We start from the raw sequence: 91,263 nt of genomic DNA, 5'->3' as shown, positions 1-91,263 counted from the left end.
CACATATTTCGCTATCCTGACGCAAGTGGGCGAGGCCAAGCTGGCCAACGCCATCGCCCTGGGGCAAACCCTGAAACTGAAAAAAATGGCCGTGGGCGACGGCAACGGCACCCTGCCGACTCCAGACCGAGGACAAAAGGCGCTGGTGCGCGAGGTGCACCGCGCCGACCTGAACAAGTTGGACAAAGACCCGGACAACGCCAGCCAGATCATTGCCGAACAAGTATTGCCCGAGAACGTGGGCGGATGGTGGATGCGAGAACTTGGCATCTACGACGAAGCCGGCGACCTGTGCGCGGTGGCCAACTGCCCGCCCAGCTACAAGCCGCTGATGGCCGAGGGCAGCGGCCGCACGCAAGTGGTGCGCATTGTGCTGATCGTCGCCAGCACGGCCGCCATCGAACTGAAAATCGACCCGTCCATCATCCTGGCCACGCGCCAGTATGTCGATGAACAGATCATTACCGTGCGGGCCTACAGCGATGCGCAACTGGCCAAGCACCTGGCCGCCGCTGACCCGCACCCGCTGCTGGCCAAGGTCGCCTATGTCGATCAGCAGGACACCAGCGCACGCGCCTATGGCGATCAGCAACTGACCAAGCACCAGGCTGCCGCCGATCCGCATCCGCTGCTGGCGAAGGTCGCCTATGTCGATCAGCAAGACACCAGTGCACGCGCCTATGGCGATCAGCAACTGGCCAAGCACCAGGGCGCCGCCGACCCGCACCCGCTCCTGGCCAAGGTCGCCTATGTCGATCAACAGGACACCAGCGCACGCGCCTATGGCGATCAGCAACTGGCCAAACACGCAGCGGTGGCCGATCCGCATCCGCAATACAGCATGAAGGAAGTGGCGACACTGCCGAAGTTTGACGCGTCTAAAAAACTGGCCAATGCCGAGTTTGTGCAGCAATCGCAAGGCAATATTATTGGACATGATGCTGTGGGAATGGACCGCAGCCTGACCCCTGATGATATCGGCAAAGCGCTGTACTTTTCGGCGCCAAACGTGATTTTCACATTGCCTAAGCCTCGCGATCTTGGTTTATCAACAAATTCAGGCAAGTGCATTCACTTCTTTGGCTTTGGTGGCAATACGGCAAAAATCGTCCCAGGAGCGGGTGCCAATATCAGCTTCATTGTAGGAGGCGTCCCTTTCATCGAATTGAAAACGGGGCAATACCTCACGCTCACTGCAGCGTCCGATGTTGTATGGCAAGTCATCGACTCGACCGCCGAGCTGTGGCGCAATGCCGACTTTGCGGCAATGGTGTCTTCGAGCGGCTACCAGAGATTACCCAGCGGCATGATTCAGCAGGTCGGCGGCGGCGCGCAGACACCGGAATCTGGCTATGTCGACGTGATCTTCCCGATTCCGTTTCCGAACGAGTGTTTTCACGTCTTCACTGGATATGAAGGGCAAGGTGGAAGCGGATCCGTCGCGCCCAGCAACGTCAACGCCGGTATGAAGACAAAAACAGGCTGCCGCCTGTACACCTACAACGGGAATGCGCTTTCGGGCGGCATCACCCCATCCTATTTTGCGATTGGAAAATAATCATGGCCGTCCGATATTCACCGAGCACCGGATTCTTTTACCCTACCTGCATCGAGTACCAGGACATCCCATCCGATGTGTTTGAGGTATCCGAGGCTGACCACCTGGCCGCCCACACCGTCCGCGCATCCGGCGGATCGTTCAAGTTTGTCAAAGGGACGCTGCGCATCACGCCGCCGGCACCCACTCCCTATGGCCAAGTATGCGCCGTCTACCTCAACACCGTTCGCGCGCGCCGTGACGGCATCCTCAACCGCCTGGCCGGCATCGGCTTTGCCGCCATGGCCAGCGGCGACGTGGCAACCGCGCAAGCCATCGCCACGGCGCGCACCTGCCTGCTCGACATCACCACCTGCCCGACGGTCGCCGCCGCGCAGGATATGGACGCCCTGCAGGCGGCCGTCAGCGCCGAATTCCAGCGCATCGCCGACGCCTTGCCGCAAGAGGCCCGGCGCGCCTTCGATGATGCAGGCAGCCCCCAGTAACACCCCCGACATTTACCACCTACCAGGAGAGCAACATGGCCACCGACTACCACCATGGCGTGCGCGTCATCGAAATCAACGAGGGTTCGCGCCCCATCCGCACCGTGTCCACGGCCGTGCTGGGCCTGATCGCCACGGCCGACGATGCAGATCCCGTAGCCTTCCCGCTCGACACGCCCGTGCTCGTTACCAACGTGCTGGCCGCCATGGGCAAGGCCGGCAAGACGGGCACCTTGTACCGCAGCCTGCAGGCCATCGCCGCGCAGACCAAACCCCTGACTATCGTTGTACGCGTGGCCGAAGGCGAAACGGAAGCGGAAACCACCAGCAACGCCGTGGGCGGCGTGTCGCCGGACGGTAAATACCTGGGCGCCCAAGCGCTGCTGGCCGCGCAAAGCAGGCTCGGCGTGAAACCGCGCATCCTGGGCGCGCCGGGGCTGGACACCCAGGCCGTGACGAATGCCCTGGCCAGCGTGGCACAGCGCCTGCGCGGCTTCGTGTATGCCTCGGCCTACGGCTGCGCCACCGTCACCGCGGCCACCAGCTATCGCGGCCAGTTCGGCCAGCGTGAAATCATGATGATCTGGCCGGATTTTGTGAACTGGGATACCGCCACCAACGAGGAGGCCAGCATTTCCGCCGTCGCCTACGCCATGGGCCTGCGCGCCAAGATCGACGAGGAAACGGGCTGGCACAAGACGCTGTCGAATGTGGTCGTCAATGGCCCGACCGGCATCAGCAAGGACGTGTTTTTCGACCTGCAAGACCCGGCCACGGATGCCGGCGTGCTCAACGCCAAGGAAGTGACCACCCTGATTAACATGGGCGGTTACCGCTTCTGGGGTTCGCGCACCTGCGAAGAGCCGGGCGGCTTCTTCTACTTCGAGAGCTACACGCGCACGGCCCAGGTGCTGGCCGACACCATCGCCGAAGCGCATTTCGCCTTTGTCGACCTGCCCCTGCATCCGTCCCTGGTGCGCGACCTGCTGGAAAGCATCAACGCCAAGTTCCGCGACTTGAAATTGCAGGGCTACATCATCGACGGCCATGCCTGGTATGACGAGCAGTACAACGACAAGGCGGCGCTGAAAGACGGCAAGCTGGCCATCGATTACGACTACACGCCCGTGCCGCCGCTGGAAAACCTGAAATTCCAGCAGCGCATTACCGACCGCTACCTGGCCGACTTCGCCTCGCGCATCGCAGCGTAACCGTCCAATCACCACCCTGCCCGCGCCCGCGCGGATGCAACTGAACAACGGAGAACCTTATGGGCTTGCCCCGCAAACTGAAAAACTTCAACCTGTTCCAGAACGGCGTGTCCTTCATGGGCATGGTGCCGGAAGTCACCTTGCCGAAACTGAGCCGCAAAATGGAAGAGTACCGCGCCGGCGGCATGAGCGGCCCCGTGTCCGTCGACTTCGGCAATGAGGCGCTGTCGCTGGAATGGAGCGCCGGCGGCCTGATCGCTGAAGCCCTGAAACAGTACGGCGCGCACACGCACGGCGCCGTGCAACTGCGCTTTGCCGGCGCTTACCAGGAAGACGATGACGGCACCGTCGCCGCCGTGGAGGTCGTCGTGCGCGGCCGTTACAAGGAAATCGACATGGGCGGCGCCAAGATGGGCGACGACACCACGCACAAATACACGATGGCTTGCAGCTATTACAAGCTGATGATCGACGGGGCCATCGTCATCGAACTGGACTTCATGAGCGGCACCGAGAACTTCGGCGGCGGCGACACCAACGCGGCCATCCGCAAGGCCATCGGCCTGTAATCCCCCTTTTATTCACCACCACACCACAAGGAACACAGCATGAACAACGACACCCAAAACCAGGCCGTCATCGAACTGGACGAGCCGATCAAGCGCGGCGATACCTTCATCACCTCGCTGACCGTGCGCAAGCCCAAGGCGGGCGCCCTGCGCGGCATTTCCCTGATCGAACTGGCCAACCTGAACGTATCAGCCCTGCAGATCGTGCTGCCGCGCATCACCGAGCCGACCTTGACCGCGCACGACATCGCCAACATGGACCCGGCCGACTTGCTGGCCGTGGGCGCCGAGGTTGCCGGTTTTTTGGCGAGCAAAGCAGATCGCCTTTCGGTATCCCCGGCGAAGTAGAAGACGCCATGGCCGACATTGCCGGCGTCTTCCACTGGACGCCGGCAGCGATGGACGGTTTTACGATTGATGAACTGATGGCCTGGCGCGAACGCGCCAGGCAGCGAAGCGGAGCGGAATAGATGGCTGGTCGGGATTTGAAGTTACAGGTGGTATTTGCAGCGCTGGACAAGATCACCGGCCCGCTGAAAAAAATCATGGGCGGCTCCAGCGATACGGCCAAGGCCTTGAAGGCCACCAGCGACCGCCTGCGCGACTTGAACGCCCAGCAAAAGAACATCGGCAAATTCCGCGAACTGCATGGCGGCCTGGACGCCACCCGCACCAAGCTGGAAGCGGCACAGCAGAAGGTGGCCAGCCTAGCCACCAAGATGAAACAGGCGGAGGTGCCCACGCGGGCCATGACGCGCGAGTTTAACGCCGCCACCAAAGCGGCCGGCGCCTTGAAGACGGCAGGCCAGCAGCAGGCCCAGCAACTGCAAGTCATGCGCGAGCGCCTGGCGGGCGCCGGCATCGGCACCAAAGACCTGGCCAACCACGAGCGCACCTTGCGCCGCGAGATCGAGGCCACCAACAAAACCATGACGCTGCAGCAGCAGAAGCTGGCCAACTCGGCCACCAAGCAGCAGCGCGTCACCAATGCCACCCAACACGCCGACAAACTGCGCAGCAAAGCGGGCAGCATTGCCATGGCGGGCGCTGGCGCGACAGCAGCCGGCGCGGTCATGGCCATGCCCATAGCCAAGGGGCTGCACGAGGCGAAGCATTACCAGCTGGAAAAGGCCCGCGTCAATGCGCTGGGCTTGGGACCTAAAACCAGCCAGCAGGCAATCGCCTTTGCCAAGAACATGAAGACCTACGGCACCAGCCAGAACGAAAACCTGGAACTGGTGCGCGACGCGATGTCGATCTTTGGCGATCTGCACCACGCGGAAATGGTCGCGCCCACCCTGGCCAAGATGAAGTTTGCCAACAAGGCATTCTTCGGCGCCGAGTCGGGCGAAGAGAACGAACGCATCTTCATGGACTTGCTGAAAGTCATCGAACAGCGCGGCGGCACGGCCAGTTCGGAGAAATTCCACACGCAGGCCAACATGATGCAAAAGGTCATCACCGCCACGGGCGGGCGCGTGGGACCGACCGAATGGCTGAACTTCATCAAGACGGGCGGTATCGCCGCCAAGATCATGGACGACAAGCAGTTTTATTACCAGATGGAACCGCTGGTGCAGGAGGTCGGAGGCCATCGTGCTGGCACTGCCTTAATGTCAGGGTACTCAAATCTTTATCAAGGACGCACCACCAAGCGGGCCGTGCACAATATGGAAAAGCTGGGATTGATCGGCGATCACAGCAAGGTTACGCATGATAAGGTTGGGCAAACTTCAACCATCGGCCCTGGTGCGCTGCTTGGAAGTGACATTTTTCGCCGTAGCCAATTCGAATGGCTGGAAAAGGTATTGCTTCCACAATTGGCAAAAAAGGGAATCACTGATCCGAAAAAAATCGAAGATATCATTGGTGGTCTCTTCTCAACCCGTACGGCCGGTAATCAGTTCTTGGATATGTTCAAGCAGCGTATTCAAATGCACAAAAATGCCAAGCTGAACGAGGGCGCGTATGACATCGAGCAGATTTATGACTTGGGCAAGCAGCAAGCCGGCGGCGCCGAATTGGAAGCGACGGCCAGGCTGGCCAACCTGAAACTGACCATGGGCGAAAAAATCCTGCCGCTGTATGCGCAGGGACTGGAAATGGCCATCAGTGCCATTACGCGCCTGAATGGTTTCATGGAGCGTAATCCGACCGTGGCCAAGGTCATGATCGCCGGCTTTGCCGTGCTGGCCGGCCTGCTGCTGGTACTTGGCCCGCTGATGCTGGGCATTGCCGCCCTGATCGGCCCGTATGCCATGCTGCACGTCATGTTCGCCAAGATGGGCGTGACGGGCGGCGTGCTCACGCCCATCATGCGCGGCCTGGGCGGGGCCTTCATGTGGGCCGGCCGCGCCGTGCTGTGGCTGGGCCGTGCCTTCATGCTCAATCCGATTGGCCTGGCCGTGACGGCTATTGCCGGTGCCGCCTACCTGATCTATAAATATTGGGAGCCGATCAAGGGTTTCTTTGCTGGCCTGTGGTCTAGTGTCAAGGCGGCGTTTGCCGGCGGCTTCGTCGGCGTCAACAGCCTGATCGCCAACTGGTCGCCGCTGGGCCTCTTCTATCGCGCCTTCGCGGGCGTGCTGGGCTGGTTCGGCATCGCGCTGCCGGCCCAGTTCACCGACTTCGGCGCCAGCATCCTGCAGCGCATCACCGCGTCCTGGCAACCTATCGCCGCCTTCTTTGCCGATATCTGGTCGCGCCTGCGCACCGTTTGTGCCGGCGGCATGGGCAGCGTTACCGCCCTGATTATTAACTGGTCGCCGGTCGGCGTGTTTTATCAGGCGTTCGCGGGCGTCTTGAGCTGGTTCGGCATCAAGCTGCCGGCCCAGTTCACCGAGTTCGGCGCCAATATCCTGCGTGGCCTGGTCAACGGCATCACCGGCTCCATGGGCGCCGTCAAGGATGCCATCAGCAATGCCGGTTCCAGCACCATTGCCTGGTTCAAGGAAAAGCTGGGCATCCACAGCCCGAGCCGCGTGTTTGCCCAGCTCGGCGACTACACCATGCAGGGCCTGGCCGTGGGCCTGGACCGTAGCGAGGGCGCGCCGATTGCCAAGGTTTCCGGCCTGGCGCAGCGCCTGACGCAACTGGGCGCCGGCATCGCCATCGGCACGGCCACCGCCCTGCCGGCCAGCGCCTTCGATACACGCGCCCCGCTGTCACAAGGCGGATTCGGCGCCGGCATGACAATTCAGGGCGACAAGATCGAAATCACCTTCCATGTGCAGGCCGGTACCGATCCGCAGGCCGTCGCGCGTGCCGTGAGCGTGGCGCTCGATCAACGTGACCGCGAAAAAGCGGCACGCATCCGCTCGTCCCTGCGCGACCACGATTAAGAAAGAAGCACACCATGATGATGATTTTAGGAATGTTCGTCTTCAGCCTGCCGACCCTGGCCTATCACGAGCTGCAGCGGCAAACGGAGTGGAAACACGCCAGCACGGCGCGCGTGGGTCTGCGCGACGCGCACCAGTATGTAGGACCAGGTGACGACACGATTACCCTGTCGGGCTGGGTGGCGCCGGAACTGACCGGCTCCCTGTACTCGCTCGATGCGCTGCGCATGATGGCCGACACGGGCAAGTCGTGGATTCTGATCCAGGGCACCGGCCGCATTCTCGGCTCGTACCGCATCACGAGCATGACAGAAGGCCGCAGCATCCTCGACGGCAGCGGCGGGGCGCGGCGCGTCGAGTTCTCAATTGCGCTCAAGCGCGACGACGACGGCGTGCTGGCCATGGTCGGCCTGGGCGACATCGGCGACCTGAAAAACATGCTCAGCATCGACGGCATGACCAGCAGCATTGCCGGCGCAGCCAGAAATGCCGTGGGTAGCGTGGTGGGCAATGTGGTCGGCGGCATCACGTCGAAATACGGTGGCGTGGTCAGCGAAATGAAAGACAAGATCGGCAGCAGCATCAGCGGCGCCATCGGCAGCGCGGCGGACAAGTTCAAATGAGCGAGCATATCCCCGCCTTCAAGGTCAGTATCGAGGACAAGGATTTGACGGCCGTCGTTTCACCGCGGCTAATCAATCTGACGTTGACCCTGTGCCGTGGCGACGAGAGCGACCAGCTCGACATTTCCCTGGACGACAGCGACGGCAAACTGGCCCTGCCGCCGCGCGGCGCGCAGATCGTCCTGGCGCTGGGCTGGCAAGCGTCCGGTCTGGTGGACATGGGCAAGTTCACCGTCGACGAGGTGGAGCACAGCGGCGCGCCCGACACCATCACCTTGCGCGCCAGGTCGGCCAACCTGATCGACACCTTCAAACAGCAGCAGGAACACAGCTTTCACAAGACCACCCTGGGCGCCATCATCGAGGCGATCGCCTTCCGCAACGAGCTGGCGTCGGGCGTGTCGGCGCGCCTGCGCGATACGGTCGTCGAGCACATCGACCAGACCCACGAAAGCGATGCGGCCTTCCTGCGCCGGCTGGGCCGGAAGTACGACGCGGTGGCCACCGTCAAGAATGACACCCTGCTATTCATCCCCATCAACCAGAGCCGCACCGCCAACGGCAAGGCGCTGCCGGTGATTCCCATCACGCGTGCCCTGGGCGACGGCCACCGCTACCACAGCGCCGAAAGCGACGCCTACACAGGCGTGCGCGCCTTCTGGCACGACGAGCGCTACGCGCGCCGCCGCAGCGTCGTGGCCGGCGTGCCCGGCAACAGCAAGCGCCTGCGCACTACCTATGCCAACGAAACGGACGCGCGCGCGGCGGCCGTGGCCGAATGGCAGCGCATCCTGCGCGGCCTGGCCACCTTTGAAATGAGCCTGGCCCTGGGCAACCCAACCGTGTTCCCGCAATCGCCCGTCACCGTGAGGGGCTTCAAACCCGAGATCGACGCCACCGAATGGCTATCGGTCAAGGTCACGCACAGCCTGGGCGGCAATGGATTTACCACGCGGGTGGAATTTGAGACGAAGACGGAAGCGGTCGAGGCAGAGCGCGAGGACGAGAAAGACCCGGACGAAGGAATTACAGGCGTAGTGGCCAGATGGAAGGACGTGGCGGCAAAGAAGAAAAAGTCGGGCCAGGAGCAAGCTGGTGCCGCTGGCACGCTCAAGACGCTGGAGCATCTTTACCATAGCAAGCACTCCGCCAAGCGGGCGGCCCTGAATGCGTGGAAGCATATTGAAGAGGTGCGGGACATCATCAGGGAGAACAGCGAAAAGCCTTGGAACCCTGGGTAAAGCAAGGCCAATTTCAGCGAAAAAACAGCACAACCCTATTCACAAGGACAGCAGTATGAGCGACAACACACAAGGCAAAATTGAGGAAGCAGCAGAGCAGGAAGAAAGCCAAATCCGTAACCACATTCATGACCAGATTCGGGGCGTTAGTGATCGCCGACGGTCAAAGGAAATTTGGTTACGAATTCTAAGCCGGGCCAGTGAAGACAGCATCGCCAATGCATTAAGCGAACAACTGAGCCACTTCAACTATCATGAGATTCCTAGGAATAGAGGTACGGGCAATGGTCGCTGAAATGCTGGATGCGATGTTATTAAGTCCAATTCCCGCTCACCCAGGTCGGCAAAGCGTCACTCGCGGTAGGGGCACACTCACATTTGATGCCTTGGGCCGTCTCAATGACAATACCGACCGTGTACGCCTTCCCTTCGTAATAGCATGAATTTCTGATGAACCTGTTGGCTAACGTAGCCATTATTTCGCATTTATAAAGAGGCCAGCAGAAGGCACAAAGCAACGAAGCAAGTGCGACAGCTTTCCATTTTCCCGCACAGTTTAGAAACGAAAACTGTCCCTTCCGCCACGAGTTACGTCGGTGATTTTTTTTTGCGACCCATGTTGATCGTTTGGGGAGCCGTAATATCTCCGTGAATTTGCTGGCCTACTTTTCCATGAAAAACCATTTGCGTGTTGCGTTCGATTCCTCTTGGTGACGGGGGAGCAGCCGGCTCCGTAATTCCCTCAACAACACCAAGTACGCGTGCTTTTCCTCGCAGGTCCAGCTTACGATACCCGACTAACAGCTCATTCTCGTCGTCGGTCAACGTGGCGCTCGCGGCCGTGCCATGCAACACATATTGCGTATCGACGCCCACTGATGCGATGGCAATTAGATAATCCGCACTAGGAAATCTCTTGTCTTGTTCGTAATTAATTTGTGTGCCCTTCTCGACCTTCCCAACCAGTGCGAATTCCGGTTGAGTCATGCCTAATCGCTTCCGTTCGCTTTTTAAGCGCTGCCCTAATGTATCCATATGTCTATCTTTTAGTTGCAAAGTACAATTTTTTGTACTAAAGTGACGTCATTACCATGTGACGTATACAAATCATATCCTATGACATCTACCGCTCCAGTCACGCGCCAGCCGAAGAACCCACTTTCGCAGCCAATCCCAATTCGCTTGCTCCCTCCTGAGATCGAGCGCGTGGAAAAATTCGCACAGCAAGACTCCCGTTCGCGGGCATCGTTTATGCGCCTAATGCTGCTACGTGGCCTGCAATCTTACGAGGCCGAACTCGAACAATTCTCCCTTGTCCATCACGCTTAACAGCACAGGAGCAGGCCCATGTATCCCGATCCAAAACGCGTCCGCAACAACCGTGTCATGGTGCGCCTTGACGAATATGAGTATGACGTCCTGGCCGCCATCGCCAATTATCAGGGCGAGGAACTGGCGCCGTTTCTGCGGCAGCTCGCGCTTCGCCAGGCGGCAATAGTGCTTGGCGACGACAACAGTGTCACCTTACCCAGCATTGCTGCCTAAATGAAGTCACCAATCAGCAACTTTTGAGCAGCCGAAAATATGCCCGACCGTTCCGTACCTGTAGAAACATGCGATGAAGACCAAGACACGTTTGAACGTGTCCGAATACAGCAGGGCTTGGACACCATCGACCAGGCTATCGAGTGGTTGATTAAGGATAACGTACGAATCGGGATTCGCAAGATGAGCGGCCGAGGCCGTGCCCTGTATCAAGTGAAAAGAAAGAACAAATGAGAGTCATCGGCCTGCCCTGCCCGCATTGCGAATACACCGTCCGCGCCGTTAAAAGCCGCATGATGTCCGCCATGTTCAAGGAAATCACCTACATGTGCCAGAACCCCGAATGCGGGCACTCCTTCGTGGCAGGCCTGGAAGTACTGCGCACTCTCTCGCTGTCCGCCATGCCCAAGCCGGATATTCGCATCCCGATGTCCCAGCATGCGCGCACAGCGGCCACCAGCCAACTGGCCCTGGACCTGACTGCGGGGTGCTGATGAACGCCTTACCTATCCTCGCGCCGCCGTAACCCGGCCACTGTAACTCCCCTCTTTTGCTGTGCCCTGCAGCGCTCCCTTTTGAGCGTGCGGGATTCGTTCAACCTGAAATAAGGAAAACCGATGGAAAACACGCTGCGCGCCACCACTCATGCCGATAAATCCATGGCATCAAACACGATCTGCCCGACCTTGCAAAATTGCATTGTCCCCGTGGCACCAACGTGTTTTCTGCTGCAAGCCAGCGCGGTCATCGGCATCGCGGCGCTCACCGCCCGCATCCATGAGATTGCCAAGACCTATCACGCCTACGGCGCCGCCAATCTAACCTTCATCGTCAGCGATGCGCAGGCACTGGAGCGTGACGGCTTTTTCGCGCCAGCTAAGCAACGCGCCCTGGTCGGCAAGCTGCCCATCGAGGTGAACTACATTTTCGCTACTGAAGCGGGTTCCCGGCACTGCTGCGGCACATCGCACACGCTCCCGTATTGGGCAGAACATTTTCTCAAGCCAGGGGCGCGCTGATGCTGCGCCTGGCCAAAACCTGCGGCATCTGGCTGCTGTCGCTCCTGATCGTCATCACCCCTGCCGTGCTGCAGGCCATCGGCGCCATCAAGGACTGACCCATGCCGGCGTCCCTTATCGACAATCACCTGTCCTTCCAGCCTGCCGCCGAGATTCTGGCCGCGCGCGACAAGGACATGCCGACGCCACCAGGCGCCGGGCATGCGCTGGCCGCCATCGCCGAAGCCAAGGCCCAGCTACGCAGCATCAAGCCGCGCAACCTGGCGCCCTTCATGGCCCAGGCCTGGGGATTGTCGCCGCGCGGCGCACGCCGCTCCGTGCTGATCGCCGCCGGCATGGACGCCGACCGCTGGGAATCGCCCATCCACTCATTTACCGAGGAAGAGCGCATCGAGCTGCGCGCCGCCACCTCTGCCGCTATCCGTGTGTACGAAAGACTGTTGAATGCAATCTAAACAAATCCTGCTGCCTGCCCCGCAACGCCACGAAGCCTTTTTGCGCTCCGCGCACTTCGCGCCCGAGCTGGCCCGCATCCCGTTCAAGTGGCGCAACCGCGTCATCAATGCCGCGCTGGCAAAGATGGCCTGGTCGTCCTGGTACAAAATCTATGAATCCGTCGCCACAAGCTTTGTGCGCGAGTTCGCCGAGCAGTACGTGCCGGCCGGCGTCGATCTGTCGCAAAGCGACGCCGACATCGTGGCCACCGCCGAACGCGCGGCGGCCGGCGTCGTGAAAATGCTGTGGACCGCCATTTCCGACACGCACGCCCTGCAGATCATGGAAGACGAATGCGCCTCGTATGGCATCGAGCTGCCCGAGTTCGACGCGCTGACCGACACCATCGCCCGCCTGGTGGACGCCCGCTGGTGGCGCCGCCAACTGCGCAAGCGCGTCAAGCGCGCCTTTGAAGCCGGCAATATCCGCCTGGGGTACGTGAACTATCGCGGCGAACCCTACGCCAGCAACGACGCCGTGCTGTCGCGCCTGGCGCAGAACCGCCGCAACGCGGCAGCACTGGCCGCCACCCTGGTGCAAAACGAAAACGGCCAGCAATTCAGCATTGCCGAGCTGGCCGAGAAAACGACAGCGAATAAGGCCATCCGGCGCGGCGAACTGATGTTGCGCATCAACGGCTTTGAGCAGATCGCCCGCGAGTGCGGCGACCAGGGCATTTTCATCACCTGGACGTGCCCATCGCGCTTTCACGCCATGCAGCACAGCGGCAAGGCAAACGACAAGTTTGACGGCTCCACGCCGCGCGAGGCCAACGCCTACTTGGGCAAGATGACATCGCTGTGCCGCTCCGCGCTGGCGCGCCGGGGCATCGGCCTGTACGGCTTTCGCATCGCCGAACCCCATCACGATGGCTGCCCGCATTGGCATCTGCTGCTGTTCGTGCGCCCAACCGCGAAATACAAGACGGTCCACCTGCAGGACGTGGCCGGCCGCGCCATCCGCATCATGAAGCGCTACGCCTGGCGCGTGGACCGTGGCGAACCGGGCGCCTTCGCGCGCCGCCTGGACGTGAAACGCATCGACTGGGCCAAGGGCAGCGCCGCCGGCTACATCGCCAAGTACGTGGCCAAGAACATCGACGGCGTGGCCGACCACAAGACGAAAGAAGGCTATGTCGTCACGGCCGACACCGAAGGCGATGTCGAGCTGACGCCATCGGCGCGCGTCGAGTCCTGGGCCGCGTGCTGGGGCATCCGTCAATTCCAGCAATGGGGCGGTGCCCCCGTCACCGTGTGGCGCGAACTGCGCCGCATCGAAGAAAGCATGCTCAACGAGGCGCCGGCAGCCATGCGCCGCGCCTGGGACGCCGTGCAAAAGATCGACGGCGAAAAGCGCGCCTGCTGGGCCGAATACCTGCGCGCCCAGGGCGGCGCCCTGGTGCCGCGCAAGGAACTGGTCGTCACGCTGGCCAAGGACGAAAAGACCGTCATCGGCCGCTACGGCGAAACGCTGCGCACCACGCCCTACGGCGTGCGCTGCAGCGACCTGATTGGCGTGGTCTTCAAGTCCGTGCGTCACACATGGACGCCCGTACAGGCCACAGGCGGGCGCGGGGTGGCTGTTGGGGTTGCCGTTCCTCGGACTCGTGTAAATAACTGTACGCACCCCGACCGCCCTGCCCCGGCCACGCCGCCGGCGGCGCCCGTGCCCAATCTCTCCGACGAGGCAAAAACAGCGGTCATTGCCGCTTGGGCGGCCGTCAACGCCTGCCCGTGGCCCCGGCTGATCCTCCCCGACACCCCACCCCAAGAAGGAAATGGCACATGAGCACATTTGCCGTGATCGTTCGCACGCAAACCGAACGCTTTGAATATGCCGCGATTGCCGCTTCCAGCGGCGACGTGATCCAGGCCGCCATCGACCGCTTCGGCGTGTGCGGCGTTACCGCCAAACTGAAAGGAGCACCGCAATGCTGACCACCCCGACCAATTCGCCGCGGCAAATCGCCCTGGGCGACCGCGTGACGTTCGATACCGATGAAGGCTACCAGGCCGGCACCGTCAACGACCTGCGCCGCGACGTGGGCAATGGAGAGCTGCATGCGTGGGTCGAGCTGGACCACCAGTGGCCGGGTATGTTCCGTGCGGTGCCGCTGGGCGCCATCGAGGCGGTCAAGAAGGCAACCGCGACTATCGGGTGCCCAGCATGACAGCGGAACGCTCAGTACCGGCCGTGGCGGCCTTGTTCGTGCGCGCCAATTCGATCTACAAGACCATGCCAGCGGTTGACGCCTGGGACGCGGAGCGCGATGCCCGCGCCTGGCCGGGTGGCGTGCCGGTGGTGGCCCATCCGCCGTGCCGCTCCTGGGGTACGCTGCGCCACCTGGCCAAGCCGCGCCCGGACGAAAAGGAACTGGCGGTGTGGGCCGTCGCCCAGGTGCGCAAGTTCGGCGGCGTGCTGGAGCATCCAAAGCGCTCTACCCTCTGGCCACACTGCGGCCTGCCAGCGATCGGCGAGCGGGACAAATTTGGTGGCTGGACGCTCCCGATTTTCCAAAGCTCGTTTGGCCACCGCGCCGAAAAGGCCACCTTGCTGTACATCGTCGGCTGTGCGCCGGCTCAAATACCGGCCATGCCCATCGTCCTGGGCGAAGCCTCGCATGTGATCGCCCCGTCCGGCCGCAACCGCGCCGGTGAGCGGCGCCGCAAAGGTGATCCGGGCTGGCGGCCGGAATGCGGCAAGGCAGAACGCGAGCACACGCCGGCCGAACTGGCGCATTGGCTCGTCACCCTGGCTCAACGCTGTGCGGTGCAAGCATGAGGATATCCATATGAGCACGTTCCTTTCCATGGACGAAATCTGCGCCCTGACCGGCCGGAAGATGAAAACGAAGCAAATTGAGGCACTGCGGAAGATGGGCCTCCCCTTCTGGGTCAATGCCATCGGGCGTCCGGTTGTCGCGGTCGCTGCAGTTGAGGGGCGCAAGGAAGCGCCACGGGAAAAAACATGGGTAATGCCGAGGATCAATAAAAATGGGCCGACGAAACACACGTAATTTGAACATGCCGCCGTGCATGCACCCGCGTACGCAGCGCAGCGGCAAGGTGTACTACTACATGTACACGAAGGACAAGCCGCGCAAGGAAATTCCACTGGGGCCCGACTTCATCCTGGCGCTGAAAAAATATGCTGAACTGAACATTGTGGTGGAGGTCACCGCCAACGCGACGTTCTCCGATGTCGAAAGGCGCTATCTGGTCGAGGCGGTGCCCAAGCTTGCCGCCAGCTCGGCCCGCATGTACCGTTCCGACATCAAGCACTTGCTGGCGGCATTTTCCGAGGCGCCGCTTGCGCAGATCAAGCCGATGCACATACGCCAGTTCCTGGACGATCGTGCGGACAAGCCCACCACGGCGAATCGCTGCAAACGCGTATTCTCGACCATGTGGAACCACGCGCGCGGCTGGGGCTATACCGACTTGCCAAACCCATGCGAAGGGATACAGGGCCATTCCTTGCCCAAGCGCACCGTCTACATCACGGATGCAGTATTCAACGCCGTATGGGAGCATGCTGGCGCCCCCTTGCGCGACGCCATGGATCTTGCCTACCTGACTGGCCAGCGGCCCGCCGACGCGTTGAAGATGACCGAAAACGACATCATCGGTGGCTACCTGGTCGTAACACAGGAAAAAACCAAACAGCCCTTGCGCATCAAGGTTGTCGGCGAACTGGGAGCGTTGATCGAGCGCATCAAGGCACGCAAAGCGACGCGCAGCATCGTCACTGCAGCATTGCTGGTGAATGCCCACGGCAAACGCCTGACGGGCCCGGCGCTGCGGTCGCAATTCGATGCAGCGAAAAAGCTCGCCGCCGAAAAAAATCCGGACCTGCTACCGGAGATCAAGAAATTCTGGTTCTATGATCTGCGCGCGAAAGCCGCCGACGACACCTCGGATCAGCACGGAGACCAGGCGGCCAGCGATCTTTTGGGACACGACAGCGTGAGAACCACGCAACGGCATTACCTGCGACGCGGGAAGATCGTCGAGCCGACGCGGTAAGCCGCGTTGCATGCCTGCTTAGGCAGGGCCAAGCAAGGACGCGGAAATGAAGCCCTCGTTCGACAGCGCGTTGATGGCCCCGCGAAGCAGGTAGTTATTCGTAAAGCACATCGTGTACTGGCGTGCGCCAGGCTTGATAGGCTGCAGCATCTTTCCTTCCACCAAGCGCTTGATCTGGTAAGTGCGCTGAGCTGGATTTAACCCCGGCATGACCTTGGCCAGATCGCCAGATTTTGCGGTACCCAGCTTTACCACCTCAAGCAAAATTGCCTGTTCCTCATGCGTGATCAATTGCCGCTGGACCGAGTAGGCAAGCGCGGGGATCAGGATCTTTTCCTTCAAGAAAGTGTAATCCGTCAGCCGGTCCACTTTTTGCAGTTCATCCAGGATGCCTTGCAAAACGTAGGTGCACCAGCGGTCCAGGCTCTCATCCGTGCCCTTGTCGGCGCAGGAAAGCATCGCATAGTAGCGCTCGCGGTCATTGCAAAAAACAGCGGTCGGATTCAATACCCGCCCGCCTGTCTTGACATTGAAGCCATACTTGATCAGGAGGGCATAGGTCATCAAACGCACGACGCGCCCGTTACCGTTGCTAAAAGGGTGGACCCAGCCAAAGCGATGATGTGCCAAGGCAACCTTAATCAAGGCATACTTGGGCGCATCATCCCGGTTGATGAACCCCATCAGCTCTTCCATGTAACCAGGTACAAGGACAGGATCTGGCGGAAGGTGGTCTGACTTCGCAATGCGGACCGCTCCCGTTCGATATGCGCCCGGCGTGCGGTCGCCCTCTCTCTCCAGGTCATGCACTGCCAGCGCGTGCAGCTCCCGGATGAAGTGTTCCGAGACCGCAGAATTCGGCGTCACCACATCCTCGATATATTGCATCGCCTTTTCGATGTTGGAGATCTCGCGCACCTGGTCGCTATCGTTCGTGCCCCCCTCCACCGAAGTCTCAACGTAGTCTGCAAGAGTCGTATGGTTGCCCTCGATTCGCGCAGACCCGAGGCTTTCCAGCATGTGGAAAATATGCTTGAGCTGGAAGAAGGTTGACGCGGGCGTTGTGCCCCCAAGTTGCAATCGCCGCAAGTGTTCCAGTTCCGTTAGAACATCGACAAGCGGCGAGTCGAACGAGGGATTTAAAAGCTTCAGGTCAAAGTGGTGGAAGTCTGGCATAGCGATCCTGCTTTTCTTAAATAGCGACAAGGATTAAGTTGAATTTTCAAGATAATACACCTAAAAATCATATACTTACGCCACCTCTAAGATTATTACATGTGTAATAATCCAAAATCACAAGTCAACACATCTAAACTTTTAGGAGAGGATTGTAGCTTTTCGTGCAAGTTTTTCATGAGCGGACATACAAAAGCGGGGTGCTTTTTCCGGAAAAATTTGCTGATACAACAATTGAAATGACTAGAATTTGCTGCTCAAACGACAACCTAATCATAGCCATGAAAAGCTCGCCTGAGCGTCTTTTGTGGAGCAATTTTTGCTTTGTGGAGCGGCGAAAACAGTTTTACGCCGTTTCTCATTGGAGCGGGTGAAGGGAATCGAACCCTCGTCGTAAGCTTGGGAAGCTTCTGCTCTACCATTGAGCTACACCCGCGAAGCCTGCATTTTACGCGGGATGACGAGGACTTGGCAAACTTGTGGATCGCTTTCGAATGCATCAGCAATTCCCGCGATATTTGACAAAAACATGAACCGCAGCCTCGGCAAGGTGCCATTTTTGTTGATAGAGAACAACATCTTCAGGCCGCCAGACACGCAGAATGGTCAGGTATGTAGCTAAAATAGAATAAATTATCGTTGCCACGGACTGTACGGCGCAGACTAGCAAGAGAAATGTTGCTACAATCATGTGACAGTTTAGCATTTCCGCTGTTCAACCTAAAAGGATATCCCATGAAGAAAATTCTGATCGCTTCGGCAATCCTGTGCTTCGCTTCCGCACAAGCCATGGCTCAAACGACGGCACCAGTTGGCGGAGCGCCGGTTCCACCAGCAGCGGCACCAGCAGCTGGCGCTACCGGCGCTGCCGCTGGCGGCACTGTTGCCGGCCTGAGCACGAGCGCCCTGATCGCCATCGGCGCAGCAGTTGCCGTTGTGGCCGGTGCAGCTAGCTCGGACTCGACCACCGCGCACACGACCCCAAGCCACGCCAAATAATCTGTCGACGCCTTTGGCTGAAACAGACAAGACCAAGCCCGCGGACTGACGTCAAACCGCGAAACGCTGGCTTGGTCTCACGAGAAGCCGGCCTTGTCATACGCAGCGCCACTTCCTCGATAAAAGCCCTTTTTCATTTCTTGAAAACGGGCTTTTTATTTTTCTTCAATAATGCGCGCGCCAAGAGCAGCAGCCGTCAGGAACATGAAATGCCCTGACCAATCATGCATAGTTAATGAAAAACCAGCCACTCTACAAACGCATGGGATTTGCCCTGCAAGGCTTGGGTGCCGCCTTCCGCATGGAATCAAGCTTCCGGCTGCAATGCCTTGCCGCCCTCCTGGTATTGCTTGTACTTGCCTGGCGCCAGCCAGCGATGATCTGGTGGGCTTTGTTATTGCTCAACTGTGGCATGGTCCTCGCGGCGGAGCTCTTCAACACCGCTCTCGAAAATCTGATTGATCACCTCCACCCGGCCCTCCATCCCAGCATCAAGATCGTCAAGGATTGCGCCGCAGGAGCCGTGCTCATTCTCAGTATCAGCGCCCTATGCGTGTTTGTTGCTTTTTTGCTTGAAAACGTTGCGTGCTAAGCAGGAATACTGGGGGAGCAAACTACAATACAGGACGAGCCAAAGTGCGTGCCTCTCAGGCTCCATGGAGCCGGGAAAAATACAAAAATCCTGTAATTTATTAAAATATTGCCTTGTTAGCAACTATTACATTTACATTGAAGCATAAATGACTATTCCCCTCCTACCGGTAATTCTTTGTGGTGGTTCCGGCACACGTTTATGGCCGCTGTCGCGCGAGGCGTTCCCAAAGCAGTTTCTGCGCCTGTCCGCTCAGGGCAGCATGCTGCAGCAAACGCTACAGCGCCTGGCAGGCATCGACGCCGTGTCGCCAGCACTGCTGGTATGCAACGAATCCTCGCGTTTCATTGTCGCAGAACAAGTGCGTGAGATCGGTCTGGAAAATAGTCGCATGCTGCTTGAACCCATGCGCCGCAATACAGCGCCGGCGATCGCCTCAGCCGCCTTGCATACAATGGAGAATGGCGAGGATCCGCTCCTGCTGGTGCTGCCCTCGGACCACGTCATTCTGGATACCCCGGCTTTTCATCGCGCAATCGCGCTGGCGCGTACTGCCGCAGAAGCGGGTCATTTGCTGACGTTCGGCATCACGCCGACGGGACCAGAAACAGGGTACGGCTATATTCGCGCCGAAGGTGCCGCAAGCGGGCAAGTCCAGCGCGTACTTGAATTCGTGGAAAAGCCGGCCCTGGAGCTTGCAGAGCAGTATATCGCCAGCGGCGATTACTTCTGGAACAGCGGCATGTTTTTGTTCCGCGCCAGCCGCTACCTGGAAGAGCTGGAACAGTTCCAACCTGCCGTCCTGGCCGCGTGCCGCGCGGCCATCAGCGCCGCGAAAAGCGACTTCGACTTCATTCGCCTGGACAAGAATGCCTACGCAGCCAGTCCCGATATCGCCGTCGACTACGCCGTCTTGGAGCGCACCAGCCATGCCTCGACCATCGCCCTCGATGCGGGCTGGAATGATATCGGCTCCTGGAAAGCCGTACTCGACGTGGCGGAAAAGGATGCCGATAACAATAGCGCCAACGGCGATGTTCTGATCCAGGATTGCAACGATTGCCTGGTGCATAGCACCAGCCGCCTGATCACCGCCATCGGCATGCGCAATACGGTGATTGTGGAAACCGCCGATGCCGTGCTGGTCATGGATGCGGATCAGGCACAACAGACGAAAACCATGGTCGCGCAGTTGGTCGCCAGGGAGCGTTCCGAGGCCACAATGCACCGTGAAGTCTTCCGTCCGTGGGGTTCCTATGATTCCATCGGCAATGGTGACCGTTTCCAGGTCAAGCGGATCACCGTCAAGCCTGGCGCCAAGCTGTCATTACAAATGCATCATCACCGCGCCGAGCACTGGATCGTGGTATCCGGCACGGCGCAGATCACGAATGGCGACAAGGAATATTTTCTGACCGAAAACCAGTCCACCTATATCCCCCTCGGCGTCGTCCACTCCCTGGCCAACCCGGGCAAGCTACCGCTGGAATTGATTGAAATTCAATCGGGCAGCTACCTTGGGGAAGACGATATCGTGCGTTTTGAAGATCGCTACGGCCGCGTTTGACCGATCAGATAAATAAGCACCACGCATGCAGCACCGCAAGAATTTACACTGAAGTTTATAAGGTTTAGCAAGTCATCATGAAACCAATCGAAGGCATCTTTGTACAAGAAGTGAAATGGTATTGCAGCAGCAGGGTAGAAAAATATTTCCTCACCTTTGCCGATGCGTTAGCCATGTTCACCGCATTCTGGCTCGCCGGCACATGGACCCTCGATGCCACCGACTTGAACAGCTTCGGGGTGGATAGCTCGCGTTTGCTCAGTTACGGCCTGCTATCCATGGTCACTGTCGCGATTTTCAAGCTGAAGGGCCATCATGCCAAACGCCGCCCGTACTCGAATGAAATTAAGGAGCTCCTGAAGATCGCGATGGTCATGGGCCTGATCGACGCGGCCCTGCTCTTCCTGGGCAAGCGCGATTCCTCGCGCGAGGCACTGTTGGCCACCTGGCTGCTGGTGCCATGCTGTGTCTTGCTGCTGCGCGGCCTGGTCAAGTACCTGCTGATGAAAGCAGGCGGCTGGATACGTCCGATGGTCATCATCGGATGGGGTGACAATGCCCTGCAGACAGCGCGCGCCTTCGATGAAGAAGCCTTGATGGGCTATCGCCTGATTGCTTTCCTCATTCCCGAAGGCCAAGAACGCCTGGAGCAGCACTACGTAAACCGCAGCAAGCAAGCGGTGCCCTGCATTCCGCTCGGTGAGAACCCGGAACAAACGCTCAAACTGCTGGGCGATCCGCATGCGGTTGTCGCATTGGAGCAAGGTGGCATCGATGCTTATCAGGGCATGATCCAGCAAGTCAGCCGTTGCGTTGCCAATATGCAAGTTGTGCCAGCCGTACGCGGCCTGCCCCTGTACGGCATGGAGGTCAACCATTTCTTTACGCATGAAGTGCTGCTGCTAACCATGCGCAACAACCTGGCGCGGCCAGGCTTGCAACTGATTAAACGCTGCTTTGATCTGATGGCTTCAATCTGCGTGCTGATCGTCGGTGCCCCCATCCTGCTGTGGATCGCGGCCAAGGTCATGGCATCGGGCCGTCCCATCTTCTACGGCCACAAACGCGTGGGCCAGAATGGCAAGCATTTTCTCTGCTACAAATTCCGCACCATGGCTGTGAACGCCGACGTCTTGCTCAAGGAGCTACTGGAGCGCGATCCTGAAGCCCGTGCCGAATGGGACCGTGATTTCAAACTGAAGAACGACCCTCGCATCACCTCGATCGGCCACTTCCTGCGCCGGACCAGTCTGGATGAATTGCCGCAGCTATGGAACGTACTGAAAGGCGAAATGAGCCTGGTTGGGCCGCGCCCGGTTGTCGATGCGGAACTGGAACGTTATGGCCTCCAAGTAGACTATTACCTGGAAGCGAAACCCGGTGTCACGGGCCTATGGCAAGTCAGCGGCAGGAACGACGTCAGCTATGATACGCGCGTTTATCTGGATGCATGGTATGTCAAGAACTGGTCTTTATTCAATGACATTGTTATTCTACTGAAAACGGTTAAAGTCATTTTCAAGAAAGATGGCGCGTATTAGTAACGTTATTAAGTTAATAGTTGCATTTAGGAATATTTAATTGCCCTCGCGCTCAAGGCAATCGAACGAGGGGGCATTGTGACAATGCTCCAGTAAAAAAGGATAGCAGCATGATATTAGTGACTGGCGGCGCCGGCTTCATCGGCTCCAACTTTGTACGCGACTGGCTGGCGCTCAACGATGAGCCCGTGATCAATTTTGACAAGCTGACCTATGCTGGTAATCTCAGCAATCTGGCCAGCCTGGAGCAAGACCCGCGACATATCTTTGTGCGTGGCGACATTTGCGATACCGCTCACGTCTCGCGCCTGCTGGCAGAACACCAGCCACGCGCCATCGTGCATTTTGCCGCAGAGAGCCATGTCGACCGCTCGATCCATAGCCCCGGCGAATTCATTTCGACCAACGTCAACGGCACCTTCAGCCTGCTCGAAGCGGCGCGCGCCTATTGGATCGGCTTGACGGGCGAGGCCAAGGACGGCTTCCGCTTCCTGCACGTCTCGACCGACGAGGTGTATGGCACCTTGGGACCGAATGACCCGCCATTCACGGAAACGACGCCGTATGCGCCAAACAGCCCGTATTCGGCATCGAAAGCGGCGTCCGATCATCTGGTACGCGCCTATTTCCATACGTATGGCATGCCGGTGCTGACGACCAACTGCTCGAACAACTATGGCTCTTTCCATTTCCCGGAAAAACTGATTCCGCTCATCATCAGCAACGCCCGCGCCGGCAAGGCCTTGCCTATCTATGGCGATGGCATGCAAGTGCGCGACTGGCTGTACGTGGGCGACCACTGCTCGGCGATTCGCCGCGTCCTGGAAGCAGGTCGTCTGGGCGAGGTCTACAACGTGGGCGGCTGGAATGAAATGGCCAATCTGGAAGTCGTGCATACCTTGTGCGACATCCTCGATACGCTCGATCCCAAGGCGTCCGGCAGCTATCGCGAACAAATCACCTATGTACAGGATCGCCCTGGCCACGACCGCCGCTATGCCATCGACGCACGTAAGATCGAGCGCGAACTGGGCTGGAAGCCGGCCGAAACCTTCGCCACCGGCATCCGCAAGACCGTTCAATGGTACCTGGACAACCAGGCCTGGGTACGCGATGTCCAGTCGGGCGACTACCTCAAGTGGGTAGAGAAAAACTACGCGGCACGCGACATGGCCAAGGAGCAACAATAATGGCAACACCCATCGAACGCAAGGGCATCATCCTGGCTGGCGGTTCCGGCACGCGCCTGTACCCTGTCACCATGGCCGTATCGAAGCAACTGCTGCCCGTATATGACAAGCCGATGATCTACTATCCGCTGACCACCCTGATGCTGGCCGGCATACGCGACATCCTGATCATTTCAACGCCACAAGATACACCGCGCTTCCAGGAATTACTGGGCGATGGCAGCCAGTGGGGTATCAGCCTGACCTATGCAGTGCAGCCCAGCCCGGATGGCCTGGCACAGGCGTTCATCATCGGCAAAGAGTTTGTCGGCGATGCACCATCGGCGCTGATTCTGGGTGACAACATCTATTACGGTCACGACTTTGAATCGCAGTTGCGCGAGGCCTCGGCACGCACCAGCGGCTCGACCGTGTTTGCCTATCATGTCACCGATCCGGAACGCTATGGCGTCGTCGATTTCGATGCACAACGCCGGGCCATCAGCATTGAAGAAAAGCCGCTCAAGCCAAAATCGAACTACGCCGTCACCGGCCTGTATTTCTACGACAGCCAGGTGTGCGATATCGCCGCCGGCATCGCCCCGTCACCACGTGGCGAGTTGGAAATCACGGATGTCAACCGTACTTATCTGGAGCGCGGGCAGTTGAACGTAGAACTGATGGGCCGCGGCATGGCCTGGCTCGACACCGGCACGCATGAATCCCTGCTCGAAGCGGGCCAATTCATCGCCACCATCGAGAACCGCCAGGGCTTGAAAGTTGCCTGCCCTGAAGAAATCGCCTACCGCCGTGGCTACATCGACGCCGCCAAGCTCGAAGCATTGGCGCAACCCTTGAAAAAGAACGCTTACGGTCAATACCTGCTGCGCCTGCTCGAAGAAAAAATATACTAAAGCCTGAACGGCTCATTTCACACCATGCAAATTCAAACCACCGCCATACCGGACGTCCTGATCCTTGAACCCACCGTGTTCGGCGATGACCGGGGCTTTTTCTACGAAAGCTTCAACCAGAAGCGCTTTGCCGAACTGACCGGCGTCACGCGCGATTTCGTGCAGGACAATCATTCCAAGTCGGCAAAGGGCGTGTTGCGCGGCCTGCACTACCAAATCCAGCAACCGCAAGGCAAGCTGGTGCGTGTGACCGCTGGCGAAGTCTTCGACGTCGCCGTCGACCTGCGCAAAAGCTCGCCGACGTTTGGCCACTGGGTAGGCGTGACCTTATCAGCGGCCAATAAACGCCAGTTGTGGATACCGGAAGGCTTTGCCCACGGTTTCGTGGTCACCAGCAGCAGCGCCGAGTTCCTGTACAAGACGACCGACTACTGGGCACCGAAGTTCGAACGCAGCCTCCTGTGGAACGATCCAGCCATCGGTATCGACTGGCCGCTCGATGGCGAACCACTGCTGTCTGGCAAAGATAAAGTCGGTACCTTGCTGGCCAACGCCGACGTTTTTTCCTGACCGTTACCGACCAATCTGACACACTGGAACAAAACTATTTCATGAGCCGTATTTTAATCACAGGAAAAACCGGCCAGGTCGGTTACGAACTAGAACGCAGCCTGCAGGGCCTGGGCGAGATCATTGCGGTGGACCGCAGCCAGATGGACCTGGCCGACCTGGACCAGGTGCGCGACGTCATCCGCCGCATCAAGCCGACGCTGATCGTCAACCCGGCCGCGTACACCGCTGTCGACAAGGCCGAGAGCGAACCTGAACTGGCGCTGCGCATCAATGGCGAAGCACCGGGCGTGATGGCGGAAGAGGCGAAAAAGCTGGGGGCTGCGATGATCCATTACAGCACTGACTACGTGTTTGATGGCTCGAAAGATGGTCCCTACACCGAAACCGATTCCACTTGCCCGATCAATGTCTACGGCAGCAGCAAGCTGGCCGGCGAACAGGCGATCGAGGCCGCCGGCATCCCTTACCTGATCTTGCGCACCAGTTGGGTCTATAGCACACATGGCAAAAACTTTCTGTTGACCATGCTGCGCCTGGCAAAGGAGCGCGAAGAACTAAGTATCGTATCCGATCAGTTCGGCGCACCGACATGGAGCCGTACCATCGCAGATACCACGGCGCATATCGTGGCGCAAAGCCTGACGGTAAGCGACCAGCAAGCATGGTGGCAAGCACGCTCCGGTCTGTATCATTTGACGGCGCAGGGAAAGACCAGCTGGTTCGGTTTTACCGAAGCGATCATGGCCCATCCCTCAGTTTCCAAAAAACCAATATTAAAACCGATATTAGCTAAAGACTATCCTGTACCAGCGAAGCGTCCGACCAATTCAGTACTGTCATCACAGCGCCTGATGGATACTTTTTGTCGCATTCCGGATTGGCAGGATACATTAAGGCTGTGTCAAAATTAAATATTACCCTGTCAACAGAAATGAAAATGGGAATTGTTCAGCCTGAGTAAATACCGGAAATAGCAGTTGTAAACGAAACTTTTTTACCGTATTACTCCTGCATGCCACCGCCCCCCCCTATCTCTCGAGACTATCCGAAACGGACAAGGACAACTTTAAATAATGATAACAAATCCGGCCTTCGCGTGGCCAGCCGGTTGCACCAGCGCCACATCGCGGACATCGAGCCCCGACATGTATAACGATATGGCTTAAACTGCTGTCTCAAATCATGGATCCGCTATATTATTGCAGTGTGATAGATGGTATATATTTGACGCCCTGCGATTTCAAACTCCAAGTTCCACACAGGATTAATGAACAGTGCTCGTTAGGTATTGCAGAAATGCTATGTGTTGAGTATAAGTGAGCTGCGTCTATTCAAATTCAAGCTTGGTCCGGGAACGCGAATTGAGCGACAGCAAAATGGCATTCGACTCGTCAGGGAAGCAAATCGATAAGTCGATGCTTTTGGGAGGTGTACTAGTGCAACAGCCCCTTGGCGTTCTCGTTGCCCCCTGTTCCCAAGGGGCGTGCGGATCGGCGAAGTCAGTCCACACGCCGGTGCGCTCAGTGAGCATCTCGCAGCCTTGGTAGCACGTCATCGTTTTGCACATCACCACCGGCTCGCTGTTGAGGGCGCATTGGCGATGCTGGCGACGATACTCTTGACGGGTTGCGTTAACCATTTTGGCCAATGCCACGAAACCGGTCGCGCATTCGACCAGCGTGTCCACCGACGCGATAGACACTTGCTGGCGCCGTTATCACCTCGCTCTTCCATTGGCCGGGGACAAGGCTGCCCTCGATCGCCAGAGGGCAGATATGATGATCTGGCGTCCAGAATCTACCCTCGGCGATCGGTGCAGCGGCTGCGCGGTTCGCGCACCTGATTGTGGTGGCTCAGGCAGGCAATAAGTTCGCGCTTGGCCTCGCCGCACGTATGCATGTAGATGGCGTCGTAGATAGTCTCGTGGCGCACGGTTACATCAGGGTTGTCGCGCCATGGAAGCTCCGGTTCTTACGTTCTTTCTGTGGCAACCAGAGAAGTTTGAGCTGATGTCGAACGACTTCGGGCAGGACACTGTCGGCCCGGAGTTTGGCCAACCGCCGCGATTCAATCCGGCGGGCCTGGCACTGCAAATGCGCCCGGTTGACATCGTAGATGCCACCATCACGGGTGCGTCCGATTTTACGGCCAATCGTACTGCCCAAACGGCAAATACGCTTAGCAATAGCTCGAATAGAGTACAGGTCATCGCGCATGGCCGTGACGACCTGTACTACTAGTTGGCGAGAAGTTTTGTAGATTTTCGCCGTGACGGCACTTTACAGCAGAAGGTGTTGCACTTGTTTTTGAGAACGCCACCAATGGTAGCCGTCCTGATAAATATATTGAAAAAGGTACAGAAGTAATGAAATTTATTTACATCGAATTAAGGATCGTCTTGCGTGCAGTACTGCTCTGTATAGCTTTTTCTTCCCCGGCTTATGCCTATGTTGATCCAGGCTCAGCCCTCCTGCTTCTACAGAGTATTTTTGCCATCATTGGTGCAGCATTAACATTTATCAAAAAACCTCGGCAAATGATCGCCAAGCTGTTTAGTCGAAAGAAAAATAACGATGCGTGATCCTGAAGGCACAATTGAATTTCAGGGACAAACAGTCATTCGACGCATCCGCCCCGCCGCCACTGCCAAGCAATTTCTTCTATCGAAAGCTGCTGCGACGCTCGTCGAAGCCGGCAGGCTGATTCCGTTCGAGTTCACGGCACCCGAAACAGTCGAGTCACCTAGATTGCCTTTCGTCAGTTATCCCTTTGAATGGTGTGACGCACAACTTTATTTGGCGGCTCAACTCACGTTAGATATCTCGCGTGAAATTCTCGGTGCTGGGCATGAACTGAAAGACGCTTCCGCATGGAACGTAATTTTCCAGGGCAACCAGCCCATGTTCTGTGATCACCTTTCGTTCCAGCCGATTGTTACGCCGCAATGGTGGGCGTTTGGCCAGTTCACTCGTCATTTTCTGCTGCCGCTTGCAGTGTCGCAGCAGCGCGGCCTGAAGCCACACCAAAGTTACAGCACCTATCGCGATGGTATTCCAGCAGATGTTGCTCGTACTTTGCTTGGTTTCAAACGATACATGACGCGATACTGGCCACTCATGGTGGCAAGCAACAACAAATCCCAACCTCGCGCTCAAGTACCGACAAAAGATGGCAAACATCTACATGGCAATCTCTACGGTTTCTGCCAATCCATGCTCAATGGTGGGAAACCCAACCAGGCGCGTAGCCATTGGGCTGGCTATACCGATACGCGCCATCACTATACCGACGAAGCTTCCACTGCAAAATTTCAAAAGGTAGGTGAATGGCTGGAAAACACTGCGCCTGCTTGGGTGGTGGACCTCGGCTGCAACACCGGAGAATTTACGGTTCTGTCGGCCGGAACCGGTGCCGACGTGATCGCCGTCGATCTGGACCATGACGCCATTCAAAAGCTTGTGCTTTCGCAAAGCAACGCCACCAATATCCACCCTCTCGTCACCAATTTGGGGGATATGGTTGGCGGGCGTGGTTGGGGTGGTGATGAGTTTCCCTCGCTCATAACTCGTCTGCACCAGCGCGCCGACATGCTGTTGATGCTGGCGCTTATTCATCACCTGGCGATATCTGAAGGTATTCATATGGGGAAAATTGCGCAGATGGCGGCACATATTACGCGCGAGTTCCTGATCGTTGAACTACTCGATGAAACTGATCCGATGGTCTTGCACCTATGCAGCCAGCGCAAGCGCGAGCCCAAAGAGTTTTCCGTGGCTGTACAAATGGCGGCCTTTAGCCAATATTTCAGTACGGTTGCGAGCTATTCCGTACCCAATACACTGCGCACGCTATGTCTACTCAAGAAACTGTAACCGAAATGCAGGCAGGGCAGCCGCTTTATGCAGCGACCCTGGCGTTGCTCACGCTACTGTTGCTTGGGCAGACTAACTGGATCTGGAGTAGTCTGTACTTTCAGTATCACACAGCGAGCGAAATCACCCTCGCTTTTGGGCTGCTAGCTACCTTTGTTATCGTTTGCATCGCACTGCTGCGTGGTGGGTTGGGGCAAGCCACAACAATAAAAATGATAAACGTCGGCATAGCCCTGTTGTTAACCTTGGTCGGGTTCGCTTACCTTAAGCAGTTGGAATTGATTCCGATGCAAAGCAATGCCTTGCACAAAACGCTCGCAGTGGCATCGGCTATCACTGCAAGTCTGTTAACTCTCAAAATCACTATTGACACTTGGAAACGTCTTTACTTGGCCGGAATCGTCGGAGGGATGATTTTCATCTTTTTCCCAGTGGTGCTTGCGAACACGAATGCCTCCACGGTCTACTGGCCAAGCCCAAGTTATCAACCCCCGACAATAGCCGCTCCAAATATGCCATCGCAAAACACGATTGTTTTGCTACTAGATGAACTCAGTGCCAGCTCAGCCGGACCTGTTGTCAAGCAACTACAGGCAACCGGATTACATGTCACAGCAACCAATATAGATCCGGCAGGCAAGAACACGATCAATGTCATTCCTGCCATTTGGATGAGGACAAATTTTGACCAATCAGTGGCGTGTGGGCCCACGCAACTCTGTAGTACAAGCAAAGTATTGGACTTTTCCAAAGTAAAAGCTAGTTCGGAAAATATTGACATCGTGGGTTTCTATCACCGCTATTGTTCCATTCAAGGCCTGCGTTCCTGCTCTTTTTCTCCCTTTCCAACAAAGTCAGCTGCCACAGAATTGGCCTGCAGCTATCCAGGGGGCCAAGGACTGAAATTTTTGGGCTGCGAAGCATCCGAGTCAGACAGAAAATCATTCCTGGCCTTACGTGACAACATGAAAAAAATGCTGATGGAAGCGCCCTTCTGGAAAAAAGGAGGCATTCTATTTGCACATCTTCTGGTGCCACACCCGCTAATGGGGATTCCTTTGAAGACATTGAATGAAGAATATTCTGACAACATTACATACGGTGCTTCGGTAGTTGGACTGGTGGCACACAGAGCCAAATTGGTGTTTGGAGACAATTTCAGAATCGTTGTATTTTCCGATCACCCCTTACGGCCAGAAATCTGGTGTGCCGACAAGACCTACATGGCAATCAAGTGCAAGCCTGACTCGTCACAGATATCAAATCAAGTGCCGCTTATCATTGCTACTTTCAATCTGAAAAACAAGGCACCACTAAAGATCGAAAATAACAAAGATGTATTCGATCTGTTGTACCAGTTTGAATCTAAGTAGTCAGACGAAATCTATTGTGAATGCGGTGGCGAAACCTTTCATCAAGGATTCCACTTCGTTCACCAAATCGTTTCCTTTCAGCCCGGCGAAGCGGTGCCAGCAGTACTTGGCCTGCTTCCACAAGATCTTGATACGCTTCAGTTCCGGGCTATAAGGCACCTCGTTATACACAACTCTAGCGTTGCCCTAGGCTACGCAGAGCGCGCATCATCTTGACGGCTACCTGTAGATCCTTCAAGCCGAGCCAGATGGTTTTTACGTCACGCTCACCGTCGCCCTTGCGCGCTAGAAAACCTCCTAGACACGCGATTTGGCGCAATAGCGGATTAACCGTTGCCTTTGGCGGCGGGGATTTTCCACGCAACAGATAGACTGCCTCAGTTTCATCCGGATCGAAGAATAACGCCGCAGAATAACGTCGCATCCAAATCGGGACTGGTCCGATTCCTGGGCATCAGAAAGGCGATGCGCCACGCCACCAGCATGAACAGCGTCAAGGCGCGTTCGATATGCATGATCGAGCCAAGTTGAAGCGCCTCGCCCCTCTAGGTATTTTTCAGGACATTGAAGAAGAGCCCGATCTCCTAACGGTTCCGATACCGTTGGATCAGTTCCACCGCTTGCGCCAACGTGTCCACGGCGCAATTACTCTGCAAGCGCCATTCAACTGGCTTGACGTCGGTCAGCGCGTCGATTTCCCGGGTAATGAGGCAGGTGGCGCCGACGCGCTTGCCTTGCGCCGCCGGCAGTTCGGCCTGACACGCCCACAATTACTGATGTACGGTGCGCGCCTTGACGCCGCGCCGTGCCCATTTCAAAGACGATCTCATCGAGCGGCAACCCCGGCGCTGGTATGCTGTCACAGCCTCTCGGCGTGCGGAAGGCAGCGGTTGTACTGCGCCCGCACCAGCAAGTCGCCCAGGGTGCCCAGTTCTTGTGCTCTGAGCATCCCCCATGCCTGCTCCAGTTCAAATTGAAACGGCAGGCATGCGAAAATCGGAATCAAGCCACAAGGCTGTGGTTTATGGACCGCTTACGAATGAAACACAGCTCATCGCGCATACCCATCACGATGGCGCGCTCCAAGATGGTCAAATTTTTGCAGATTTTCTGCCATAGTGGCACCTTACAGAAAAGGTGTTGCACTTGGTGCTTGAGAAACTCCATTCATGATATTCAACTATTCGAATGACGATTACTCAATAACAATAGTGAAACCAAAAACCAATAAATTGCCATTACAGGAATATATAAAAAGGCACCGTCAGAAATTGCCAATATAAGATATATGATCAATCCAGACATAATAGATTTTTTATATAATGAGCCGCCAAATGGCACTCGCCTTAAAAGACCATAAATAACAGGAGACAGCATAGCCAATAAAAATGATAAGAACCCCAATATACCAAAGCCATTCAATATTGACATATATACAATTTCTGAAACTTGGGAAAATTTCTTTTCAGGGAAAAAAGTCAATTCATCTATGATATTTAACTGGTCAATTCTGCCACCAAGATTTTTATCAAATAAAAATGAGGCATTTTGTCCTATCATAAAAACCATATAAAAAATGGCTCCACCAAATAAAATTATTCCAATAAATGATAATAAAATAGCAGTAAAATCTGACTTCTTTATCTTCAATTCCAAAAACAATCTCGGAATGAATAAAAAATGCCTATTTATAGAATTTCTTGAAAGGTAAAACAATTTAAAAAATTCATATATAATCATTCCTAACCAAACGGTCCTAGACAAAGTCAACACCAAAGATGTTTTAACAATAATTCTTTTAATTTTTGAATTTTCAAGAAATTCATACAAAGGAAGAAGCATCAATATGCAAATACCATATATATTTCCATTATTGTAAGTTGATATTAGTTTAAATATACCACCTCTATCGATATGTTTTCCCTCAAGCTCACCAAGGTCATCATAATTTACAGTTAAAAATGGAATTTCAAGAAAGGAACCTGTGTACAATTTATAAAAAAATAAAAATATACCAAACATCGATACAAATATTACACCTTTTCTCACCATATCAAAAAGATATGACAAGTTCATTTCCTCCATATATTGATGAAATAATATAATGAATGTAAATGGAAGAAATATCACAGAAACGATAAGTGAAATACCAAAACCGAAATTTTCAACTCCATTAAATATGAAGCTAATAATCACAATACTCTGAAATGGCAACAACGAAAAAATTACATTCAAACGGCAGGTAGAAAAAGAAATATTCCCAATATTCAAAAGGAAGCGAGGAATAGCAATAATTGAAAAAATGAAAATTGCCACATATCCCCACGTTAAAGGTACGCCTCCAATTTTCACCCCCCCTTTCGGAAAATAAATAATAAAAACTGTCATCATAAAGACTGCGAATTTATATTTAGGAGATGAATTATTAAATTTTTCTATGGAATCCATTTTTTAAATTCACTATTCTATCTAAATTAATTTACTTCTTGCTTGAAAAATCGAACCATTTCGAATTTACATAGTTCGAAAACTCAAGATTAAATCTTTCAATCGAAAAACGTTCAGAATTTTTCCTACAGTTAATGGGAAGGAAAAGATGGCGTCGTTTCTCGAAGTCATGAACGGCCATACAAACCGCAGAAACCGTTTGCTCCATAAAAAATAAACCTGTCGGTTCAGGTCCTCCGTCAATTACAGTTTCCAAACTCCCCCCCTTTCCAAAAGCGATAACTGGTGTACCGCACGCCTGAGCTTCAACCGGAATAATCCCGAAGTCCTCCTCAGCAGCAAACACAAATGCCTTCGCCCGTTGCATCATGTCTTTTAGCACCGAAAACGACTGATAGCCCAACATTTCAACATTTTTTCCTGCTTTTGCCTTGATCTTCTGCATATCAGGCCCATCACCAATGACAATCAAACGTTTTTCAGGCATTTTTGAAAATGCCTCGACGATCAAGTCCATTTTTTTGTAAGGAACGAGACGTGAAGCAGTAAGATAAAAGTCTTCTTTTTCTTCAACTAGAGAAAAAGCAGATACATTAACTGGCGGATAAATCACATCAGCATCTCGACCATAAACTTTCTTAATACGACGTGCAATAAACTTGGAATTAGCAACAAAATGATCGACACCATTTGCCGTTCTAACGTCCCACATACGAATTTTATGTAGCATCCATTTCGCTACCCAACCCTTCAGACCAGTGTCAAGTCCAGACTCGCGTAGATACTGATGTTGCAAGTCCCAGGCATATCGAATTGGGGAATGGACATAACTGATGTGCAACTGATCTGGTCCAGTAATAATCCCTTTCGCAACAGCATGACTACTTGATATCACCAGTTCATATGATGACAAATCTAGTTGCTCCACGGCAAGTGGCATCAAAGGCAGATATGAACGAAACGATTTCAATGCCCTAGGTAAATCTTGAATAAATGTTGTTGTCAGTTTACGATTGCGCAAAAAATCAGTAGCTTGCACAAAGTCAGTATCTGCATATACAGCGAACATATCGGCTTCGGAATACAGCCCGGATAACTGTTCCATTACCTTTTCTGAGCCTGCCAGAGTCGTGTACCATTCATGCATTAATGCAATTTTTTTCATTATGTGAAATATGCTCTCTAGTACTATTACAGAAACGGTAATTCAATATCATTTTCAAATCGAACTGCGCAAGGCCATCCAGTCATCGTTTAGGCATTGCTCAGAACATTATCTACTTTACGGACGACCTCGTCCCATGAAAATTTACTAGCCTGAGCCAGGCCGTCTCCAATCATTTTGGAACGCAAAACAGCATCGGTAAAAATCAAGGTGATACCATCGGCAATACTCTGAATAGATGTTGGATCGACCAACAATGCTGCGTCGCCTGCAACCTCGGGTAAGGAGGTCGTGTTCGACGTCAGTACCGGACAACCACAAGCCATCGCCTCGATCACGGGCAAACCAAATCCTTCGTATAAGGAAGGAAACACAAGCATTACAGCACCACGATACAGACCAGGAAGATCAACTTCAGCAACACGCCCGATAAATACAACCCGATCTTGAACATTAAATTTTTGCGCTATATCCAGGAGAGCCTGATTTCCATCGCCCGTAAATAATAATCGAACGTTAGATTCGATATTTGCTCGCGCAAAAGACTCAATTATTCTTGCTTCATTTTTGTGTGCCTTTCTATTGCTGACACTTAATACATACTTGTAACCTGGTTTGTATGCCAAAGCATTTAAAGAGTACTCTTCCCCGACGCCATTTCCAACATTAACAACATGTGCAGGATCAACCCCAGCCCACTCGATAATACGTTGCTTGGAAAATTCAGACACCGTCAATACCACCTTAGCATTACGACATGCACGACGCATGATCCATTTGTAATAAATTCGCTTCAATACGCTACTATTTTCGGTACGATCGATATGATTCAAATCATGAATAGTAAATACAAATGGAGTCCAAATAAAAATCGGCGCATTATAGCCGGGACTAAATATTAAGTTATTTCGTGCATAGCGCAATGTATGTAAAAAAAAGCGCACTGCATCAAGAGGAGAAGATGGTGAGCCTGTCATATTCATAGGAATCAAAGAAATTTTGCTTGCAATAACTTGTGCAAATCTTCCTATTCCATGCTCACCTATCCAGCGTTCATCGATGTATACCTTCTTCACCAAGGGAAACCTATCATGGAAAAATAATTATTTAAAAATATCTCTTTGATTACGAATAGAAGCAATATAAATCATATATTTCAACAGTAACTGATATTTTTCCACACCAAGAAACCGAAACGCGATCTTCATACCACAACGAATTATTTTAAGACGAATATCATTGTGATTTGTATTGTAGCTATTATATGATTTAACCCCACTAGGAGTCGCAAACAAATTATTTCTCTTGCAAAATTTATAAAATTTACTGTCGACTAAAAATGGATTGTCGCTGGTAACTGGAAATTCTGACATTCTATATAAGCGACGTGAAACGGAAGAAATATATTTATTATCATTAAACGTCGAAAAACCATATTTTATTTTTTGAAATTTCAAATGCCCATTGTCCCGCAACTCCTGACGGTATGCAGCGAATATTTCTTTTAGATCTGGCCGTTGTACCAAATCAAATCTATTCTGATATTTCGAAATAGCATTTTCCTCATTCAGCAGCAATCCGCTAAAATGGAAAAAGTACAATGGTTCTGTAGCGTTCACTACCCATTCATTGTCCTTTTGTCCAAGCAAGCGCTCGTGCAAATTCCAGTAGGCCATATTGCAGCCAAGTGATTTCTCAATATAAACACCAGAAAATATGCAAGGAACCAGGTTGATCCATTTTTGATCGACAAAAAGCCCATGAGCCGGTTCATTATATCCCTGCTCAAGGCAACGAGCCTGCCACCAGCGAAGCATTTCTATGGCCTGCTCGGAATCATTAACGCCAATAAATCCAAGATTAAATTGACCATTAATTAGAAAATCAACTTCTCCAGGCTTCATACTATCAATAATAGGACTGACAATATGAGGAGTCAACACGATTGAATGATCATTTAATCTGTCGAATATGATATCAAGATGCCGGAAAATTTTTATATCAGGATCTATATAGGTAACTTTTTTGTATTTTCCCAACAGCATCAATAAAAATGTCGGTTTAACATTTGTATTTAATTCTAAAATATCATAGCGAATGGCATATGATGTGAAGTTTGGAATATTAAGATCTTCGACCCAAGTAATGGCAACACCATCATCTACTTTAAAAGTCTCATCTTTTGTATCGACGATAAGTATATGAAAAGCACCATCAGGATGTTTTTTTAAAAAACTATTTCTCAGCGTTAAGGCGTAAGCAAAATAGTTTTTCGATACAATCGTGCATCCAGAATAATTTCCATCACCACAATTTTTACTACGATCTAAATCCATAACTTTACTTTCCATATTCTAACAACATTGCTTTAAGTTCACTTATAATCAATAAATTTCTTTAGGATAAATAGATTCAGACGGACTAAATTTCTACACCTATCCATTTTTTCTGGGCATCACAATACTTCTTCACTATTCGAGCAGGAATACCTACGGCGATCGTCTTAGGGGGAATATCCGAAGTCACAACTGAATTAGCACCTATAACAGCACCAAAACCAATCCGTGCTCCGGGTAAAATGCAAACATTGTCGCCAATTAGAACATTATCTTCAATGATGACTAGGCGTTCCGTCGACAGTTTTCTATCATGGGGAGACTCATCGGGTGATGATGGAAAGTCACTTCGATAATCGCCATGTAAATGGTCTGTGATCAAAACCTTACTACCCACCAATACATTATTTCCAATATCAACTAAATTTGTTGCCGCTATATGAAGAAAATCACTGGCGCCAAAATTATTCCCAATAATTATTCTCGGATTGAATTTTTGATCACCAAACTCAGTAACAGCTTCGATCCATAGGTGACTTCTACAATTAAAATTATCACCTATGGTTATATGGCGTTTCCCACGAATATAAGCAGGCCCTAAAATTGCATTGACATTCCAGCCAAACAGTTTTTTATAATATATACGTCGAAGTTTTAATTTTACCGCCAAAAAAATCAAAGAAAGGAAATTGAAATTTTCTCTTTTTAGAACTTTTATAAATTTTTTCATGAATAAACGTATGGAAAATTTTGCGTTCAATTACATCATTTAAATACAATATGTATTGAAAATACCAAATCCAAGCGTAAATACACATACTTTTCTTAGGCACAAAGAAAAATCGACATCAAAGAAGCGCATAATGCAAATTTTTATTTATTTTATTCAATACTCGAACGCCAAAAAATGAAATTTCTCTTCTTAATTTTGAATTTGACAGTATACCTTTTAAGAAAACATTGGCATATTTATTATTTCCAAAACAAGAAGCTATCATTAAATTGATATCTTCATGTTCAAAATTACTTTTACTAGCGGCACTTCCAAATTGATGCATTAACTCACCTGGAAGAAGTCTTGTCACAACAGCATTCGACATGATATTGGCATTGTTGAAAGAGTCTTCAGAGAAATATTTTTTCGTTATATTTATAAGATTTGCGCCAAAGACCTGAATCAATTTATAGCCCCCCGTATTTCCGGTCATCGCACCGAACATAGGTGTATATATATAAATATGAGAATCTATTATTTTTAGTGCACTATACATCCAAGCCATCTGAGGTAAAAACGTACCAGTATCAGATCTAAAATCAAAATCTGGGATTTTTCTTAGAATTTCTTCCCTATTAATTATATTGGCAGAAATAAATGTAAGGAAAACATTAACTTCACGAAATATTTTTTCAGAATTCAATGTTTTTATTTTAATATTCTCTGGAATCGAGCGTAGCGCAATCGCTCCCTCTTGGCCATCTTTAAACCCACCATTCTCCATATATAAAATACCGAATTCCCTATTTCGGCATAAATTCAATACGTAATTTAAAGTACCTTGATACAATATTTCATCATCGCCAAGCACCCATAGATACCTCCCAGATGCTACATTGAAACATGCTGCGATATTACCATCCATACCTATATTTTCATCATGACGAAAATATTTAATCGGAAAGGTATTTGCAAATTCTGAAACAATATTCTCCGTATTATCTGGCGATGCGTTATCTAAAACAATTATCTCAAGGTCCGTCGGGAAATATGATAAATGCGATGTTATCGATGATAGCAAAATCTCTAAGCACGCAGCTCGCCTGAAAGTCGGAATGACGATAGACAAAATAAAAGGCTGGATCATTTTTCACCTTTTAATACTTTGATAAAGATTTTTTTTATAATATAAAATGCTACATTTTTAAAAAATATGATTTTTGAAAAAATAGAAGCTCCAAAAATAGTATTTGTTTTTCTAACAAATGAGATGGCGTAAGTAATTCCATAATTCAGAATTTCTCCATTTTTAACAGTCCTGGACGGCATACCATAATGCTCACAAAGATTGGCATTTTTTAGAATGGCACGATATCCGACGGTCGCACCAAGCAATCCTCTTATAAATACACCAATAATCAAATGATTCTTTTCTTTTTTCGATAGATTCAATGTATATATATGCTGGCTGAAGTTAACTGCCATACGTAGTCTGGAATCAGGGGAAAAAAATGCATCTTTCTTATTGCCATCGGTACCAAATGATTTAATTTTTGCGGCCGCAGCACCATCCTCAGTAGTGATCAAGTCTGGATTGTAAATATATCCGTCACCGAGCAAACATAATTCAGCAAAGACAAAATCAAAAGGAAAAGTATCAACTACATTATAGTCTGAAAATCTTTTAACTAAATTAATTGATTTAAGAAGATGGTTATTAAAAAAATATCCCGTCGGGTGTCTAGCCATATAAGCTATAGCCTTGACGGCCAATATACCTTTTGGAAAACGATCATACTCATTTAATACAGTTGAATTATATTCGCAATATCCAGCAGCCAACTCCGGCTGTGCCATCAAAAAAGACCTGAAACTGGAGATTGCATCCGAATGAAAACTGTCCTTGTCTGTAGAAAAAACCAGGTATTTCCCACATCCTTTATCAACGGCATGCAATATGTTGAAGAGCACCCCCTTGTTCTCTCCATTTTCATATACTGAAAGTCTTGTGTCCTTAATTTTTTTTAATAACTCTATTGTCGAGTCAGTTGATCCATTGTCCAGGACCACAACCTCGATATCTATATCGGGACATTCCAAAATACTCAAGACATTCTGGTAAACAATTTCTGCACGATTGTAAGTTGGGATGCAGAAACTTACTGAAATATCACTCATGAAAAGTCACCAATTACTTCGTTAAAGTTCATATCTTTAATAAAAATACCTTCTTTTCTAACTTCAACAATTTTATGACAATTCTTTAATGTATTTAATCTGTGAGCAATGATTAAAATAGTAATGTCCTTACTAAGAGACTCTATCGCAAGCATTACCGCCATTTCAGTTTCCGTATCTAAAGCACTAGTGGCTTCATCAAAGACGATCACATCGGCACGCTTGTACAACGCACGTGCGATGCCAATTCGTTGCCTCTGTCCACCAGAAAGTTGAATCCCTCGTTCACCGACTACTGTGCGATATCCTTCGGGCCACTGCTCAATGGTTTCGGCAAGCTGCGCTTGTTCTGCGGCTAGTTTTACACGTTCGTATGAAATTTTTTCCCTCGGAATACCAAATGCAATATTTTCTTCGATACTATTATCCGTTAGAAAAACGGTCTGTGGGACGTGGGCTATACGAGATTGCCATGCACGGCGATTTTCGGACGATATCTTCTTGCCATCAATTTCAAGAGCGCCGCGAGCCGGATCCAGTAATCCCATGATAATATCTATCATCGTACTTTTTCCACTACCGGTTCCGCCGATAAACCCAACCCTGCTGCCTTTCTTAACTTCAAGATCGACATCCTCGAATATCCAGGGCGATTCGCTGTTATAACGGAAAGAAACTTTCTTTAAGCTGATATCATTTTCGAACGATATCGGTGCAATTTTTTCCTCTCCCGTATTTTGCAACATGGGCTGATCTAACAGATCCAATGCATCTTGAAGGGACGCGTGTGCTCCTTGCATCAAAGACCAAGAATTATAGGCTTGCTGCAAAGCAGGCAATAATCGTTGCAGTCCCAAAGCAAGTGCGGCCAAGATAGGAATTGCGTTCGTTATTCCATCCGGCCGCTGTGATAGTACATAGGCTAAACCAGCAATTAATACCGTCCCCATGCTTTCCATTGCAAATCTTGGGCTTTGACTAATAAACTGATTACTCCCTTGAGCCGTACGTAAAATGCGGTCAGTTTCCCTATAAATTGCGCAAAAACTCTCCTGACTCCCGTCAATTAGAATATCGCGTATTCCACCCAATCCCTCTTGCAAGGATTTAATAACATTATTAGATTCTGTAGCAATACGGCGACTACTTTCCTTCAAATGCCTACGACTAATTTTAATAATAAATGCATAAATCAATCCGAAGCAAGCAATGATACCTAGCGCAACACCTGGAATGACATAGCATAAGACAAATAGTATGGCGATTATCATCGCTATACTACTGATCAATGTCAAACCTGGCATTAGAATATAAAATATAACTTCGCTAATTTTTACCCATATTACGTTCACCACTTCACTACTATTTCTCGCAATATGAGTTGCATAAGGCTGATATAGTGTTTTGCGATATACGTTATTGCTCAGTTCAGATCCCACTTCAAACGATACTTTTACTGAAAATTTCAATGAGAATATACGTAATAGCCCAGACAGCAATGCAGCCACGCTAAAAATTATGGTAAGTGGGAGCAATAGCTGATCTGCATTTTCCAAGCCCATAAACTGTATCATCGGCGCGGCAGCACTACTATCGAAGATTTTCTCTGGATTTGTCAGAGCACCAATAAAGGGAAGCACCGATCCAATGCTTACGATCTCCGCAAATGACGCCAGTATTGTCAATCCAAGTAGCAGCCAGAATTGACGGCGGCGACTGCGACCAATGTGCTGCCAGAGGCGGCCGATCAAATTGGAAAAAGTTTTCTCAAATCGCATTTTTTTTTCTTGTTTTTAGACTATATTCTTGTAATATTTTTTCAATTCCGCTTCTCAACGAGGTAGTTGGCATCCAACTTAATTCGCTCAACTGGCTGATATCTGCCTTGGAATCCATAATTTCGTCGCTACGGTATTCAATATCACCAAAGCATAATTCGGTCTGACTACCGGAAATATTCTTGACAATTTCCACAAACTCACGAATTTGAAAGCTTTTCCCTGTTCCAACTTCAAAAGTTTTAAATGAAAAATCATGACTATTCGCATAGTCCACCAATTTCAAATATGCCTTGACCACATCGTCGACATAAATAAAATCGCGCTTCTGATGGCCATGTGTAAGCGAAATTTTCCCCACTTTCTCAATGGCTATTTTTTGAACTACACTTTCAACAAATTTCAGGTTATCATCACCCGGACCATAAATATGCTCGAGTACAACATTGATTATTTTTAATTTTTTTGATAATTGGTTTAACCAGACAAGCAAGCTTTTCTTGGATAGTGAATAATTCAACAAATTTGAATAAGAGCTATTCCCTTTATTGAAAAATGAATCGGTATTAATAAAACATTTTACACCGTAGTCAATCCCTAACTCAGCAAGACGTATCGGCAAAATTAAATTGGCCTCCAGAATCTTAAATACCGGCGTCGTTCCACGACCATACTCTGTTGCCGCATGAATAATTGTCTTGATCTTATACGTCTCGAATATTTTCCGGGGGTCGTCACGGTCGATATCGAAAATATGAAGCCTGTCGTTCTCTAAGTTTTCTGCAATTTTGGCAGTATTCGAAAAAGATCGTTTGACAATAACGACTTCATATCCGGTCTTCAGCAGTGCCGCCAATAAGCGGCTTCCCAAAAATCCTGTTGCGCCTGTCAATAAAATCATTTTTCTTCCAGAATACAATATATTCGTTTAGCACCGAAAAGATCACGTTGCACCATAATAATTTCCACTATTTAACTCCCTACTGAATTTTTATCCTAGTAATAAATTCGTGAATTTTATAAGATATTGATGTCACATCTAATTTGTGCTCTTTCAATAAATAATCCCAAGTTCCACAAGCGCTCGAAAAACGATCCTCAATTCCGATACGGCAGATCGGCAAGGTGCTGCTCGTAGAAATCTCCTCGGCAATGCATGCCCCCAAGCCACCGATGACAGAGTGCTCTTCAATTGTCACAATGCAATCAACATTTTGTGCTATGTCGTTCAACTGCTTGCGGTTAAATGGTTTGATCGAAGGCACACTCCAGACTTCCGCATCCAGGCCTTGCTCAACCAAATCAAGCGCTGTACGCACCATCGATCCAGTCGCGAGAATGGCTGTCTTTGCCGATCCTTTTCTTACCTTGAGCATCTGTCCTGCTGACAGTATCAGCTCCGCGCTATGAATGTCACCGCGGTCGCTCTTGCCCATGCGTATGTAAACGGGCGAATGGAGGCTAAAGGCCAGCCTCATGGTCGCTGCCATTTCAAAGCGGTCGCCTGGCGACAGGATTGTCAAAGCTGGAATGGCTCTCGTGCAGGCGATATCTTCGGTCGACTGGTGACTAGTGCCCAGGTGGCTATAAACCAGACCAGCGCCGTCTCCAATCAAGATCACTGGAAGATTTTCATAGCAGATATCAATTTTTATCTGCTCAAGTACTCGAACCGGAACAAATGCAGCCAGACCGTACACGATAGGCTTGAAACCCGCCTTGGCAAGGCCAGCCGCGACGCCCACCATGTTTTGTTCTGCGATGCCGGCATTGATGAATTGATCGGGCAATGCTTTGCGAAAATCGTCGAACAAGGCGTATCCATGGTCGCCGGTCAGCAACAGGATTTTCGGATCGGCCTTTGCCGCATCCACGATCGCCTTCGAAAATGCTGCTCTCATTATGTGCGCTCCAACTCTGCCATCGCCGCATTGAAGGAATCTTCCGTCAGACGCGTGTAGTGCCAGATATTTTGATGTTCCATGAACGACACACCCTTGCCTTTGACCGTGCGCGCCACGATCGCTTTGGGTTTGCCATTTTTATTTGCTTTTAATTGTGTCAATGCGCTTTCAATCGCCATCTCATCATGGCCGTCGATGCTCACAGCATCGAAACCGAACGCGCTGAATTTGTCTTGCAGGCTTCCAAGCTTCATTACATCGATGGTCTTGCCCATAGCCTGGAAACCGTTTTCATCCACGATGACTACCAAATTATCCAACGACCAATGGGTCGCGAACAACATCGCTTCCCACATCGTGCCTTCATTCATTTCTCCATCGCCGACGATTGCGTAGCAAAGCTGGTCAGTTTTGACCAGCTTTGCGGCCAGAGCCATGCCGACACCTACCGACAAGCCGTGTCCAAGCGAACCCGAGGTAACTTCGCAACCGACCACATGTCCGTCAGACAAGCCCTTGAGGCGCGAGCCATCGCTGAAATAATTATCAAGTTCGCTTTTCGGCAACCAGCCCTTTTCATGCAGGCAGGCATATTGGCCCATGACACCATGGCCTTTGCTCAACACCAGGTAATCGCGCTCCAAGGCGCGCGGATCATCGCCCGGATAACGCAAGTGATTGCGGTACAGCACAGCCAGAATTTCAATGAGCGAAAATGCACAAGCAATATGCACAGTCGAGCCGGCATACGCCATTTCGAGGACGGTGCGGCGCAACTGGCGAGGATTAAATTCAGACATTATGAATTCCCGGATTGTTCGCGACCGGCAGCTTGTAATAAATGGAGCCGCCAATCGATGGTTTTACGTATGGCCGACCGCAGGTCGGTGTATTCAAGTAAATTCAATTGCACACGCGCCTTGTCTACATTGGGGACGTAACGCAATACAGGCGCATTTGGCACAGGCTCGGCTCCCATTACGATACGTTCACAGCCATACATGATGTCCGAAATGGTTTCCGCTAGTTCACGAATACTCAATGCCTGGGCAGAACCAAGGTTGTAGGCTTGGCCAGGCGCCCCGTCGATTAATATTCTCAACAGCCATATCACCATGTCCGCTGCATATAAATAGGATCGCTGCGCAGTACCGTCGCCGCCTACCTTGATATCTCGTTGATTGAGTCCGTCGAGAATGAAGTTACCAGCGGCAAATTGTGCGTCGAGTGGTAGATACGGACCCAACAGCGCAAAAACACGTGCGATGCCGGTTTGCAAACCTTGCTGACTGGCGTGCACCTGCACCAGCCATTCCGACACCCGTTTCCCTTGCCCATAAGCAGTATTGGCTTGCAAGGTATCGGGTGCCCCCTGATAGTGCTCGCGGATATGCGTCATGTCTGCTGGCTGACGTCCGTACACAGCACCCGAACTGGTCAACAAATAACGTTGCGCACCGCAACGCGTCGCGAGGGCCAGCGTTTCGCGCGTCCCATTGACGATGTCGTCAAATACCGTGCGTTGGTCGGCAACGGCAGTGGCGACATCAGTCGCCGCATGCAACACGATGTCAACGGCATCACTAAAGAAGCGCAGATCATTGACATCACCTTCGAGCAATTGAACAATCGCATCGTTTGCCAAATGCGGCGCCTTCTTGCGAAAGGCTTCGGGGCGCCGGGTCAGCACCGCCACGCTGATGCCTAGGTCAAGCTGGCGGTCGGCCCAGATCAGCGCCTCCAACAACCAGCAGCCTATGAAGCCGGTACCGCCGGTGATAAAGATGCGCTGTCCGCGCAACGCATGCCATACGCTGGCAGGAGTGCGCTCCAGTATCAGCCGCAGATCCTCAACGGCCACTCCAGGCTGGTAGGTCTGTTTCATTTGCGGCTCTTGATGCGTATTGATCATTACACTTAGAAGTTCACACCGAAGAATTCTTCGATCTTGCTGATCGAGAAATCCATCATTTCGCGGGTCAAGCCAGGGAACACGCCGATCCACAGGGTGTCGTGCATGATGCGGTCCGTATTCGTCAGCTCACCCGAGACGCGGTAGTTACGCCCGATCATGTACGGCTGACGCGTCAGGTTGCCGGCGAACAGCAGACGCGTGCCGATCTTGTGTTGATCCAGGAAGGTCAGCAGGCTGACACGGTCCACATTCGCTTCCGGACGGATGGTGATCGGGAAACCGAACCACGATGGATCGGAATTGGGCGTCGCTTCCGGCAGGATCAGGAACTCCGCACAGCTCTGCAGGCCATTTTTCATGTAGTTGAAATTGTCCTTGCGCGCCTGCACGAAACCGGCCGCGCGGTCCATCTGCGCCAGGCCGCAAGCGGCCTGCATGTCCGTGATTTTCAGGTTGTAGCCCAGGTGGCTGTAGGTGTACTTGTGGTCATAGCCTTCCGGCAGCGTGCCCAGCTTGCAGCAGAAACGCTGGCCGCAGGTGTTGTCCTTGCCTGGCGCGCAATAGCAGTCGCGGCCCCAGTCGCGGAACGATTCGGCAATCGCTTTCAGTTCCGGATTGTTGGTAAACACCGCGCCGCCTTCGCCCATGGTGATATGGTGCGCAGGGTAAAAACTCATGGTGCCGATATCGCCGAAGGTGCCGCACATCTGGCCGTTATACGTGGCGCCCAGGGCGTCGCAGCAATCTTCCACCAGCCACAGATTGTATTTCTTGCACAGCGCAACGATGACTTCCAGGTTGAACGGATTGCCCAGGGTATGGGCCAGCATGATGGCCTTGGTCTTGTCCGTGATGGCCGCTTCGATTTTCGTGGCATCGATGTTATAGGTGCCCAGTTCCACGTCGACGAAGACGGGTACCGCACCATATTGCAAAATCGGATTGACGGTGGTCGGGAAACCGGCCGCCACGCCGATGACTTCGTCACCAGGCTGGATGGCGCGCGCGCCGAGTTTGGGCGACGTCAGCGCCGAGAAGGCCACCAGGTTGGCGGACGAACCCGAGTTCACCGTGATCAGGAATTCGACGCCGATGAACTTGGCCAGGCGCTGTTCGAATTCGTCATTGAAACGACCCGTGGTCAGCCAGGCGTCGAGCGAGGCTTCGACCATCAGGCCCATCTCGGGTGCGCCGACGACTTTACCGGCCGGTGGAATCACCGTCACGCCCGGCTCGAATGGTTTCGGCACGCTGGCCAGTGCGCCGTATTGCGCCACCAGGGCAGCGATCTGCTCGCGGATTTGTTGTTGGGTCAGTTGTTCGCTCATGATACAGCCTTCAATTTATTAGGTAATTAATCAGGTATTTTGATAGGTGGCGATTTGCGCCAGCGTCATTGCCCGCATGTCCGCGCCCTGGTCGCACGCCTTATGCCACTCGACAATTCTGGCGATGGTCTGGCCGATGTCCCAGCGCGGATGCCAGCCCAGCTGGCCACGCGCCTTGGAACAATCGAGTTTCAGATAGGTTGCCTCATGCGGATGGTCCTGGCCGTCGAGCGACCAGGAGGCGCCCGCGCCCCATTCTTGCGTCATGCGCTCGATGATCCATTCGACGGGCTTGGCGTCGGTATCGTGCGGGCCGAAGTTCCAGCCTTCGGCATGCACGGGGCCTGCCGTGTACAGCTTTTCCGCCAGGGTCAGATAACCGCTCAATGGCTCGAGCACGTGCTGCCACGGGCGGATCGCATGGGGATTGCGGATCATCACCGGCTCGCCGGCGCCGATGGCGCGCAACATGTCGGGAATCAGGCGATCCAGCGCCCAGTCGCCGCCGCCGATGACGTTGCCGGCGCGGCCGCTGCCCAGAGCCACGCCGTGTTCGGCGTATTTGTCGGCATGGAAGAAGGAACTGCGGTAGCCGGCTGTCACCAGTTCGGCGCAGCCCTTGCTGTTGCTGTAGGGATCGTAGCCGCCCATGGCCTCGTTTTCGCGGTAGCCCCACGGCCATTCGCGGTTTTCATAGCACTTGTCGCTGGTGACATTCACCACCGCACGCACGCCAGGCGTGGCGCGCACGGCTTCGAGCACATGCACCACGCCCATGACGTTGGTGGAATACGTTTCCACCGGATTGGCGTATGAGTAGCGCACCAGCGGCTGGGCGGCCATGTGAATGACGATGTCCGGACGTGCGGCGGCCATGGCGCGCTTGACTGCGTCGCCATCGCGCACGTCGCCGATGATCGACTGCATGCCACTGGCCACGTCGGCGACCTCAAACAGGCTGGGGGTGGTCGGTGCCGCCAGCGCATAGCCGGTCACGTCGGCGCCAAGCTGCTGCAGCCACAGGCTCAGCCAGCCACCCTTGAAGCCGGTATGGCCGGTGAGAAAAACACGTTTTCCTTGCCAGAATGCGGGATTCATCAAGCCGCCTTCCAGGGGGCCTTGCCCGATTGCCACAGTTCTTCCAGATGCACCTTGTCGCGCAGGGTATCCATCGGTTGCCAGAAGCCATGATGGAAAAAGGCGTCCAGTTGACCTTCAGCGGCAAGGCGTTCCAGCGGCTGCTTTTCCCAGGTGGTGCTGTCGTTCGCGATGTAATCGATGACTTTCGGCGACAGCACAAAATAGCCGCCGTTGATCCACGCACCATCGCCTTGCGGCTTTTCCTGGAAACTATTGATTTTCTGGCCATCCAAGATCAGCGCGCCGAAGCGGCCAGGAGGCTGAGTCGCTGTCAACGTTGCCATTTTGCCGTGTGTCTTATGGAAGGCGATCGATTCAGTGATATTGACGTCGCTGACGCCATCGCCATACGTGAAACAGAACGCCTCTTCCCCTTCCAGGTAGCGCTCGACGCGTTTCAGGCGACCACCTGTCATGGTCTCATCGCCGGTATCGACCAACGTCACCTTCCAGGGTTCAGCGTTGCGCACATGCACTTCCATCTGGTTATTCTGCATATCGAAAGTCACGTCCGAGGTATGCAGGAAATAGTTCGCGAAATACTCCTTGATCACATAACCCTTGTAGCCGCAGCAAATGATGAAATCATTCACTCCATGGGCCGAATACGACTTCATGATGTGCCATAAGATGGGCTTACCACCAATTTCCACCATCGGCTTCGGTTTCGTAGAAGTTTCTTCGCTAATTCGGGTTCCTAATCCACCCGCCAAAATAACAGCTTTCATATTTCTTTCCCTACTTGTCAAAGTAAAATGAGAAGCCAATCATGGCTTCTTCATCCAGCAAAACAAAATCAGCCCTCTTTCCAAGTCTTTTTCAAGACTTGCCAACGATATCTTCCTGTGCTGTCTTTAGATGATTGCTGAAAAGCATCACGCATCAATGCAAGGAATAGTGCAAGCAATCCACCGCCAACAAATCCAAAAATGACAATAATTAATTTTCTTGGTTTTGATTTTTTCTCTGCCGGTATTGCGCTATCAAGAATTTGTATCGCCGAAGACTCTTTTGCTTCATCAATCTTGGCCACCTCGTATTGCTTTGAAAGAAACTCAAAAATAGTTTCTTGATATTTTACGTTACGTAGACTACGCACATAATCGACGCCTATTTGAGGAATCTTTCCACTTGGGACAGTAATATCACCATCGTTGGATAATTTTCCATTTTTAAGTTTTCCAAGTTGTGCTTGATAGCCCTGAATTTCACCTTGCAAACGCATTAATTCTGGATTGCTATTTGTTGCAAAACTACGCATTGCATTAAGTTGTACCTCTTTTGCTGCAATTGTTCCTTCTAATTGCGCAATATTACTGATAATGCTTCTTACTTGTCCATCAAGTTGCAGCAGACCAGTTTTTTCTTGCATTTTTTGCAGATCCACTTCTGCATTCCCTAGGGCATCTTTCGCTGTAAGCAACTGTTTTTCGAAAAATAGCCGGCGACGTGCGGCATCAGTAATTGCCAAATTACTAGTCAAATTCGATAACTCAGCAACAAATGCATTCGCCAATTCAGCCGCAAATTTTGAATCATAATCTTCAACAATTATAGAAATAGATCCAGCTTTATCACTGGCAACAACAACCATTCCACTCAATATTTTTCTTGCCTCATCAAACGTCTCCACACCAAAACGTTTTTTCAGATCAAATTTAGATATCAATTTATCCGCCACAGTTCTACTTTGCAACATGGCCACATATAAATCATTAGGATTTTTTAATCCTGCAATACTGCCTGCAGCCCCTGCCAACCCGCCAAGTTGCCCCAACATGGCAGCTGCGCCGGAATTCTGCTGCTGAGGTGGAAGAATAACTGCACTAGACGAAAATATAGGCTGAATGAGGAACGCTGCAGCTATTGCCAACACTCCGGTAATCAAAGGCACTGTAAATAATATTTTCTTCTGCCGGGCAAGCGCCGTTAATATATCCAATAAATGGATCTCATCAATATTTTCGGTTACCGGAGAACGCTGCCCCATATTTTCATTTTCCTCAGACATCTTTTTCTTTCGAGTTATAACCCATCATATTTAAAACGTCACCGTGATTGGTTGTACTTTAGAATAATGCATAACAGCTGATCTGCATCAGCCAAGTCATTAATCTTTCAACACCTTCAAACCTGCTGCACCAAGACCAAATTGATAGAAAATTGCAGTCCAATCCTTCAAGCTCTGCATGAACGTGCTGCGCTCGATCTTCTCTGGTACCACAACGGTATCACCGGGGTTCAACGCCGCGCCACCAATGCCGCTGAACCAGCCCGTACCTCGGCCGCTTTGCGCCGTGCCATCGGCACGAATCACGTACATTTCGGATTTATCCGCATTCGCGGTGATGCCGCCAGCTTGCTGCACATAGTCGTTGACCGTGCGCTGCGAACGGTAGACGAAAGCGTTTTGCTGGAAGACGGAGCCCAGCACATCCACGGTACCAGGGCGGCGCGGAATCAAGATGGAATCGCCGTCCTGCAAAGGCAAATCGGGTAAGTTTTTCACTTGTGTATCGACGCCCGGCAAATCAAGCACAATGCGGCCTTCCGCCTTGACGGTGCGCAGCTTTTGCACAATGCGGCGCTGCTGCTCCACTTCGGCCGCGGTCTTCGCTGCATTTTCCTTGTCACCCGAGGCAGACATGCGCTGGGTCGCATTCGATTCCAGGTCGCGCTCGAAGCGGTCGGCCACTTGGTTCAGTTTGATTTGCTGGGCGCGGCGCACGGATTCGCGGTTCAACTGCATGGCGTACAGGTAGCCGTTTTCATTGGCGCCACCGACGCGGGCGATCAGCTCGCGCAAGGTTTCACCTTTTTTCAGCAAGAAAATACCGCTTTGCTTTGTTTCGCCAGCCACGCGCACGTATTCATTCTGGATTTGCGCCTGGACCGGTACGGCGCCTGGTGCGAACACCCGCAGGATATCGGTAGGCTTGACGGCAATGCCGGCCAATTGGCTGCTGGAGACACCTTTATCGGCCACCAATTCCAGCACGGTCTTGTATTGGTTATCGACGTTTTTCTCGACGATCACTTGCTTGGTTTCCGCAGCCGAATCAAAGCCGCCGGCCCAGCTCAGTACATCGGCCAGTGTCGCGTTGCCTTTCAGCTCGAAAATGGCCGGCTGCTTCACGCTACCCGTCAAAGCCACCAGCGGACCCACTTCAGGGATATAGATCACGTCACCGTCGCGCAAGGTGACGTCACGGCTCTTGTCACCCTTGACCAGCATGTCATACAGGTCGAAGGTGCTGACGGTATCCTTGCCGCGCTTGAGCTGGATATTACGCATGCTGCCGGTGGCGTCCGGACCGCCCGAGGTAAACAGGGCGTTGAGCAGGGTGCTCATGGAATTGAGGGTATACGTACCAGGACGAACAGCATGGCCAACCACGTATACCTGCACGGCACGCGTTTGCGCGATGCTCGCTGTCAGGTCGAAGTTGGTGTAGATCTTGCCGATGGCCTTTTTCAAATAGCCCTGCAAATCCTTGTACTGCACGCCGCTGACCTTGATGGAGCCGACGCGCGGAATGAAAATCGCACCGCTGCGGTCGACCGTGGCGCTGACGTCGATGTCAACCATGCCCCAGCCGCGCACCTGCAACTCGTCACCCGTGCCAATCACGTATTCCTGGTTCACCTGGACACCATCGAGCGGCGCGAAGGTGGACGGCACGTCGCTGAACAGATCCTTGCCGAAGATGCTCAGTTTCTTTCCCGTCACGCCATCGACATAATCTTCGAAAGCGCCGGCCTTGGTACCTGCCGCAGCCTGTTTGCTAAGATTATTGGCAGCCAGCGTTTTCTCCTGGCGCGGATCACTGCGGCCGCTACGAATACTGGGCAAGGTACCTGCGCCCGACTCACTTGCCTGTGCTCGAGACAGGTTCGAGCGCGACATGTCAGCCATGTCCAGGTCCTGCCCTGCGGCATAGGTAGAGGTTGCCCCCAACAGGAAAGCCGAGAAAATCATGTGTTTCACGAAAGGCGGGGGAGTACGAAATTGCTTTTTCATGCTGGTCTTTGTCTGGATGAATGATGTATGAGTAAAGGGAGCGCCATGCGCGCTTAATACTTGCCCTGCCAGGTCACGCTGATTTCCTTCGGGCCGGGATTGATCGACAGGCCCGATTTGCTCTGGTCGCGCTGCGCGTGCCACAGCCAGCTGCCCATGGCGTAGCCGACGATGCCGCCGGCGACCGTGTCGGACACCCAGTGCTTGCGGCCGAACACGCGGCCAGCGGAACCCACGGCAGCCACGCTATACAGCCATGGCGCATCGTATTCCTTGGCAAACGGCGTCACGGCGGCAAAGCCGATGGCGGCATGCGCAGAAGGGAACGACGAGTTTGAACGGGAACTGCCGCTACCGACGCGGCTCCACGTTCCGAGGTCTTCCTCTGGACGGGCGCGGCCAAACGCATATTTCCCGGCCACTGCCACGCCCGTTGCCGCGGCAACCGATTGCAGGGAAATGAGTCCCGTATTTTGCATGCGCTCATCGCCAAGGGCGAAGGCGGCGGCAGCGGCGCCCACTGCCGCGTACGGCATGGCCTTGCCCAGCTTGTCCCAGTTGCGGTAGACCTTGGAATCCTCGTGCTTCTTGACGAAACGGTCGACGGGCTTGTCGCTGAGGGCTGATGCCAGCACCACGCCCCCGACCACTGCCGTCGCCTTGAGCCACTCAGGGGCGCTGGGCGTTGCAGATGCGGATTGCTCCAGGCGTGCGCGCATGGCGGGCCATGGGCTGACAAACGGCCGGTCTGGCGGATTGACGGCAGGCAGGTGCTGTTCGTCCGGACGCTCGGCAAAGTTGCCCAGACCATCGTAACTGTGCATATCGGCGCGCGGACGCTCGAACATGTCGTACAGATCGCCCGGCGAAGCCACCATTTGCCCCACGTCGCGCGTCCATGGCGCAAGGGCGAAGCCGGCTGTCGATTGCGTGTCCATCGGCAACATGCTGTTCAACGGCACGGACAGGAAGATGCCACGGTCCTGGTACGGCTTCGACGGCGTACCAGGGCTGGTGATGTCGTTGCCGTTCGTATGCGTGTACCAGGCGCCGACTTCGATACCGGACTGGAAGCGGCGCTTGAATTCCACGCGCACGCCCGTGTCCTTGGCCAGGAAGCGGCCGGCGCGCGCCGTCACGGTAATATCGTGCGGCAAGCGGTAATGCAGGGAGCCGATCGCCGTCACCGTCTTGTAGTCGCGCGAATCGAGCAAGCCCTTGTAGCCACGCTGCTGCAAGGCATCGACAGCCACGTCGGCCGCCCAGCGGCTATCCTTCGGCAGGTACAGCACCTGGCCGCCCACGCCGCGGAACATGTCTTCATACAGGCCGGCCGACACGCGGGTATACACGCGCTCGGCGGGATTGTCGTATTTGTTCAGCAAGACACGGCTCAGCGAAAAACGCCCGCCGCGCAAATATTCCGCGATATCGGTACGTACGTGCGGCAAATTGCTGTTCGATGGCTGCTTGACGCCCGATACCGTTTCCAGCAACTGCAGGCTGGCGGCGCTATTCAGGTACAGACCGTCGCCTAGGCGGCGGTCGTAGTTGGCTACCGCCGAGATCGAATAACGGAAGGCGCCGCTCGGGTCATTGAAGAAGAAGCCCACCTTGGGAGCGACCTTGAAGCGGTTCGCCTCCCGGTCCAGCGATTTGATTTGCACCACGTCGCCATCGACGCCAACGCCGACGGCCAGTTTGCCGTCGTCCTGGAGGACATTGGCGGCCTTGGCGGGAGCAGGTGCGGAAACGGCGGGAGCAGGCGCCGCTGGCGCCATGGCAGTCGCGGAAACGGCAGCAAGTACCGGCGCGGGCGCAGGTACTGGTGCTGCGGCAACGACGGGTGCCGGCTTGTCGAGGAATTCCTGCAGCCAGCCTTGCTGATCGTCCCGGATCACATCGCTTTTTTCAGGATAGCGCAGCAGCACGACGTCGAGGAAGGCCTTGCGGTCGATCTTGCCTGCCAAATAGTCATTCAGTTTTGGCAAATCAAAGAATTCGTAGGTGGCGATTGGCTGGTCCAGCTTGGTATACGTGATGCGCAGGGTCGTCACGCCCTTTGGCGCGAAGGCGACAGCCGTGCGCGCGGCGCGGCCAACGGCGCGGCCCATGTTCGAAATCCGGCTGTTGGTCAGGCTCAGGCTAAGGACATTGCCTTCCTGTTCGACCCGGATATTCTTATAGTCCTGTTTTACCAAGGCATTGACCAGGTCGGCGCCATACACGGCATCGCGGTGCCATTCTTCCTTGCTCGGCAGCGGTGGCGGATTCTTGTCGTCCACGAAATACGGCGGCTCATACACCTTGGGGACAAACTCACGTTCGCCAAACGGAATGCTGATAAAGGCGTTCACGCTGAACTGGTCGCGGTTGCGTGCCGCCTGCAAGGCAAGCCAGCCCCAGCGGTACTCCAGGCCCACGGACGCGCCTTTGCGGCGCTTGCCGGCGTCCGTTTCGCTGGCGCGGAAGTCGCGCAAGTAATTCGTTGTATCGTATTCGGCCACCACCGACCAGCGCGGCAGCGCGGCCGGTGTCCAGCGCGCGCCGGCGAACACCCCGTCCGGGCGTTTATGGGCATAGCCGAGGCTCGCTTCGATATTCTTGCTGGCGCCAAAAGTCTTGGTGGCAACAACATATTGCCCCTTGAACAACTCGGTACCGAACAGATCCGTCATGCCGACGGCAACGGACGGCATCCACTCCGTTTCCGTCCACAGGCGCAATTTGCCGTCAACGACTTTATCCTTGTAGCGGCCATAGCCACTGCCATATTCACCAGGCACATTGGTAAAACCCGGTATGCCCGTTATCGACACATAACGTCCCGTCATTTGCAGGAAAGGCAAGATATTCGCCGTCGCCCATAACTGGCCATACGGGCTGTCGTAGCTGTAGCCGACGCTAAAGGTGCCATCCGTTTCCACCACGGCGCTGGGCATATTGATATACCCGGACTGGCCACCATGATTCGGGGTCGCGGCCATCACCGAAGGCGCGCCAAGCACCAGACAGCCACACCAGGTATATTTGATTGATTTTCTGAGTACGCTTAACAAATCCGGCTACCTAAAAGATCCTGCACCTGGAATTCCTGACAATGTATTCAGAAAATCAATGAGCTTGGGGAAACGTGAATGAAACGAAAAAAGGCCAACCGACGGGCATCTTGCAATGCCACGCATCAGTTCGCCACTAAAACTCGGTACTTCCGGGCAATTGATCGTTGCTTAATCATGCCTCAGGAATATATGTCGCAGAATTTTAACATTGTTTTCTTGTAGCAAATGCTTAACTTGTTTCCCTAGCGCCACACCTGTCCCTGCACCGCAAACGCCGCCTGCGGCGCTGCGGCAGGCGGGAAAGGTCACTTCAAACTGCCAAATACTTTGCCGATAATCTTGCTGCCATATGCGAGCGGATTGCTGCGGATGGCTTTTTCTTCCTCGCCGATCATCAGGTACAGGCCGTCAAGCGCACGGTCCGTGACATAGCCTTCCACCGTCGATTGCTGCTGCGGCACCAGTCCCGTCTTGCCGATCTGGCTCATGGTGCTGTTGTACTTGCTGGCCAGGCCGGAACGGTCGGTAACGGATTTCACGATGGGCAGGAATTTGACGGCCAGGGGTGCCGATGTCTTCTGGCGGAAGAAATCCGTGACAGAGGTATCGCCACCGGACAGGATATTTTTTGCATCGCTCACGCTCATCGATTTGACGGCGTCGAGCAGCAAGGGCTTGGCCATGGGCACGGCCGACTCGGCGGCACGGTTCATCGACACCACCAGGTCGTCCAGTTGCTGGCCGCGCCCCGTCATTTTCAGCAAGGGCTTGGCTTGTTCCAGGATGCCGGGCAGCTTAATCTTCACCTTGTCGTTATTGAGAAAACCATTTTCGATGCCCAACTTGGCAACGGCGGCGGCCGATCCGGCTTCCAGCGCCGCCTTCAAGCCATTGCTCGCATCCTGGTTACTGAGAGCATCCAGGGGACCGGCGCCTGCGCCGGACGACAGCAACACCAACGCGCACAGGAGGGCGGCCGAACGGCCAGGGAAAGGGTTCAGGCGCATAGTTTTCCTTTTCTAGAGAATAGACAGACTACCTTCTGCTGGAACCTTAGCACATCAAAACTGCAAATACTGCAGCAATTTTTTGCGTCTTGGGGAAAACAAGGGGTGCCACAGATGGCGGAGGGAAAGGACTATACAACACCGGCTGTTGTATCCGCGCACGCTAACGCCGGCGGCATAGTTTAGGCTGCTATCGCCGCCAGCTGTTCTCGCACCCGCGCCAGATCCGTCTCGCGCATGCGCGCCGCCGTCTGGCGCAGGGATTTTTCCGCGCCCGCCACGCCGGCCGCCGCCGCCATCGACAGCCAGATATACGCCTGCTGCAAATCGAGCGGGCCCCCCTGGCCGCTGGCCGCCATCAAGCCCAGATTCATTTGCGCCCGCGCATGGCCCTGGCGCGCGGCCAGCGCATACCAGTCCCAGGCGGCGGCATAATCTTGCGGCACATCCTGTCCATTGTCATGCCGCAGGCCCAGTGCGAACTGGGCCAGGCTGTGGCCTTGTGCTGCGGCACGGCAGTAACAGGCGCAGGCCTGCTGGCTATCCGGCGCCGGACCATCGTCGCGGTCGTGCAGCACGCCCTGCATGTATTGCGCCGGCGCGTAATCCTGCTCGGCGGCACGGCGGTACCACTCCAGCGCCAGCGACAGATCCTGCGGCACGCCCTGGCCATGTTCATAGCGCAGGCCCAGGTCGAACTGGGCCCGCACATGCCCCTGGTCGGCCGCCTTGTGGTACCAGAAGATGGCTTCCTGCGCATCGGCAGGCATGCCCTGCCCATGCTCATGCAGGAGTCCCAGCTGATACTGGGCCGCGGGAAAACCCTGCCCGGCCGCCTGGCGATAGAACACTTGCGCCCGGGTATAGTCCTGCGCGCCATGTTCATGGTGCAGGCCCAGGTTGTGCTGGGCCGCCGCGTGCCCCTGGCCGGCCGCCTTCACATACCACTCGAGCGCCGCCTGCTTATCGCAGGGCACGCCCTGGCCATTGTCGTAGATCAGGCCCAGGTTGAATTGCGAACTGGCGTGGCCCTGCTCGGCGGCGCGCCGGTACCAGGTGACCGCCTGCCCGCTATCCTGCGGCAGCACGTCGCCATTTTCATAGCGCAGCGCCAGGTTGAACTGGGCCGGCGCATAGCCTTGCTCGGCCGCCTTGCGCATCCAGGCCGTCGCCTGCTGGCGGTCCTGGCGCACGCCCTGGCCATTATCGTAGCGCAGGCCCAGGTTGAACTGCGCCCGTGCATAGCCCTGTTCGGCCGCCTTGCGGTACCAGGCGATGGCTTGCACGAAGTCCTGCGGCACGCCCTTGCCATTGTCATACATCATGCCCAGATTATTCTGTGCGCCCGCGTCGCCCTGCTCTGCCGCGCGGCTGAACCACAGCATGGCTTGCCCGCTGTCCTGCGCGATACCCTGGCCCTTGGCATACAGCCAGCCCAGGTTGTACTGCGCCGCCGCGTAGCCCTGCTCGGCCGCCTGCTGGTACCAGTGCGCGGCCTGCACGAAATCCTGCGGCACGCCCTGCCCCTTCTGGCACATCACACCCAGGTTGTATTGCGCATGTTCCAGGCCCTGCGCAGCGGCCAGGCCGTACCAGTGCAGCGCCAGCGCATAGCTTTGCTCGATGCCCTGGCCATTGAAATGCATGAAGCCCAGGCTGTGCTGAGCGTTCGCATTGCCCTTCTCGGCCAGCCCTTTCAGGCGCAGGTAATCAGCCGTGTAATGAGCGGCCGTGTAACGGGGATCGGCAAGCGGCATGGTCAAGCTTCGATAGCCAGCGTCTGCGACAGCGCGGGGGCGGCATCGGCGATCAGGCGGTTCTGCTCCTGCAGCACGCCGATGAAGCTACCCAGCGAGATGGGCCGGTGGTACAGATAGCCCTGCATCGTGGTGCAGCCCTTGTCCTGCAGATAGCGCGCCTGGCCTTCCGTTTCCACGCCCTCGGCGATCAGGTGCAGGCCCAGTCCGCGCGCAATCGAAATGATGGCCAGGATGACGGGATAGTGTCCGTGCTCGTCGTGGATTTCCTTCACAAACGACTGGTCGATCTTGATCGTGTGGATGGGGAAGCGGTGCAGGTACGACAGCGAGGAATAGCCGGTGCCGAAATCATCGATGGCCACCGACACGCCCAGTTGGCACAGCTTGTTCAACTGCTCGATCGCATACTGCGGGTTGCGGATGCAGATGTTTTCCGTGATCTCCACTTCGATCTTTTCCGGCGCGATGCCATAGCGCGTCAGCGCGCCGCGCATCTTCTCGAAAAAGTCGCCCCGGTCCAGGTACTGCGGCGACAGATTGAGCGACAGGCGTACGGCTTCGCCGCCGGCCGCGTTCCACTGCACCAGGTCGCGGCACAGGGCACCCAGCATCCAGTCCGAGATCGGCAGCATCAAGCCGTTTTCCTCGGCGAACGGCAGGAATTCGCCGGCCGTCAACAAGCCCCGCTGCGGGTGGTTCCAGCGCATCAGGCCTTCGGCGCCGACGATGCGGCCCGTCATCACGTCCACCTGCGGCTGGTAATACATCTCCAGCTGGTTCAGCTCCAGCGCCTTACGCAGGCTTTGTTCGAGCGCGATCTTCTGGTGCGACACGTCGAGCATGGACTCGTGATAAAAACTGTGGCCATTCTTGCCCAGCGCCTTGACCTGGTACATGGCGATGTCGGCATGGCGCAGCAGTTCGTCGATGGTCTCGCCGTCGCCCGGATAGATGGCGATGCCGATGGAAGCCGAAATATGCACCTGGTTGCCATCGAGGTCGAACGGCTGGTGCAGGCATTCGAGGAATTTGTCGGCGATCAGGCGCGCATCCTGGCGGTCGCGCAGCTCCGGCAGCACGATGGTGAATTCATCGCCGCCCTGGCGCGCCAGGGTATCGCCGCGGCGCAGGCAATCCTTCAGGCGCAGCGCCACCTGCTGCAGCAGCTCGTCGCCCTTCACGTGGCCGAGGGTGTCGTTGACCAATTTGAAGCGATCGAGGTCGATGAACATCACGGCCAGTTCCGTCAGCTTGCGCCGCGCCTGGATCACGGCCAGTCCAAGACGGTCCTTGAACAGCATGCGGTTCGGCAGGTCCGTCAGGATGTCGTGGTAGGCCTGGTAGGAAATGACTTCCTCGGCGCGCTTGCGGTCAGTGATGTCGCGCGCCACGCCGTAGGTGCCGAAGTATTCCTGCTTCCGGGCTTCGTGATCGTGGCTGTGCATGCCGATCGAGTTGAGCGGAATCGTCATCAGGGTGTTGTTGAAGGTGCGGTCGCTGCCGCTGCCGCTATGGCACTTCAGGCGCAGTTCCACATTGCGTGACGCGCGTTCGTCGATGCGGCGCTCATTGAAGGCATAGCGCGCCCGCTCCTGGTCTTCATCGTGCACGAGGATCGAATAATGGCTGCCGATCAGCTCTTCGCGGCTAAAGCCCAGCAACTGGTGTACCCGGTCGTTGATGAAGGTGATGCGGCCCTCGTGGTTCAGGGTGTAGATGATGTCGGGCGAGCTGTCGACCAGGTAGCGGTACATCTTTTCCGAGTTTTCCAGCTGCAGCGCGATGCGCTCGTTTTCCAGCGCCAGCTTGCGCTTCTGCAGCGCGTTCTCCACCGTCTTGAGCAGCTCCTCGCGGCTGTACGGCTTGCGCAGGTAATCGTAGGCGCCACGCTTCAAGGCGCCGATGGCCGCCTCGATGCCGACGTCGCCGCTCATGACGATCACGTCGCCCTCGATGCCGCGCCGGTTGATGTGGTCCATGATTTCATGGCCGCTCATGTCGGGCAGGCGCAAGTCGAGCAGGATCAGGTCGAAGCGCAGTTTCGACAACTGCGCCAGCGCCTCGCTGCCGCAGGTGGCCGTGTACAGCTGGTAGCCGCGGTCCTTCAGCAATTCGTGGAGGGAGGCGAGCAAACGGGGCTCGTCATCGACCAGCAGGATGCGCGGGCTGTTTTCCAGGTCAAACGGAATGGCGGAGGAGTTCATGGACGTTACGAAGACAAGGCGGTATTGCCGGGCGCGGGCAGCGCGGCCGCAGCACTCGCCGGCAAGGGAATGGGCAGCAGAATTTCAAACGAGGTGCCGGACTTGCTGCTGCGGCAGCCGATCACGCCATGCAGGCGGGTGACCAGGTCATGCACGATGGACAAGCCCAGGCCGTGATGCGCCCCTTCCTTGCTGCTGCGCACAGGGGAAAACAGATTGGCCAGCACTTCCGGCGCCAGGCCGGCACCATTGTCGCTGACGCACAGTTCCAGGTACAGGCGACGGTCGCGGTTGACGTGGCCACGGTTCGCCACTTCGATGCGCCCGCCATCGGGCAAGGCTTCGACGGCGTTTTTCAGCAGGTTGAGCAGGATTTGCTTGAGCATGTCGGCATCGGCCTCCACTTCGCATGGCGCATCCTGCATGCGCGTGACCACCTCGATCTTCGGCGGCAGGAAGTCGGTGGCGCGGAACAGGCGCAGCACATCGTCGACCACGCGCGCACAATCGGTCACGCCACTGGCCGCCACCGGCTGCAGATCGGCCAGGCCGCCGATCAACTGGCCGACCCTGTCGATTTCCTCGTTCAGGATCGACATCTCGCCCGTGACCGGCTCCTGCTTCTCCAGCTTGTGATCGAGCACGCTCAGGTAGTTCTTGATGATGGACAGCGGGTTATTCACTTCATGCACGACGCGACGCGATGCGGCACGGTATTCCTCGGCCACGTGATCGAGTTGGCGCCGTGCCAGGCCGCGCGCGCTGATGGCCGTTTCCAGCGCCGTGGCGGCCTGGTTGGCATAGGCGCGCAGGAAACCCTCGCGCTTCTGGCACGCGGGAATCTGCCACGCCGCCACGCCGCCAATCAACACGCCCAGGCTGCGCTGGCCCGCCACCAGCGGCACGCAAACCAGGCTGTCGGTACCAAGAATTCGAAACAGCTGCTCCTCGACGATGCCCAGCGCCGGCATGTCGCGCTTCAGCAACGCCAGTTGGCACTCCAGCGCCGAAGCGGCCAGGAGCCCGCCCTTGGCCAGCGGGATCGAGAAGCCGGCCAGACGCTGCTGATGTTCGCCCGTCGCCACGCCGACGAGCGCATGGCCGGTGGGGTTTTGCAGCAGGATGACGGCGGTGTCGAAATCGAACAGGATGCGCGCCGAGCGCGTGATGGCTTCCAGCAGGCTGCTTTCTCCCTGCTGGCGGGAGAAGGTCTGACCCACTTCGGACACCAGCACCATATTGCGCACTTCATCGGACAGACGCTGTTGCACCGGATCGACGGATGGCGGCGCATACGCGGGCGGCGTGGCGATATCGTCCGCACCGGCCAGGTCGATGCCCAGATGCTGCGCCGCCTGCGCCACCTGGCGCGCGACGCTGCCGGCCAGGTCTTGCAGTACCTCGACGTCCAGCGCGCACAGGCTTGCCGCCTGCGTGATCGATTCCGCATCGTCGGCATGGCAGCACAGCAGGTGCGCCAGGCGCACGATGCGGATCAGGGGATGGCTCGCTTCCAGGCGCGCCAGCGGTTCGTGGTGATACAGCACGCTGTCGGCCAGGAAGGAATCGAGATGCCAGCGTTCGATCAGCCAGGCGCCCGCTTCGGCATGCGTGATCTGCAAGGTGCGCTGCTCCACCGCGCACAGGGCGGCATCGTCGCGCGCCGTGAAATTGAACGCGTATTCCTTTGGCGCCGTGGCCAGCAAGGCCAGGCGGCCCACGTTGTGCAGCAAGCCGGCCAGATACGCTTCCTCGGCGTGCGGATAGCCCATGGCCTTGGCCAGCGCGCGCGCCATGACGGCGGCCGACAGCGAGCTTTTCCAGAAGGCGCGCAGATCCGTGCTGCCGGAATGGGGGAAGCTGTTGAAGGTCTGGAAGACGGATTCGCTGATGACCAGGGTCTTGATCATGTCCGTGCCCAACGACACGAGCGATTGCTCCAGGCTGACGACCTTGCCCTGGCGATGGTAGGCCGAGCTGTTGGCCACGCCGAGGATCTTGCTGGTCATGCCAGCATCCTTGGCGATCAGGGCGGCCAGCTCCGGCATGCCGGCATCGTCGGCCTGCAGGTGGGCGATCAGCTTGATGAGGATCTGCGGCATGGCCGGCAGGCGGGCAATCAGCAGGCGATTGCGAATATCTTGATCAGATTGATGCATCGTATCAGGCATTGCCGGTTCGAAAAGGATGAGCGCTTAGCAGCGAAGCGCGGCCACGTCAGAGGAATCCTCTACTCCTGTAACCCAAAAAATGTCGCCTGAGAGGATGCCGGGAAAAGAAGTCATCTTATCATAAGCGCCGAATATTACTTGCAATATAGAAAATTAAGTTGAAATAAATCTAGCGTTCTGCAGTGGAAACTCATGCCTTGAAGGAACCCAGCAAACGGTGACGGAAGCGCCGCGATATCAACCACAGCGCCAGCGCCAGGCCCGTAAACGCCAACTGGCCCGAGGCCAGCCACAGCACGGAACCGGACAACAGCGGCGAGATCACGCCGGCCACCACGGCGCCCAGCAAGGTGCTGGCAAACGACTGGCACGAAGCCACCGTGCCGCGGATATGCGGGAACAGATCGAGCGCCAGCAGGGTCGCGCCCGGCCCCACCAGCGACATGCCGAAGGTGTAGAAGAACAGGGGCAGCACCGACCAGGGCAAGGAGGGCGGCAGGAACAGGTGATACACGACATTGACGCTGGCGGCGCACAGCAGGAAGGCAAAGCCGATGCCGATCTGGCGCGCGAACGTGACCTTGCCGGCGATGCGATTGGCCGCCGCGGCGCCCATGAAGATGCCACTCACGCAGGGAATGAACAGCCAGCCGAATTGCGATGGCCCCAGGCCCAGCTGCTTGGGCAGCATTTCCGGCGCGGCCGTAATGAACAGGAACAGGCCCGCGAAATTGAGGGCGACGATGCCAGCCTTGATGTGGAACAGGGGCGAGCGCAGGATCTGGCCATAGCTCGACGCCAGGAAGCGGGGATTGAACGGCTGGCGCTTTTCCATCGGCAGGGTTTCGGGCAGGCGCCAATAGCAGAACGCCAGCAACACCAGCGTGTAGAAGGCGAGGAACAGGAAGATCGAGCGCCAGTCGAACCAGATGACGATCCAGCCACCGAGAATCGGCGCCACCGCCGGGGCGATGGAAAAGATCATCGTCACCAGCGACAGCAGCCGCGCCGCTGCCGCATCGGCGTACAGGTCGCGGATGATGGCGCGGCTGATCACCACGCCGGCGCCGGCCGAGACGCCCTGCATGATGCGGAAGAACCACAGGTAGTGCACCGTGTGCGCCGAAGCGCAGCCGAGCGAACCGATGGCAAACATCAGCAGCGATACGAGAATGACGTTGCGCCGGCCGAAGGTATCCGAGATCGCGCCATGCCACAGCACCATGCCGGCAAAGGCCAACATGTAGAACGTCAGCGACTGCTGCACTTCCAGCGGCGACGCTTGCAGCGAACCCTGGATCGCCCCAAACGCGGGCAGATACGTGTCGATCGACAGGGGCCCCAGCATCGACAGCCCGGCCAGCATCATGGCCAGCGCACCGCGGCTCAACGGCGCCATGTGGCTCGGCGTGGGAGGAGGAACGGGGGTAACCGGGTCGGGCGGCACATCGGCCGGAGGGGTGGGAAACATGGCGGATCCAAAGTGGCGCGCGGACCGGTTACGGTCCGCGCGCGTGATACTGCATTTTTTAGCGCGTAAAACACCTGAGAAAACCGTAGCGAGCGGCCGCCAATTGTGGCCGAGAAGCGCAACCGTACAAAAGTACGGTGAGCATCGCAAGCCGCAAGTGGCAACGCGCAGTAGGTTTAATCAGATGTTTTTCGGTTTGGCTTCTTCTCTACGGTTGTACCCGGCGACCATATCAAAGCGGAACAGACGGCATTCCAGCGCGCCGTTGAAGAATGGCGTCTTGCGTGCTTCCTTCAAACGCAGCAGCTTGGGCAGGCCCAGGTCGGCCGTGAACAGGAACACGGTCCAGCCGGCAAAGCGCTGCTTCAGGGTCGTGCCCATGGCCGAATAGAAGGACGTCGACAGTTCGTCTTCCGGGATGGTGCTGTCGCCGCGCACACCGATACGCTCGCCGTACGGCGGGTTGGTCAGCATGATGCCCGGCACGTCGCTTGGCGGTTTGACTTCCTGCGCCTCGATCTGTTTCAAGGGCACGTCGAAGCGCACACCGGCGCAACGCAGGTTATGGCGTGTCATGGCGACCATGTCGCCCGAGATGTCACTGCCGAAGATGGTCGGTTCTGCCGGCAGCGGATTGACCTTGATGGCGTTTTTCATGGCATTCCACGGCGCCGGGTCGAAGTCGTGGAAGTTTTCAAATGCGAACTGGCGCGAGGCGCCCGGCGGAATCCCCTGCAGCATCTGCGCCGCTTCGGCCAGGATGGTGCCGGAACCGCACATCGGGTCGAACAGCACCATGCCAGGCTTCCAGCCCGACACGCGCAGCAGGCCAGCGGCCAGGTTTTCGCGCAGCGGCGCGTCGCCCGTCTCTTCGCGCCAGCCGCGCTTGAACAGGGCTTCGCCCGAGGTGTCGAGGTACACGGTAAACGTATGCGCATCGAGGAAGCCGACGATGCGCATGTCCGGCGTCTTGGTGTTGACCGATGGACGCTCGTTGAACTGGTCGCGGAAGCGGTCGCAGATCGCATCCTTGATTTTCAGGGTCGTGAACTCCAGGCTGCGCAGCGGCGATTTGACGGCCGTGACGTCGACTCGGATCGTGTGATGCACGCCGAACCAGTCTTCCCAGGATTGCGCCAGGGTCAGGTCATAGATATCGTTTTCCGTCTTGTAGCCGGAATGGGCCATGCGCATCAGCACGCGCGAAGCGATGCGCGAATGCAGGTTGATGCGGTAGGAGTCCAGCAGGTCGCCCGAGCAGTGTACGCCGCCCGGCACCTGGTTATGGACCTTCATGGTCGAACTATCCTGGGCGATCTCGCCCAGTTCCTCGGCCAGCGCCGCTTCCATGCCGCGCGGGCATGGGCAAAAATATGAAGCCATGGTTGGTGTACCCTTATTCCATTGTGTTGAACGCCCGCTAAATTACAGGCGCTGCTTACTACGTTAAAAAATACGACGTTTAAAAAACTGCTTTTTCTTGACTACCCTGCCAGCGCCCGTTCGACAAAATCGAGGCGGTCCTGGCCCCAGTACCCTTCACCATCGACGATGTACCACGGCGAGCCGAACACGGAAGCGGCGGTCGCTGCCTCCGTGTTGGCGTCGTATTCGGCCTGCACGCTGGCCGTTTCCGACGTTTTCAGCAACTGGCGGCCATCAAAACCGGCATCGAGTGCGATCTGCACCAGGGTTTCCTCGTCGCCGATGTTGCGCTCTTCGGCCCACAGTCCGCGCATGATGGCGTGCGCCAGGTTCAGCGATGCCTCCACGCCGTGCGCCAGGCGCGTGGCGATGATCAGCTTGGCCGACGCTTCCGGCGACACGGGAAAAAACTTGGGCTGCAAGGTCAGGGGAACTTGCAAAAAGGCCGACCAGCGCGCCAGTTCGGCCAGGCGATACGCCTGGCGCTGCGGTGCGCGCTTGGCCAGCGGCAGGCCGCCCGAGACGCTAAAAACCTTGCCCAAGTCGAAGGGCCGCACGTCGATCTGTGCGCCCGTCCTCGCGGCGATGGCCATCAGGCGTGCGTGCCCCAGGTAAGTCCATGGCGAGTGGGGCGCGAAGAAATACTGCACGACTTTGTTCTGACTTGCACTCATCTCGATTCCCTTAGAAAGGCTTGACCACGACCAGCACGACGACGGCCAGCAGCATCACCACCGGCACTTCATTAAACCAGCGGAACCAGGTGTGACTGCGCTTGTTGAGACCTTTTTCAAACTTGCGCAGGATGGAGCCGCAGGCGTGGTGATAGCCGAGCAGCAGCACCACGAACGTCAGCTTGGCGTGCATCCAGCCCGGCATCTTCATGCGGCCTTCGCCCCCGCCGTACAGCATCCACATCAACGCCAGCCCCAGCACCATGGCCGGCAGCGCCAGCAGGGACATGAAGCGGTACAGCTTGCGCGCCATCAGCAGCAGGCGCTCGGTGGCCACCGTTTCCGTCTCCATCGCCAAATTCACGAAGATGCGCGGCAAATAAAACAGGCCGGCAAACCAGGACATGACGAAGATGATGTGGAAGGCTTTGGTCCAGAGAAAGAGCATGGGGTTCCCAGTGTCAGAAGTGGAGAGAAACGAGAGCACGGGCCGCCTTGTGGGCAGCCCGCGAAAGAGACTATTTGCGTACTTCGCCGTGGCCAAAGACCACGTACTTGAGCGAGGTCAGGCCTTCCAGTCCCACCGGGCCGCGCGCATGCAGCTTGTCGTTCGAGATGCCGATCTCGGCGCCCAGGCCATATTCAAAACCGTCGGCAAAACGCGTCGACGCGTTCACCATCACCGAGGCGGAATCGACTTCGCGCAGGAAGCGCAGCGCATCGCTGTAGTCTTCCGTGATGATCGATTCCGTATGCTTCGATGAATACTGGTTGATGTGGTCCATCGCTTCGTCGATGCCGTCGACGACCTTCACCGACAGGATCGCCGCCAGGTATTCGGTGCGCCAGTCTTCCTCGGTGGCGGGCACCAGGTGCGGATAGGCAGCGGCGGCCAGAATCGCATGGCTTTCTGGATCTGCGCGCAGTTCCACCTGCTTGGTCAGGTACAGTTCGGCCAGCTGCGGCAGCACGGTCGCGGCGACGGCGCGCGACACCAGCAGCGTTTCCATGGTGTTGCAGGTGCCGTAGCGGTGGCACTTCGCGTTGAAGCCGATATCGATCGCCTTCCTGATATCGGCCTTGGCGTCGATATAGACGTGGCAAATGCCATCGAGGTGCTTGATCATCGGCACGGTGGCCTCGTCCATCAGGCGCGCGATCAGGCCCTTGCCGCCGCGCGGCACGATGACGTCCACGTACTGCGGCATGGTGATCAGGGCGCCGACGGCAGCGCGGTCGGTGGTGTCGATGACTTGCACGGCATCGGCCGGCAAGCCGGCTCCCTGCAAGCCCTCGGCCACCAGCTTGGCCAGCGCGCGGTTGCAGTGAATCGCCTCCGATCCGCCGCGCAAGATCGTCGCGTTGCCGCTCTTGATGCACAGGCCGGCCGCGTCCACCGTCACGTTCGGACGCGCTTCATAGATGATGCCGATGACGCCCAGCGGCACGCGCATCTGGCCCACCTGGATACCCGTCGGGCGGAACTTCATGTTCGAGATCTCGCCGATCGGATCGGCCAGCGACACGATCTGCGTCAAGCCTTCGACCATGGTGGCAATGGCAGCGTCGGACAGGGTCAGGCGGTCGAGCATGGCCGGCGCCAGGCCGGCGGCAGCAGCCGCATCGAGGTCGCGCTGGTTGGCCGCGCGCAGCAGGTCGGCATCGCGCACGATGGCGGCGGCGATCAGGCTCAAGGCGCGGTTGCGCGTGGCGCTGTCGGCACGCGCCATGGCGCGCGAGGCGGCGCGCGCGCGCGTGCCCACGTCCTGCATATATTCTGTGATGTCCATGCTCGTATCCATATAGTAAAAAACTAGCCTCGGGCGATCTTCAGACCCAGCTGCAGCATGGCATCCCAGGCATCGCCCGCGTAGCCCTTGGCGCGCAAGCCCTTGATCATCTTGTCCACCTGCGCCGCCTGCTGCAGCGCCGCTTCCAGCACTGGTAGCGAAATGCGCCGCAGGGCCGGTTCCATCATCCGCTCGCGCGGGCCCCAGATGCGGTATTCCTTCAGCAGCGCACCCAATGGACGCCCTTGCGCCATGCCGGCCTTCAATTTTAACAGCGTGCGGATTTCTTCGGAGACGGCCCACAAGACCAGCGGCAGCGCCTCGCCCTCGCCTTTCAAGCCCTCGAGCATGCGCACCAGGCGCGCCGGGTCGCCGGCCAGCATGGCTTCGGACAGCTTGAAGACATCATAGCGGGCCACGTTCAACACCGCGTCCTGCACTTGTTCGTATGTCAGCTTGCCCGCGGCATGCAGCAAGCCCAGTTTCTGGATTTCCTGGTGCGCCGCCAGCAAGTTGCCTTCCACCCGTTCAGCGATGAAGTCGATGCTGGCCCGTTCGGCGCTTTGTCCCTGCGCGGCCAGGCGCTGGGATATCCAGGCCGGCAACTGCGCCCGTTCCACATTCGGAATGTCGATATACACGGCCGCCTGCTGCAGGCTGGCGACCCAGGCCGCCTTCTGCGTGGCCCAATCCAGCTTGGGCAAGGTGATCAGGGTCAGGTTGTCTGGACTGAGGTTTTTCGCGTAGCTTTGCAGCGCCGCGCCGCCATCCTTGCCCGGCTTGCCGGTGGGGATGCGCAACTCGATCATTTTCTTGTCACCGAACAGCGACAGCTCCTGGTTCGCCGCCAGCAGTTCGCCCCACTTGAAGCTGCGCTCCACCGTCAGCACGTCGCGTTCAGAATATCCCTGTGCGCGCGCCGCGCGGCGGATCTTGTCGGCCGCTTCCAGCGCCAGCAGGTGTTCGTCGCTGGTGATCACATACAGCTGCGCCAGCGGCTTGGCCACATGCCCATCGAGCGCGTCTATCCGCAATTGCATGGCGTCCCCGTTACTGCTGCGGGGCTGCCGGCGCGACCGGCGTCACGGGCGCCACTGGCGCCACCGACATGGCCGGCAGCACCGGCTTGATGGCGGCCAGGCGGCGCATGATCTGCTGCACCAGGTCGTTGCGCATGTCGCGGTACAGCGCCGCTTCTTCCGTTTCCTTGGCCAGTACCTGCGATTCATCGAAGGTAATCGGACGCACCAGGCTGATGGTCGTCGGCGCCAGTAACTGGTTGCCGGCCTTGTCCACCACGCGGAAATTGATCGAATAGCCGAGTTGATACTCTTGTACCCGGCCATTTTTGTTCAGCGACAAAATGGTCTTGGTCTGATTCCTCTCCGGATCGCTGAGCACTTCAAGGACGGCGTCGGCGCCATCCCTGGTGTTCACCACTTCCGTGCTGCCGATGGCGCGGATATAGCGCTTCAGGCCGATCGCCAGCGGCGACGTGTCGGGCAAGCCGATGTACATCGTCGCGAACGGCAGCATGAAACTGCCGTTCGAACCGCGCAAATGAAAGCCGCAGGCCGACAGCAAAACAGTCAGGCCCAAGGCCAGCACGGCGCGGCGGCCCAACAGCGATACGGAAGAGGAAGTCGTCATGATTACACCACGATGCTGATTAACTTGCCTGGCACGACGATGATCTTCTTCGGCGTGGTCTCGACGTACTTCTGCACACTTTCGCACGCCAGCGCAGCCGCTTCGATGCTGGCCTTGTCCGCATCCTTGGACACGGTGATCGAGCCGCGCAGCTTGCCGTTCACCTGGATCATCATCTCGATCTCGGACTGCTCCAATGCAGCCGGGTCGACTTGCGGCCAGGCGACGTTCAACAGGTCGCCGTGCACGCCCGCGTAGCCCAGTTCTTGCCACAGCACGTGGGTGATGTGCGGCGCGACGGGGTTGAGCAGGCGCAGGAAGATGGAGAAGCCTTCAGCGATCAGCGCCTTCGACTGCGCGCTATCGTCCAGCTTGGCCGATTCCAGCGTGTTGAGCATCTTCATGCAGGCCGATACCACGGTGTTGTACTGGATGCGCTTCAAGTCGTAATCGGCTTGCTGCAGCAGCTTGTGCAATTCGCGGCGCAGGTTTTTCTGCGCGTCGCCCGTGGCCGGTGCGGCGCCGCCAGCCAGCGCGGCTTGAATCGTCGCTGACTGCGCATAGCCGAAGTTCCACACGCGGCGCAGGAAGCGGTTCGCGCCTTCGACACCGCTGCCCGACCATTCCAGCGTCTGTTCCGGCGGCGAAGCGAACATGGTAAACAAACGGGCCGTGTCGGCGCCGTACTGCTCGATCTGCGCTTGCGGGTCGATGCCGTTGTTCTTCGACTTCGACATCTTTTCCGTGCCGCCGATTTCCACCGGCTGGCCGTCGGCCACCAGGATGGCGGATTGCGGACGGCCCTTGTCATCGAGCGATAGGCGCACGTCGTCCGGGTTGAACCAGGTGGTCTTGCCCGCGGCATCCTTGCGGAAGTAGGTTTCGTTGAGCACCATGCCCTGCGTCAGCAGGTTGACGAATGGCTCGTCGAACTTGACCAGGCCGAAATCGCGCATGATCTTGGTCCAGAAGCGCGCGTACAGCAAATGCATGACGGCGTGTTCGATGCCGCCGATGTACTGGTCCATCGGCATCCAGTAATCGTTGCGCGCGTCGACCATCGCGTCGTTCGAGCCTGGCGAGGTATAGCGCATGTAATACCACGACGAATCGACGAAGGTATCCATGGTGTCCGTCTCGCGGCGCGCCGGCTTGCCGCACTGCGGGCAGTCGCACTGCAGGAAGGCTTCGTATTTGTTCAGCGGATTGCCCGTGCCGTCCGGCACGCAGTCTTCCGGCAGCACCACCGGCAAGTCTTTTTCCGGCACCGGCACCACGCCGCAGTCGGCGCAATGGATCATCGGGATCGGCGTGCCCCAGTAGCGCTGACGCGAAATGCCCCAGTCGCGCAGGCGGAACGTGGTTTTCTTTTCGCCCAGGCCCAGTTCTGCCAGGTCGGCGGCCACCGCATCGACGGCGGAGGCGAAATGCAGGCCGTCGTATTTGCCGGAAGCGACGCAGACGCCATCCTTGCTGCCATACGATTCCTGCCAGGCGTCCGTCGAGAATTCCTGGCCCTTAACTTCGATGACTTGCTTGATCGGCAGGTCGTATTTCTTGGCAAAGCCGAAATCGCGTTCATCGTGCGCCGGCACGCCCATCACGGCGCCATCGCCGTAGGTGATCAGCACGTAGTTGCCGACCCAGACTTCCACCTGCGCGCCCGTCAGCGGATGGGTGACGAACAGGCCGGTCGGCATGCCCTTCTTCTCCATCGTTGCCATATCCGCTTCAATCACGGAACCGAGCTTGCATTCGGCGTTGAAGGCGGCCAGCGCAGGATTGCTTTGCGCGGCGTGGATGGCCAGCGGATGCTCGGCGGCCACGGCGCAGAAGGTCACGCCCATGACGGTGTCCGGACGGGTAGTAAACACATACAGCTTGCCGTCGCCGATCAGGGCGCCATTCGCGTCCTTGATGTCATGCGGGAAGGCGAAGCGCACGCCTGTCGACTTGCCGATCCAGTTGGTCTGCATGGTGCGCACGCGCTCGGGCCAGCCCGGCAGCTTATCATCCACATACGCCAGCAATTCTTCCGCATAATCGGTGATGCGCGCGTAGTACATGGGAATTTCGCGCTTTTCGATCAGCGCGCCCGAACGCCAACCGCGGCCGTCGACCACTTGTTCATTGGCCAGCACGGTCTGGTCGATCGGATCCCAGTTCACGGTACCGGTCTTTTTGTAGATGATGCCTTTTTCCAGCATCTTGAGGAACATCCACTGGTTCCATTTGTAGTATTCGGGCTTGCAGGCGGTCATTTCGCGCGACCAGTCGATGGCCAGGCCCATCGATTCCATCTGCTGCTTCATGTGGGCGATGTTCGAATACGTCCATTGCGCGGGCGGCACGTTGTTGGCCATGGCCGCGTTTTCCGCTGGCATGCCGAACGCATCCCAGCCCATCGGCATGAGCACGTTGTAGCCATTCATGCGCAGGTAGCGGTACATCACGTCATTGATCGTATAGTTGCGCACGTGACCCATGTGCAGCTTGCCCGAAGGGTAAGGCAGCATCGAGCAGGCAAAATACTTGCCTTTTGGGAAACGCGGGTCGTGTTCGACGGCTTTATAGGCGTCGATCGCCTTCCAGTGCGATTGGGCGGCTTGTTCGACGTCGGCGGGACTATATTTATCTTGCATGATGTGCGGCCAATAGTGGATATGAACCGAGCATTATACTGGTTGTCGCCGCCCGATAGCGCGGCGCGCCGGAGGCCCGGTCTCGCATATTTCGGCCGGCGCACAATTATGCTATGTCGTATGCAACAATACATATGCCACAATCTTGTTCTTTGCATCAACGCCGGCCATGATCGTCTACCAGGAATATCCGCCCATCCCCGCCCTTCGGCCGTGGCTGGACTGCGTCTGGACGTGCCGCGTGCAGACGGGCGCCACGCCCCTCACGCACCAGGTCTTGCCGGACAATTGCATCGACATCCTGTGCCAGGACCAGCAGGACGCCAGCTTTGCCGTCGGCATGATGACGGCGCCGATTGCCGTCGTCAGCCAGGGTCTCGTGCAGACGGTGGCGGCCCGCTTCAAGCCGGGCGCGGCGGCACGCTTTTTCCAGCTGCCCTTGTGCGAACTCAACGATGGCCGCACGGGCTTGCAGCAACTGTGGGGCCGCGAGCTGGCGGCGCGCCTCGGTGACGCGCTGTGGAGCGAGCCCTTGTCCAATACGCAAAGAATTTCCATTTTGCAAGATTATCTGCTGCTGCGCCTGCGTGCCGCGCCGCCACGGCGCCAGGCTGGCGCGGCCGAACATGCCATCGCGGCCATCGAGCGCGCATCCGGCCAGGTGCGCGTGGAGGGCCTGGCGCAGCAACTGGGCGTGTCGCGCCAGCACCTGGCGCTGCAATTTCGCCAGCAAGTCGGCATCAGCCCGAAGCTGTTTGCCCGCATCTGCCGTTTTCGCGCCGCCAGCCGGGGCCTGACAAGCCTGGCGGGACAGCCGGACTGGGCGCAAGTGGCCTTGCAATATGGTTATTTCGACCAGTCGCACCTGATCCACGACTTCCAGGATTTCGCTCGCAGCTCGCCCGAGGCGTGGCTGTCGGGCCGGCGTGCATGACCACCTTCCATTTTTCCAATCGCGCGGCGCGCGCCGGTGGCATCATGGCGCCAGGTATTTCGCCGACTATTTCAACCAACAGGAGCAGAACATGATCAAGGGCTTGCGCACCGTCACCTACCCCGTCCCCGACCTGGACAAGGCCAAGGCCTGGTACAGCCAGGTTTTCAACACGGCGCCGTATTTCGATCAGCCGTTCTATGTCGGCTTTGCCATCGGCGGCTTCGAGCTGGGCCTGCTGCCGGGTGGCGAAGCGGGCACGCAGGGCAGCGTGACATACTGGGGCGTGGACGGCATCGAACAGGAAGTCGAGCGCATCGTTGCGCTGGGCGGCACCCTGCACCACCCGATCACGGACGTGGGCGACGGCATCCGCACGGTGGAATTGCTCGACCCATTCGGCAACCAGATCGGCCTGATCGACAATCCCCATTTCGACACGGCCAAGGTGGTTTGAATTGCCTCAGGCGGCTTCGCCCTGCAGCCATAGCCGGAACTGCTGCAAGGCCGTCTTTTCATGTGCCGTTTCGGGCGTGATCAGGTAATACGCGCGCTGGCCGCGCAGTGGGCGCTCGCATGCGATCTGCAATTCGCCGCGCGCCAGTTCCGCTTCGACCAGCATGCGTGGCAGCAAGACCACGCCCTGCCCTTGCACGGCTGCCATGGCCAGCATGGAAAACAGTTCGTAGCGGGCGCCATAGTGCGCCCCGTCGCGCCCCTCGCCCTCGCCCTGCATGGCGTCAAACCACTGGCGCCAGGCGCCCGGGCGTGTACTTTGTTGCAACAAAGTTAATTCCAATAAATCCTGCGGCTGCCAGTCGCTGCGCGCCGCCAGCAGGCGGGGGCTGGCGACGGGCACGATTTCTTCGTGCATGAGCAAGGTGGCGCGCGTACCGGGCCAGCGCGCCAGCTGCTCGGGCGTGCCCGCGTACAGGGCGCCATCGTATTCCGTATCGGCAAACATGAACGGTTTTGTATACGCGTCGATATGCACGACGATGTCCGGATGCAAGTCCGCCAGCGAAGACAGCCGCGGCATCAGCCAGCGCGTGGCAAACGTGGGCACGGAAGCGAGCTGCAAGGCGCCGCCGCCGCCCTGGCGCGCCATGGTGTCGAGCGTGTCGCGCTCCAGGCCATCGAGGCGGGCGGCGATCTGCCGCGCATACGCGGCGCCGGCGCTGGTCAGCAGCACGCCGTGGCGCGTGCGCTGGAACAGTTGCACGCCAAGAAAAGTTTCCAAGGATGAAATCTGGCGCGACACGGCGCTTTGCGTCAGCGACAGTTCGCGCGCCGCATGCGTGTAGCTCTGGTGCCGCGCGGCCGCCTCGAAACAATTCAACGCTTGCAGCATGGGGATTTTGCGTGACATGGGAATATCCGGCCGGTAAAAGAACACCAGTATGCCGCAAGATATGCGCAACGCGCATGTCTGGGTGCGAAAAAATCGTTTGCGCAAGGCTAGGCAAAAATCTACCATGAGTCATATTCAATCTTGCGCCGATCACCGGCGCTCACCTGCGAGGCCTGTGATGAGCAAAACCGTATTCGACTGGAATTCCCCCCTGCTGCTGGAAGAACAACTGACAGGCGACGAACGCGCCGTGCTGGAAGCGGCCCGCGACTATTGCCAGGGCAGCCTGGTGCCGCGCGTGCTCGAATCGTTCCGCCATGGCCGCACGGACGCCGCCATCTTCCGCGAAATGGGCGAACTGGGCTTGCTGGGCACGACCATTCCCGAGGAATACGGCGGCGCCGGACTGAACTATGTCTGCTACGGCCTGGCCGCGCGCGAAGTCGAACGCGTCGATTCGGGCTACCGCTCGATGATGAGCGTGCAATCGTCGCTGGTGATGGTGCCGATCAACGCTTTCGGCAACGAAGAAACCAAGCAGAAATACCTGCCGAAACTGGCGACGGGCGAATTCATCGGCTGCTTCGGCTTGACGGAACCGAACCACGGCTCCGACCCTGGCAGCATGGTCACGCGCGCGCGCAAGGTACCGGGCGGCTATAGCTTGTCGGGCGCCAAGATGTGGATCACCAACAGCCCGATTGCCGACGTGTTCGTCGTCTGGGCCAAGGACGATGAAGGCGCGATCCGCGGCTTCGTGCTGGAAAAAGGCTGGAAAGGCCTGTCGGCGCCGGAAATCCACGGCAAGGTCGGCTTGCGCACCAGCATCACCGGCGAAATCGTCATGGATGAAGTATTTTGCCCGGAAGAAAACGCCTTCCCGGACGTGCGCGGCTTGAAAGGCCCGTTCACTTGCTTGAACAGCGCCCGCTACGGCATCGCCTGGGGCGCACTGGGCGCGGCCGAAGACTGCTACCTGAAGGCACGCCAGTACACGATGGACCGCCAGCAATTCGGCCGCCCTCTTGCTGCAAATCAACTGGTGCAAAAGAAACTGGCCGACATGTTGACGGAAATCACCATGGGCTTGCAAGGCTGCTTGCGCTTGGGCCGCATGAAGGATGAAGGCTCGCCGGCCGTGGAAATCACGTCCATCATGAAACGCAATAGCTGCGGCAAGGCGCTGGACATCGCTCGCGTGGCGCGCGACATGATGGGCGGCAACGGCATTTCCGACGAGTTCGGCGTCATCCGCCACCTGGTCAACCTGGAAGTGGTCAACACCTACGAAGGCACGCACGATGTGCACGCGCTGATCATCGGCCGCGCCATCACCGGCATCGCCGCGTTCAACTAATGGACGCCTTGGCTTCCACCCTGCGGCCCGCGCCGCTGACCGGCTTGCGCGTGCTGGACCTGTCGCGCGTATTGGCCGGCCCGTGGGCCGGGCAAATGCTGGCCGACCTGGGCGCCGACGTGGTCAAGGTTGAACAGCCGGGCCGCGGCGACGACACGCGCTCCTGGGGGCCGCCGTATCTGAAAGACGAGGATGGCCGCGACACCGCCGAGGCCGCCTACTTCCAGTGCGCCAACCGCAACAAGCGCTCCCTGTGCATCGACCTGGCCGCCCCGGAAGGGCAAGCCCTGGTGCGCCGGCTGGCGGCCGAGGCGGATGTCTTGCTGGAAAATTTCAAACTGGGTGGCTTGAAGCAATACGGCTTGGACGCGGCCAGCTTGCTGGAACTCAACCCGCGCCTCGTGTATTGCTCGATTACCGGCTTCGGCCAGGATGGGCCGTACGCGGCGCGCGCCGGCTATGACTTTTTGATCCAGGGCATGGGCGGCTTGATGAGCATCACGGGCGTGCCCGACGGCCAGCCTGGCGCCGGGCCGCAAAAAGTGGGCGTGGCGCAGACGGACATCCTGACAGGCCTGTACGCCACCATCGCCGTGCAGGCGGCGCTGGCCGAACGGGAACGCTCGGGCCTGGGCCAGCATATCGACCTGGCCCTGCTGGACGTGCAAGTGGCGGCGCTAGGCAACCAGGCCGCCAATTACCTGTGCGGCGGCAAGGTGCCCCAGCGCATGGGCAATGCGCATCCGAACATTGTTCCATATCAAGACTTTCCCACAGCCGATGGCGACATGATTCTGGCGATCGGCAACGATGGGCAATTCTCGCGCTTTTGCGCCGTCGCCGGCCATCCGGAATGGGCGCAGGACGAACGTTTCGCCACCAATCCGCAGCGCGTGGCGCACCGGGCAATCCTGATTCCGCTGATGCGCCAGGCCACGGTGATGCGCACGACGGCCGAGTGGATCAGCGCCTTCGAGGCGCAAGCCGTGCCGTGTGGCCCCGTCAACCGCATCGACCAGGTCTTTGCCGACCCGCAAGTGGTGGCGCGTGGCTTGAAAGTGGAGATGCCGCACCCGACGGCGGGCACGGTGGCGCTGGTGGCCAATCCCGTGCGCCTGTCGGGCTCGCCGGTGCAGTACCGCTTGCCGCCGCCATTGCTGGGACAGCATACCCAGGAGGTGCTGCAGCAATGGCTGGGCCTCGATGGCGGCCAGATCGACGGTTTGCGCGAACGCAAGGTCGTCTAAAGAAAAACGCCGGGCAGTGGCAACACTGTCCGGCGTTTTTTATTGATTCAGCCTTATTTCAGCACCAGTTTCAGCGCCGGCTTTTCACCGTAATCTTCATAGCGCTCATTGATGCCGGCAATACAAAACGTGATTTCTTCCAGTAAATCAGGCACTTGCGCCTTCATGCTTTCGGCGTCCTGCACCACGATGTCCAGCACTTCGTTCGGTTTCAAACGGAACTGCGTCATGTTTTCGTCGTCGCGCAGGTAGCTGAGGCAATCGACCCAGGCATCCATGCTGTTGCCGTAAAACTCGGGGAAACCGAAGGCTTGCACGCATTGCGCGTGAAAGCTCGCTGCGTCGGTGATGTCTTTTCCATTCAGGATGGCAGTGGCCATGGTCTTCCTCAGTTCTTCAGCGACAGCACATCCTGCATGTCGAACAGGCCCGTGGGCTTGTCGGCCAGGAAACGCGCGGCGCGCAGGGCGCCGTGGGCGTAGGTGACGCGGCTGCTCGACTTGTGGCTGATCTCGATGCGCTCGCCGATACCGGCAAACAACACCGTATGGTCGCCCACGATATCGCCGCCGCGGATGGTGGCAAAGCCGATGGTCGACGGGTCGCGTTCGCCCGTCACGCCTTCGCGGCCATACACGGCGCATTCCTTCAAGTCGCGTCCCAAGGCGCCGGCCACCACTTCACCCATTTGCAGGGCCGTGCCCGACGGCGCATCGACCTTGAAGCGGTGATGGGCTTCGATAATTTCAATGTCGTAGCCTTCGGACAGGCTTTTCGCGGCCAGTTCCAGCAACTTCATGGTGACATTCACGCCCACGCTCATGTTCGGCGCGAACATGATGGCCGTCTTTTCGGCGGCGGCGGCAATGGCGGCCTTGCCAGCGTCATCGAAACCAGTGGTGCCGATGATCATCTTGATGCCGTGCTCGGCGCAATACGCCAGGTGCTGCAAAGTGCCTTCCGGACGCGTGAAATCGATCAAGAAGTCGGCGTTCGCCAGGCCCTTCGCCAGGTCGGACTCCGTCAGCACGCCGGCCGGCTTGCCGAGGAAGGCGGCCGCATCCTGTCCGATCGACGGCGAACCGGCACGGTCGAGCGCGCCGGCCAGCACGGCGTCGGGCGCATTGCTGACCGCTTCGATCAGGATATGGCCCATGCGGCCGCTGGCGCCAGCGATGGCAATTTTCAGTTCAGTCATTTTATTCTCTTACAGCAACTTATTTGGTGAGTTCGGCAGCAGGTGCAGGCTCGGCGGCAGGCGCAGGCGTCACTTCCGGCTTGCTCACAGGAATGGCGGGTGCGGCATCGGCCGGCATGGGTACGGCGCTCGGCGCCACGGGCGACGGCACGGCGGCGGCTGGCGCATCGGCCTTGGCGACCTTGGCAAACGGCGACGGACCGGCGATACGGTCGATGTATTCTTTCTCCGTCGGCAAGTTACCGCCTTCGAAACGTTCAACCTTGCCATCCTTGCCGAAGTACACGACCACGCGGCTGCTGGTGGTTTCGCCACTGCCCCGTGCCAGGCGGAATGGATAATCCCAGCGGTCGGCATGGAAGATATCGGTCAGCAGCGAGGTGCCGAGGACGAAACGCACCTGGTCGCGCGTCATGCCCACTTTCAACTGGGCCAGCATCTCTTCGGAGACAAAGTTGCCTTGTTGAATGTCAGGACGGTAGGGCGAGAAAAACCACATGAATTTTTGCAGCGGCGTAATGGTGGTCGTTTGTGCGCCCTGTTCGGGAACCAGTTCCTTGCCTTCTTTTTGAGCAGCTGCCGGCTTTTCGCCCAGGATGCCACGGTTGGCGCAGCCGGACATGGCCAGCGCGACACAGACCATGCCTGCCAAGACTGGTGCTCGAAATGGAATACGGTGCCAGAGAGATGGCAATACAGCCGGTGTTACGCGCATAAATGACCTCAATTGGATGAACAAAACGCCAGGAGTGACCGGCCCGCCAAAAAAAAGCATATTTTGGCACTCCCCGACAAAACGCTATATGATAAAGCACCTGACCCACATACGAGCAACAAACATGAGTAACAATCCTAGTGATCTCAAGGCAAGCGGCCTGAAAGCCACCCTGCCACGGCTGAAGATACTCGATATCTTCCAGAGTAGCCCGGTACGCCACCTGACCGCGGAAGACGTCTACAAGATTCTGCTGGCCGACAATATGGATGTCGGTTTGGCAACTGTCTACCGCGTCCTGACGCAATTCGAACAGGCCGGCTTGCTCAATCGCAACCATTTTGAAACCGGCAAGGCGATTTTCGAGCTCAACGAAGGTTCCCACCACGACCATCTGGTGTGCCTCGACTGTGGCCGGGTCGAAGAATTCTTCGACGAAGACATCGAAGTGCGCCAGCAAAAAGTGGCCGAAGAGCGCGGCTTCAAGATCGCCGAACACGCTTTGGCCATCTACGGCAACTGCATCAAGACGGCTTGCCCGCACAAAACCGCCTGACCCAAGCCGGCCGTTTCCGCAAGGGACCGGCCGGCGCGTCAGGCAGTACGATCAATGATGGCTCAGCGCGCTTGACAGCAGCTTGGCCGTGATATCGACGATCGGGATGACGCGCTCGTAAGCCATGCGCGTCGGCCCGATCACTCCCAACGTTCCCACGATCTTGCCGTTGACTTCATACGGCGCCGTCACCACGCTCATCTCATCCATCGGCACCAGGTTCGATTCGCCGCCGATAAAAATCTGCACGCCCGTCGCCTTGCTCGACACGTCGAGCAACTGCATCAAGCCCGTTTTTTGCTCGAACATGTCGAACATCTGGCGCAGCGAATGCATGTTCGACGACAGATCGCTCACGCTGAGCAAGTTGCGCTCGCCGGAAATCACCATGTCATCGCTATGGTCGGCCATCGCTTCGCTGCCCGCTTCCACGGCCGCCTGCATCAAACTGCCCATATCGTCGCGTAACTGGCGCAATTCGCCCTGCAGACGCATGCGCACGGCGTCGAAGGACAGGCCGCCATAATTCTGGTTGATGTAATTGGCCGATTGCACCAGTTGCGCCGGCGTGTAGTCGGCCTCCGTCAGCAATAAACGGTTCTGCACGTCGCCGCCGGGGGCGACGATGACGAGCAGGATGCGTTTTTCCGACAGGCGCAGGAATTCGATTTGCTGGAACACGGATTCGCGGCGCGGACTGAGCACGACGCCGGCAAACTGCGACAGCGACGACAACATCTGCGCCGCGTTGGCGATGGTTTTTTGCGGTTGCGGCGTCTGCAGGCGCATGCGCGATTCCACCAGGTGCTCGTCCAGGTGCCGCACGGTCAGCAAGGTGTCGACAAAGATGCGGTAGCCGCGCGGGGTGGGGATGCGTCCGGCCGAGGTGTGCGGACTGGACACATAACCGAGCTCTTCCAGGTCGGCCATGATGTTGCGGATCGTGGCCGGCGACAGGTCCAGGCCGGAAATTTTCGACAAGGCGCGCGAACCGACCGGCAGGCCGTCGGCGATATATCGCTCGACCAGGGCTTTCAGCAGTGTTTGGGCACGTGTATCGAGTTGCATGGTGTTTTATTTAGGCAAGTATTTTGTTAAGCAAGCGGCAACGAAAGCGGCCGAACGTGCGTCAACAGCGCCTATTATGCACGTTCGCCCGGCCTGCGGCGATCAATCTTCCAGTTGCCCTTGCAACCACAGCAACAATTCATCAAAATTGGCGCAGATGGCGTCGGGCTGCACGCCGGCGGCCAGGTGCGCATCGCTGCCCTTGCGGTTCATCCAGACGGCGCGCATGCCCGCCCCCTGCGCTCCCGTCACGTCGAAATACAGGTCGTCGCCGACATACACGGCTTCATGGGGCGCGACGTCCAGCGCGGCGCAAGCTGCCAGGAAGATGCTGGCGTCGGGCTTGGCCACGCCAAAATCGCTGGCGGCGATCGATACCTTGAAATGCTGCGCCAGGCCGATAATGTCAAGGTCCGCATTGCCATTCGAGATCGAACCGACCAGCATGCGCTGGCGCATCCAGGCCAGGCCCGGCAAGACGTCGTCATAGGGCTGGACGCGGTTGCGCGCGGCCAGGAATTGCAGGATAGCGCCGTCGACCAGGGCGGGATCCTCGCCGGCAGCCTCGAAGGCGGCCAGCAAGCCCGCGCGGCGCAACTCGATCAGGTTGCCATGGAAATGCGGTTGTTCCTTGAGCATGGCCAGGCGGTGCTGGCGCAGCACCTCGATGGAAAACTGCTGCGCCACCTTGGGCGCATGCGTGGCCAGCCAGTCGTGCAGCAGGGTTTCCGCGGCGGCAATCACGGGCGCGATGGGCCACAAGGTATCGTCGAGGTCGAACAGGATGGCCTTGGGCGGCACGGCGGGTTTTACGGGGGCAAGAGACATGGGACTCACAATGGGATGCTGCGTCACGGTGCGCAGGGTGCGCCTATTGTCGCACCGATCGCCGCCGCCGGCATGGCTGCGCCCCCGTGAAATGGGGCCGGGCCAGCGCTTCCTGGCGAAAAATTGTTACAGGGTGATACAAGGCAAGGTCATCGAGCTTGCCAGATAGACTAAAATAGGCGCCATTCCAATGCGGCGCCAGCGTCCGCGTTGCGCTACCCAACCTAATTCGTTTTGGAGAATGTATGAAAAATTTGTACCTGCGCTCGATGCTGGCGGCGGCTTGCGCCGTCACACTGGCAGCCTGCGGCGGCAGCGGCGGCAACCTGTATCTGCAAGTCTCAGTCAGCGACCTGGCCAAGGATGGCCTGATTCTCCAGAATGACGGCGAACGCTTGCCGGTTACTGCGGGCCAGACCAACGTTGCCTTCACCAAGCTGGTGAAGACCGATGATCGCTACAATATCACCATCGCGGAACAGCCCAAGGGCGCCGTTTGCACCATCATCAATGGCGTTGGCAAGGCATCGAGCTACTCCGTCACCACGGCCGTGGTGAGCTGCAAGACCAACACCTACCCGCTGACAGGCACGATCACGGGCCTGACCGCCGGCAACTTGCGCCTGGTGATGGGCTCCACCGGCATCACCCTGTCGGCTGGCGCCACCGCCTACACATTCGAATCGGTAGCTGACGGCGCCCCGTACGGTATTTCCATACTGGCTCAGCCAACGGGCCTGACGTGCCGCTTCCAGGGTTCAAAGAGTGCCGACGCCAGCGATACGGTCGGCACGATGGGCTCTGCCGCCACGACCGCGGCCACACTTGACTGCACGCCGCAGTAATCCTTGCGATCCGTCACCTATTTTTTGGAGAATTACATGAAGTTATCCTGCTTGCGCCCACTCGCCGCGCTGCTGCTGACCCTGGGACTGGCCGCTTGCGGCGGCAAGGCCTCGTATGAGGTCAGCGGCACGATCTCAGGCTTGAACAATGAAGGATTGATCCTGGCCAATGGCGGCGACCCCCTGCCGGTTCCTGCGGGGAAAACAAACTTCACCTTTGCCAAGCGCATCGACTACGGCACCGCGTATGACATCACCGTCAAGCAACAACCGGCCCACATGACTTGCGGCATCAGCGGCGGTTCCGGCTCGGCTGGTCATTACATCAATATCAGCGCCGCTGTTACTTGCTTCCAAAACAAATATACCGTGGGCGGCACGATTTCCGGCCTGACCGTGGATGGCCTGGTACTGATTAACGGTAGTACACTAACACCGGTGCTCAAGGATGCCACGACCTTTACCATAGGCGGCTTTGTCGCCTATGGCGAAACCTATGCCATCAGCGTCTCCGCTCAGCCGAAGGGTCTGCAGTGCGAGCTGGCGCCAGGTACTGAAAAAGGCACCATGGGCGAAGGGAATGTAACGGCGCTGAAGATCGCCTGCAAACCCGCCTGAGTTGCGGCAACGGTAGCCGCCAGGCGGCTACCGGGAAGAGATATCATGGAAATCTATAGTTGATATTCCAAAGATAAATTGGAGTTATATGTGGCGATGCAGCATAATGCATCTGTCTCCTCCAACTCTTCCAAGAATTGGATTTAGCCCGCTTTTACCAGCGGGCTTTTTTTTGCCCAAAATTTCTCACGCGGGTTTATTCAAGCCCGGCTGCAACATCTGCACGATGCTGGAGAAATCTTGCTGCGCATAACCAGCTTGCGCATGCATCTGGTACATCTGACGCACCAGGCCGCCCAAGGGCGTAGGCGCGTTCGCCGACAGGGCCGATTGCTGCGCCAGTCCCAGGTCTTTCAGCATCAGCGCCGTGCCAAAGCCGCCCGTGTAATTGCGCGACGCGGGCGTACCGTCCATGACGCCGGGCCACGGGTTGTACACTTCCAGGGTCCAGTTGCGGCCCGAACTCTTGGCCATGATGTCGGACAACACTTTCGGGTCCAGGCCATGCGCCACGCCCAGGTTCAGCGCCTCGGCCGTCCCGGCCATCAAGATGCCCAGCAGCATGTTGTTACAAATCTTCGCCACCTGGCCCGCGCCCGCCTCGCCCGCATGAAAGATGTTCTTACCCATCTTTTCCAGCAGGGGACGTGCCTGCTGCAAGGCCGCTTCGCTGCCGCCGACGATAAAGGTCAGGGTGCCGGCTGCCGCGCCCGCCGTGCCGCCCGAGACGGGCGCATCGATCATGGTAAAGCCCCGTTCGCTGGCCGCCTGTGCCACTTGCCGCGCCACATCGGCGGCGATGGTGCTGCAATCGATGAACAGGGCGCCGGGCTTGGCCGAGTCCAGTACGCCGCCCGCCGCCAGGTACAGCTCCTGCACATGCTTGTTGGCTGGCAACATGGTGATAACGGCGTCGGCCGTCTGCACGGCCGCGCTGGCGGAGGCGGCCGCCGTGGCGCCCGCCTCGACGAGCGACGCCACGGCCTCCGGCGTCAGGTCGAATACGGATACGTGGAAGCCGGCGGCCACCAAGTTGCGGGCCATCGGCGCGCCCATGTTGCCCAAGCCGATGAAAGCGATATGTTGCATTTTTGAAGTCTCCTGTTGTTCTTTTAATGTAGGTCGCGCAAAGGATGGCTATCCCACGGCGCCGTGAAATACCCATTGAGATACGCGTCGCCGACGTCGGCCAGGCTGGCTGGCTGCCACTGCGGCGCGTTGTCCTTGTCGATCAGCAAGGCGCGCACGCCTTCGCTGAAGTCCGCATGGGCGCAGCACTGCACGGCAACGATCAATTCCAGCTGGAACACTTGCGCCAAACTCATATGGCGCGTGCGTTCGCGCATGGCCCAGACCAGGGCGGCGGAGCTGGGCGCGCCCTTGTGCAGCGAGTGGGCCGCCTTTTGCAGCCAGGCCGAATCGCCGTCATACGCGGCGATGGCGGCCACCACTTCGGGCAAGGTGGGCGCTTGCGTCAGCGCGGCGATGGCGTCGAAGTTGGCGCGCACTTCGGACACGGGCAGCAAGGACGCAGGAGCCGAGAAGCCGCGCAGCAGGCGGTCCAGCTGCTCGCTGTTCGCCTGCGGGCTGGCTTGCCATTGCGCCAGCGCCAGCGCGTCGAGCACCATGTTCCGCTCTTCCTGGCGCAGGAAATAGTCGCCCAGGCCCGCAAACAGGGCGTCAGCCGCGTTCATCGGTGCCCCCGTCAGCCCCAGGAACAGGCCGCTGCGGCCCGGCATGCGGCCCAGAAACCAGCTGCCGCCCACGTCCGGGAACAAGCCAATCGTAATTTCCGGCATGGCGATGCGCGTGCCTTCCGTCACGACGCGGTGGCTGGCGCCCGCCATCAGGCCCAGGCCGCCGCCCATGACGATCCCGCCGCCCCACACCAGCAGCGGTTTCGCATACGTGTGGATGCGGTGGTCGAGCCGGTATTCCTCGGCAAAGAAGGCCAGCGCCTGCGGATTCGGCACGACACCCGCTTGCTCGACGACGGCCGAACGCAGGCTGCGCACGTCGCCGCCCGCGCAGAAGGCCTTGTCGGTCGACGATTGCAGCACCACGCAGGCGATGGCGTCGTCACCGGCCCAGCGCACGAGGGCGCCATCGATGGCGCGTATCATGTCCAGGGTCAGCGCGTGCAAGGATTTTGGCGCATCGAGGGTGATGACGCCCAGCTTCATGCCGCCGGGACAGTCGCGTTCCTCTATCTTGACGGTCTCAACCAAGGTTTCAGCCACAGTATTTTCAGCCATTCTTCCACTCCGCCGGACGTTTTTCCAGGAACGCTTGCACGCCTTCTTTCTGGTCTTGCGTATCGAACAGGCCGAGGAACAGGGTGCGTTCATCGGGCAGGGAATCGACGAGCGGATGGCTGCGCGCGCCCTGGATCAGGGTCTTGCACGCCGTCACGCTGGTGGGGCTTTGACGGGCCACCTTGGCGGCCAGGGCCAGCGCCGTGGCGGCAGCCTTGCCGGTTGGCACGACTTCCTCGACGAGGCCGATGGCCAGGGCCTTGGCCGCATCGACCCGCTCGCCGCACAAAATCATGCGCTTGGCCCAGCCTTCGCCCACCAGCCACGGCAAATGCTGCGTGCCGCCCGCGCACGGCAGCAGGCCGACGGACGCTTCCGGCAAGGCCATCTGCGCGTGTTCCTCGGCAATGCGAATATCGCACGCCAGCGCACACTCAAGCCCGCCGCCCATGGCATAGCCATTGATGGCGGCGATGCTGACGCCGCGAAACGCGGACAGCGCCTCGAATGCCTCGCCAAAGGCGGCGGCCATGGCGAACGCCGTGTCCTTGTTGCCGTCAGCAAACACTTTCAGATCGGCGCCGGCCGAAAAGAACTTGGCGCCGCCGCCCGTGATCACGAGCGCATACACGTCCGGATCAAGATTCAGGTCGGCCACCAGGTCCCTCAGCGCGTTCAGGCTGGCCAGGGTCCACGTGTGGGCGGGCGGGTTGTCGAGGGTTACCAGGGCCGTATGGCCACGGCGTTCCAGCAGCAGATTGGTATACACTTTGGTCATCGTAAGGTCTCCGTGGCGCCATCTTTCAAAATCGCTCGCGCGACGATCAGGCGCATGATTTCATTCGTCCCTTCCAGGATCTGGTGCACCCGCGTGTCGCGCACGTGGCGCTCGAGCGGATACTCGCGGATATAGCCGTAGCCGCCATGCAATTGCAGCGCATCGTTGGCCACATTGAAACCCACATCCGTGGCGAAGCGTTTTGCCATAGCGCAATATGCCGTGGCATCCGGGCTTTCCTGGTCGAGTTTCCAGGCAGCCAGACGCACCATCTGGCGCGCCGCCACCAGCTCCGTCAGCATGTCGGCCAGCTTGAATTGCAGGGCCTGGAACTGGGCCAGCTCGCGGCCGAACTGCGTGCGCTCCTTCATGTAGGCCTGCGCCCGCGTCAGGGCCGCCTGCGCCGTGCCCACCGAGCACACGGCGATATTGATGCGACCGCCATCGATGCCCTTCATGGCGATGGCAAAGCCTTCGCCTTCCGCGCCCAACAAGTTACCGACAGGCACTTTCACCTGGTCGAAGCTGATGATGCGCGTGGGCTGGCTGTTCCAGCCCATCTTTTCTTCCTTCTTGCCATACACGATGCCGGGCAAATTCGCCGGCACGGCAAACGCGGAAATGCCGGCCGCGCCCTCGCCGCCGGTTCTCGCCATGACGATCAGCATGTCCGTCTGGCCCGCGCCGGAAATGAAGGCTTTCGTGCCGTCGAGTACATAAAAATCGCCCTCTTTCACGGCCTTGGTGCGCAGGGAGGCCGCGTCGGAGCCCGACTGCGGTTCCGTCAGGCAATAGCTGGCCAGCTTCTGGCCGGCCGCCAGGGCAGGCACCCATTCGTCGCACAGGGCTTCCTGCCCCCAGCGCGACAGCATCCAGGTGGCCATGTTGTGGATCGTGATATAGGCCGTGGTCGAGGTGCAGCCGCCGGCCAGCTCCTCGAAGACGATGGCCGCATCCTGGCGCGACAGGCCCAGGCCGCCCCAGCGCTGCGGCGTGTACAGGCCGCAAAAGCCCATCTCGCCCGCCTTGGCAATCGTTTCCACCGGGAAAATCGATTCCGCATCCCAATGCGCCGCGTGCGGCGCCAGTTCGCCTTCGGCAAACGCGCGCGCCGCCTGCTGGAACTCGCGCTGCTCGTCGCTCAGTTCAAAGTCCATGCCGGCTCCTTATTTGAGGCTGATGGTGGTGTTGACCTTGCCCACCGAGGCCGCGTCCGTGAACCAGCGCTGGGTAATCGTCTGCGTCTGCGTGTAGAACAGCACGACTTGCTTGCCGAACGGGCCCAAATCGCCCAGTTTCGAGCCACGCGAACCTGTAAAGCTGAACAGGGGCACGGGCACGGGGATGGGCACGTTGATGCCGACCTGGCCCACGTCGATTTCTTCCTGGAAATAGCGCGCGGCCGCGCCGCTTTGCGTGAACAGGGCCGTGCCATTGCCGTTCGGATTCGCGTTCACCAGGGCAATCGCTTCATCGAGCGTATCGACTTCGACGACGATCAGGACGGGGCCAAAGATTTCCTGGTCATATACGACCATGCCGGGTTTCACGCCGGACAGAATCGTCGGTCCGACGAAGTTGCCGTTCGGATAGCCATCGACCTTCACGTCGCGGCCATCGAGGGTCAGCACGGCGCCCTGCTCGATGCCCTTGGCGACCAGGCTGTGCACGCGATCCTTGGCTGCGCAGGAAATGACAGGGCCCAGGTCCGGATTGTCCTTGCCCGCGCCCACCGTCAGGGTTTTCGCCTTGGCTGCCAGTTCCGGCAGCCAGTCGCGCGCTTCGCCCACCAGCACGGCGACGGACGCGGCCATGCAGCGCTGGCCGGCCGCGCCGAAGCCCGCACCCAGCAACTGGTTCACGGTCTGTTCCTTGTTGGCGTCAGGCAAGACGACGGCGTGGTTCTTGGCGCCCATCATGCATTGCGCGCGTTTGCCGTTCAAGCTGGCACGCTGGTACACATGCGTGCCCACCTTGCTCGAACCCACGAACGAGATGGCCTTGATGTCCGGATGGTCGCACAGGGCGTTGACCACGTCTTCGCCGCCGTGGATGACGTTCAGCACGCCGGCCGGGATGCCCGCCTGCAAGGCCAGGCGCACGAGTTTTTCCGTCACCAGCGGGTCTTGCTCCGATGGTTTCAGCACGAAAGTATTGCCGCAGGCAATTGCCATCGGGAACATCCACAGGGGGATCATGGCGGGGAAATTGAACGGGGTAATGCCCGCGCACACGCCCAGCGGCTGCATCACGCTGTAGGTATCGACGCCGCCGGCCACGTTTTGCGCGTATTCGCCCATTTGCAGGGTGCCGATATTGGCCGCATGTTCCACCACTTCCAGGCCACGGAAGACGTCGCCTTCCGCGTCGAGCAGGGTCTTGCCCTGTTCCATCGTCAAGGTGGCGGCCAGGTCGGCCATGTTTTCACGGATCAATTGCTGCAATTTGAGGAAAATGCGGGCGCGGGCGCCGATCGGCGTCTTGCGCCAAGTCTTGAAGGCGCGCTGGGCCGAGGCGATGGCGGCGTTGACTTCCTCCGGCGTGGCGAACGGCACACGGGCCAATACTTCCTGCGTGGCAGGGTTGACGACGTCGCGCCAGACGGTGGTGGTCGATTCGACCCACTCGCCGTTGATCAGCAGTGGAACGGTAGGGATGGAAGTTTGCGTGGTCACTCGGTGTCTCCTCGTTGGGGGTATAGGTCTGTTTGCATTATTCGCACAATACGGGCCGCAAACAAGGCGTGAAAATGCGAGATAATGCAAAGATGAATCTGTTAATCTGCAAAGATTGTAAATTTGCAGACTCCACAAACCGGGGAAGGAGAAGCGCGATGGCAAAGGTTTTCATGGGCGTGCGCCTGCAGCGCCTGCGCGAGGAACGGCGCATGACGCAGGTGGCGCTGGCCAAGTCCCTGGGCATCTCGCCCAGCTACCTGAACCAGATGGAGCGCAACCAGCGCCCGCTGACGGTGCCGATTTTGCTGCGCATCGGCAGCGTGCTGGGGGTCGATCCGCAAATCTTTTCCGAACACGACAGCGCCAGCCTGGTGGCCGACGTGCGCGACGTGTTCGGCGAATTGCCCGACGCGCCGCCCACCTCGATGGCGGAACTCAAAATGCTGGTGGAAAACATGCCGGAACTGGCCCGCTCGATTTTGCTGCTGCAGCGGCGCTACCGGGTGATGGCGGAACGGGCCGACACGCTGGCCGCGCGCCTCGACGATGGCAGCCGCGGCGCCAGTTCGGCGGCGCCGTCCACGGACGAGGAAGTGCGCGAATACCTGAACCGGCGGCAAAATTACATCGACGAGCTGGACCGGGCGGCGGAAAGCGTGGCGGGCGAACTCGATCCATCCCTGCGCAAGCTCGACGCGCTGCAAGGGCGTCTGCTGGAACGCCACGGCATCCAGGTGCAACTATCCGATGGCGACGCGGGCATGGTGCGCAAGCACCGCTACGATGCCCAGCAACACATCTTGTGGCTGCCCGACACCCTGACGGGCGGCCAGCGCGCGTTCCAGATGGCGGCGCAGATCAGCCTGCTCGAGCACAGCGAGCTGATCGACGCCCTCGTGCTGGCGGCAGGTTTCTCCGGCGCGGCCGCGCAAACGAGTGCGCGCCTGGCCTTTTCCAATTATTTCGCCGGCGCCCTGCTGATGCCCTACCAGCGCTTCCTGCAGGCAGCGGAAACGCGCGCCTACGATATCGAGCGCCTGGCGCACCAGTTTGGCGTGGGTTTCGAAGCCGTATGCCACCGCCTGAGCACCATGCAGCGCCCCGAGGCGGCGGGACTGCCGTTTTTCTTTGTGCGCGTCGACCGGGCCGGCAATGTCTCGAAGCGCCAGTCGGCCACGGACTTCCATTTTTCCAGGGTGGGCGGCACGTGTCCGCTGTGGATCGTCTACGACGCCTTCAGCCATCCGGGACAGGTACTGACGCAGGTGGCCAGCATGCCCGACGGCTGCACCTATCTGTGGATCGCGCGCCAGGTCAGCACGGCGTCGCCGGGCTTCCGGGCACCGGGCAAGACCTTTGCCGTGGCGCTGGGCTGCGACATCTCGCAGGCGCACCGGCTGATCTATTCGAAGGGACTCGATTTGCACGACCCCACCAGCGCCACGCCCATCGGCACGGGCTGCAAGGTGTGCGAGCGCCAAAGCTGCCCGCAGCGGGCGTTTCCATCGCTGCTGGCACCGCCGCCAGCGTCCGCCTGACTTACTCGACGAGCCGGGCGCGCAGCGCGTCGAATTCGCGCGCAAATTCCGCGCGCCAGTCGCGCCGCGTGCTCTCATCGATCCAGGCCGCGTCCAGGCCATTGAGCATGAAGCCGCGCATGTCGTCCAGGCCGAAGCCGAACTCCCGCATCATCATCCAGGCGCCCGTCGGCGTCACGTGGTGCAGGGTCGGGTCGTCCGTGTTCGGATGCAGTTTCAGGCCCAGCTTGGCCATGGCGCGGATCGGGTGATCGAGTGCCCAGCGTTCGGGCGCCAGGGTGCGCAGATAGTAGGAATTGGTCGGCACGACCGTAAATACGAGGCCCCGCTCCACGCAGCGCTGCGCCAATTGAGGATTATCAACAATCGTGTAGCCATGGTCGACCCGGTCCACCTGCAACTGCTCGATGGCCGTCTCCACGTTCATCCACGGCATGCCGAATTCGCCCGCGTGCGCCGTGCACTTGAAGCCGGCCTCGCGCGCGGCGCGGTAAGCTTCGATGAAGAGTTCTGGCGGGCGGTCGTTTTCGCGGTAATCGATGCCGATGCCGATGACTTCCGGCGCGCGGTAAGCCTTCATCCATTCCACCATCTGCACGGCTTCGGCGGGACTCGCTTCGCGGTCGATGCTGGGGATCAGGCGGCCGATCACGCCGAAATCGCGCTGCGCGTCGCGGATGGCGGCCACGATGGCGTCTTGCGCCGCGTCATAGCGGATGCCCGACACGCGCACGGTGCCGGTGGGGTTCCAAAAGAATTCCGCGTAGCGCACGCCGTGGCCATGCACGTCTTCCAGGTATTCGTAGGCGAGGCAATACAGGTCCGTCGGCGAGACGATCAGGTGCGCGTCGAGCGCGCGCAGCACGCGCAGCACGCCGACGGGCTTGTCGCCGCGCGTGTAAAACGCGTCGATTTCCTCGGGAGTGACGACATTGCCCGTCTTGGCGGCCAGCGCACGGAAAGTGGCTTGCCGCACCGTGCCGAACAGGTGGCAATGCAGCTCCACTTTCGGCATGGCGCGTAAAAACTGTTCGATGCTCAGGGGGGAATTAGACATGAAGCTCGTTTCGTAGTGAAGTGGGTCAGACGAGAATGGCGGCCAGGCGGCGCATCAGGCGCTCGATGGCGGCCGGGCCGTCGGCCAGCATCGCCACTTGCGTGTTGATCGGTGCGCGGCGCGGCACGCGGAATTCGCACACCGTCATGCCGCGCGTCAGTTCGCCCGTCAATTCGATGGCCACGTGGGCGCTCTGGAACTGGAACAGCTGCGGCGCTTCCAGGTACAGCGCCACCACGGGGTCGTACATGGGCATGGGCACGGAACCGTCGGCACTGCGGATGCGCACATACGCTTCCAGGTAGCCGGCCAGACGCTGCGCGCGCGGCGTGCCGATGGCGCGCAGCTGCTCCACTTCCACGTTTGTCACCAGCAGCTGGCGGCACAGGTTCAAGCCGAACATGCGCAGCGGGATGCCGGCCTGGAAGACCTGGGCGGCCGCTTCCGGGTCCGCATAGATGTTGAATTCCGCCGCCGCCGTGTGGTTGCCCTGGTCGGTCGAGCCGCCCATCAGGATGATTTCGACGATTTTTTCCGCGATGTCCGGCGCTCGGCTCAAGGCCGTCGCCAGGTTGGTCATCGGCGCGATCGCCATGATGGTGATCTGGCCAGGATACTTGCGCACGGCGGCGATCAGCGCGTCGACGGCGTGGCCGGCAGCGTCGCTGGCGGCACCGGGCGGCAGGATCTCGCCCGTCGTCGGCATGCCGCTGTCGCCGAGGATGCGCTGCGCCGTTTCGATGACGCCGGCCAGCGGCTCTTCGCAGCCGCGGTAGATCGGCACCGTCAAACCATCATGGGCCTTGATGCGCAAGGCGTTGTCGTAGGTGATATCGACGGGCGCATTGCCCGCCACCACGCTCACGCCCAGCCACTCGATATCGGGATTGCTGCCCAAGAGCAACATCGTCAGCCAGTCGTCGAAACCGGGATCGGTATCGAGCCAGATCTTTTTCAAGGATTGGGTCATGATGCTTTCCAGTAAGAAATTACGCGCCCAGCCACAGGGCGCTGTCGGACGGCAGCACGAAGGAGACGGCCGTGCCTTCGCGCCAGGCGGCGCCACCGGCCGCGCAAATGCCTTTGACCTGGCCCAGCGGCGTTTGCAGCAGGTATTCGACGGTGTCGCCCAGGAAGCCCCGTGCCAGCACGGTACCCGGATACTGGCCCGCTGCGTCGTCGGGCGCGCAGACGCGCACCTTGTCCGGACGCCAGCCCAGCACCGTGGTGCCGGCCGCGACGGGCGACGTGTAAGGCAAGCTGGCGCCCGCGTGGTGCAGCGCGCCGTCGCGGTAGTCGAACAGGTTCTCGAAGCCCATGAAGTTGGCAACGAAGCGCGTCGACGGCGTATTGAAGACGGCTTCCGGCGCGGCCAATTGCTCGATGCGCCCGCCATTCATGACGACGATGCGGTCGGACAGGGCCAGCGCTTCTTCCTGGTCATGCGTGACATACAGCATGGTGATGCCCAGCTCGCGCTGGATACGGCGCAGTTCGGCGCGCATCTGCACGCGCAGCTTGGCGTCCAGGTTCGACAGCGGTTCGTCGAGCAGCAGCAGGGCCGGCTC

General features: G+C 57.2%; 88 protein-coding genes, 1 tRNA gene and 1 pseudogene (1 of these 90 cut by a window edge). 40 read left to right on the top strand and 50 right to left on the bottom strand.

What is annotated here, in order from left to right; all coding sequences use genetic code 11:
- From O3301_RS27620 to O3301_RS27575, 10 genes are all read left to right on the top strand, one after another.
- Window positions 1-1,558: phage tail protein (locus tag O3301_RS27620; protein WP_305058046.1), on the top strand; the 1,558-nt coding region annotated here is incomplete at its 5' end.
- 2 nt (window positions 1,559-1,560) lie between these two features.
- Window positions 1,561-2,043, top strand: a complete 483-nt coding sequence (locus O3301_RS27615) for a hypothetical protein (protein ID WP_305058045.1) — start codon at window positions 1,561-1,563, stop codon at window positions 2,041-2,043.
- 35 nt (window positions 2,044-2,078) lie between these two features.
- A complete protein-coding gene (locus tag O3301_RS27610; RefSeq protein ID WP_305058044.1) occupies window positions 2,079-3,254 on the top strand; it encodes a phage tail sheath protein in 1,176 nt (391 codons plus the stop codon).
- Between the two features lie 59 nt (window positions 3,255-3,313).
- Window positions 3,314-3,823 (top strand): phage major tail tube protein, encoded by a 510-nt coding sequence (locus tag O3301_RS27605; protein WP_305058043.1) that lies wholly within the window; start codon window positions 3,314-3,316, stop codon window positions 3,821-3,823.
- 39 nt (window positions 3,824-3,862) lie between these two features.
- Window positions 3,863-4,171 carry a phage tail assembly protein gene (locus tag O3301_RS27600; RefSeq protein WP_058050288.1) on the top strand — a complete coding sequence of 103 codons (309 nt, stop codon included), beginning with the start codon at window positions 3,863-3,865 and terminating at the stop codon, window positions 4,169-4,171.
- Window positions 4,172-4,179: 8 nt separating this feature from the next.
- Window positions 4,180-4,293 (top strand): GpE family phage tail protein, encoded by a 114-nt coding sequence (locus O3301_RS27595; RefSeq protein ID WP_071650284.1) that lies wholly within the window; start codon window positions 4,180-4,182, stop codon window positions 4,291-4,293.
- Window positions 4,294-7,164: a phage tail tape measure protein gene (locus O3301_RS27590; RefSeq protein ID WP_305058042.1), complete on the top strand. Its 2,871-nt coding sequence runs from the start codon at window positions 4,294-4,296 to the stop codon at window positions 7,162-7,164.
- A 14-nt stretch (window positions 7,165-7,178) separates the two neighbouring features.
- Window positions 7,179-7,787, top strand: a complete 609-nt coding sequence (locus O3301_RS27585) for a phage tail protein (protein ID WP_305058041.1) — start codon at window positions 7,179-7,181, stop codon at window positions 7,785-7,787.
- Complete coding sequence (locus tag O3301_RS27580) at window positions 7,784-9,028, top strand: phage late control D family protein (protein WP_305058040.1); 1,245 nt, start codon at window positions 7,784-7,786, stop codon at window positions 9,026-9,028. Before O3301_RS27585 ends, O3301_RS27580 begins: the two co-directional genes overlap by 4 nt.
- A 55-nt stretch (window positions 9,029-9,083) precedes the next feature.
- The gene (locus tag O3301_RS27575) at window positions 9,084-9,323 is read left to right on the top strand and encodes a hypothetical protein (RefSeq protein WP_305058039.1); all 240 of its coding nucleotides are present in this window, start codon (window positions 9,084-9,086) and stop codon (window positions 9,321-9,323) included.
- A 19-nt stretch (window positions 9,324-9,342) separates the two neighbouring features.
- Here the strand turns inward: O3301_RS27575 and O3301_RS28645 are convergent, their stop codons facing one another.
- Window positions 9,343-9,504, bottom strand: a complete 162-nt coding sequence (locus O3301_RS28645) for a DUF1496 domain-containing protein (RefSeq protein WP_369812249.1) — start codon at window positions 9,502-9,504, stop codon at window positions 9,343-9,345.
- 112 nt (window positions 9,505-9,616) lie between these two features.
- Window positions 9,617-10,063 (bottom strand): helix-turn-helix domain-containing protein, encoded by a 447-nt coding sequence (locus O3301_RS27570; protein ID WP_305058038.1) that lies wholly within the window; start codon window positions 10,061-10,063, stop codon window positions 9,617-9,619.
- A gap of 312 nt (window positions 10,064-10,375) precedes the next feature.
- On the opposite strand from O3301_RS27570, the gene O3301_RS27565 reads away from it, so the two are divergent.
- The 10 genes from O3301_RS27565 (at window position 10,376) to O3301_RS27520 (ending at window position 16,112) form a co-directional block, all read left to right on the top strand.
- Window positions 10,376-10,573: a hypothetical protein gene (locus O3301_RS27565; protein ID WP_034745824.1), complete on the top strand. Its 198-nt coding sequence runs from the start codon at window positions 10,376-10,378 to the stop codon at window positions 10,571-10,573.
- A 230-nt stretch (window positions 10,574-10,803) separates the two neighbouring features.
- Window positions 10,804-11,067, top strand: a complete 264-nt coding sequence (locus O3301_RS27560) for an ogr/Delta-like zinc finger family protein (RefSeq protein WP_121670599.1) — start codon at window positions 10,804-10,806, stop codon at window positions 11,065-11,067.
- A 123-nt stretch (window positions 11,068-11,190) separates the two neighbouring features.
- A complete protein-coding gene (locus O3301_RS27555) occupies window positions 11,191-11,592 on the top strand; it encodes a hypothetical protein (RefSeq protein WP_305058037.1) in 402 nt (133 codons plus the stop codon).
- A gap of 101 nt (window positions 11,593-11,693) precedes the next feature.
- Window positions 11,694-12,047, top strand: a complete 354-nt coding sequence (locus O3301_RS27550; protein ID WP_034745810.1) for a hypothetical protein — start codon at window positions 11,694-11,696, stop codon at window positions 12,045-12,047.
- A complete protein-coding gene (locus O3301_RS27545; protein ID WP_305058036.1) occupies window positions 12,037-13,875 on the top strand; it encodes a replication endonuclease in 1,839 nt (612 codons plus the stop codon). The genes O3301_RS27550 and O3301_RS27545 overlap by 11 nt, the downstream gene beginning before the upstream one ends.
- Complete coding sequence (locus tag O3301_RS27540; protein WP_305058035.1) at window positions 13,872-14,024, top strand: hypothetical protein; 153 nt, start codon at window positions 13,872-13,874, stop codon at window positions 14,022-14,024. The genes O3301_RS27545 and O3301_RS27540 overlap by 4 nt, the downstream gene beginning before the upstream one ends.
- The gene (locus O3301_RS27535) at window positions 14,018-14,257 is read left to right on the top strand and encodes a hypothetical protein (protein WP_305058034.1); all 240 of its coding nucleotides are present in this window, start codon (window positions 14,018-14,020) and stop codon (window positions 14,255-14,257) included. Before O3301_RS27540 ends, O3301_RS27535 begins: the two co-directional genes overlap by 7 nt.
- Window positions 14,254-14,868, top strand: a complete 615-nt coding sequence (locus O3301_RS27530) for a hypothetical protein (RefSeq protein ID WP_305058050.1) — start codon at window positions 14,254-14,256, stop codon at window positions 14,866-14,868. Before O3301_RS27535 ends, O3301_RS27530 begins: the two co-directional genes overlap by 4 nt.
- 10 nt (window positions 14,869-14,878) lie before the next feature.
- The gene (locus tag O3301_RS27525) at window positions 14,879-15,103 is read left to right on the top strand and encodes a DUF4224 domain-containing protein (protein WP_298402779.1); all 225 of its coding nucleotides are present in this window, start codon (window positions 14,879-14,881) and stop codon (window positions 15,101-15,103) included.
- Between the two features lie 19 nt (window positions 15,104-15,122).
- Window positions 15,123-16,112, top strand: a complete 990-nt coding sequence (locus tag O3301_RS27520) for a tyrosine-type recombinase/integrase (RefSeq protein ID WP_305058033.1) — start codon at window positions 15,123-15,125, stop codon at window positions 16,110-16,112.
- Window positions 16,113-16,130: 18 nt separating this feature from the next.
- Here the strand turns inward: O3301_RS27520 and O3301_RS27515 are convergent, their stop codons facing one another.
- Together O3301_RS27515 and O3301_RS27510 are read right to left on the bottom strand one after the other, a co-directional pair.
- Complete coding sequence (locus O3301_RS27515; RefSeq protein WP_305058032.1) at window positions 16,131-17,288, bottom strand: Fic family protein; 1,158 nt, start codon at window positions 17,286-17,288, stop codon at window positions 16,131-16,133.
- A gap of 362 nt (window positions 17,289-17,650) precedes the next feature.
- Window positions 17,651-17,724, bottom strand: a tRNA-Gly gene (locus O3301_RS27510).
- A gap of 299 nt (window positions 17,725-18,023) precedes the next feature.
- Between O3301_RS27510 and O3301_RS27505 the strand changes: the two genes are divergently transcribed.
- The 12 genes from O3301_RS27505 to O3301_RS27450 all read left to right on the top strand — a co-directional run bounded on the left by O3301_RS27505 (window position 18,024) and on the right by O3301_RS27450 (window position 29,888).
- Window positions 18,024-18,287, top strand: a complete 264-nt coding sequence (locus O3301_RS27505) for a hypothetical protein (RefSeq protein ID WP_289917656.1) — start codon at window positions 18,024-18,026, stop codon at window positions 18,285-18,287.
- Window positions 18,288-18,522: 235 nt separating this feature from the next.
- Window positions 18,523-18,879, top strand: coding sequence for a diacylglycerol kinase (locus O3301_RS27500; RefSeq protein ID WP_289917659.1), 357 nt, complete (start codon window positions 18,523-18,525; stop codon window positions 18,877-18,879).
- Between the two features lie 148 nt (window positions 18,880-19,027).
- On the top strand, window positions 19,028-20,446 hold the full coding sequence (locus tag O3301_RS27495; protein WP_305058031.1) for a mannose-1-phosphate guanylyltransferase/mannose-6-phosphate isomerase: 1,419 nt from the start codon (window positions 19,028-19,030) through the stop codon (window positions 20,444-20,446).
- A gap of 77 nt (window positions 20,447-20,523) precedes the next feature.
- Window positions 20,524-21,987 carry an undecaprenyl-phosphate galactose phosphotransferase WbaP gene (gene wbaP / locus O3301_RS27490; RefSeq protein WP_305058030.1) on the top strand — a complete coding sequence of 488 codons (1,464 nt, stop codon included), beginning with the start codon at window positions 20,524-20,526 and terminating at the stop codon, window positions 21,985-21,987.
- Between the two features lie 110 nt (window positions 21,988-22,097).
- On the top strand, window positions 22,098-23,177 hold the full coding sequence (rfbB, locus tag O3301_RS27485; protein WP_305058029.1) for a dTDP-glucose 4,6-dehydratase: 1,080 nt from the start codon (window positions 22,098-22,100) through the stop codon (window positions 23,175-23,177).
- Window positions 23,177-24,070, top strand: a complete 894-nt coding sequence (gene rfbA, locus O3301_RS27480; RefSeq protein ID WP_305058028.1) for a glucose-1-phosphate thymidylyltransferase RfbA — start codon at window positions 23,177-23,179, stop codon at window positions 24,068-24,070. Before rfbB ends, rfbA begins: the two co-directional genes overlap by 1 nt.
- A gap of 24 nt (window positions 24,071-24,094) precedes the next feature.
- The gene (gene rfbC / locus O3301_RS27475) at window positions 24,095-24,640 is read left to right on the top strand and encodes a dTDP-4-dehydrorhamnose 3,5-epimerase (protein ID WP_289917669.1); all 546 of its coding nucleotides are present in this window, start codon (window positions 24,095-24,097) and stop codon (window positions 24,638-24,640) included.
- 41 nt (window positions 24,641-24,681) lie between these two features.
- Window positions 24,682-25,554, top strand: a complete 873-nt coding sequence (rfbD, locus tag O3301_RS27470) for a dTDP-4-dehydrorhamnose reductase (RefSeq protein WP_305058027.1) — start codon at window positions 24,682-24,684, stop codon at window positions 25,552-25,554.
- Window positions 25,555-26,598: 1,044 nt separating this feature from the next.
- Window positions 26,599-26,883, top strand: a complete 285-nt coding sequence (locus tag O3301_RS27465; protein ID WP_305058026.1) for a hypothetical protein — start codon at window positions 26,599-26,601, stop codon at window positions 26,881-26,883.
- Between the two features lie 125 nt (window positions 26,884-27,008).
- Window positions 27,009-27,224 carry a hypothetical protein gene (locus tag O3301_RS27460; RefSeq protein WP_305058025.1) on the top strand — a complete coding sequence of 72 codons (216 nt, stop codon included), beginning with the start codon at window positions 27,009-27,011 and terminating at the stop codon, window positions 27,222-27,224.
- A complete protein-coding gene (locus O3301_RS27455) occupies window positions 27,217-28,515 on the top strand; it encodes a class I SAM-dependent methyltransferase (RefSeq protein ID WP_289917677.1) in 1,299 nt (432 codons plus the stop codon). The genes O3301_RS27460 and O3301_RS27455 overlap by 8 nt, the downstream gene beginning before the upstream one ends.
- Entirely contained in the window at window positions 28,494-29,888 is a 1,395-nt protein-coding gene (locus tag O3301_RS27450) for a hypothetical protein (RefSeq protein WP_305058024.1), read from the top strand. The genes O3301_RS27455 and O3301_RS27450 overlap by 22 nt, the downstream gene beginning before the upstream one ends.
- Before the next feature lie 175 nt (window positions 29,889-30,063).
- Here O3301_RS27450 and O3301_RS28640 read toward each other — a convergent pair whose 3' ends face one another.
- The 32 genes and pseudogenes from O3301_RS28640 to leuS all read right to left on the bottom strand — a co-directional run bounded on the left by O3301_RS28640 (window position 30,064) and on the right by leuS (window position 70,672).
- Window positions 30,064-30,312 (bottom strand): IS4 family transposase, encoded by a 249-nt coding sequence (locus O3301_RS28640; protein ID WP_369812248.1) that lies wholly within the window; start codon window positions 30,310-30,312, stop codon window positions 30,064-30,066.
- Window positions 30,272-30,403: a hypothetical protein gene (locus tag O3301_RS27445; protein ID WP_305058023.1), complete on the bottom strand. Its 132-nt coding sequence runs from the start codon at window positions 30,401-30,403 to the stop codon at window positions 30,272-30,274. Before O3301_RS27445 ends, O3301_RS28640 begins: the two co-directional genes overlap by 41 nt.
- 661 nt (window positions 30,404-31,064) lie before the next feature.
- Window positions 31,065-32,336 carry a hypothetical protein gene (locus O3301_RS27440; RefSeq protein WP_305058022.1) on the bottom strand — a complete coding sequence of 424 codons (1,272 nt, stop codon included), beginning with the start codon at window positions 32,334-32,336 and terminating at the stop codon, window positions 31,065-31,067.
- 61 nt (window positions 32,337-32,397) lie between these two features.
- Window positions 32,398-33,495, bottom strand: a pseudogene (locus O3301_RS27435) (glycosyltransferase family 4 protein); the annotation flags it as partial.
- A 95-nt stretch (window positions 33,496-33,590) separates the two neighbouring features.
- Window positions 33,591-34,577, bottom strand: a complete 987-nt coding sequence (locus O3301_RS27430; RefSeq protein WP_305058021.1) for a glycosyltransferase family 1 protein — start codon at window positions 34,575-34,577, stop codon at window positions 33,591-33,593.
- A gap of 27 nt (window positions 34,578-34,604) precedes the next feature.
- Window positions 34,605-35,837 (bottom strand): glycosyl transferase, encoded by a 1,233-nt coding sequence (locus tag O3301_RS27425; RefSeq protein ID WP_289917686.1) that lies wholly within the window; start codon window positions 35,835-35,837, stop codon window positions 34,605-34,607.
- Window positions 35,838-35,922: 85 nt separating this feature from the next.
- The gene (locus O3301_RS27420; protein ID WP_305058020.1) at window positions 35,923-36,567 is read right to left on the bottom strand and encodes a DapH/DapD/GlmU-related protein; all 645 of its coding nucleotides are present in this window, start codon (window positions 36,565-36,567) and stop codon (window positions 35,923-35,925) included.
- Window positions 36,568-36,685: 118 nt separating this feature from the next.
- Window positions 36,686-37,699 (bottom strand): glycosyltransferase family 2 protein, encoded by a 1,014-nt coding sequence (locus O3301_RS27415; RefSeq protein WP_305058019.1) that lies wholly within the window; start codon window positions 37,697-37,699, stop codon window positions 36,686-36,688.
- On the bottom strand, window positions 37,696-38,730 hold the full coding sequence (locus tag O3301_RS27410) for a glycosyltransferase family A protein (RefSeq protein ID WP_289917692.1): 1,035 nt from the start codon (window positions 38,728-38,730) through the stop codon (window positions 37,696-37,698). Before O3301_RS27410 ends, O3301_RS27415 begins: the two co-directional genes overlap by 4 nt.
- Window positions 38,727-40,508, bottom strand: coding sequence for an ABC transporter ATP-binding protein (locus O3301_RS27405; RefSeq protein WP_289917694.1), 1,782 nt, complete (start codon window positions 40,506-40,508; stop codon window positions 38,727-38,729). Before O3301_RS27405 ends, O3301_RS27410 begins: the two co-directional genes overlap by 4 nt.
- Entirely contained in the window at window positions 40,498-41,409 is a 912-nt protein-coding gene (locus O3301_RS27400; protein WP_289917696.1) for an NAD(P)-dependent oxidoreductase, read from the bottom strand. Before O3301_RS27400 ends, O3301_RS27405 begins: the two co-directional genes overlap by 11 nt.
- Before the next feature lie 79 nt (window positions 41,410-41,488).
- A complete protein-coding gene (locus O3301_RS27395) occupies window positions 41,489-42,409 on the bottom strand; it encodes a transketolase family protein (RefSeq protein ID WP_289917698.1) in 921 nt (306 codons plus the stop codon).
- Window positions 42,409-43,212 (bottom strand): transketolase, encoded by an 804-nt coding sequence (locus tag O3301_RS27390; protein WP_289917700.1) that lies wholly within the window; start codon window positions 43,210-43,212, stop codon window positions 42,409-42,411. The genes O3301_RS27395 and O3301_RS27390 overlap by 1 nt, the downstream gene beginning before the upstream one ends.
- Entirely contained in the window at window positions 43,212-44,297 is a 1,086-nt protein-coding gene (locus O3301_RS27385) for an NAD(P)-dependent oxidoreductase (RefSeq protein WP_289917701.1), read from the bottom strand. Before O3301_RS27385 ends, O3301_RS27390 begins: the two co-directional genes overlap by 1 nt.
- Window positions 44,298-44,329: 32 nt before the next feature.
- Window positions 44,330-45,655 (bottom strand): lipopolysaccharide biosynthesis protein RfbH, encoded by a 1,326-nt coding sequence (rfbH, locus tag O3301_RS27380; protein WP_289917705.1) that lies wholly within the window; start codon window positions 45,653-45,655, stop codon window positions 44,330-44,332.
- Between the two features lie 30 nt (window positions 45,656-45,685).
- Complete coding sequence (gene rfbG, locus O3301_RS27375; RefSeq protein WP_289917899.1) at window positions 45,686-46,753, bottom strand: CDP-glucose 4,6-dehydratase; 1,068 nt, start codon at window positions 46,751-46,753, stop codon at window positions 45,686-45,688.
- On the bottom strand, window positions 46,753-47,523 hold the full coding sequence (gene rfbF, locus O3301_RS27370; protein WP_289917706.1) for a glucose-1-phosphate cytidylyltransferase: 771 nt from the start codon (window positions 47,521-47,523) through the stop codon (window positions 46,753-46,755). The genes rfbG and rfbF overlap by 1 nt, the downstream gene beginning before the upstream one ends.
- A gap of 68 nt (window positions 47,524-47,591) precedes the next feature.
- Window positions 47,592-48,806, bottom strand: coding sequence for a Wzz/FepE/Etk N-terminal domain-containing protein (locus tag O3301_RS27365; RefSeq protein ID WP_305058018.1), 1,215 nt, complete (start codon window positions 48,804-48,806; stop codon window positions 47,592-47,594).
- Window positions 48,807-48,905: 99 nt separating this feature from the next.
- Window positions 48,906-50,960, bottom strand: coding sequence for an SLBB domain-containing protein (locus O3301_RS27360; protein WP_289917711.1), 2,055 nt, complete (start codon window positions 50,958-50,960; stop codon window positions 48,906-48,908).
- Window positions 50,870-53,758 (bottom strand): YjbH domain-containing protein, encoded by a 2,889-nt coding sequence (locus O3301_RS27355; RefSeq protein WP_369812247.1) that lies wholly within the window; start codon window positions 53,756-53,758, stop codon window positions 50,870-50,872. The genes O3301_RS27360 and O3301_RS27355 overlap by 91 nt, the downstream gene beginning before the upstream one ends.
- 425 nt (window positions 53,759-54,183) lie before the next feature.
- Window positions 54,184-54,885: a DUF4197 domain-containing protein gene (locus O3301_RS27350; protein ID WP_289907333.1), complete on the bottom strand. Its 702-nt coding sequence runs from the start codon at window positions 54,883-54,885 to the stop codon at window positions 54,184-54,186.
- Window positions 54,886-55,067: 182 nt separating this feature from the next.
- Window positions 55,068-56,642, bottom strand: coding sequence for an SEL1-like repeat protein (locus O3301_RS27345; protein ID WP_305058016.1), 1,575 nt, complete (start codon window positions 56,640-56,642; stop codon window positions 55,068-55,070).
- Window positions 56,643-56,644: 2 nt separating this feature from the next.
- Window positions 56,645-58,849 carry an EAL domain-containing protein gene (locus tag O3301_RS27340; protein ID WP_289907331.1) on the bottom strand — a complete coding sequence of 735 codons (2,205 nt, stop codon included), beginning with the start codon at window positions 58,847-58,849 and terminating at the stop codon, window positions 56,645-56,647.
- Window positions 58,850-58,854: 5 nt separating this feature from the next.
- Complete coding sequence (locus O3301_RS27335) at window positions 58,855-61,008, bottom strand: HDOD domain-containing protein (protein WP_305058015.1); 2,154 nt, start codon at window positions 61,006-61,008, stop codon at window positions 58,855-58,857.
- Window positions 61,009-61,210: 202 nt separating this feature from the next.
- On the bottom strand, window positions 61,211-62,491 hold the full coding sequence (locus tag O3301_RS27330; protein ID WP_218965298.1) for a multidrug effflux MFS transporter: 1,281 nt from the start codon (window positions 62,489-62,491) through the stop codon (window positions 61,211-61,213).
- 180 nt (window positions 62,492-62,671) lie between these two features.
- Complete coding sequence (locus O3301_RS27325; RefSeq protein ID WP_289900338.1) at window positions 62,672-63,841, bottom strand: class I SAM-dependent RNA methyltransferase; 1,170 nt, start codon at window positions 63,839-63,841, stop codon at window positions 62,672-62,674.
- Window positions 63,842-63,975: 134 nt separating this feature from the next.
- Window positions 63,976-64,590, bottom strand: coding sequence for a 2-hydroxychromene-2-carboxylate isomerase (locus O3301_RS27320; protein WP_077408767.1), 615 nt, complete (start codon window positions 64,588-64,590; stop codon window positions 63,976-63,978).
- Between the two features lie 10 nt (window positions 64,591-64,600).
- Window positions 64,601-65,038 carry a CopD family protein gene (locus tag O3301_RS27315; RefSeq protein WP_034745744.1) on the bottom strand — a complete coding sequence of 146 codons (438 nt, stop codon included), beginning with the start codon at window positions 65,036-65,038 and terminating at the stop codon, window positions 64,601-64,603.
- Between the two features lie 70 nt (window positions 65,039-65,108).
- Window positions 65,109-66,380 (bottom strand): glutamate-5-semialdehyde dehydrogenase, encoded by a 1,272-nt coding sequence (locus O3301_RS27310; RefSeq protein WP_289907325.1) that lies wholly within the window; start codon window positions 66,378-66,380, stop codon window positions 65,109-65,111.
- A 23-nt stretch (window positions 66,381-66,403) separates the two neighbouring features.
- Window positions 66,404-67,420, bottom strand: a complete 1,017-nt coding sequence (holA, locus tag O3301_RS27305; protein WP_034778765.1) for a DNA polymerase III subunit delta — start codon at window positions 67,418-67,420, stop codon at window positions 66,404-66,406.
- Window positions 67,421-67,430: 10 nt separating this feature from the next.
- Window positions 67,431-68,030 carry an LPS assembly lipoprotein LptE gene (lptE, locus tag O3301_RS27300; RefSeq protein WP_289912764.1) on the bottom strand — a complete coding sequence of 200 codons (600 nt, stop codon included), beginning with the start codon at window positions 68,028-68,030 and terminating at the stop codon, window positions 67,431-67,433.
- Between the two features lie 2 nt (window positions 68,031-68,032).
- Window positions 68,033-70,672 carry a leucine--tRNA ligase gene (gene leuS / locus O3301_RS27295; protein ID WP_289917720.1) on the bottom strand — a complete coding sequence of 880 codons (2,640 nt, stop codon included), beginning with the start codon at window positions 70,670-70,672 and terminating at the stop codon, window positions 68,033-68,035.
- Window positions 70,673-70,817: 145 nt separating this feature from the next.
- Between leuS and O3301_RS27290 the strand changes: the two genes are divergently transcribed.
- Together O3301_RS27290 and O3301_RS27285 are read left to right on the top strand one after the other, a co-directional pair.
- A complete protein-coding gene (locus O3301_RS27290) occupies window positions 70,818-71,606 on the top strand; it encodes a helix-turn-helix domain-containing protein (protein ID WP_305058014.1) in 789 nt (262 codons plus the stop codon).
- A 91-nt stretch (window positions 71,607-71,697) separates the two neighbouring features.
- Window positions 71,698-72,063 carry a VOC family protein gene (locus tag O3301_RS27285; RefSeq protein ID WP_305058013.1) on the top strand — a complete coding sequence of 122 codons (366 nt, stop codon included), beginning with the start codon at window positions 71,698-71,700 and terminating at the stop codon, window positions 72,061-72,063.
- A gap of 6 nt (window positions 72,064-72,069) precedes the next feature.
- Here the strand turns inward: O3301_RS27285 and O3301_RS27280 are convergent, their stop codons facing one another.
- Window positions 72,070-72,975 (bottom strand): LysR substrate-binding domain-containing protein, encoded by a 906-nt coding sequence (locus O3301_RS27280; RefSeq protein WP_305058012.1) that lies wholly within the window; start codon window positions 72,973-72,975, stop codon window positions 72,070-72,072.
- Window positions 72,976-73,135: 160 nt separating this feature from the next.
- Here O3301_RS27280 and O3301_RS27275 point away from each other — a divergent pair, with 160 nt between their 5' ends.
- Both O3301_RS27275 and O3301_RS27270 read left to right on the top strand, forming a co-directional pair.
- Window positions 73,136-74,314, top strand: coding sequence for an acyl-CoA dehydrogenase (locus O3301_RS27275; protein ID WP_035822683.1), 1,179 nt, complete (start codon window positions 73,136-73,138; stop codon window positions 74,312-74,314).
- Complete coding sequence (locus tag O3301_RS27270) at window positions 74,314-75,561, top strand: CaiB/BaiF CoA-transferase family protein (RefSeq protein WP_289907317.1); 1,248 nt, start codon at window positions 74,314-74,316, stop codon at window positions 75,559-75,561. Before O3301_RS27275 ends, O3301_RS27270 begins: the two co-directional genes overlap by 1 nt.
- Window positions 75,562-75,614: 53 nt before the next feature.
- Here the strand turns inward: O3301_RS27270 and O3301_RS27265 are convergent, their stop codons facing one another.
- The 3 genes from O3301_RS27265 to O3301_RS27255 are packed head-to-tail and all read right to left on the bottom strand — an operon-like array spanning window position 75,615 to window position 77,402.
- Window positions 75,615-75,941: a barstar family protein gene (locus tag O3301_RS27265; protein ID WP_099666271.1), complete on the bottom strand. Its 327-nt coding sequence runs from the start codon at window positions 75,939-75,941 to the stop codon at window positions 75,615-75,617.
- Window positions 75,942-75,949: 8 nt separating this feature from the next.
- Window positions 75,950-76,759, bottom strand: a complete 810-nt coding sequence (gene dapB, locus O3301_RS27260) for a 4-hydroxy-tetrahydrodipicolinate reductase (protein ID WP_077408775.1) — start codon at window positions 76,757-76,759, stop codon at window positions 75,950-75,952.
- Window positions 76,760-76,778: 19 nt separating this feature from the next.
- Window positions 76,779-77,402 (bottom strand): outer membrane protein assembly factor BamE, encoded by a 624-nt coding sequence (locus tag O3301_RS27255; protein WP_305058011.1) that lies wholly within the window; start codon window positions 77,400-77,402, stop codon window positions 76,779-76,781.
- A 196-nt stretch (window positions 77,403-77,598) separates the two neighbouring features.
- Between O3301_RS27255 and fur the strand changes: the two genes are divergently transcribed.
- Window positions 77,599-78,030, top strand: coding sequence for a ferric iron uptake transcriptional regulator (gene fur, locus O3301_RS27250; RefSeq protein ID WP_034778781.1), 432 nt, complete (start codon window positions 77,599-77,601; stop codon window positions 78,028-78,030).
- Between the two features lie 51 nt (window positions 78,031-78,081).
- Here the strand turns inward: fur and hrcA are convergent, their stop codons facing one another.
- Both hrcA and O3301_RS27240 read right to left on the bottom strand, forming a co-directional pair.
- Window positions 78,082-79,098, bottom strand: coding sequence for a heat-inducible transcriptional repressor HrcA (hrcA, locus tag O3301_RS27245; RefSeq protein WP_305058010.1), 1,017 nt, complete (start codon window positions 79,096-79,098; stop codon window positions 78,082-78,084).
- A gap of 102 nt (window positions 79,099-79,200) precedes the next feature.
- Window positions 79,201-79,926, bottom strand: coding sequence for an HAD family hydrolase (locus O3301_RS27240; RefSeq protein WP_305058009.1), 726 nt, complete (start codon window positions 79,924-79,926; stop codon window positions 79,201-79,203).
- A 245-nt stretch (window positions 79,927-80,171) separates the two neighbouring features.
- Between O3301_RS27240 and O3301_RS27235 the strand changes: the two genes are divergently transcribed.
- Complete coding sequence (locus tag O3301_RS27235) at window positions 80,172-80,771, top strand: hypothetical protein (protein WP_289917725.1); 600 nt, start codon at window positions 80,172-80,174, stop codon at window positions 80,769-80,771.
- Between the two features lie 3 nt (window positions 80,772-80,774).
- Complete coding sequence (locus O3301_RS27230; RefSeq protein ID WP_305058008.1) at window positions 80,775-81,389, top strand: hypothetical protein; 615 nt, start codon at window positions 80,775-80,777, stop codon at window positions 81,387-81,389.
- Between the two features lie 186 nt (window positions 81,390-81,575).
- Here O3301_RS27230 and mmsB read toward each other — a convergent pair whose 3' ends face one another.
- Genes mmsB through O3301_RS27205 form a run of 5 tightly spaced genes read right to left on the bottom strand, consistent with a single transcriptional unit; the run spans window position 81,576 to window position 87,097 of the window.
- The gene (gene mmsB, locus O3301_RS27225) at window positions 81,576-82,478 is read right to left on the bottom strand and encodes a 3-hydroxyisobutyrate dehydrogenase (RefSeq protein WP_305058007.1); all 903 of its coding nucleotides are present in this window, start codon (window positions 82,476-82,478) and stop codon (window positions 81,576-81,578) included.
- A 23-nt stretch (window positions 82,479-82,501) separates the two neighbouring features.
- A complete protein-coding gene (locus tag O3301_RS27220) occupies window positions 82,502-83,644 on the bottom strand; it encodes an enoyl-CoA hydratase/isomerase family protein (protein ID WP_305058006.1) in 1,143 nt (380 codons plus the stop codon).
- A complete protein-coding gene (locus O3301_RS27215) occupies window positions 83,637-84,422 on the bottom strand; it encodes an enoyl-CoA hydratase (RefSeq protein WP_305058005.1) in 786 nt (261 codons plus the stop codon). Before O3301_RS27215 ends, O3301_RS27220 begins: the two co-directional genes overlap by 8 nt.
- On the bottom strand, window positions 84,419-85,579 hold the full coding sequence (locus tag O3301_RS27210; protein ID WP_251351301.1) for an acyl-CoA dehydrogenase family protein: 1,161 nt from the start codon (window positions 85,577-85,579) through the stop codon (window positions 84,419-84,421). The genes O3301_RS27215 and O3301_RS27210 overlap by 4 nt, the downstream gene beginning before the upstream one ends.
- A gap of 9 nt (window positions 85,580-85,588) precedes the next feature.
- Window positions 85,589-87,097 carry a CoA-acylating methylmalonate-semialdehyde dehydrogenase gene (locus O3301_RS27205; RefSeq protein ID WP_305058004.1) on the bottom strand — a complete coding sequence of 503 codons (1,509 nt, stop codon included), beginning with the start codon at window positions 87,095-87,097 and terminating at the stop codon, window positions 85,589-85,591.
- A 158-nt stretch (window positions 87,098-87,255) separates the two neighbouring features.
- Between O3301_RS27205 and O3301_RS27200 the strand changes: the two genes are divergently transcribed.
- Window positions 87,256-88,638 carry a short-chain fatty acyl-CoA regulator family protein gene (locus tag O3301_RS27200; protein WP_305058003.1) on the top strand — a complete coding sequence of 461 codons (1,383 nt, stop codon included), beginning with the start codon at window positions 87,256-87,258 and terminating at the stop codon, window positions 88,636-88,638.
- A gap of 1 nt (window position 88,639) precedes the next feature.
- Here the strand turns inward: O3301_RS27200 and O3301_RS27195 are convergent, their stop codons facing one another.
- The 3 genes in view from O3301_RS27195 to O3301_RS27185 are tightly spaced (at most 25 nt apart) and all read right to left on the bottom strand, a layout consistent with a single transcriptional unit that may run on beyond the window.
- Window positions 88,640-89,695 (bottom strand): adenosine deaminase, encoded by a 1,056-nt coding sequence (locus O3301_RS27195; RefSeq protein ID WP_305058002.1) that lies wholly within the window; start codon window positions 89,693-89,695, stop codon window positions 88,640-88,642.
- Between the two features lie 25 nt (window positions 89,696-89,720).
- The gene (locus O3301_RS27190) at window positions 89,721-90,665 is read right to left on the bottom strand and encodes a nucleoside hydrolase (RefSeq protein WP_305058001.1); all 945 of its coding nucleotides are present in this window, start codon (window positions 90,663-90,665) and stop codon (window positions 89,721-89,723) included.
- A 19-nt stretch (window positions 90,666-90,684) separates the two neighbouring features.
- On the bottom strand, window positions 90,685-91,263 hold the 3' portion of the coding sequence (locus tag O3301_RS27185; RefSeq protein WP_099666258.1) for an ABC transporter ATP-binding protein. 453 nt of this gene lie beyond the right edge of the window; only the last 579 of its 1,032 coding nucleotides appear in the window; its start codon lies beyond the right edge, outside the window; it ends in the stop codon at window positions 90,685-90,687.

The sequence above is a fragment of the Janthinobacterium sp. SUN211 genome (genome assembly GCF_030587315.1).
Lineage (GTDB): Bacteria > Pseudomonadota > Gammaproteobacteria > Burkholderiales > Burkholderiaceae_D > Janthinobacterium > Janthinobacterium kumbetense.
Note: the sequence above shows the minus strand (reverse complement) of the source record. Positions and strands in the feature narration are given on the sequence as shown.

Excerpts from the sequence above, each read along its gene's own strand:
- O3301_RS27615 (WP_305058045.1), top strand. The coding sequence starts at position 1,561 with ATGGCCGTCCGATATTCACCGAGCACCGGATTCTTTTACCCTACCTGC.
- O3301_RS27610 (WP_305058044.1), top strand. The coding sequence starts at position 2,079 with ATGGCCACCGACTACCACCATGGCGTGCGCGTCATCGAAATCAACGAG.
- O3301_RS27605 (WP_305058043.1), top strand. The coding sequence starts at position 3,314 with ATGGGCTTGCCCCGCAAACTGAAAAACTTCAACCTGTTCCAGAACGGC.
- O3301_RS27600 (WP_058050288.1), top strand. The coding sequence starts at position 3,863 with ATGAACAACGACACCCAAAACCAGGCCGTCATCGAACTGGACGAGCCG.
- O3301_RS27595 (WP_071650284.1), top strand. The coding sequence starts at position 4,180 with ATGGCCGACATTGCCGGCGTCTTCCACTGGACGCCGGCAGCGATGGAC.
- O3301_RS27590 (WP_305058042.1), top strand. The coding sequence starts at position 4,294 with ATGGCTGGTCGGGATTTGAAGTTACAGGTGGTATTTGCAGCGCTGGAC.
- O3301_RS27585 (WP_305058041.1), top strand. The coding sequence starts at position 7,179 with ATGATGATGATTTTAGGAATGTTCGTCTTCAGCCTGCCGACCCTGGCC.
- O3301_RS27580 (WP_305058040.1), top strand. The coding sequence starts at position 7,784 with ATGAGCGAGCATATCCCCGCCTTCAAGGTCAGTATCGAGGACAAGGAT.
- O3301_RS27575 (WP_305058039.1), top strand. The coding sequence starts at position 9,084 with ATGAGCGACAACACACAAGGCAAAATTGAGGAAGCAGCAGAGCAGGAA.
- O3301_RS28645 (WP_369812249.1), bottom strand. The coding sequence starts at position 9,504 with ATGGCTACGTTAGCCAACAGGTTCATCAGAAATTCATGCTATTACGAA.
- O3301_RS27570 (WP_305058038.1), bottom strand. The coding sequence starts at position 10,063 with ATGGATACATTAGGGCAGCGCTTAAAAAGCGAACGGAAGCGATTAGGC.
- O3301_RS27565 (WP_034745824.1), top strand. The coding sequence starts at position 10,376 with ATGTATCCCGATCCAAAACGCGTCCGCAACAACCGTGTCATGGTGCGC.
- O3301_RS27560 (WP_121670599.1), top strand. The coding sequence starts at position 10,804 with ATGAGAGTCATCGGCCTGCCCTGCCCGCATTGCGAATACACCGTCCGC.
- O3301_RS27555 (WP_305058037.1), top strand. The coding sequence starts at position 11,191 with ATGGAAAACACGCTGCGCGCCACCACTCATGCCGATAAATCCATGGCA.
- O3301_RS27550 (WP_034745810.1), top strand. The coding sequence starts at position 11,694 with ATGCCGGCGTCCCTTATCGACAATCACCTGTCCTTCCAGCCTGCCGCC.
- O3301_RS27545 (WP_305058036.1), top strand. The coding sequence starts at position 12,037 with ATGCAATCTAAACAAATCCTGCTGCCTGCCCCGCAACGCCACGAAGCC.
- O3301_RS27540 (WP_305058035.1), top strand. The coding sequence starts at position 13,872 with ATGAGCACATTTGCCGTGATCGTTCGCACGCAAACCGAACGCTTTGAA.
- O3301_RS27535 (WP_305058034.1), top strand. The coding sequence starts at position 14,018 with ATGCTGACCACCCCGACCAATTCGCCGCGGCAAATCGCCCTGGGCGAC.
- O3301_RS27530 (WP_305058050.1), top strand. The coding sequence starts at position 14,254 with ATGACAGCGGAACGCTCAGTACCGGCCGTGGCGGCCTTGTTCGTGCGC.
- O3301_RS27525 (WP_298402779.1), top strand. The coding sequence starts at position 14,879 with ATGAGCACGTTCCTTTCCATGGACGAAATCTGCGCCCTGACCGGCCGG.
- O3301_RS27520 (WP_305058033.1), top strand. The coding sequence starts at position 15,123 with ATGCACCCGCGTACGCAGCGCAGCGGCAAGGTGTACTACTACATGTAC.
- O3301_RS27515 (WP_305058032.1), bottom strand. The coding sequence starts at position 17,288 with ATGCCAGACTTCCACCACTTTGACCTGAAGCTTTTAAATCCCTCGTTC.
- O3301_RS27505 (WP_289917656.1), top strand. The coding sequence starts at position 18,024 with ATGAAGAAAATTCTGATCGCTTCGGCAATCCTGTGCTTCGCTTCCGCA.
- O3301_RS27500 (WP_289917659.1), top strand. The coding sequence starts at position 18,523 with ATGAAAAACCAGCCACTCTACAAACGCATGGGATTTGCCCTGCAAGGC.
- O3301_RS27495 (WP_305058031.1), top strand. The coding sequence starts at position 19,028 with ATGACTATTCCCCTCCTACCGGTAATTCTTTGTGGTGGTTCCGGCACA.
- wbaP (WP_305058030.1), top strand. The coding sequence starts at position 20,524 with ATGAAACCAATCGAAGGCATCTTTGTACAAGAAGTGAAATGGTATTGC.
- rfbB (WP_305058029.1), top strand. The coding sequence starts at position 22,098 with ATGATATTAGTGACTGGCGGCGCCGGCTTCATCGGCTCCAACTTTGTA.
- rfbA (WP_305058028.1), top strand. The coding sequence starts at position 23,177 with ATGGCAACACCCATCGAACGCAAGGGCATCATCCTGGCTGGCGGTTCC.
- rfbC (WP_289917669.1), top strand. The coding sequence starts at position 24,095 with ATGCAAATTCAAACCACCGCCATACCGGACGTCCTGATCCTTGAACCC.
- rfbD (WP_305058027.1), top strand. The coding sequence starts at position 24,682 with ATGAGCCGTATTTTAATCACAGGAAAAACCGGCCAGGTCGGTTACGAA.
- O3301_RS27465 (WP_305058026.1), top strand. The coding sequence starts at position 26,599 with ATGGAAGCTCCGGTTCTTACGTTCTTTCTGTGGCAACCAGAGAAGTTT.
- O3301_RS27460 (WP_305058025.1), top strand. The coding sequence starts at position 27,009 with ATGAAATTTATTTACATCGAATTAAGGATCGTCTTGCGTGCAGTACTG.
- O3301_RS27455 (WP_289917677.1), top strand. The coding sequence starts at position 27,217 with ATGCGTGATCCTGAAGGCACAATTGAATTTCAGGGACAAACAGTCATT.
- O3301_RS27450 (WP_305058024.1), top strand. The coding sequence starts at position 28,494 with ATGTCTACTCAAGAAACTGTAACCGAAATGCAGGCAGGGCAGCCGCTT.
- O3301_RS28640 (WP_369812248.1), bottom strand. The coding sequence starts at position 30,312 with ATGCGACGTTATTCTGCGGCGTTATTCTTCGATCCGGATGAAACTGAG.
- O3301_RS27445 (WP_305058023.1), bottom strand. The coding sequence starts at position 30,403 with ATGCATATCGAACGCGCCTTGACGCTGTTCATGCTGGTGGCGTGGCGC.
- O3301_RS27440 (WP_305058022.1), bottom strand. The coding sequence starts at position 32,336 with ATGGATTCCATAGAAAAATTTAATAATTCATCTCCTAAATATAAATTC.
- O3301_RS27425 (WP_289917686.1), bottom strand. The coding sequence starts at position 35,837 with ATGGATTTAGATCGTAGTAAAAATTGTGGTGATGGAAATTATTCTGGA.
- O3301_RS27420 (WP_305058020.1), bottom strand. The coding sequence starts at position 36,567 with ATGAAAAAATTTATAAAAGTTCTAAAAAGAGAAAATTTCAATTTCCTT.
- O3301_RS27415 (WP_305058019.1), bottom strand. The coding sequence starts at position 37,699 with ATGATCCAGCCTTTTATTTTGTCTATCGTCATTCCGACTTTCAGGCGA.
- O3301_RS27410 (WP_289917692.1), bottom strand. The coding sequence starts at position 38,730 with ATGAGTGATATTTCAGTAAGTTTCTGCATCCCAACTTACAATCGTGCA.
- O3301_RS27405 (WP_289917694.1), bottom strand. The coding sequence starts at position 40,508 with ATGCGATTTGAGAAAACTTTTTCCAATTTGATCGGCCGCCTCTGGCAG.
- O3301_RS27400 (WP_289917696.1), bottom strand. The coding sequence starts at position 41,409 with ATGATTTTATTGACAGGCGCAACAGGATTTTTGGGAAGCCGCTTATTG.
- O3301_RS27395 (WP_289917698.1), bottom strand. The coding sequence starts at position 42,409 with ATGAGAGCAGCATTTTCGAAGGCGATCGTGGATGCGGCAAAGGCCGAT.
- O3301_RS27390 (WP_289917700.1), bottom strand. The coding sequence starts at position 43,212 with ATGTCTGAATTTAATCCTCGCCAGTTGCGCCGCACCGTCCTCGAAATG.
- O3301_RS27385 (WP_289917701.1), bottom strand. The coding sequence starts at position 44,297 with ATGAAACAGACCTACCAGCCTGGAGTGGCCGTTGAGGATCTGCGGCTG.
- rfbH (WP_289917705.1), bottom strand. The coding sequence starts at position 45,655 with ATGAGCGAACAACTGACCCAACAACAAATCCGCGAGCAGATCGCTGCC.
- rfbG (WP_289917899.1), bottom strand. The coding sequence starts at position 46,753 with ATGAATCCCGCATTCTGGCAAGGAAAACGTGTTTTTCTCACCGGCCAT.
- rfbF (WP_289917706.1), bottom strand. The coding sequence starts at position 47,523 with ATGAAAGCTGTTATTTTGGCGGGTGGATTAGGAACCCGAATTAGCGAA.
- O3301_RS27365 (WP_305058018.1), bottom strand. The coding sequence starts at position 48,806 with ATGTCTGAGGAAAATGAAAATATGGGGCAGCGTTCTCCGGTAACCGAA.
- O3301_RS27355 (WP_369812247.1), bottom strand. The coding sequence starts at position 53,758 with ATGCCCAGCGCCGTGGTGGAAACGGATGGCACCTTTAGCGTCGGCTAC.
- O3301_RS27350 (WP_289907333.1), bottom strand. The coding sequence starts at position 54,885 with ATGCGCCTGAACCCTTTCCCTGGCCGTTCGGCCGCCCTCCTGTGCGCG.
- O3301_RS27345 (WP_305058016.1), bottom strand. The coding sequence starts at position 56,642 with ATGCCGCTTGCCGATCCCCGTTACACGGCCGCTCATTACACGGCTGAT.
- O3301_RS27340 (WP_289907331.1), bottom strand. The coding sequence starts at position 58,849 with ATGAACTCCTCCGCCATTCCGTTTGACCTGGAAAACAGCCCGCGCATC.
- O3301_RS27335 (WP_305058015.1), bottom strand. The coding sequence starts at position 61,008 with ATGCATCAATCTGATCAAGATATTCGCAATCGCCTGCTGATTGCCCGC.
- O3301_RS27330 (WP_218965298.1), bottom strand. The coding sequence starts at position 62,491 with ATGTTTCCCACCCCTCCGGCCGATGTGCCGCCCGACCCGGTTACCCCC.
- O3301_RS27325 (WP_289900338.1), bottom strand. The coding sequence starts at position 63,841 with ATGGAAGCGGCGCTGGCCGAGGAACTGGGCGAGATCGCCCAGGATAGT.
- O3301_RS27320 (WP_077408767.1), bottom strand. The coding sequence starts at position 64,590 with ATGAGTGCAAGTCAGAACAAAGTCGTGCAGTATTTCTTCGCGCCCCAC.
- O3301_RS27315 (WP_034745744.1), bottom strand. The coding sequence starts at position 65,038 with ATGCTCTTTCTCTGGACCAAAGCCTTCCACATCATCTTCGTCATGTCC.
- O3301_RS27310 (WP_289907325.1), bottom strand. The coding sequence starts at position 66,380 with ATGGACATCACAGAATATATGCAGGACGTGGGCACGCGCGCGCGCGCC.
- holA (WP_034778765.1), bottom strand. The coding sequence starts at position 67,420 with ATGCAATTGCGGATAGACGCGCTCGATGGGCATGTGGCCAAGCCGCTG.
- lptE (WP_289912764.1), bottom strand. The coding sequence starts at position 68,030 with ATGACGACTTCCTCTTCCGTATCGCTGTTGGGCCGCCGCGCCGTGCTG.
- leuS (WP_289917720.1), bottom strand. The coding sequence starts at position 70,672 with ATGCAAGATAAATATAGTCCCGCCGACGTCGAACAAGCCGCCCAATCG.
- O3301_RS27285 (WP_305058013.1), top strand. The coding sequence starts at position 71,698 with ATGATCAAGGGCTTGCGCACCGTCACCTACCCCGTCCCCGACCTGGAC.
- O3301_RS27280 (WP_305058012.1), bottom strand. The coding sequence starts at position 72,975 with ATGTCACGCAAAATCCCCATGCTGCAAGCGTTGAATTGTTTCGAGGCG.
- O3301_RS27275 (WP_035822683.1), top strand. The coding sequence starts at position 73,136 with ATGAGCAAAACCGTATTCGACTGGAATTCCCCCCTGCTGCTGGAAGAA.
- O3301_RS27270 (WP_289907317.1), top strand. The coding sequence starts at position 74,314 with ATGGACGCCTTGGCTTCCACCCTGCGGCCCGCGCCGCTGACCGGCTTG.
- O3301_RS27265 (WP_099666271.1), bottom strand. The coding sequence starts at position 75,941 with ATGGCCACTGCCATCCTGAATGGAAAAGACATCACCGACGCAGCGAGC.
- dapB (WP_077408775.1), bottom strand. The coding sequence starts at position 76,759 with ATGACTGAACTGAAAATTGCCATCGCTGGCGCCAGCGGCCGCATGGGC.
- O3301_RS27255 (WP_305058011.1), bottom strand. The coding sequence starts at position 77,402 with ATGGTCTGTGTCGCGCTGGCCATGTCCGGCTGCGCCAACCGTGGCATC.
- fur (WP_034778781.1), top strand. The coding sequence starts at position 77,599 with ATGAGTAACAATCCTAGTGATCTCAAGGCAAGCGGCCTGAAAGCCACC.
- hrcA (WP_305058010.1), bottom strand. The coding sequence starts at position 79,098 with ATGCAACTCGATACACGTGCCCAAACACTGCTGAAAGCCCTGGTCGAG.
- O3301_RS27240 (WP_305058009.1), bottom strand. The coding sequence starts at position 79,926 with ATGTCTCTTGCCCCCGTAAAACCCGCCGTGCCGCCCAAGGCCATCCTG.
- O3301_RS27235 (WP_289917725.1), top strand. The coding sequence starts at position 80,172 with ATGAAAAATTTGTACCTGCGCTCGATGCTGGCGGCGGCTTGCGCCGTC.
- mmsB (WP_305058007.1), bottom strand. The coding sequence starts at position 82,478 with ATGCAACATATCGCTTTCATCGGCTTGGGCAACATGGGCGCGCCGATG.
- O3301_RS27220 (WP_305058006.1), bottom strand. The coding sequence starts at position 83,644 with ATGGCTGAAAATACTGTGGCTGAAACCTTGGTTGAGACCGTCAAGATA.
- O3301_RS27215 (WP_305058005.1), bottom strand. The coding sequence starts at position 84,422 with ATGACCAAAGTGTATACCAATCTGCTGCTGGAACGCCGTGGCCATACG.
- O3301_RS27210 (WP_251351301.1), bottom strand. The coding sequence starts at position 85,579 with ATGGACTTTGAACTGAGCGACGAGCAGCGCGAGTTCCAGCAGGCGGCG.
- O3301_RS27200 (WP_305058003.1), top strand. The coding sequence starts at position 87,256 with ATGGCAAAGGTTTTCATGGGCGTGCGCCTGCAGCGCCTGCGCGAGGAA.
- O3301_RS27195 (WP_305058002.1), bottom strand. The coding sequence starts at position 89,695 with ATGTCTAATTCCCCCCTGAGCATCGAACAGTTTTTACGCGCCATGCCG.
- O3301_RS27190 (WP_305058001.1), bottom strand. The coding sequence starts at position 90,665 with ATGACCCAATCCTTGAAAAAGATCTGGCTCGATACCGATCCCGGTTTC.